At 70.5% G+C, this 113,159-nt stretch carries 112 protein-coding genes, 1 tRNA gene and 1 pseudogene (2 of these 114 running past the window's edge); 51 read left to right on the top strand and 63 right to left on the bottom strand.

Going from position 1 to position 113,159, the window contains the following annotated elements; translation table 11 throughout:
• The 3 genes from KSK32_RS15780 to KSK32_RS15770 form a co-directional block, all read right to left on the bottom strand.
• Positions 1-927 carry the 5' portion of an adenylyl cyclase gene (locus KSK32_RS15780; RefSeq protein ID WP_216931901.1) on the bottom strand. It extends 873 nt beyond the left edge of the window, so the window shows 927 of its 1,800 coding nt (coding positions 1-927); it begins with the start codon at positions 925-927; its stop codon lies beyond the left edge, outside the window.
• A gap of 121 nt (positions 928-1,048) precedes the next feature.
• Complete coding sequence (locus KSK32_RS15775; protein WP_216931900.1) at positions 1,049-1,825, bottom strand: HAD-IIB family hydrolase; 777 nt, start codon at positions 1,823-1,825, stop codon at positions 1,049-1,051.
• 124 nt (positions 1,826-1,949) lie between these two features.
• On the bottom strand, positions 1,950-2,576 hold the full coding sequence (locus KSK32_RS15770; RefSeq protein ID WP_216931899.1) for a 6-phosphogluconolactonase: 627 nt from the start codon (positions 2,574-2,576) through the stop codon (positions 1,950-1,952).
• A 303-nt stretch (positions 2,577-2,879) separates the two neighbouring features.
• On the opposite strand from KSK32_RS15770, the gene KSK32_RS15765 reads away from it, so the two are divergent.
• The gene (locus KSK32_RS15765) at positions 2,880-4,010 is read left to right on the top strand and encodes a hypothetical protein (protein WP_216931898.1); all 1,131 of its coding nucleotides are present in this window, start codon (positions 2,880-2,882) and stop codon (positions 4,008-4,010) included.
• Here KSK32_RS15765 and KSK32_RS15760 read toward each other — a convergent pair.
• The gene (locus KSK32_RS15760; protein WP_216930649.1) at positions 3,998-4,780 is read right to left on the bottom strand and encodes a transposase family protein; all 783 of its coding nucleotides are present in this window, start codon (positions 4,778-4,780) and stop codon (positions 3,998-4,000) included. The genes KSK32_RS15765 and KSK32_RS15760 overlap by 13 nt on opposite strands.
• A 183-nt stretch (positions 4,781-4,963) precedes the next feature.
• Here KSK32_RS15760 and KSK32_RS15755 point away from each other — a divergent pair, with 183 nt between their 5' ends.
• The gene (locus tag KSK32_RS15755) at positions 4,964-5,797 is read left to right on the top strand and encodes an inositol monophosphatase family protein (RefSeq protein WP_216931897.1); all 834 of its coding nucleotides are present in this window, start codon (positions 4,964-4,966) and stop codon (positions 5,795-5,797) included.
• A 465-nt stretch (positions 5,798-6,262) separates the two neighbouring features.
• Positions 6,263-6,436 carry a hypothetical protein gene (locus KSK32_RS15750; RefSeq protein WP_216931896.1) on the top strand — a complete coding sequence of 58 codons (174 nt, stop codon included), beginning with the start codon at positions 6,263-6,265 and terminating at the stop codon, positions 6,434-6,436.
• A 193-nt stretch (positions 6,437-6,629) separates the two neighbouring features.
• Here KSK32_RS15750 and KSK32_RS15745 read toward each other — a convergent pair whose 3' ends face one another.
• The 6 genes from KSK32_RS15745 to KSK32_RS15720 form a co-directional block, all read right to left on the bottom strand.
• The gene (locus KSK32_RS15745) at positions 6,630-7,646 is read right to left on the bottom strand and encodes a potassium channel family protein (RefSeq protein WP_216931895.1); all 1,017 of its coding nucleotides are present in this window, start codon (positions 7,644-7,646) and stop codon (positions 6,630-6,632) included.
• A gap of 114 nt (positions 7,647-7,760) precedes the next feature.
• Positions 7,761-8,336 (bottom strand): hypothetical protein, encoded by a 576-nt coding sequence (locus KSK32_RS15740; RefSeq protein ID WP_216931894.1) that lies wholly within the window; start codon positions 8,334-8,336, stop codon positions 7,761-7,763.
• Positions 8,333-9,673, bottom strand: a complete 1,341-nt coding sequence (locus KSK32_RS15735; RefSeq protein WP_216931893.1) for a hypothetical protein — start codon at positions 9,671-9,673, stop codon at positions 8,333-8,335. Before KSK32_RS15735 ends, KSK32_RS15740 begins: the two co-directional genes overlap by 4 nt.
• A complete protein-coding gene (locus tag KSK32_RS15730; RefSeq protein WP_216931892.1) occupies positions 9,670-10,479 on the bottom strand; it encodes an ABC transporter ATP-binding protein in 810 nt (269 codons plus the stop codon). Before KSK32_RS15730 ends, KSK32_RS15735 begins: the two co-directional genes overlap by 4 nt.
• 14 nt (positions 10,480-10,493) lie before the next feature.
• Positions 10,494-11,300 carry a zf-HC2 domain-containing protein gene (locus tag KSK32_RS15725; RefSeq protein ID WP_216931891.1) on the bottom strand — a complete coding sequence of 269 codons (807 nt, stop codon included), beginning with the start codon at positions 11,298-11,300 and terminating at the stop codon, positions 10,494-10,496.
• On the bottom strand, positions 11,297-11,836 hold the full coding sequence (locus KSK32_RS15720) for an RNA polymerase sigma factor (protein ID WP_216936127.1): 540 nt from the start codon (positions 11,834-11,836) through the stop codon (positions 11,297-11,299). Before KSK32_RS15720 ends, KSK32_RS15725 begins: the two co-directional genes overlap by 4 nt.
• A gap of 143 nt (positions 11,837-11,979) precedes the next feature.
• On the opposite strand from KSK32_RS15720, the gene KSK32_RS15715 reads away from it, so the two are divergent.
• On the top strand, positions 11,980-13,191 hold the full coding sequence (locus KSK32_RS15715; protein WP_216931890.1) for a sodium:proton antiporter: 1,212 nt from the start codon (positions 11,980-11,982) through the stop codon (positions 13,189-13,191).
• A 27-nt stretch (positions 13,192-13,218) separates the two neighbouring features.
• Here KSK32_RS15715 and KSK32_RS15710 read toward each other — a convergent pair whose 3' ends face one another.
• Together KSK32_RS15710 and KSK32_RS15705 are read right to left on the bottom strand one after the other, a co-directional pair.
• Positions 13,219-13,668 (bottom strand): mechanosensitive ion channel family protein, encoded by a 450-nt coding sequence (locus tag KSK32_RS15710; RefSeq protein WP_216931889.1) that lies wholly within the window; start codon positions 13,666-13,668, stop codon positions 13,219-13,221.
• A gap of 300 nt (positions 13,669-13,968) precedes the next feature.
• Positions 13,969-15,273 (bottom strand): sodium:proton antiporter, encoded by a 1,305-nt coding sequence (locus KSK32_RS15705; protein WP_216931888.1) that lies wholly within the window; start codon positions 15,271-15,273, stop codon positions 13,969-13,971.
• Between the two features lie 350 nt (positions 15,274-15,623).
• Between KSK32_RS15705 and KSK32_RS34980 the strand changes: the two genes are divergently transcribed.
• Positions 15,624-15,830: a transposase gene (locus KSK32_RS34980; RefSeq protein ID WP_216931887.1), complete on the top strand. Its 207-nt coding sequence runs from the start codon at positions 15,624-15,626 to the stop codon at positions 15,828-15,830.
• 349 nt (positions 15,831-16,179) lie between these two features.
• Here KSK32_RS34980 and KSK32_RS15695 read toward each other — a convergent pair whose 3' ends face one another.
• Positions 16,180-16,470 (bottom strand): restriction endonuclease, encoded by a 291-nt coding sequence (locus KSK32_RS15695; RefSeq protein WP_374226750.1) that lies wholly within the window; start codon positions 16,468-16,470, stop codon positions 16,180-16,182.
• Between the two features lie 163 nt (positions 16,471-16,633).
• Here KSK32_RS15695 and KSK32_RS15690 point away from each other — a divergent pair, with 163 nt between their 5' ends.
• From KSK32_RS15690 to KSK32_RS15680, 3 genes are all read left to right on the top strand, one after another.
• Positions 16,634-17,416, top strand: coding sequence for a transposase family protein (locus tag KSK32_RS15690; RefSeq protein ID WP_216930649.1), 783 nt, complete (start codon positions 16,634-16,636; stop codon positions 17,414-17,416).
• 1,537 nt (positions 17,417-18,953) lie between these two features.
• Positions 18,954-20,459: an ATP-binding protein gene (locus KSK32_RS15685; RefSeq protein ID WP_216931886.1), complete on the top strand. Its 1,506-nt coding sequence runs from the start codon at positions 18,954-18,956 to the stop codon at positions 20,457-20,459.
• 1,742 nt (positions 20,460-22,201) lie between these two features.
• Positions 22,202-22,750, top strand: a complete 549-nt coding sequence (locus KSK32_RS15680) for an HD domain-containing protein (RefSeq protein WP_254187070.1) — start codon at positions 22,202-22,204, stop codon at positions 22,748-22,750.
• On the opposite strand, the gene KSK32_RS15675 is transcribed toward KSK32_RS15680, so the two are convergent.
• From KSK32_RS15675 to KSK32_RS15665, 3 genes are read right to left on the bottom strand one after another with little or no spacing between them, the layout of a single operon-like run.
• Complete coding sequence (locus KSK32_RS15675) at positions 22,747-23,214, bottom strand: NUDIX domain-containing protein (RefSeq protein ID WP_216931885.1); 468 nt, start codon at positions 23,212-23,214, stop codon at positions 22,747-22,749. The two genes, KSK32_RS15680 and KSK32_RS15675, sit on opposite strands and share 4 nt — an antisense overlap.
• A gap of 3 nt (positions 23,215-23,217) precedes the next feature.
• Complete coding sequence (locus KSK32_RS15670) at positions 23,218-23,961, bottom strand: DUF5919 domain-containing protein (RefSeq protein WP_216931884.1); 744 nt, start codon at positions 23,959-23,961, stop codon at positions 23,218-23,220.
• 43 nt (positions 23,962-24,004) lie between these two features.
• Positions 24,005-24,787 (bottom strand): transposase family protein, encoded by a 783-nt coding sequence (locus tag KSK32_RS15665; protein ID WP_216930649.1) that lies wholly within the window; start codon positions 24,785-24,787, stop codon positions 24,005-24,007.
• A gap of 255 nt (positions 24,788-25,042) precedes the next feature.
• On the opposite strand from KSK32_RS15665, the gene KSK32_RS15660 reads away from it, so the two are divergent.
• The 13 genes from KSK32_RS15660 (at position 25,043) to KSK32_RS34555 (ending at position 33,824) form a co-directional block, all read left to right on the top strand.
• Positions 25,043-25,363: a hypothetical protein gene (locus KSK32_RS15660; protein WP_216931883.1), complete on the top strand. Its 321-nt coding sequence runs from the start codon at positions 25,043-25,045 to the stop codon at positions 25,361-25,363.
• Positions 25,364-25,663: 300 nt separating this feature from the next.
• Positions 25,664-26,551: a hypothetical protein gene (locus KSK32_RS15655; protein ID WP_216936124.1), complete on the top strand. Its 888-nt coding sequence runs from the start codon at positions 25,664-25,666 to the stop codon at positions 26,549-26,551.
• Positions 26,552-26,635: 84 nt separating this feature from the next.
• Complete coding sequence (locus KSK32_RS15650; RefSeq protein WP_216931882.1) at positions 26,636-27,511, top strand: FtsK/SpoIIIE domain-containing protein; 876 nt, start codon at positions 26,636-26,638, stop codon at positions 27,509-27,511.
• A complete protein-coding gene (locus KSK32_RS15645; RefSeq protein ID WP_151010795.1) occupies positions 27,508-27,717 on the top strand; it encodes a hypothetical protein in 210 nt (69 codons plus the stop codon). Before KSK32_RS15650 ends, KSK32_RS15645 begins: the two co-directional genes overlap by 4 nt.
• Positions 27,718-27,802: 85 nt before the next feature.
• A complete protein-coding gene (locus KSK32_RS15640; protein WP_030504507.1) occupies positions 27,803-28,198 on the top strand; it encodes a hypothetical protein in 396 nt (131 codons plus the stop codon).
• Positions 28,198-28,497 (top strand): hypothetical protein, encoded by a 300-nt coding sequence (locus KSK32_RS15635; protein WP_216931881.1) that lies wholly within the window; start codon positions 28,198-28,200, stop codon positions 28,495-28,497. The genes KSK32_RS15640 and KSK32_RS15635 overlap by 1 nt, the downstream gene beginning before the upstream one ends.
• Complete coding sequence (locus KSK32_RS15630) at positions 28,494-28,898, top strand: RRQRL motif-containing zinc-binding protein (RefSeq protein ID WP_289256616.1); 405 nt, start codon at positions 28,494-28,496, stop codon at positions 28,896-28,898. The genes KSK32_RS15635 and KSK32_RS15630 overlap by 4 nt, the downstream gene beginning before the upstream one ends.
• Positions 28,899-28,968: 70 nt before the next feature.
• A complete protein-coding gene (locus KSK32_RS15625) occupies positions 28,969-29,265 on the top strand; it encodes a hypothetical protein (protein ID WP_216931880.1) in 297 nt (98 codons plus the stop codon).
• Complete coding sequence (locus KSK32_RS15620) at positions 29,252-30,106, top strand: DUF2637 domain-containing protein (protein ID WP_216931879.1); 855 nt, start codon at positions 29,252-29,254, stop codon at positions 30,104-30,106. The genes KSK32_RS15625 and KSK32_RS15620 overlap by 14 nt, the downstream gene beginning before the upstream one ends.
• Positions 30,103-30,405, top strand: coding sequence for a hypothetical protein (locus KSK32_RS15615; protein ID WP_216931878.1), 303 nt, complete (start codon positions 30,103-30,105; stop codon positions 30,403-30,405). Before KSK32_RS15620 ends, KSK32_RS15615 begins: the two co-directional genes overlap by 4 nt.
• Entirely contained in the window at positions 30,405-32,201 is a 1,797-nt protein-coding gene (locus tag KSK32_RS15610) for a replication initiator (protein ID WP_216931877.1), read from the top strand. Before KSK32_RS15615 ends, KSK32_RS15610 begins: the two co-directional genes overlap by 1 nt.
• Before the next feature lie 25 nt (positions 32,202-32,226).
• Positions 32,227-32,415 carry an AlpA family transcriptional regulator gene (locus KSK32_RS15605; protein ID WP_030504500.1) on the top strand — a complete coding sequence of 63 codons (189 nt, stop codon included), beginning with the start codon at positions 32,227-32,229 and terminating at the stop codon, positions 32,413-32,415.
• Complete coding sequence (locus KSK32_RS34555; protein ID WP_289256615.1) at positions 32,412-33,824, top strand: tyrosine-type recombinase/integrase; 1,413 nt, start codon at positions 32,412-32,414, stop codon at positions 33,822-33,824. The genes KSK32_RS15605 and KSK32_RS34555 overlap by 4 nt, the downstream gene beginning before the upstream one ends.
• A 187-nt stretch (positions 33,825-34,011) precedes the next feature.
• On the opposite strand, the gene KSK32_RS15595 is transcribed toward KSK32_RS34555, so the two are convergent.
• From KSK32_RS15595 to KSK32_RS15575, 5 genes are all read right to left on the bottom strand, one after another.
• Positions 34,012-34,084: transfer RNA gene (locus KSK32_RS15595), tRNA-Arg, on the bottom strand.
• A gap of 195 nt (positions 34,085-34,279) precedes the next feature.
• Entirely contained in the window at positions 34,280-35,470 is a 1,191-nt protein-coding gene (locus KSK32_RS15590; RefSeq protein ID WP_216931876.1) for an IS110 family transposase, read from the bottom strand.
• 442 nt (positions 35,471-35,912) lie between these two features.
• Positions 35,913-37,172 carry an MFS transporter gene (locus KSK32_RS15585; protein ID WP_216931875.1) on the bottom strand — a complete coding sequence of 420 codons (1,260 nt, stop codon included), beginning with the start codon at positions 37,170-37,172 and terminating at the stop codon, positions 35,913-35,915.
• A complete protein-coding gene (locus tag KSK32_RS15580; protein WP_216931874.1) occupies positions 37,172-38,590 on the bottom strand; it encodes an NAD(P)-binding domain-containing protein in 1,419 nt (472 codons plus the stop codon). Before KSK32_RS15580 ends, KSK32_RS15585 begins: the two co-directional genes overlap by 1 nt.
• Before the next feature lie 76 nt (positions 38,591-38,666).
• Positions 38,667-39,203, bottom strand: coding sequence for an N-acetyltransferase family protein (locus KSK32_RS15575; protein WP_374226749.1), 537 nt, complete (start codon positions 39,201-39,203; stop codon positions 38,667-38,669).
• Positions 39,204-39,287: 84 nt separating this feature from the next.
• On the opposite strand from KSK32_RS15575, the gene KSK32_RS15570 reads away from it, so the two are divergent.
• From KSK32_RS15570 to trxB, 7 genes are all read left to right on the top strand, one after another.
• Positions 39,288-39,662 (top strand): metalloregulator ArsR/SmtB family transcription factor, encoded by a 375-nt coding sequence (locus tag KSK32_RS15570; RefSeq protein ID WP_216931872.1) that lies wholly within the window; start codon positions 39,288-39,290, stop codon positions 39,660-39,662.
• 217 nt (positions 39,663-39,879) lie between these two features.
• Complete coding sequence (locus KSK32_RS15565; protein ID WP_216931871.1) at positions 39,880-40,581, top strand: helix-turn-helix domain-containing protein; 702 nt, start codon at positions 39,880-39,882, stop codon at positions 40,579-40,581.
• Positions 40,574-41,236, top strand: coding sequence for an arsenate reductase ArsC (locus KSK32_RS33445; protein ID WP_216931870.1), 663 nt, complete (start codon positions 40,574-40,576; stop codon positions 41,234-41,236). The genes KSK32_RS15565 and KSK32_RS33445 overlap by 8 nt, the downstream gene beginning before the upstream one ends.
• Before the next feature lie 55 nt (positions 41,237-41,291).
• Positions 41,292-42,035 (top strand): MIP/aquaporin family protein, encoded by a 744-nt coding sequence (locus KSK32_RS15555; RefSeq protein ID WP_216931869.1) that lies wholly within the window; start codon positions 41,292-41,294, stop codon positions 42,033-42,035.
• Positions 42,032-42,217 carry a hypothetical protein gene (locus tag KSK32_RS15550; RefSeq protein ID WP_216931868.1) on the top strand — a complete coding sequence of 62 codons (186 nt, stop codon included), beginning with the start codon at positions 42,032-42,034 and terminating at the stop codon, positions 42,215-42,217. Before KSK32_RS15555 ends, KSK32_RS15550 begins: the two co-directional genes overlap by 4 nt.
• Positions 42,217-42,624: an arsenate reductase ArsC gene (locus KSK32_RS15545; RefSeq protein ID WP_216931867.1), complete on the top strand. Its 408-nt coding sequence runs from the start codon at positions 42,217-42,219 to the stop codon at positions 42,622-42,624. Before KSK32_RS15550 ends, KSK32_RS15545 begins: the two co-directional genes overlap by 1 nt.
• Before the next feature lie 72 nt (positions 42,625-42,696).
• On the top strand, positions 42,697-43,626 hold the full coding sequence (gene trxB / locus KSK32_RS15540; RefSeq protein WP_216931866.1) for a thioredoxin-disulfide reductase: 930 nt from the start codon (positions 42,697-42,699) through the stop codon (positions 43,624-43,626).
• 507 nt (positions 43,627-44,133) lie between these two features.
• Here the strand turns inward: trxB and KSK32_RS34975 are convergent.
• A pseudogene (locus KSK32_RS34975) lies at positions 44,134-44,436 on the bottom strand (NAD(P)-binding domain-containing protein); the annotation flags it as partial.
• A 9-nt stretch (positions 44,437-44,445) separates the two neighbouring features.
• Complete coding sequence (locus KSK32_RS15530; RefSeq protein WP_216931865.1) at positions 44,446-44,748, bottom strand: FAD-dependent oxidoreductase; 303 nt, start codon at positions 44,746-44,748, stop codon at positions 44,446-44,448.
• An 89-nt stretch (positions 44,749-44,837) separates the two neighbouring features.
• Here KSK32_RS15530 and KSK32_RS15525 point away from each other — a divergent pair, with 89 nt between their 5' ends.
• On the top strand, positions 44,838-45,209 hold the full coding sequence (locus KSK32_RS15525) for a helix-turn-helix transcriptional regulator (RefSeq protein ID WP_216931864.1): 372 nt from the start codon (positions 44,838-44,840) through the stop codon (positions 45,207-45,209).
• Positions 45,210-45,610: 401 nt separating this feature from the next.
• Here the strand turns inward: KSK32_RS15525 and KSK32_RS15520 are convergent, their stop codons facing one another.
• The 5 genes from KSK32_RS15520 to KSK32_RS15500 form a co-directional block, all read right to left on the bottom strand.
• On the bottom strand, positions 45,611-45,997 hold the full coding sequence (locus KSK32_RS15520) for a hypothetical protein (protein WP_216931863.1): 387 nt from the start codon (positions 45,995-45,997) through the stop codon (positions 45,611-45,613).
• On the bottom strand, positions 45,958-48,081 hold the full coding sequence (locus KSK32_RS15515) for an MMPL family transporter (protein ID WP_216931862.1): 2,124 nt from the start codon (positions 48,079-48,081) through the stop codon (positions 45,958-45,960). The genes KSK32_RS15520 and KSK32_RS15515 overlap by 40 nt, the downstream gene beginning before the upstream one ends.
• Positions 48,078-48,785: a DUF2993 domain-containing protein gene (locus tag KSK32_RS15510; protein ID WP_216931861.1), complete on the bottom strand. Its 708-nt coding sequence runs from the start codon at positions 48,783-48,785 to the stop codon at positions 48,078-48,080. The genes KSK32_RS15515 and KSK32_RS15510 overlap by 4 nt, the downstream gene beginning before the upstream one ends.
• 98 nt (positions 48,786-48,883) lie before the next feature.
• Complete coding sequence (locus KSK32_RS15505; RefSeq protein WP_216931860.1) at positions 48,884-50,311, bottom strand: cell wall metabolism sensor histidine kinase WalK; 1,428 nt, start codon at positions 50,309-50,311, stop codon at positions 48,884-48,886.
• Positions 50,308-51,003, bottom strand: coding sequence for a response regulator transcription factor (locus tag KSK32_RS15500; protein WP_216931859.1), 696 nt, complete (start codon positions 51,001-51,003; stop codon positions 50,308-50,310). The genes KSK32_RS15505 and KSK32_RS15500 overlap by 4 nt, the downstream gene beginning before the upstream one ends.
• A gap of 867 nt (positions 51,004-51,870) precedes the next feature.
• Here KSK32_RS15500 and KSK32_RS15495 point away from each other — a divergent pair.
• Complete coding sequence (locus KSK32_RS15495) at positions 51,871-52,110, top strand: hypothetical protein (protein ID WP_216931858.1); 240 nt, start codon at positions 51,871-51,873, stop codon at positions 52,108-52,110.
• An 861-nt stretch (positions 52,111-52,971) separates the two neighbouring features.
• On the opposite strand, the gene KSK32_RS15490 is transcribed toward KSK32_RS15495, so the two are convergent.
• The 14 genes from KSK32_RS15490 to argB form a co-directional block, all read right to left on the bottom strand.
• Positions 52,972-55,026 carry a phenylalanine--tRNA ligase subunit beta gene (locus KSK32_RS15490; protein WP_216931857.1) on the bottom strand — a complete coding sequence of 685 codons (2,055 nt, stop codon included), beginning with the start codon at positions 55,024-55,026 and terminating at the stop codon, positions 52,972-52,974.
• Between the two features lie 9 nt (positions 55,027-55,035).
• A complete protein-coding gene (locus KSK32_RS15485) occupies positions 55,036-56,100 on the bottom strand; it encodes a phenylalanine--tRNA ligase subunit alpha (RefSeq protein ID WP_216931856.1) in 1,065 nt (354 codons plus the stop codon).
• Positions 56,101-56,313: 213 nt separating this feature from the next.
• The gene (locus KSK32_RS15480) at positions 56,314-57,555 is read right to left on the bottom strand and encodes a cytochrome P450 (RefSeq protein WP_289256613.1); all 1,242 of its coding nucleotides are present in this window, start codon (positions 57,553-57,555) and stop codon (positions 56,314-56,316) included.
• On the bottom strand, positions 57,539-58,318 hold the full coding sequence (locus tag KSK32_RS15475; protein WP_216931855.1) for a thioesterase II family protein: 780 nt from the start codon (positions 58,316-58,318) through the stop codon (positions 57,539-57,541). Before KSK32_RS15475 ends, KSK32_RS15480 begins: the two co-directional genes overlap by 17 nt.
• Positions 58,315-59,931 (bottom strand): amino acid adenylation domain-containing protein, encoded by a 1,617-nt coding sequence (locus KSK32_RS15470; RefSeq protein ID WP_216931854.1) that lies wholly within the window; start codon positions 59,929-59,931, stop codon positions 58,315-58,317. The genes KSK32_RS15475 and KSK32_RS15470 overlap by 4 nt, the downstream gene beginning before the upstream one ends.
• Positions 59,928-61,673: a condensation domain-containing protein gene (locus tag KSK32_RS15465; RefSeq protein ID WP_216931853.1), complete on the bottom strand. Its 1,746-nt coding sequence runs from the start codon at positions 61,671-61,673 to the stop codon at positions 59,928-59,930. The genes KSK32_RS15470 and KSK32_RS15465 overlap by 4 nt, the downstream gene beginning before the upstream one ends.
• Positions 61,670-61,930, bottom strand: coding sequence for an acyl carrier protein (locus tag KSK32_RS15460; protein ID WP_254187069.1), 261 nt, complete (start codon positions 61,928-61,930; stop codon positions 61,670-61,672). The genes KSK32_RS15465 and KSK32_RS15460 overlap by 4 nt, the downstream gene beginning before the upstream one ends.
• A gap of 5 nt (positions 61,931-61,935) precedes the next feature.
• Positions 61,936-63,129: an MFS transporter gene (locus KSK32_RS15455; RefSeq protein ID WP_216931851.1), complete on the bottom strand. Its 1,194-nt coding sequence runs from the start codon at positions 63,127-63,129 to the stop codon at positions 61,936-61,938.
• Positions 63,126-67,934, bottom strand: a complete 4,809-nt coding sequence (locus KSK32_RS15450) for an AMP-binding protein (protein ID WP_216931850.1) — start codon at positions 67,932-67,934, stop codon at positions 63,126-63,128. Before KSK32_RS15450 ends, KSK32_RS15455 begins: the two co-directional genes overlap by 4 nt.
• A gap of 125 nt (positions 67,935-68,059) precedes the next feature.
• Positions 68,060-71,239 carry an amino acid adenylation domain-containing protein gene (locus KSK32_RS15445; RefSeq protein WP_289256612.1) on the bottom strand — a complete coding sequence of 1,060 codons (3,180 nt, stop codon included), beginning with the start codon at positions 71,237-71,239 and terminating at the stop codon, positions 68,060-68,062.
• A gap of 110 nt (positions 71,240-71,349) precedes the next feature.
• Entirely contained in the window at positions 71,350-72,408 is a 1,059-nt protein-coding gene (locus KSK32_RS15440) for a transketolase family protein (RefSeq protein ID WP_216931848.1), read from the bottom strand.
• Complete coding sequence (locus KSK32_RS15435; protein WP_289256611.1) at positions 72,405-73,292, bottom strand: transketolase; 888 nt, start codon at positions 73,290-73,292, stop codon at positions 72,405-72,407. Before KSK32_RS15435 ends, KSK32_RS15440 begins: the two co-directional genes overlap by 4 nt.
• 26 nt (positions 73,293-73,318) lie before the next feature.
• A complete protein-coding gene (locus KSK32_RS15430; protein WP_216931847.1) occupies positions 73,319-74,404 on the bottom strand; it encodes a [LysW]-lysine hydrolase in 1,086 nt (361 codons plus the stop codon).
• On the bottom strand, positions 74,401-75,246 hold the full coding sequence (gene argB, locus KSK32_RS15425; RefSeq protein ID WP_216931846.1) for an acetylglutamate kinase: 846 nt from the start codon (positions 75,244-75,246) through the stop codon (positions 74,401-74,403). Before argB ends, KSK32_RS15430 begins: the two co-directional genes overlap by 4 nt.
• Before the next feature lie 412 nt (positions 75,247-75,658).
• Here argB and lysW point away from each other — a divergent pair, with 412 nt between their 5' ends.
• From lysW to KSK32_RS15385, 8 genes are read left to right on the top strand one after another with little or no spacing between them, the layout of a single operon-like run.
• Entirely contained in the window at positions 75,659-75,823 is a 165-nt protein-coding gene (gene lysW, locus KSK32_RS15420; RefSeq protein WP_216931845.1) for a lysine biosynthesis protein LysW, read from the top strand.
• A complete protein-coding gene (locus KSK32_RS15415) occupies positions 75,820-76,701 on the top strand; it encodes a RimK family alpha-L-glutamate ligase (protein WP_216931844.1) in 882 nt (293 codons plus the stop codon). Before lysW ends, KSK32_RS15415 begins: the two co-directional genes overlap by 4 nt.
• Positions 76,689-77,720 carry an N-acetyl-gamma-glutamyl-phosphate reductase gene (gene argC / locus KSK32_RS15410; protein WP_289256610.1) on the top strand — a complete coding sequence of 344 codons (1,032 nt, stop codon included), beginning with the start codon at positions 76,689-76,691 and terminating at the stop codon, positions 77,718-77,720. The genes KSK32_RS15415 and argC overlap by 13 nt, the downstream gene beginning before the upstream one ends.
• An 11-nt stretch (positions 77,721-77,731) precedes the next feature.
• The gene (locus KSK32_RS15405; protein ID WP_353939631.1) at positions 77,732-77,947 is read left to right on the top strand and encodes an MbtH family NRPS accessory protein; all 216 of its coding nucleotides are present in this window, start codon (positions 77,732-77,734) and stop codon (positions 77,945-77,947) included.
• The gene (locus KSK32_RS15400; RefSeq protein ID WP_216931843.1) at positions 77,944-78,888 is read left to right on the top strand and encodes a GNAT family N-acetyltransferase; all 945 of its coding nucleotides are present in this window, start codon (positions 77,944-77,946) and stop codon (positions 78,886-78,888) included. Before KSK32_RS15405 ends, KSK32_RS15400 begins: the two co-directional genes overlap by 4 nt.
• Positions 78,885-79,484, top strand: a complete 600-nt coding sequence (locus KSK32_RS15395; RefSeq protein ID WP_216931842.1) for a hypothetical protein — start codon at positions 78,885-78,887, stop codon at positions 79,482-79,484. Before KSK32_RS15400 ends, KSK32_RS15395 begins: the two co-directional genes overlap by 4 nt.
• Positions 79,481-80,506: a BtrH N-terminal domain-containing protein gene (locus KSK32_RS15390; protein WP_216931841.1), complete on the top strand. Its 1,026-nt coding sequence runs from the start codon at positions 79,481-79,483 to the stop codon at positions 80,504-80,506. The genes KSK32_RS15395 and KSK32_RS15390 overlap by 4 nt, the downstream gene beginning before the upstream one ends.
• A complete protein-coding gene (locus tag KSK32_RS15385; RefSeq protein WP_216931840.1) occupies positions 80,503-81,879 on the top strand; it encodes a DegT/DnrJ/EryC1/StrS aminotransferase family protein in 1,377 nt (458 codons plus the stop codon). The genes KSK32_RS15390 and KSK32_RS15385 overlap by 4 nt, the downstream gene beginning before the upstream one ends.
• Positions 81,880-81,937: 58 nt before the next feature.
• Here KSK32_RS15385 and KSK32_RS15380 read toward each other — a convergent pair whose 3' ends face one another.
• The 3 genes from KSK32_RS15380 to KSK32_RS34550 form a co-directional block, all read right to left on the bottom strand.
• Positions 81,938-83,464 (bottom strand): amino acid adenylation domain-containing protein, encoded by a 1,527-nt coding sequence (locus KSK32_RS15380; protein ID WP_216931839.1) that lies wholly within the window; start codon positions 83,462-83,464, stop codon positions 81,938-81,940.
• 157 nt (positions 83,465-83,621) lie between these two features.
• Positions 83,622-84,338: a hypothetical protein gene (locus KSK32_RS15375; RefSeq protein ID WP_216931838.1), complete on the bottom strand. Its 717-nt coding sequence runs from the start codon at positions 84,336-84,338 to the stop codon at positions 83,622-83,624.
• Positions 84,339-84,380: 42 nt separating this feature from the next.
• Positions 84,381-85,556, bottom strand: coding sequence for a methyltransferase domain-containing protein (locus KSK32_RS34550; protein ID WP_216931837.1), 1,176 nt, complete (start codon positions 85,554-85,556; stop codon positions 84,381-84,383).
• 605 nt (positions 85,557-86,161) lie between these two features.
• Here KSK32_RS34550 and KSK32_RS15365 point away from each other — a divergent pair.
• The 4 genes from KSK32_RS15365 to KSK32_RS15350 all read left to right on the top strand — a co-directional run bounded on the left by KSK32_RS15365 (position 86,162) and on the right by KSK32_RS15350 (position 90,515).
• Positions 86,162-86,728: a hypothetical protein gene (locus KSK32_RS15365; protein WP_216931836.1), complete on the top strand. Its 567-nt coding sequence runs from the start codon at positions 86,162-86,164 to the stop codon at positions 86,726-86,728.
• Between the two features lie 135 nt (positions 86,729-86,863).
• Positions 86,864-88,126: an ATP-binding protein gene (locus KSK32_RS15360; protein ID WP_216931835.1), complete on the top strand. Its 1,263-nt coding sequence runs from the start codon at positions 86,864-86,866 to the stop codon at positions 88,124-88,126.
• Between the two features lie 437 nt (positions 88,127-88,563).
• Positions 88,564-90,063 carry a SulP family inorganic anion transporter gene (locus KSK32_RS15355; protein WP_216931834.1) on the top strand — a complete coding sequence of 500 codons (1,500 nt, stop codon included), beginning with the start codon at positions 88,564-88,566 and terminating at the stop codon, positions 90,061-90,063.
• A complete protein-coding gene (locus KSK32_RS15350; protein ID WP_216931833.1) occupies positions 90,063-90,515 on the top strand; it encodes a MerR family transcriptional regulator in 453 nt (150 codons plus the stop codon). Before KSK32_RS15355 ends, KSK32_RS15350 begins: the two co-directional genes overlap by 1 nt.
• 197 nt (positions 90,516-90,712) lie before the next feature.
• On the opposite strand, the gene heR is transcribed toward KSK32_RS15350, so the two are convergent.
• Together heR and KSK32_RS15340 are read right to left on the bottom strand one after the other, a co-directional pair.
• On the bottom strand, positions 90,713-91,480 hold the full coding sequence (heR, locus tag KSK32_RS15345; RefSeq protein WP_216931832.1) for a heliorhodopsin HeR: 768 nt from the start codon (positions 91,478-91,480) through the stop codon (positions 90,713-90,715).
• A gap of 71 nt (positions 91,481-91,551) precedes the next feature.
• Positions 91,552-92,043 (bottom strand): GbsR/MarR family transcriptional regulator, encoded by a 492-nt coding sequence (locus KSK32_RS15340; protein WP_216931831.1) that lies wholly within the window; start codon positions 92,041-92,043, stop codon positions 91,552-91,554.
• Positions 92,044-92,088: 45 nt separating this feature from the next.
• Between KSK32_RS15340 and KSK32_RS15335 the strand changes: the two genes are divergently transcribed.
• From KSK32_RS15335 to KSK32_RS15310, 7 genes are all read left to right on the top strand, one after another.
• Positions 92,089-93,003, top strand: coding sequence for an ABC transporter ATP-binding protein (locus KSK32_RS15335; RefSeq protein ID WP_216931830.1), 915 nt, complete (start codon positions 92,089-92,091; stop codon positions 93,001-93,003).
• Complete coding sequence (locus tag KSK32_RS33430) at positions 92,996-93,466, top strand: ABC transporter permease subunit (RefSeq protein ID WP_254187068.1); 471 nt, start codon at positions 92,996-92,998, stop codon at positions 93,464-93,466. Before KSK32_RS15335 ends, KSK32_RS33430 begins: the two co-directional genes overlap by 8 nt.
• Positions 93,418-93,756: an ABC transporter permease subunit gene (locus tag KSK32_RS34970; RefSeq protein ID WP_353939637.1), complete on the top strand. Its 339-nt coding sequence runs from the start codon at positions 93,418-93,420 to the stop codon at positions 93,754-93,756. Before KSK32_RS33430 ends, KSK32_RS34970 begins: the two co-directional genes overlap by 49 nt.
• Positions 93,757-93,901: 145 nt before the next feature.
• A complete protein-coding gene (locus tag KSK32_RS15325; protein ID WP_254187067.1) occupies positions 93,902-94,027 on the top strand; it encodes an SMR family transporter in 126 nt (41 codons plus the stop codon).
• 157 nt (positions 94,028-94,184) lie between these two features.
• The gene (locus KSK32_RS15320; RefSeq protein ID WP_216936111.1) at positions 94,185-94,928 is read left to right on the top strand and encodes an SDR family oxidoreductase; all 744 of its coding nucleotides are present in this window, start codon (positions 94,185-94,187) and stop codon (positions 94,926-94,928) included.
• 311 nt (positions 94,929-95,239) lie between these two features.
• The gene (locus KSK32_RS15315) at positions 95,240-97,072 is read left to right on the top strand and encodes a long-chain fatty acid--CoA ligase (RefSeq protein WP_216931828.1); all 1,833 of its coding nucleotides are present in this window, start codon (positions 95,240-95,242) and stop codon (positions 97,070-97,072) included.
• Between the two features lie 47 nt (positions 97,073-97,119).
• Positions 97,120-98,517 (top strand): acyltransferase, encoded by a 1,398-nt coding sequence (locus KSK32_RS15310; protein ID WP_254188005.1) that lies wholly within the window; start codon positions 97,120-97,122, stop codon positions 98,515-98,517.
• A 79-nt stretch (positions 98,518-98,596) separates the two neighbouring features.
• Here KSK32_RS15310 and KSK32_RS15305 read toward each other — a convergent pair whose 3' ends face one another.
• From KSK32_RS15305 to KSK32_RS15285, 5 genes are all read right to left on the bottom strand, one after another.
• On the bottom strand, positions 98,597-98,758 hold the full coding sequence (locus tag KSK32_RS15305) for a hypothetical protein (RefSeq protein ID WP_216931826.1): 162 nt from the start codon (positions 98,756-98,758) through the stop codon (positions 98,597-98,599).
• 144 nt (positions 98,759-98,902) lie between these two features.
• Positions 98,903-99,457: a plasmid pRiA4b ORF-3 family protein gene (locus tag KSK32_RS15300; RefSeq protein WP_216931825.1), complete on the bottom strand. Its 555-nt coding sequence runs from the start codon at positions 99,455-99,457 to the stop codon at positions 98,903-98,905.
• A gap of 58 nt (positions 99,458-99,515) precedes the next feature.
• Positions 99,516-99,956 carry a hypothetical protein gene (locus tag KSK32_RS15295; RefSeq protein WP_216931824.1) on the bottom strand — a complete coding sequence of 147 codons (441 nt, stop codon included), beginning with the start codon at positions 99,954-99,956 and terminating at the stop codon, positions 99,516-99,518.
• A 235-nt stretch (positions 99,957-100,191) separates the two neighbouring features.
• On the bottom strand, positions 100,192-101,136 hold the full coding sequence (locus KSK32_RS15290; RefSeq protein WP_216931823.1) for a cation diffusion facilitator family transporter: 945 nt from the start codon (positions 101,134-101,136) through the stop codon (positions 100,192-100,194).
• A 270-nt stretch (positions 101,137-101,406) separates the two neighbouring features.
• Positions 101,407-102,792 carry a glycoside hydrolase family 6 protein gene (locus tag KSK32_RS15285; RefSeq protein WP_216931822.1) on the bottom strand — a complete coding sequence of 462 codons (1,386 nt, stop codon included), beginning with the start codon at positions 102,790-102,792 and terminating at the stop codon, positions 101,407-101,409.
• 182 nt (positions 102,793-102,974) lie between these two features.
• Between KSK32_RS15285 and KSK32_RS15280 the strand changes: the two genes are divergently transcribed.
• Complete coding sequence (locus tag KSK32_RS15280; RefSeq protein WP_216931821.1) at positions 102,975-104,267, top strand: GAF domain-containing protein; 1,293 nt, start codon at positions 102,975-102,977, stop codon at positions 104,265-104,267.
• Positions 104,268-104,724: 457 nt separating this feature from the next.
• Here the strand turns inward: KSK32_RS15280 and KSK32_RS15275 are convergent, their stop codons facing one another.
• From KSK32_RS15275 to KSK32_RS15250, 6 genes are all read right to left on the bottom strand, one after another.
• Positions 104,725-104,898, bottom strand: coding sequence for a hypothetical protein (locus KSK32_RS15275; RefSeq protein ID WP_216931820.1), 174 nt, complete (start codon positions 104,896-104,898; stop codon positions 104,725-104,727).
• A gap of 67 nt (positions 104,899-104,965) precedes the next feature.
• On the bottom strand, positions 104,966-105,457 hold the full coding sequence (locus KSK32_RS15270) for a DUF5994 family protein (RefSeq protein WP_216931819.1): 492 nt from the start codon (positions 105,455-105,457) through the stop codon (positions 104,966-104,968).
• Entirely contained in the window at positions 105,457-105,846 is a 390-nt protein-coding gene (locus tag KSK32_RS15265; RefSeq protein ID WP_216931818.1) for a lipopolysaccharide assembly protein LapA domain-containing protein, read from the bottom strand. Before KSK32_RS15265 ends, KSK32_RS15270 begins: the two co-directional genes overlap by 1 nt.
• A 284-nt stretch (positions 105,847-106,130) precedes the next feature.
• Positions 106,131-106,862: a GAF and ANTAR domain-containing protein gene (locus KSK32_RS15260; RefSeq protein WP_254187065.1), complete on the bottom strand. Its 732-nt coding sequence runs from the start codon at positions 106,860-106,862 to the stop codon at positions 106,131-106,133.
• Positions 106,863-106,983: 121 nt separating this feature from the next.
• On the bottom strand, positions 106,984-107,220 hold the full coding sequence (locus KSK32_RS15255) for a hypothetical protein (RefSeq protein WP_254187064.1): 237 nt from the start codon (positions 107,218-107,220) through the stop codon (positions 106,984-106,986).
• Between the two features lie 118 nt (positions 107,221-107,338).
• The gene (locus tag KSK32_RS15250) at positions 107,339-108,406 is read right to left on the bottom strand and encodes a DUF2855 family protein (protein WP_216931816.1); all 1,068 of its coding nucleotides are present in this window, start codon (positions 108,404-108,406) and stop codon (positions 107,339-107,341) included.
• 312 nt (positions 108,407-108,718) lie between these two features.
• On the opposite strand from KSK32_RS15250, the gene KSK32_RS15245 reads away from it, so the two are divergent.
• Positions 108,719-109,159 carry a hypothetical protein gene (locus KSK32_RS15245; RefSeq protein ID WP_216931815.1) on the top strand — a complete coding sequence of 147 codons (441 nt, stop codon included), beginning with the start codon at positions 108,719-108,721 and terminating at the stop codon, positions 109,157-109,159.
• A gap of 7 nt (positions 109,160-109,166) precedes the next feature.
• Here KSK32_RS15245 and KSK32_RS15240 read toward each other — a convergent pair whose 3' ends face one another.
• The 5 genes in view from KSK32_RS15240 to KSK32_RS15220 are tightly spaced (each overlapping or abutting the next) and all read right to left on the bottom strand, a layout consistent with a single transcriptional unit that may run on beyond the window.
• Positions 109,167-109,877, bottom strand: a complete 711-nt coding sequence (locus KSK32_RS15240) for an ABC transporter ATP-binding protein (RefSeq protein ID WP_216931814.1) — start codon at positions 109,875-109,877, stop codon at positions 109,167-109,169.
• Positions 109,874-110,872, bottom strand: coding sequence for an ABC transporter ATP-binding protein (locus tag KSK32_RS15235; RefSeq protein ID WP_216931813.1), 999 nt, complete (start codon positions 110,870-110,872; stop codon positions 109,874-109,876). Before KSK32_RS15235 ends, KSK32_RS15240 begins: the two co-directional genes overlap by 4 nt.
• Entirely contained in the window at positions 110,869-111,735 is an 867-nt protein-coding gene (locus KSK32_RS15230; protein ID WP_216931812.1) for an ABC transporter permease, read from the bottom strand. The genes KSK32_RS15235 and KSK32_RS15230 overlap by 4 nt, the downstream gene beginning before the upstream one ends.
• Positions 111,728-112,747 carry an ABC transporter permease gene (locus KSK32_RS15225; RefSeq protein WP_289256606.1) on the bottom strand — a complete coding sequence of 340 codons (1,020 nt, stop codon included), beginning with the start codon at positions 112,745-112,747 and terminating at the stop codon, positions 111,728-111,730. Before KSK32_RS15225 ends, KSK32_RS15230 begins: the two co-directional genes overlap by 8 nt.
• Positions 112,729-113,159, bottom strand: the 3' portion of a protein-coding gene (locus tag KSK32_RS15220) for an ABC transporter substrate-binding protein (protein WP_216931811.1). 1,168 nt of this gene lie beyond the right edge of the window; the window shows 431 of its 1,599 coding nt (coding positions 1,169-1,599); its start codon lies beyond the right edge, outside the window — the gene reads right to left on this strand; its stop codon occupies positions 112,729-112,731. Before KSK32_RS15220 ends, KSK32_RS15225 begins: the two co-directional genes overlap by 19 nt.

Raw genomic sequence — 113,159 nt, 5'->3', positions numbered from 1 at the left:
CGCCGAGTCGGTGGGCCGGGCGAGGTAGAACGCCGACAGCGGCAGCGACGGCACCGGCGCCCGACCGGTGGCCCAGGTGGTGCCGGCGGTGTCGCGGCGCAGGCGCGGTACGGCGACCCGCCAGGCGCCCCGGGCGTCGACGAACAGATACGGCTTCTCCCGGGTGACAGGGCTGGTCGGCAGCGTGGTGTACGGCGGGTCGGGGAAACCCTGCGCGGGCGCGCCGATCACACCGGAGAAGACCTGGTTCCACACGCCGTTCGTCCACTCGCCGCCGAGTTCGCTGTCCCGGGTGAGCCACTGCTGCTGGGAACCGTTGATGGTGATGCCGTCCACCTTGGAGTCGGCGATGTAGCCGCCGCTGGAGTAACCGCCGTTGCCGGGCTCCAGCCACAGCACGCCCTTGACGTGCACCCGGCGCATCGGTGACGCCTGGGAGACGGCCCATTGGTTCGACCAGTCGGTCGGGGTGACCGCGAGGTTCTCCGCCGAGCGCCAGAAGTTGGTGAGCGCGGAGATGCCGGCGGGCGAGTTCGGGTCGGGCTGCCCGACCACCCGGACCGCGCCGTGGATCTCCACGTCGTCCGGGTGGGCGCCGAGACCGGCGACAGTCGTGTAGTAGCCGAGCCGGGCGTCCACCTCGTAGCGACCGGGCTTGAACAGCACGGCGTACCTGTCGAAGCCCATCTCGTTGCGTTCCTGGGCGGTGAACAACCGGTCCAGCGTGGACTGGATCTCCTCTACCGGCGTGCTCGGGTCGTACACGAAGACGTTGGGGCCGAGGTCGGGCTCGCGGGCGGGGCGTGCGGCCGGCGATGCGACCGGGGACGCGGCGGCGGCGCCGGCCGGGAGGCCGAGGGCGGTGAGCGAGGCCGCGGAGGCGGTGAGGGTGAGGAAACGGCGGCGGGAGGGGTCGGGTGATCGCATCTGCCTGCCTGTTCGGTGAGGGGACGGGAGAGCGCTCTCTCGGCTGTTCCTACCTCATCACCGTCGATACCGCCAGAGCCCGCCGGTTCGCCGAACCGGCGGGCTCTGCTGCGGGCTGCGCTCAGGCGCGCTCGGCGCGCTGCCTCACCAGGTCGTCGACGAGCTTCTCGACGTAGTCGGCGGTCTCCTCCCAGCGGGTGACCGCGACACAGCGGATGCCCATCGCCTTGACCGGGTAGTCGTTGCCACCCACGTCCAGGCGGTCACCCACGAAGAGCACGTTGTCGATCTTCAGGTCCAGGTGTTCCAGCAGCTTCCGCATGCCGTACGCCTTGTCCACGCCCTTACGGGTGACGTCGATCGAGGTCGAGCCGCCGCCGCGCACCTCCAGGTCGGGCAGCTTCGCCGCGACCGCGTCCCGCAGCCGGCGCTTCTTGTCGCCGTCCGGATCCCAGCCGTACTTCTCGGCCGGCGGGGCGGACTGCCCCAGCGCGGAGAACGTGATCTGGCTGCCCCGGTCCTCGATGATGTCGCCCCAGGGCTTCGCCTCCCACAGACCCAGCGCCTGCGCCGACTCGGTGAGCGCGGCGACGACACGGGCCTTGTCGGCCTCGGTGAGATCCTCCGCGTAGACCTGCCGCCAACCCCCTTCGGACCAGCGGTAGTAGCGGGTGCCGCAGGTCGGCATCAGGTGCAGGCGGTCGCGCTGCTCCTCGGTGAGGTCGAGGTGGGCGAGCACCTGCGACTGGAACTGTTCGAACCGGCCACCGGAGATGACCAGTACGTCCACCTCGGTGAGCAGGTGGCCGAGCAACTCCGCCATCCGACGATCGATCTGGGACTTGGAAATCGCCAGGGTGTCGTCGAGGTCGAACGCCACCACTCGAAGATCGTTCACGAATACCTCATGTCGTCGCGGACAGGCCAGACCTAGCAGGGTACCGACGGTAACCCTGCGGCGTCCGCGTGCCCCGATCGTCACTCCACGCAGCCTTCCGGTCGCAGGCTATCTCCTTCGACACTCACTCGTGGCCACGAGCTGCGGAAACGTCGGCGTACACCACCCCGTCGTCGCAGGCCGCCACCACCGACGCGGGCCACTGGGGGTCGTAGTCCCGGCACCGGCTCACCCGCCGGAAGGCGGTCGCCTTCTCCCGCCCGGGCAGGAGCAGCAACGCACGGTGAGCCAGATCGGCCATCGTGGCGATCCCCATGGTGACGCCGTGCGTGGGCACCTGGTCGACCGAGCGGAAATCGGGATACGTACGAAGGTTGTCCCGCCTGGTCGACTCCGCCAACGGCACCACCCGCGTGACGCTCTCCCGTGGTGCCCCGGGGCCGTTGAAGCCCACGTGCCCGTCGCCCGAACCGGACGCCAGCAACAAGAGGTCGATGCCCCCGTGCGCTCGAATGCGCACGTCGAAGTCACCGGGCCGCTCCGGTCCGGGCACCCACACCTGAGCGGCGGGAACCCGGTCCCCCGGCGGCAGCCCTCGGTTGAGCGGGCCGACGATCTCCGCTGCGACGTACCGCTCACAACTGTGGTGGCGATCCGCCGGCACCGGCATGAACCCGCCAGCTCCGGAGTCGACATACGCGTCCAGCGAGACCACGACGAGCCCGGCGACCGGAATGCGCTGTTCCGCCACGATCCCGGCGAGAGCCCGGAATGCCTGGGTCGCACTCCGGCCCGAGGGACAGCCCAGGAGATAGCGGCGGCCCTCGGACGCGGCGCTCCGCAACCCACGGGCAATCTCCAGCGCCACCTGCGTCGCGAGATCCGCAACCGAGGCGAATACGACGGACCGGACCTGCACCACTACCCACTCCCACCACTTTGGAGTGATTCGACGAGATGAAGACATTGCGTCCCCCGCTACCGTCGTTGATAACGCCCGGGCGAAATCCGCGCCAGAGGGGAGCCGACGATGTCATCTCCTGCCTCATCCGACGTGACCGCCAATCTGCAGCGATTCGATGGAATTCGGGTACACGATCTTTTGCACGAATACAGTGAAAGGCGCGCCGCCGTGGTACACCTTCGTGTGGTCGACGCACCGGCGACCTACGTCGGCACGGTCCATGTCGACATCGACGTACCGGTGCCGGCGCGGGGTCGCAGCACCTGGACACCGCTGGTCAAGTTCGCGGTGCCGCTCCCGCTGGACTCCCTGCTGGCCACCGGCACAGCACCACCCCGGGTCGCCGCTCTGACCACCTCCGGCGGCAGCCGCACCATCGGCACGCGTCAGGTCACTACCGACTCCTGCCTGATCGTCGAGGCACCCACCCGGGAGCTACGCGGACTGTCCGGCAGCCTGCGCGTCAGCTTCACGAGCGCCAGCCTGTTCTTCCTGATGGGTGGCGACGGCGTGCTCCAGACGTGGCGACTCGGCTTCTCCGTCGAGACGCCGTCCGCCTCTCGCACGATCATCAACCTCGAACACTCGCCAGAACTGTCGTTGCGATGCCGGGTGGACACGTCCGAGTACCACTCACTGGCGCAAGGAGTCGGGCCGGGCACAATTCGCAAGATCGGTTTCTACCCGTACGGCCGGGGCGAACTCTCCTACCTATTCGGCCTGCACAGCGAATCGCGCTTCCGCAATCTCGCGATGCTGCCCTTCGCCGGATGCGTCGGCCTGCTGGCCTCCGCCCTCACCATCGCACTCGTGTACGGCGGCTACACGGACATGGCCGCGGTGACGCTCGCGCTCGCCCTCGCGCCGCCCGTGCTCCAGGCGGTACGACCGTCGACCGGCTTCTACCGATCGGCTGACATCCACAGCCGCAGCCCTGGAGCCTGGATCTTCGCCATCTCCATCATCCTGTACGTGCCCGCCGCGCTGTTCGCGATCATCACCATCACCGATCTCACCGAACTCCGCCGGGCGAGCCAGGTTCTCTGCTACGCGTTCGGTGTGCTGCTCGGCCTGCTGGGAGCGGCGATCCTCCTCGCCGTAAGGGAGCAGATCCTGCCGCCGCACTACTGCGACGTCTGCACGGCACGGCTCATCTGGCGTCGCCGAAGCAGGCTGCATCGGGTAAGCAGGCGTACGGTGAGCCATTTTCATCCTGCGTAGCGGTTCGCTTCGACGTGGTGCAGGGCGAGGATGGCCTGGACGATCGCGGTGGCTCGGCGTGGGCAGCAGCGCAGCTTGACCAGAATTTTCCAGGTCTTGAGCGTGGCGATCGCTCGTTCTCCGCGGGCGCGGATCTTGGCGTTGGCCCGGTTCACGGCCTTTTGCCGGCGTGACAGCTTCGGGCGGAAGCGGCGTCGCTTGAACGGGGTGCGCACGCTGCCACGGGCGCCCTGGTAGCCCTTATCGGCGAAGGTCATCACATCCGCGCGGGTCAGAGCATCGATGATGCCGTGATGGCGGGCGGCGGTCAGGTCGTGTACCGACCCGGGCAGTGCCGGTGATGCCCACACGAGCCGGCCGGCGGCGTCCGCGATGACCTGCACGTTCACGCCGTGGCGTTTGTGCTTGCCGCTGTAGTAGAGCCTCTGATCGGCGACTCGGTCGATCGGGATGAGCGTGCCGTCCAGGATCGCGTACGCCAGCAGCCGGATGCGTCGCATCGCGGTGTCCAGGTCATCGGCTGCCGAGCTGAGCAGGGCGATCGCTTCCTGGACGTAGCGCCAAGCAGTGGCGACGCCGATCTCGAATCCGGCCGCGAGTCGGGTGTAGGTGTCGCCGTTGCGCAGATGGGCGAGAGCGAGCAGCGCCTGCCGGCCGGGTTCGAGACGCCGCCACCGGGATCGGCGCTGCTTACGGTGGCCGCGGATGCGTTCGGCGAGGTGGTTCAGGGTGCGGCTGGACAACGGAATCGTGGCGGGGTAGGACAGCATGGCGAGGCTCCCGGTCGGGGCTTCGAGTCTTGGTCGACAGCTGTCCTACCTGGAGCCTCGCACCCATCGATCACCGGGCCTACCGCAACCGCCCTGAGCTGCAAGATCAGCTTGGAAAAGGCTCGGTGTGCGAGACATGCTTCGCGGACATCGAAGCCCAGGGGCAGGCGAGAGGCTGAGGACGTGGCGCACGAACCGCTGACATTCGACCTGGCCGCCGAGATCGCCGAAACGGTTCGACCAGCCCTGTCGGACGCGGCAGCGACGACCACTCTCGGCGAGATCACCGAGGACAAGGGCGGCGGCCACACCGCCCACAAGGTCGACGACGTCGCCGAGCGGGTGCTGTTCGACGCGCTGCGGCGGAACGGATTCCGAGGACAGGTGTTCTCCGAGGAAGCCGGCCTCGTGCGCCTCGGCGACGAGCCGCGAATGATCGTGTGCGACCCCTACTGCAACACCACGCTGACGTTCCACGGCGTACGGGAGTCGGCGGTGGCCGTGTACGAGTACACCGTCGAGGGAGGGTTTCTCAGTGGCGCCATCGCGGACATCCAGATCCCGCGTGTCGTCTGGGCCACCTCGGAAACCGGTGCGCACGTCTCGTCGATGCACGGCAGCACCTCGCCCGCGACCTGCTCGGCCACGGAACACGTCGAGGACGCGTTCCTGGTCGTGTCGCTGCTGAAGCGCAACCGCCGGCAGGATCCCCCGCTGAAGCTGCTCGGCGGTCCCAAACTGCTCGGGACGGTGGACGGCGCCATCGTCGCCGCCCGGATCGCGGTAGGCGAGGTCGACGGGTTCGTCGACCACCAGTTCGGTCAGCCGTCCTACGAGACCCTGGCGTACGAGTTGGTGGCTCGGGCCGGCGGCACGGTCACGGATCCCGCCGGCCGGCCGATCGACTTCGGTGAGATCGTCAGAGGTCTCGGCCGGGGCGAGGTGAGACGACACCAGATCCTCGCCGTCGCGAACCCGAGCCTGCACCGCGACGTACAAGCCCACCTCGCGGGCTGACGACTGCTCGCCCCGAGCTGCGGAAGAAGTCGCTGTCCTCGACGGCCCCATCGTCGGTCGGATCCGTCCGTTCCCCGCCCTGACCGGCACAGCTCCGACCGGCGGTCACTTCCACCCGCGGTCCGATGACCGGCGTCCTGACCCGCCCGCCCACCGGCTTCCTCGTCTCGTAGTCAGCCGCCGCGCCTGACGACACGACTGCTCACCATGCGCTTTTATGCAGTCACGCTGGGTTGAACTGCTTCACGGAAAATTGCATTTGGCAAGAGAAAGCACCGAAATTTTCTCGATGCGATGCATCTGCTTGTCAGGTACCCGACAGTGAATTGCCCACTCTTGTGCTAGCTGTCCGCCGGGAGGATGCTCGAACCGTCGAACGGCACTGCGTCGCCTCGCACAGAGGGCGGCGCCCGGCTGCCACCGGACGCCGCATTCGACTCCACCGCTGCAACGGAAGGAGTCACGTTGACTGTAATCCCTCACGGGTCAGACTTCGAGACACCAGAGGACGAGGACGAAACCGTTGCCGAGTCGATCGACCGGCACCGGCTCATCCTGGCGTACATCAAGACGCTCAGTCCGATCATCGCCGCCGTCGTCGCCTGCATCGGGACGCTGGTGGCAGCGCTGGTCCGCTGACCCGCCGGCCCCGCGCTCCGGCTCCGGCCGGACGCGGGGCCGTCCCTCGCACCGGGAATCTGGCACACTGCGGCGATGCCGACGTTCGATCGACTCTTCGCCTGACCCTCCAGTTCCTCGGCACCGAGACGCCGGCCCGGCCGCCGTGGACGCGATCAGCTCGGGATCGACGGTCCTCCCGCACCCGAGGTCGTCAGTCGAGCGTGAGCCGCAGGTCGGCATCGTCCCAGCCGTCCGAGGCACACCAGCCTCGCAACCGGCAGCGGTGCGTCCGGGTGTCCTCGGCAGCCTCCGTGTACGCCTGCTCAGGGATCGTCGGGATCCCGGCCCGGGTCAGGTCCTGCAGGGGCGGTGCGCTCACCGGGTGGTCGGCGGCCACGATGAAGGAGCCGTCCAGGGTGCGTACCAGTTGCGCAAGGGCGCGGGACAACGGCTCCACCGCGCCGACGTCCGGCCGGTGGCGGGGATCGACACCGCCGCGCAACAACAGCAGTGCCCCGTCGAGCACGGTCACCGCTGCGGAGGCGGATCTGCCGCACCTGCCGGCGTGGAAGTAGTGCAGCACCGGAAACGCCAGATGTCGTTCACCAAGCCGGACGAGTTCCGGGGTCAGGCTGGTGAGGTGCTGGGTGAACATGGGGGCGAACTGCCCGTCCGCCCATCCGCGGCGGACGATGTCGGCCGGATCGGCGCCCAGGGCGGTGATGTGACCGGCGATCGTACGCTTGTCGACCACGGCGGGAACCACCTGCATGAGGTACGTGATGCCCAGGGTGACCAGGAACAGACCGGTGAGCACGGCGACGTTCGTCGCGAGCTGCGCAGCCGCGTTTCCCGGCGTGTAGTCACCGACACCGAGGGTGAAGATCGAGAATCCGGTGTAGTAGAACCGGGACCAACCGTCGGCGGGACGGCCGAACTGGTCGAGCACCGCATCCGGGGTGGCGCTGAAGACCAGAAGCCAGCCGAGCCACAGCCCGGTCACCCAGGCCGCGAAGGTGACCACCAGCACGCAGGTGCCGGACCAGCGCAGCAGTCGGTGCCGGCGAGGGCCACGGCCGGCGAGCCTGCGAATCAGACGCCAGACGCCCTGCGACACGCGCCGGGTGAGCCAACCGGCCCCGCCCGCCAGGGACAGTGTCGTCAACGCCGCGTCCAGCAGGATCGCCACCACCACCAGCAGGCCGGCCGATACCCACAGCACACTCATCGTTCCACCCCATTTCGCCCGGCGTCTCGGCTCGCAGAGTGCTCCGTACCGAATCAACCTCAGGCACAGCGGCGGCCGGCGCAACTTTCCGGCCGGTGTTCCGCGGGGCGGATGCTAACGACGGCCACCGAGAAAGGCGTGGGTGATGACGCCGGCGACGGCGATGGTGGCGGCGGAGACGGCGGCTGAGGTGGTGCCCGTCGGTTGCAGCATCCAGGTCAGAACCTCCTGGTACACGTGCCCGCTCGCCGGTCCGGACAGCACCACCACCAGCGTCCACCCGACCGGGAGGAGCCAGGCCCACTGCGCACCCCAGGCGGCTCCGATGGCGAGGAGCCCAGCGAGCCCGGCGGTGTCCCGGATCATCAGCGCCGTCTTCGCCAGTGATTCGCCGGTCAGCACCGGCGCCGCGGAGATGAGGGCCGCGGTGGCCATCACAGCCAGGAGGTGCGCGGCACGACGGGGCTGCCACGCGAGGGAAGCCGTCCGCTCCAGCTCGGGATCGGCGCCGGTGAGCCCGGGCCCGAACGCGACGGTGGCGACGAGCGCGGACAACGACGCGACCGCGAGCCTGAGCCGCGGCTCATCGGCCGCCTGTCCCAGCCACCACGACACGAGTACGCCGGCCGCTGCCGCCCCGGCGGCGGCAAAGACCCCCCGGCATCGCAGGTACAACGTGAGCCATCTCATCCCTCGTCACCGACCAGGATGTCGAGCAGGTTCACCTCGGTGCAGGCCAACGCCGCCTTGCGCAGTGCGGCGACCCGGTCCCGCTGTTCGGCCGCCGGGAGCGCGCCGAGTGCCTGCCACGTCTGGAGTGCCGCGTCGCGGTCCGGGCCGGCCGGTGGTGCGCCGTCGATCAGCCAGGCGGCCGCGGCCAGCCGCGCGACGCGGTTCGCCCGGGCCGCGTCGGGGTTTCCGAGGGTGTACGCACACGGCCGGGTGCCCGCCCCGTCCAGGAGACGCCACCGCAGTTCGTCCGGACCTCCCTTGGCCCCACCCCAGGAAGCGAGCTCGAGTTCCACGAGCAGCACGTCCTGCGGTTGCGGGGCGGGCGGAATCTCGTACCAGGATTCGGGTGTCTCGTGAACCGCGGTCGGTGCCTGCGGGAGCTTCGCCGACAGCGTCGCGAGCGCCTGCCGCGCCGGGTCCCGCAGATCGGTCAGTGCGCTGGCATGGACCCTGGTGACACACACGGCGGGCTCCGGCTCGGAGTCGCAGACCAGCGCGGCGGCCGCCGCATCGGGCACCGGCAGCCGCTGCCGGCCGGCGGGGAGTATCGCCAGGGCCACCACGGCCGCGGCCACGGCTGGCAGGACCGCCGCCGTCCGGGTGGTCCGGGTGGAGCAGAGGAAGCCGGCGAGCGCACTCACCGCCAGGCCGACCAGCCAGACGGTGTGTGCGACGCTGACTCTGCCCAGCACCGTCACGAAGTCGCCCCAGAAGCCGAACGGTGACGGGGTCAGCAGGTGGACGGCCTTCGGCACGTGGGCGTACCCCCGGTCGGTGATGGCGACGAGCGCCACGGTGGCACCGACGACGGCGGTGAGCGGCGGAGTCAGCCGTGCCGGCGCGAGCGCCCCGACGGTCATGCCGAGCCAGACGCCGGACACCACCCAGAGGACGCCGACACCGGCTATCACGATGGACTGGCGCGGCAGGTAGCTCGCGTAGGCCGCGACCTGGGCCGCACCGCCGGCGTACATCAGGCCGTAGCCGGCGGCCCCGCAGAGCGCCATCGACACGGCCGCCGGCAGCACCCGCTGCCACCGCGGACGGGCGGTCGCCGCGACCAGTTCCCCGGTGCGGCTACGACGGTCGCGCCCTGCCTGCCACGCGCCCAGGCCGAGCGCCATGGGCCAGAGGATGAACAGGTACTCCCGCTGCCAGAGCGCCAGCAACATCCACCGTCCGCCCCAACCGTCCACGGCGAGATACAGCAAGGGCGTACCGAGCAGTGCGGCGCCCAGGGCCAACCAGAGCGCCGACGAGCGACGGATCTCGATCCGGAGGATCCGGCCGCTCATGCGGTGCCGCCCCCTGCCGCGGCGCGGTGCCGGCGCAACAGTTCCGTGTACCCGCGTTCGGCCGAACTGTCGCCGACCCCCTCGCGGCCCAGCTCCACGAGATCCGTCGGAACACCCTGGAACACCAGCCGGCCGGCATCCATCAGCACCACGTTCGTGCAGGCGGCAACCACGTCCTCCACCAGATGGGTGGAGACGACGACGCAGCTCTGCCCGCCCAGCTCGCGCAGCAGCGAGCGGAAAGCCATCCGCTGCTCGGGGTCGAGACCGGCCGTCGGCTCGTCCAGCAGCAGAATCTCCGGGTCGTTGACGATCGCCTGCGCGATGCCGGCTCGCCGTACCATCCCACCGGACAGTGCCTTCATGCGAGAGCCGGCACGCTCCGCCAGGCCCACCCGTTCCAGCGCACGCTGGACCGCGTCCGGGATGTCGTGCCCCGGCACCTCCTTCAGCCAGGCGAGGTATTCGACGAACTCCCGCACGGTGAACCGGCCGTAGAACCCGAATTCCTGCGGCAGGTAGCCGATCGACCGACGCAACGCCCTCAGGTCGGGTCGTGCGTGCACGGCATGACCGAGTAGTTCGAGCTCACCGCCGGCCGGGCGTGACACGGTCGCGAGCGCCCGCATCAGTGTCGTCTTACCGGCACCGTTGGGTCCGAGCAGCCCGTGCACACCGTTGCCCAACGACAGGTCGAGACCATCGACGGCAAGGTGTCTGCCCGCTCGCACCCGAAGCCCCGCCGCCCGGATCGCCCATGCGTACGTCGTCGGTGCCAGGAGGGCGGCACCGATCACCTTCCTCATTCCGCATCTCCTGCTCATCGAAGCTCCGCGTAACCACTGCGCCGAGACGCGAGGACGACAGCCACCACCGCGGTCAGCGCCGCCCAGCCCGGCAGAGCGGCCTCGGTCAGCAGCACCGGTAGCCGGGCGGTGATGATGCTCGGGCCGACGACCACCATCGCCCACAGCAGCGCCAGGCCCCCCGCCGCTCTGGGTAGGCCGACCACCTTGCCGAGCGCCAGCGCACACGCGGTGAAGGCCAGGCAGGGCATCAACCAGCGGGCCGGGGATGCGCCGACCAGCCAACCGGCCACCGCCAGCACCGGAATCACCACGACGAGCACGACGAGGGTTCGTCGCAGCACCATCCCGAGGCCGGCCCGCGCGGTCGCCACGACCAGTTCGTGGGCCGCATCGAGCCGCCGGGTCCAGGCGGTGGCGACCCCGAGGAGCGGCGCGACCGGCGCCAGGAGCACCACCAGCGATGGCAGCGCCGCACCGCGGCCGGCGACAGCCAGGTCGAACCCGAGCGCGACCAGCACCACCAGCACCGTCGTCGCGAGCCACGGAACGAACACCGGCGTCACCCACCGGCCGGACGGCGCAGGCATCCACCGACGCCGGACGGTTGCCGGCGCGGCGGCGGAGATCGCCGCGTCCACCCGCACCCGGACGGAAGCCAACAGCGCCACCGCGTCACCGTCGATGGCGTCCGCCAGTCGACTCCGGCAGGCGGCACACCGCTCCAGATGTGTCTCCATCGCCCACAGGACGTCCGGCGCGACAGCCGGATCACCAGCGGCGTAGCGACCCAACGCCCTGGCGGAGATGTGTGCGTTCACGACAACGCCTCCCGGAGTGCCAGTCGCGCACGACGGGCGCGAGTCTTCACGGTTCCCTCCGGAAGACCGAGCATGATCGCGGTCTCCCGGACCGAGAGTCCGTCCAACACCAGGGCGTGCAGCACCTGGCGCAGTTCCGGTGCCAGGCGGCGCAGCGCGTCACCGATGTCGTCGCCGATCGCGCCGGCGAGTACCACGTCCTCAGCCGCCGGTGGATTCTCCAAGGCCAGCGGCAGCGGCACCGCCTGGGAATCCCTCGCTCGCCGCCGGAATCCGTCGACGAGCCGCCGCGCGGCGATCGACCACAGCCAGCCGAGGGCGCTACCGGCACTCACGCCCGCGTAGGAGTCGGCGGCCCGCCACACCGCGAGATACGTCTCCTGAAGGACGTCAGCAATCAGGTCGTCGTCGGCGCAGCGACGGCGGAGACGAACGAGCAGCCACGGGGACGTGCGACGATACAGTTCGTCGAACGCCGCGCCGTCGCCACGCGCGATCCGCCGCAGCAACTCCCCTTCGTCTTCCCTCACGCCCATACAGACGCCGACGCCCAAGATCAGGTTCTCTCCGGTACGACCAGCTCTCGGGTCACATCGAACTCTGCGGGGGCGACCCGCACTGTCCCCGGCGAGCGCCTTGATCGGGTGTGGGTCAGCAGGCACGGGGGTAGCGGGCAGGGATGGAACGGCTGCACCTCGGTTACGCGCTGGTGGGTGTCCTGGGGGTACTACTGGCCTTCTGGTCCAGTTCGATCCGCCGGGCACCGGTCAGTGAACCACTGCTCGCCCTGTTGCTGGGCGTACTGGCCGGCCCGGTCCTCGGGCTGATCGACCTGCCGCACCAGCAGATGACGGTGTTCACGTTGGAGGCCGGCCGGGTGCTGCTGGCCATCTCGCTGATGGCGGTCGCGCTGCGTTTTCCGCTGCCGAACTATCGGTCGGTGATCCGCCCGGTCGCGGTGCTCCTCGCCGTGGCGATGGCCGGCATGGCGGTGGTCAGCGCCGGTCTCGCCTGGCTGGTCCTCGGCCTCCCGGTGGCTCTGGCGGTGCTGCTCGGCGCCTGCGTGACACCGACGGACCCGGTCCTGGCCTCCAGTGTGGTCTCCGGTGGACCGGCCGAGCAGCAGCTTCCGGCGCGGCTGCGGCAAGTGATCAGCGGCGAGTCCGGCGCCAACGACGGCCTCGCCTTCGTCTTCGTCGTCCTCGCGCTGTCCGTGGTGACGTCAGGATCAATCGGGGGGCGTGTCCTGGAGGCGGGATGGGCGGTGCTGGGCGCGGTGGTGATCGGGGTTGCGGTCGGCTACGCCGCCGGCCGGGCCGTCACGGCGGCCGAGGCCCGGGAGGACGTCGACGGCGGTTCCCTGCTGGTCTTCACGCTGGTGCTCGGGATCGCCGCGCTGGGCGTCGCCCGGGTGGCCGGTACGGACGGGATCCTCGCCGTGTTCGTCGCCGGCCTGACGTACAACGCGGTAATCGGGGACCGGTCGCGGGCGTCGGAGCAACAACTCGACGACGCGCTGACCCGTTACCTGGTACTGCCGGTGTTCTTCCTGCTGGGTGTCGAGGTGCCGTGGCGGGACTGGCGTGATCTCGGGTGGCCCCTGGCCGCGTTCGTGTTCCTGGTGCTGCTGTTGCGCCGCCTACCGGTGGTGCTGGCGCTGAAACCCGCGCTGGGTCTGTCCTGGCGCAGTGTGGTGTTCCTGGGCTGGTTCGGGCCGATCGGCGTGTCGGCGCTGTTCTATCTGACCCACAGCGAGGGCGAGGGGGCCCGGGATCCCCGGTTGTGGGCGGCCGGCAGCCTGGTGGTGGTGGCGAGCACGGTGGTGCACGGCGTCACCGCCACGCCCGGTCGCCGCTGGTATGCCCGGCGGTCGTCGGAGTCCGCCGGCTGAGGGCGCTCGTTGCGCCCGCGGCCGGCATCATCCCCGGTCGGCCGGGCCGGTGGCCGTTCTGGGCGGCTGCGGTGGGTGGACGGTGCTGTCCTGCGTCACCGGTGCCACGCGTACGCCGTTCTCTGCGAGACGGTCGAGCGCTCGGCGGGTGACCTGGTGCTTGACCTGCCGGGCGGCCCGTACCAGCACCACGAACCGGGCAGACAGCTCGACCCGGTTCGGGGTGGCGCGGACGAAGACGCGGGCGTGGACCTCCGCCTCGGCGACCGGGTAGCGGTGGCGCATCTGCTCGACGGCGCGTCGCGCCTCGGCGGTCGAAGAGACGTCCCGCGCCTCCTCGCACAGGATGCGCTCCGCCAGGTGCCAGTCCGCCTCGTAGGGGATGGGCAGCGTCAGTTCCTCCCACAGGTGGTCCGGTACGGTGCTGCTGTTGTGCACCGGCGCGGCGAACACGAGGTGGTTCGACAGCGACACCACCCGTCCGATGCACTGACGGCCGTGAATCCACGAGTCCGGGTCGGAGGAGGAGCCGCTCCCCGGACGGCGAGGAGAACAGCGCTCGTCACGAAACGACCGCTCACGCCGCTGGTGTCCCAGACAGCCTCCAGGAACCGCTCCATGCCGCTCACCCACCGTTCTCGGCGCTGGTCCCCAGCCTGGGCAACCGTCGGCGGGGGATCTCGCGAACGCCGCCATCCGTAGCGCCCGGTGAGGTGATGCGCGGGGTTGCGTCGGCGTGTCCTACGGGAGCGCCGGCCGGCCGTACCGGTAGCTGCGCTACTCCGTGCCGGCCTGACCGTCGCCGGGACCGTCGCGGCGGGCGGCACCGTCGCCGGAGACGGGCTCGGCCGTCTGCGGCGGCGTCCCCGCAGACCGCCCGACCCGCCGCCGGATCCGGCGCACCACCCCGTGCCAGGCGGGCGTCTCGCGGTCCTCGTCGAAGGCCCGCGCGACCACGACGTCGGTCGAGGAGTGCGCCAGGATCGAGATGACGATGGTCAGCGCCACCAGGTGGAACACCTCGTCGCCGGCGGCGATGCCGGACTCGAGTACCAGCAGTCCGTAGACCACCGAGGCGAAGCCCTTCGGCCCGAACCACATCGCGGCGGCCTGCTCCCGCAGGCCCAGACCCGAGCGCAAGAAGGAGACCCACAGCGCCACCGGTCGGGCCACCACGATCGCCAGGACGGCGAAGGCCCAGCCGGCCCAGGAGATCTCCCCGAGGAACTCCACCGAGATCAGCGCCCCGAACACCAGCAGCGCGGCCAGTTTCAACAGCTCGGCGACGTTCTCCCCGAAGTGCTCGAACGCTACTCGCTGCCGCGGCCCGAAGGTCGCCACGGTGATCCCGGCGGCGAACGCGGCGAGGAACAGGTTGCCGTGGGTCGCCTTACCCAGCGCCAGCACCAGCAGCCCGATCGCCACCCCGTTGAGCGGCTCGTACGCCGCCGAGGCGGCGAACCAGCGGGTCCGCTCCAGCGCGATCGCGGCCAACGGCACCAGAACACCGATCAGCAGCCCGACCGCCAGCTCGGTGCCCAACTCGCCGAGGTGCAGGTCCTCCGAGCCGGCCGCGATCGCGAGCAGCACCACGACGAACGGCAGCGCCAGACCGTCGTTGACACCTGACTCGACGTTGAGGAGATGCCGTAGCCGGGCGGGAACCTTGTCGTTGCCGACCAGCGCGGCGGCGAAGACCGGGTCGGTCGGGGCGAGGACCGCCCCGACCAGCAGCGCCTCCGGCCAGTCCAGTCCGGCGACCCAGTGGGCGAGCACCGCAGTGATGAGCAGGGTGAGCGGCAGTCCCCATCCCAGGGCGCGCCCGGGCAGCCGCCACGCCGAGCGCAGGTCGGCCCAGCCGACGCGCATCCCATCGGTGAACAGCACCGCGAACAGCGCCAGTTCCGCCAGTTGCGCGACGATCGGGGAGTCGGCCCGTAGGTGCAGCACCCCGGTGGTGTCCTCACCGAGCACGAACCCGGCAGCCAGGAACAGCGCAGCGGTGGACAGGATGGTCCGTTTGGCCAGCGCAGACACGAGGACGGCGGCCAGGAGGACAGCGGCGAAGCACAGGAGCAGCACAGGACGCCTTCCGGGACATAGGTCGTCACGCTGCCGGCCAGACTCCGCTGCTTCCCCGAGCGTGACATGCCGCGCCACGGTAACCCGCGCTCGCCCTGACAGCACGGGGAGGTCCGGGACGACTGCTCTCCCCCGCCACCGGCCGTCCTGCGCAGCGACCTGCGGCACCGCGCGTCTCCCGAGTGACGATCACCAGGTCACGAACGCTTCTCCTCTCCCGGAAAGGGTAGGTCGGCAGCGATCATGACGGTGCGCAGGTAGCCCACCGGGCGGCCGTGTCGGCTCGTCGGCAATGGCGCCGGGAATGACCGCGACGCGAAGCGCCGCCGCTATAGGTTTGCCCCTGAGATGTGGGCACCCTGAGACTGGACCTGGTCCGTTCGTCGCAGCGGCCGATCAACCAGGTCGCGCGTGAGCTCGGGATGAGTCACGAGCCCCTGCGCAACTGGGTCCGCGGCGCGGAACGCCGGACCGGGGCCGCTGCGACCGCCGCGGGTGGGGACGGGTTGTCGGTCGCGGACAAGGTTGTCGAGATCGCCCGGGCTCGTTGGCGGTGAGGTCGGGGGTGGACGACCACGATACGCCGAGGGCATCCATCACCGGCTGAAGAGCCTGCTGGGCGGCCCACACGACCAGGTCCACCACGGCCTTGTCTTGGTGCCCCCGGCAGGATTCGAACCTGCGACACACGGTTTAGGAAGGGTGTAGCGCCTGCTGGGTCACCCCTCGATCTACCAGGACATACACCGGTTGGCTCTTCAGCGACACGCATGATCATTCCGCACATGCTCCGGATCTTGCTAAACCAGTCCGGGCAACGGCTGCACCCTCCAAGACTTCGTCCGCCCCGGCGTTCGTCAGCGTGCCACCGTCCGGCGGCCTGCAGTCAACGTTGTTGTCGACCACCTAATGCAAATCTTCCCTGGTCCAGCCCGGGGGCAGTTTTTCCAGGCTGATGAGGACGTCCAGGCCCAGATGCTCCTTCAGTAGGTGCTTCAGGTTGCGCCCCTCGATGATCTCGATCCGGCCGTTCGCTGCCGCAAAATCACGGCTCGCTTTGCCGACCCATGATGTCGTAACCAGCACCCCTTTAGCGGCACGCATATGGTCCATAACTCCAGCAAGCGCATGAATGGCTTCCAGGCCGACGATCTTACTGTATCGCTTTGCCTGAATTATGCACAATCCGCCAACGATCGGGTCCTCGTTGATCGCAACCCCATCTACGCCTTCATCGAGCCTTTTCCAAGCTGATCTTGCAGCTCAGGGCGGTTGCGGTAGGCCCGGTGATCGATGGGTGCGAGGCTCCAGGTAGGACAGCTGTCGACCAAGACTCGAAGCCCCGACCGGGAGCCTCGCCATGCTGTCCTACCCCGCCACGATTCCGTTGTCCAGCCGCACCCTGAACCACCTCGCCGAACGCATCCGCGGCCACCGTAAGCAGCGCCGATCCCGGTGGCGGCGTCTCGAACCCGGCCGGCAGGCGCTGCTCGCTCTCGCCCATCTGCGCAACGGCGACACCTACACCCGACTCGCGGCCGGATTCGAGATCGGCGTCGCCACTGCTTGGCGCTACGTCCAGGAAGCGATCGCCCTGCTCAGCTCGGCAGCCGATGACCTGGACACCGCGATGCGACGCATCCGGCTGCTGGCGTACGCGATCCTGGACGGCACGCTCATCCCGATCGACCGAGTCGCCGATCAGAGGCTCTACTACAGCGGCAAGCACAAACGCCACGGCGTGAACGTGCAGGTCATCGCGGACGCCGCCGGCCGGCTCGTGTGGGCATCACCGGCACTGCCCGGGTCGGTACACGACCTGACCGCCGCCCGCCATCACGGCATCATCGATGCTCTGACCCGCGCGGATGTGATGACCTTCGCCGATAAGGGCTACCAGGGCGCCCGTGGCAGCGTGCGCACCCCGTTCAAGCGACGCCGCTTCCGCCCGAAGCTGTCACGCCGGCAAAAGGCCGTGAACCGGGCCAACGCCAAGATCCGCGCCCGCGGAGAACGAGCGATCGCCACGCTCAAGACCTGGAAAATTCTGGTCAAGCTGCGCTGCTGCCCACGCCGAGCCACCGCGATCGTCCAGGCCATCCTCGCCCTGCACCACGTCGAAGCGAACCGCTACGCAGGATGAAAATGGCTCATCCTTCGACGCTTGCGTCACCCACGACTTCATGCCGATCGACTCAAAGAGCTGGCGGATGAGGTGCTCGAACTCAACCGGCTTCAGATGCAACAAGTCGGGGCGACTGTCCAGGCCAGCAACGACATCCATCTCATCAACGAAGCGGTACTTGGACAAGTCAAAAGTCGCCACAGGCCTCACTCCCTCCAGGTCGTAAGGATGTGGCGACACGACAGCGTTCAGGTGGGCGCGGAGGCAAAGAACGGGATCAAGCTCGGGTTCATCAAGCACGATTTCGGCGAACCGCCCTCGTTCCGATCCGATGCTGATCAATAGCGGGCGCACGGCACGGCCAGTTGCCTTATCCCGAGTAGATACATAGCCGTTGAAGACAACGCTCTGCACCAAGGCGTCCGGGGTGACATCGAACACTTCAGCCAAAGTTCGAAGCGTAAGACGCGCCAGCAGATCGGCATACAACCTCTTTACTTCAGCCTCTTTGCGCGGCACAGGCGTTACGCCTTTTGCCTTCGTGAAGCGGTACTCCGTGGCCATCGGCACAACGCCCTGCAACGGAAACTCGTACTCGATTAACAGTTCACGGGATGGGCAATCATAAAGCGCCGCAACCTTGCCACTTAACCCCTCCGGATACCGAGATTGCGCAAGTGCATGCTGGAGCCGCTCAACAAATGCTGACTCACCGCCATTCTTCAAGGCAGCTTCGAGTTCGAGCTTCTTTGAACCGGCAGAACGATTCCGAGACTGAAGGAGCGATGCAAAACCCTCAACCTTGCGACGCACCGCCACTGTCCTAAACTCCGCCTCAGCCAGCTTTCGAGCCAATGCAGCCTGAGAAGCCTCACGCTGGGCTGCCGCTTGCTTCTGCATCTCGGCCGCCTGTCGACGCTCGCGTTCCCGCTTTTCCTTAATGGCATCACGCTCAGCCTTCGCCACCTCCTGAGCGGCAAGACGCTTCACCCTCGCCTCTTCCTTCAGGCGTTCAGCCTCGGCCCGCTTTGCCGCCGTCTCGGCCAGCTTTGCATCTCGCTTTAGGGCTGCGGCGGCCTTGCGCTCTTCGATCATCATCTGCTGATGCATGCGGCGCTCCGCTGCCGCCTGCTGCTTCTTGGCCTGCTGACGCGCGTGAAGGATCTGGCCGATCAAACTCCTGCGCTGCCCCATGGGCCCCTCCCCTGTGTCCAGATGAGACTCTGATGACAGTAGCGGGTAGGCAACTCTATGAGAAAGTAGGAGCACCGAGGGTGACGATCTTTCGAGCGGTGGAGTGAGGGCAGTCGGGCCTCAGCGCGGACTACCGGGCGGAGGGTCGGTCGCTCTGCCGCCTCCAGCCTCGTTACAACGGTGTTGAGCTGTAGCCGGTTGGCTGGGCCGACCTCGAGCTGCCTACAGGCAACGATGCAGCTTGGCGGGGTAATGATGCTGGTCAGACAGCAGCTTGATCTAATACAGGGTGGACTAGCGCCACCTGCTTGACCGGCCAGGCTACGCAGACCTACAAGGCGATCTACCCAAGGAGGCAGTGGTGGGCTCCACACGGACGGCCGCGCAGCTGGCCACCTTGGTCCGAGAACTGATCACGCTGCCACGTGAGATTGAGTGGCTTGAGGACAAGGTCAATAACGCCGATCCTGAGATGATTGGGCAATACATCTCAGCGCTTGCTAACTCCGCTGCGAGAGCAAGCCACGAGCGAGGCTATCTGATCTGGGGCATTCAAGACGCAACCCGCGATCTCGTCGGCACGACCTTCAAGCCTTTCCAGGCTAAGGTTGGGAACGAGAACTTGGAGAATTGGCTTACTCGCCTAATCTCCCCGCAAGTTGCCTTTTCGTTTTATGAGCTGTCCCTGGATGGCTTCGAACTCGTACTCCTCGAAGTGGAACGTGCGAGCCACCGCCCAATCAGTTTCAGGGGCGAGGAATACATTCGCATTGGGTCCCACAAAAAAAAGTTGAAGGACCATCCCGCTGCGGCAAGAGAACTTTGGAAATCCTTCCTTCTGAGCTCTTACGAAGAAGGTATCGCAGCCGACCGACTCCAAGCGGCCGACGTAACCGCAAGGCTCGACTATCCAGCCTACTTCCATCTAATGAAGATGCCCCTTCCAGAGAACCGAGCTGGGATTCTCGACGTCCTCTCAGCAGAGGGAATGGTCATCCGCGAGGATGACGGCCTATGGAGCATCACGAACCTTGGGGCACTTCTGTTCGCCCATGACATGAAGGATTTCACTTCGACCCGACGAAAAGCAGTAAGGGTCATTCAGTATAGGGGAAACAGCCGAGTTGAGACCATCAAGGAACAGGCTGGAGTTCACGGTTACGCCGCTGGCTTCGGTGGTCTCATTGGTTACATTAACGGCCTACTCCCCTCCAATGAAGTCATCGGCCAGGCCCTACGGCAAACCGTTAAGATGTATCCTGACCTTGCCGTACGCGAGTTGGTAGCCAACGCCCTCATTCATCAAGACTTTTCTTTGACGGGCACGGGACCGATGGTGGAGATCTTCGAAGACAGGATCGAGATCACGAACCCCGGCGTTCCCCTGGTCGACCCATTGCGTTTCATCGACAGTCCGCCGCGTTCTCGCAATGAGAGGATGGCTGCGCTAATGCGCCGCGGGGGCATCTGCGAAGAGAGAGGAAGCGGGTGGGACAAAGTAGGGTTTGAGATCGAGTTTCACCAACTGCCCGCACCACTGGTCGAAGTAACCGCTGAGCACACCCGTGTCACGTTGTTTGGCCAACGGAGCCTGAAGGACATGGATCGGGCCGACCGAGTGCGAGCGGTCTACCTGCATGCCTGTCTACGACACGTCACCCGCCAACAAGTCACAAACACCTCCATCCGGGAGAGGTTTGGGATCGAAGCTCGCAACAGCGCCAAGGCCTCAAGGTTGATCAAGGAAGCCTTGGAAGAGGGCATGATCGCTTTGCGGGACCCGAACGCTCCCCTCAAGCTCAGGGAGTACGTCCCTTGGTGGGCGGCACCAGACCATGTGCCGCGTCCAACTTCCGGGCTTGCTTGACGGCTAACTTGCAGAGGACGCCCCACAGGCTGGATGGGGGCCCCTGAGCAGCAGAGACGCAGCCGGAGCCTCTTTGACGGCCATTTGATGGTTTGCTGCTCCGCCAAGGCGAAACTTGGAGGACAAAGGGCCTTTAGGGCTCAAGACGGTCCTCTGGCCCGGCCAAACTCCTGCCAAGTTTGTTTGACGGGTATTTGATGAGGCCCCGGAACTGGCAGCACGGGATGCTGACGCAAGATCGCCAGCATCTCGGTGCCGGGGAGGTCCTTCCAGCGGTGCAGCGTCTGGTGGAGTTCAAGGCGCGAGCCACCAACCCCCGCGCATCCGGGCGTCACTACGCTCCGACGCTGAAACCAGCCTAGCTGGTCGGAGCGTAGTGACGCCCGGATGCCTCTAAGCCGCGACACGCCGACGTCTTTAGTGATACTGATCACACGTTCAGGTGCCTGCCATCCCGTGTGCCATCGACCCGCCCTCCTGGGGAGCGGGCCGCCGCCCGGCCCGCCACGTCAAGACGGCCTTGACGCCCGTACGAACGCTGGCGGGTTGGGCGGTGGTCTGCTCGGCTTGCCCGGGTCGATGGCAGGCGGGATGGCCCACCGCAACCACCCACGGACCGCGACCCGCCGACGGAGCCCCGGCCATCCTGGAGCCGGAGCGCCCCCGCCGGAGGCGCAGTAGCCGCAACCCCGCGACCGCCGTCAGCTCGCCGACGCGGCCGGCGTCCGCTTCCCTACGCCGCGCGGGCTCGTGGCCGCGCGGCCCGGCCGGCTGCCGGCCCACCCACACCCGGTCAACGGTCTGTCGTTCTGCGGCGGCCCTCCGGGCTTCCCGCTGTTCGCGCCAGCCGCCGGGCATCAGGCGTGACGGCCGCAGAGCGACAGCGGCGCGGCCGGCGCGCGCCCAGGCGGCGGCGCGTGCGGCCCGCCTCGGGCCGCCTTGAAGACGTACAGAAACTTTGCACATCATCGCCGGCAGCTGGCTCGCCGGCAGCTGGCTGTCCGGTCTCGGGACCTGCGTGACACATCGGTATCAGGACCTGGATGACACTCCGCCAAGCGTGGTGGAGTGAACCGGCCTCACCCCCACCGTGTGGGTGGGAACATGGGTTCATGCAGCGCTCCCGATCCTCGACGTATCTCTCATGGCGGAGGTTCGCTCACCATGGAGGACTTTTCCGCACTGCTGATTTCAATGCCGGTGGTTGGGCCGCCGTCGCCGGTCTATGCGCAGCCGGGGCAGGAGTCGGTCTAGTCGTGGCACCCATCAGCGGCGCCAACACGTGGATCGCCACGCCGGTCTGCGCTGCAGCCGCGATGGCCAGCGTGGTCGTAGCAGACCGGCGCAGGTGGGCAGCAATGCGAACCACCTATACCTGGACCGATGACGTTGAAGCCGTTCAGCACATGGCGCACCTACTAAGGGATGCGGGCATCGCCGTCGCCGTCGAGCTGGAACGCTTCGGCCGACCGCGATTGGGATACCGCAATCGAGACGCACGCCGTGTCCGCCGCGCCTTCCGCAGCGCGGGCCTCCCACTCCCGCGGAACCACTGACTCCTCCCACCGTCCCGCGACACCTCGCCCGCTCCCAGTTACCAAGGCGCGACGGATGATCGTCTAGCCGGTCGTGTCACCCACGTCCCGAGACTGATCTGTCCCGCAGGTCCTGAGACCGGACACCGCCGGCAGCTGGCCGGCCAGGCGGTTTTGGTGAGCCGTGGCTGGCGCTATCGTCTGTACATGTCGCTCGTCTCGTGGGCCTACGAGGTCTCTCGCCAGAACCTTTCAGGCACGCTGCCTCGCCGGTGGGCTCACGTTCAGGGTGTTGCCCTAAAGGCCCGGACTCTTACTGCGGCTGTCGGTGATGACGGACCTTTGTTGGAGGCAGCCGCGATTCTTCACGATGTCGGCTACGCGCCTCACCTAGCTACGACAGGCTTTCATCCGCTGGATGGTGCGATCTATCTTCGAGACTTGGACGCGCCCGATCGCCTGGTCCACCTGGTAGCGCATCACTCCTGTGCTGTTAGGGAGGCTCGTCTACGTGGGCTTGACGAACAGCTAGCTGCCTTTCACGACGAAGAAGGTCCGGTGAGAGACGCGCTTTGGACGTGCGACCTCACCACGACCCCCGACGGGGAGCCTACGGACTTCGCGAGCAGAGTTGCCGAGATCAAGAGGCGGTATGGTCCCGGCGACCTGGTTACGGCTTTCATCGACAGCGCCCAGCAGGACTTAGCCGACGCGATATCAAGAACAAGCACCCGGCTCCAAGCCGTGGCCGGTTAGCCAAGGTAGGGCGCGTCGTCCTTCAAGCCGTGCCGGATTCGTAGGAGCATGGACGGGTGGATAGGAAGCTTCTCGATGGCCTCCGGCTCGACCCACTTCACCTCTGGCGATTCGTCACTGGTTCGTAGCGCGCCGCCGATCGGTCGGGCACGAAAGCAGATCGCAAACTCCTGCCGCACCTCGCCGTTGTCGTATGCGATGACATGCCCCGGGTCGGAGTAGATACCGGACACGCCGGTTAGCTTGACGTGCAGCCCTGTTTCTTCCTCGACTTCTCGTCTGGCTGCTTGTGCCGTCGACTCTCCCAGATCTTGCGCTCCTCCTGGCAGAGCCCAGAGGCGGTTGTCGGAGCGCCGGATGAGAAGTACGCGGCCGACGTCATCTTGAACGAAGACAGTCACAGCTACCACTAGTGAGTTGGCTCGCGGCGCTCGCGGATCGTTGAGGTAGTCGGTCTTTGGCATCTGCTAGAGCTCGCCTTCTGGCGGCCCCGACGACTCCCAGACCGCCTCGAAGCTAGCGGCGTAGGTATCGAAGAGGCCGTAGGTTGCAGTCTTCCGTAGGTGCATCGCCGGCGCCATGGGCGCTGTCTTGCCGTAGACATGCGGGTTGACGATCATTTCCCTGTCGAAGCGGTAGATCGAGTTGTAGAGGACAGTTGAGTGCCTTCTCACCTCGACCCCTGCCACGCCGCGCAGCGGCCGGAAGAAGGCGTTGGCGTGGTCGATCTTCGCCGAAATCGTCTCGCGTCCGATTCCCTCCTCGACGCTCCGCTGTTTTACGGCGCTACTGTCTCGGTCACCTAGCAGGATTCGGATCCTTGCGCCGGCGTTTGCCTTCCCACGAAGGCGGTCAAGCAGATCAGGCTTCTCCGTGAGGAACATCCCGACGTAGACAAGGATGCCGACGTCCTCCGTTGCCTCCTCCAAGAGTCTGTCCCAGAGGTTGTGGGGGACAGCTCCGCGAGTCGGGTAGAACTGCACCATCCCCGCCGAGTTCGATGCGTCGTCAGCGGCTCTTCGGGCTCCTGGCCACAGGTACTCTTCGTCTTCCTTTAGCCGCTTCGCGATTTTGAAGCGAGTACGAGGGTGCGGAACTCTGCCACCGAGCCAGCGACTGACGGTTTTGACGTCGCACTCTGTGAACAGTGCCAGCTCGGCGAGAGATATCCGGGAGCGCTCAAGAGCGTCTCGCAATCGCTCGTTTGCCATCGTCACTCCTCACGGCGGGGACGTTTCTATCACTGAGCCATTTTCATCCTGCGTAGCGGTTCGCTTCGACGTGGTGCAGGGCGAGGATGGCCTGGACGATCGCGGTGGCTCGGCGTGGGCAGCAGCGCAGCTTGACCAGAATTTTCCAGGTCTTGAGCGTGGCGATCGCTCGTTCTCCGCGGGCGCGGATCTTGGCGTTGGCCCGGTTCACGGCCTTTTGCCGGCGTGACAGCTTCGGGCGGAAGCGGCGTCGCTTGAACGGGGTGCGCACGCTGCCACGGGCGCCCTGGTAGCCCTTATCGGCGAAGGTCATCACATCCGCGCGGGTCAGAGCATCGATGATGCCGTGATGGCGGGCGGCGGTCAGGTCGTGTACCGACCCGGGCAGTGCCGGTGATGCCCACACGAGCCGGCCGGCGGCGTCCGCGATGACCTGCACGTTCACGCCGTGGCGTTTGTGCTTGCCGCTGTAGTAGAGCCTCTGATCGGCGACTCGGTCGATCGGGATGAGCGTGCCGTCCAGGATCGCGTACGCCAGCAGCCGGATGCGTCGCATCGCGGTGTCCAGGTCATCGGCTGCCGAGCTGAGCAGGGCGATCGCTTCCTGGACGTAGCGCCAAGCAGTGGCGACGCCGATCTCGAATCCGGCCGCGAGTCGGGTGTAGGTGTCGCCGTTGCGCAGATGGGCGAGAGCGAGCAGCGCCTGCCGGCCGGGTTCGAGACGCCGCCACCGGGATCGGCGCTGCTTACGGTGGCCGCGGATGCGTTCGGCGAGGTGGTTCAGGGTGCGGCTGGACAACGGAATCGTGGCGGGGTAGGACAGCATGGCGAGGCTCCCGGTCGGGGCTTCGAGTCTTGGTCGACAGCTGTCCTACCTGGAGCCTCGCACCCATCGATCACCGGGCCTACCGCAACCGCCCTGAGCTGCAAGATCAGCTTGGAAAAGGCTCACTGTAAACGTCCCAAGCGTCCCCGTAAAGCCGTTCCGACGTCACCTCCTTCGATGTCTCCTTGAGGTGCGAGCAAAGCCGCACAAGAGCAGTCGTCCACCGGGGACGCGCTCAACTACAGGAGGTCTGTTGTGAAGCTGTACGTGGACACCACGAGCAAGCAGGTGACGGCGTCGAAGGACCCGGAGCCGAAGAACGACCAGAACGGCAACCAGAAGTCCGAGAAGAACACGGGCCGGCTCATGTGGTCCACCCAGGTCTTCGTCCTCGACGAGAACGGCGGGGAGGTCATCACCATCACCACGGCGGGAGAGAAGCCGAACGTGAAGGTGGGCGACTTCCTGGCGGTCGAGCAGTTGGAGGCCATCCCGTGGGCGACCAACGGGCGTAACGGCGTCGCGTTCCGGGCGGTGTCCCTGAAGCCGAAGAACGGTAGTTCGGCCGGCAAGTAGGTCACTTCGCACGACGTGCTGTGTGTGCCACACGGTGTCCGTGGCCACCGCGCAAGCGGCCTGATGGTCCGCTGAACCCCAACCCATGCGGTTCCGGGAGTTGTTCCTGACTCCTACTTCTCCCGGTCCGGTCGCCACCTGGCAGTGGTGACAACCCCGAAGAAATGGCCCGGGGTCGGTACTGACTCCTACGTCTGCCGACCCCGGTGCCGCATCGCTCATCCAACCCAACTGGCATTGGGAGGACTCGTCGTGTCCAAGTCTAGCCCCCGCCGTTTCGGCGGCAAGTCAACCGGAACGGTGACGGTCATCGAGGCCAAGGTTCACCGTTCCTCCGCGCGTAACGCCCGCATGGCGTTCATCCTCACCGCCGTCATCGTCGGCGTCCTGTCGGCCGTGGTGGCCGCCGCCTACTGGCACCCGATCGTGGCCCTGTTCGTCGGTGCCCTGATCGGCGTTCCGACCGGTGGCCTCGTGTGGCTGCTCGTGCGGATCTGGCCGGTGATCCGGCTGCTGTGGTGGTGGACCCCGGAAACCCTGCTGAGTGCCGGACTGTTGACCGGCTGGGTGCATCTGGCCAACCACACCTCGACCGTGGTGACCCTGATCGTGGTCGCCCTGGTCGTCGGCGTTCCGGCCGGCATCGGTCCGGTCCGCCGCCAGGTCAAGGCTTGGGGATGGTGCCTGGTGGTGCGCCACCGGCTGCGCGTGTGCTTCGCGCAGTTCATCATCGCCAACCAGTCCGGCTCGCTGCCGCTGATCCTGTGGGCTCGTCCCACGCCGGTCGGTGAGCGGGTCTGGGTGTACCTGCGCCCGGGCCTGTCGGCCAAAGACCTGGAATCGCGGCTCGACAAGATCGCCGTGACCTGCCACGCCTCCACCGTGCTCATCGAGCGGGCCGGGGAGAGCAACGCCGCCTACCTGCGGTTCGACATCAAGCGCCGCGAGGTGCTCAACGCCCGGGTGGGCTCCCCGCTGGTCGACGCCATCGACCGCAACGCGCCCGTGTCGGCATCGCCGCTGACAGTGCCCACCGCCCTGGACCTGCCGGACGTCGACGCCCCGACGATCACCCTTCCGACCCAGGGCAAGCCGGCGAAGAAGCCGGCCACGACCGCCAACGGCAGCAAGCCCGCGGCTTCCTCCGCGTCGTCCCTGCCGGACGACGACACCTCCGACTGGATCTGACACCCAACCCACCTCGGACGCGGGGAGCCTCACCGGCTCGCTCGTGTGGCTTCCCGCGCCCACAACGCCCCAGGAGGGCATCTCATGACCACCACAACCCCCGCTCCCGCCGCTGCGGTGCCGGTGGGTGCTGGCCTGTCGATGTTCGACCCGGTGTTCATCGGGATCGACGAGTTCGGCCAGCCCGTCTACCTCGACGTCGTCTACCACAACCTGCTCGCCGCCGGTGAGCCCGGCGGCGGCAAGTCCGGCCTGGTCAACAACATCTGCGGCCACGGCGTCCTGTGCGACAACACCCGCCTCGTGCTGTTCGACGCCAAACTCGTCGAACTCGGCCCCTGGCGCGACCTGGCGGATGCGTTCATCGGCCCCGACATCGACCAGGGCATCGACGTGCTGCGCCGCCTCCTGGTCGTGGCCACCAACCGCTACACCTGGCTGCTCGCCAACCGGCGCCGCAAGCTCGCCGAAGGCGACGGCATGTCGGTCATCCTCACCGTCATCGACGAACTCGCCATGTTCTCCACCGTGCTCGGCACCAAGGCCCAGCAGGAAGAGTTCTCCACCCTCCTGCGCGGCCTCGTCTCCCTCGGCCGCGCCTGCGGCATGCCGGTGGTCGCCGCGACGCAGCGGCCGTCGTGGGACATCATCCCCGCGTCCTTGCGGGACCTGTTCGGCTACCGGGCCGCGTTCCGGTGCACCTCGCTGAACAGTTCGAACATCATCCTCGGCCAGGGCTGGGCCGAGCAGGGCTACACCGCCTCCGACATCGCCCCCACCAACCAGGGCGCGGCCTACCTCCTGGCCGAAGGCGGCGTTCCCCGCCGCATCAAGGCCGCCTACCTCACCGACACCGACATCTACAACATCGCCGACTACGCCGCCTGGACTCGACGGCCCCAGCCGCTACCGACCCTGGTCCCGGACCTCAGCCGGGTCGACCTGAGGGAGGCGGCGTGACCACCCGCGAGCACGCCTACGCGCGTGCCAACAACCAGCGCGCGGCCCAGTTCACCGAGCTGTGGATCGTCGGGCGTCCCGAGGACATCGCCGCCATGGTCCAGGTCGCCTCGGCCAGCGGCCGACTCGTCTACCTGTCCGCCCCGCGCTCGATGGGCGGCGACGACACCCGCCAACGCCGCTACCTGCGGCTGCGCACCACCTGAATCGGCCGACAGGACCAGGTCCCGCCTGGCAGCAGCTCTGGTCCTGCCGACCTTCCGCCAACAGCCCCGAAAGGACGTGGCTGCCATGAAGGCTACCCAAAAACCACCCACCGACGTTGAGGTCACCCCGGCTGACCTGCTGCGGATGGCTGCCCTCTACCTGCGCCGGCACGGCTGGACCCAGGGCGACTACTACACCGTCGTCTTCGACGCCCTCACCCCCCGCGCTTGCGTCTCCGGCGCTATCGGCATGGCCGCCTACGGCAAGGCCATCGACCTGCCGTTCCTCGCAGACCTCCCGGAACGCGGCGACTACCGCGCCGCCGTGTGGACGCTCGTCGACTTCCTGTTCCTGGACTCATCCACTGATCTGTTCGGCTGGAACGATCGCCCCGGCCGCACGGCCGCCGACGTTATCAACGCCCTTAACGCCGCCGCCGACCGCTGGGACCGCCTCTACAACCAGGGAGGCGAGCGCTGATGTTCACCGTCAAGGCGTCCTTGACGCGCATCCCCCGTCAGAAGCGCCGCGAGGTCGTCGAGAACGACGCGTTCGCCGCGTTCGCCCGGCGCATCATCCGCGCCCACGGCCGCCGCGTCGCCGCCGGCGACGTCGAAGCCCTCCGCGACCTGGTCGCCCTGTCGACCAACCTCGACGAAGCCATCGGAGAAGCCGTCATCGGCCTTCGCGCGTTCGGCTACTCCTGGTCCGAGATCGGCACCCGGCTCGGCATCTCCAAGCAAGCCGCCCAACAGCGATGGGGCGGTGAGAAGCCGTGACCGACCTCCGCTCTCCTGAGCTGGACACGCTCACCGAGCGCACCGGCATCCGGGTCGAGTTCTACGACCCGCACGGCACCCGCTACGGGTTCCCCACCTTCCCCTACCACGCCGCCCCGACCGGGCTGGCCACCGTGCGGCAGCTCCGCGCCGCAGGCCTTCGCCCCAACGGGCAGAACCCGATCGCGCAGATCTACTGGCGTCACCGCAAACAGCGCCGGGTCGCCTACCTCTACCGCCTGGACCTGGCCGCGCCCAAGCGCACCGCCACCCCCGCCCAACGCGAGGCCATCGCCAAAGCGCTTCGCGCCCGTCGCACCTGCCGCCACTGCGGCGTCGTGCAGCCCTACTACATCCCCCGCCGTACCGGCTCCTGCCTCGACTGCACCGGAGGCCACTGATGGCTGTCCTGATCACGTTCGCCGTCGTCCTGCTCATCGGCATCGCCATGGCCTACATGGGAGGCGTGCGATGAGTTTCCAGCTCTCCGACCCGTGCCTGTGGTGCATCGAGGGCAGCTCGCCCGCCGGCATCCACGACATCCTCGGCCCGGTCTACAAGCCCTGCCCCGTCTGCCTCGGGACCTGCGCCCTGTGCGAGGGCGACGGGCTGTTCCCGGCCGACTTCACCTGCCTGCCCTGCTTCCGGCAGCAGCTCGCCGCCCAGGGCCTCGCGGCGATCATGTGCGCCCACTGCTCCGGCGTGGTCGACCTCATCCCCCTCGACAGCATCCCGGCACCGGAGGTGACTCCCCATGTCGAGCACTGACCCGAGCACCTTCACCCAGCAGTTCGCCTCCGAGTACGCCCGCAACGCCGTACCCGCCATGCTCAAGGCGATCGGCTCCATCAAGCGCTACAACCGCTTCGTTCTGCTCGGTGCGCTGCTGACCAGCTACCTGCACCAAGCCCACTACCTGTGGACCCAGAACGCCGGCTACTTCGCCTACCTCGTGCCCCTGATCTTCGATGCCGCGATGGTGTCGATGCTGACCGTCGTCCGCACGTCCGGCATCGCCCGCGACGCCAAGCGCGGAGCCCTGATCGTGTTCGCCTGCGCCGCCATGCTGTCGGCAACCATCAACTTCGCCTCCCCCGGCAGCCTCGGCCTACGCCTGGTCTTCGCCCTGGTCGTCGTCCTCGTCATCGGCGTCGAACTCGTCGCCGGACGCATCCGACCCGACTTCGCCGCCATCGAAGCCGAAGCCGCCGCCCTGCTCACCGCCGCCCGCAACCTGACGGCCACCCCCGAGCACCCCACCCAGCCCGAGCAGCCGACCGAACCGCCGGCTGTCACGCCGGACACCACCGAGCCGGCCGCCGACACCACCGCCGTCGTCGACACCCCGCCGGCCGCCGCGCCGGCTGTCATCGAGGCACCCGTGCTCACCCCGATCCCGGCCGCCCGGCCGGAGGTCCCCGCGCACCTGGTGCCCACCGCCCGCTTCGCCATCCGCCAGCACGAGCAGACCAACGGCCGACCCATCACCGCCGACGAACTCGCCGCCCTGCTCACCGTCACCCCGGCGATTGCCCGGGAACTGCTGCACTCCATCAACGGCCACAGCACGGCCGTCAACGGCACCCCCGTCGCCGGTGGTGCCCGATGACCATCCACGTCGTCGACATCCAGCACTTCACTCACACCTGCCCGGCCTGGCCGGACGAGCCGCACCCCTACGACACCCGACGCACCATCGTCGACATCACCCCCGGCGGACCCTGCCGGACCCCGGTCACCATCCGCTGCGGCCAGGTGACCACCACCATCGCGTGCCACCGACACGAACCGGCCGACCGCCAGTGCGGCGCCTGCCGGCTCATCGTCACCACCCGACGCATCACCGAGGTCTTCATGGGCCACCACGGCCCCGACCACACCCGGCACCTCGACGAGGTGTCCGCCTGATGGCGTCGACGCTGGACCTCACCCCCCGCGCTTCGGCCCGGGGGGTGGGCTCGAACGCCGACACCACCGCCACCGTCTACGGCTACACCGCCGCCGGCTCCGCCTTCCACCGCGCGACCCAGCCGGACTACTTCGGCTGGATCGAACACGTCCGCGCCGCCGCCGGCTGCACCCGCCCCATCCGCCTCGCCGGCAGCCTCCACACCGTCGAACCCGCCACCGGCCGAATCCTCGACTCCCGGCACACCGACGCCATGCCCGACGCCGCCATCTACAAGGCGTGCGGCAACCGCCGGTCCAGAGTCTGCCCCGCCTGCGCACAGACCTACCAACGCGACGCCTTCCAACTCCTGCGCGCCGGCCTCGTCGGCGGCAAAGGCATCCCCGGCAGCGTCGCGTCGCATCCGGCGGTGTTCGCGACCTTCACCGCGCCATCGTTCGGCACGGTCCACGCCCGGGTCGTCAAGCGGCACACCTGCCGCAACCGCCGCCGCTGCGACTGCCGCGCCGAGCCCTGCCACGCCCGCCGCGCCGACGACCCGGCCGCCGGCCTGTGCGCCCATGGCCGGCCCGCCGTCTGCTGGGCACGCCACGAACAGGGCGACACCGCCATCGGCCGCCCCCTGTGTCTGGACTGCTACGACCACGGCCACCAGGTCGTCTGGAACATCTTCTCCGGCAAGCTGTGGCACCGCACCAAACAAGCCGCGGAACGCTGGCTCGCTCAGCTCGCCCACCGCCGCGGCATCCCCCGCGTCGAGATCCGCACCCCCTCCGGCAAGCTCCGCAACCTGCCCCCGGTCCGCCTCTCCCCCGGCAAGGTCGCCGAACTCCAAGCACGCGGAGCAGTGCACTTCCACGCCATCGCCCGCCTCGACGGCGTCGAACCCGACGACCTCGACGCCATCGTCCCGCCACCGGCCGACTTCACCGTCGACGACCTCGTCGACGCGCTCCGGCACGCCGCCCGGCAAGTCACCTTCCACACCCCGGACCACCCCGACCGGCCCGACGGCTGGCCCATCTCCTGGGGCGAACAACTCGACCTGGAACCCATCACCACCGACGGCACGGGGGAGGTCACCGACAGCCTCGTCGCCGGCTACCTTGCCAAGTACGCCACCAAGAGCACCGAGGCCACCGGGCACACCTCCACCCGCCTGACCGCCGACACCATCGGGGACTACGCCGACCCCGACGGCGACCACACCGCCCGCCTCATCGACGCCTGCTGGCGCATCGGCCGACCCACCGGCACCCCCGTCCCGCTGTCCGAGCGGCCCCGCGAACCCCGGCCACGCCCCGGCTTCGTCCCGCGTTGGCAGTGCCCCGACTGCGGCACCCACACCCGATACGCCGCCTGCCCCGTCTGCGTCGCCGACCGTCAAGCCGCCCTTGACGCCGAAACACTGAAACCGGCCAGCGACAGCCCATACACCCGGCTGCGGCGCTGGGCGCACATGCTCGGCTACGGCGGCCACTTCCTCACCAAAGCCCGCCGCTACTCCGTCACCTTCCAACTCCTGCGCGACACCCGCGTTCAGTTCCGGCGCCACGAGCACCAGGACCACGAGCACCCAACCGCCGGCGGACCACCCGCCGGCCAGCTCGCCGAGGACACCACGCTCACCGTCGGCACCCTCACCTTCGCCGGAGTCGGCTGGCACACCTCGGGCGACGCGCTCCTCGCAAACACCGCCGCCGCCATGGCCCGCGAGCGACACGCCACCGGCCGCGAAGAACTCGCCCACGAACTCAGCACCGCCCCGGCTGGTACCACGCCGGTCGCCGCTTGATTCGACAGGAGGAAGGACCCTGACCGTGGATGACGACCTGATGACCGTGCCGGAGGTGCTCGCCGCGCTCAACAACGTCTCGCGCCGGACGTTCTACCGGTGGCGTGAACTCGGCATCGCCCCCGCTTGCATCCGGCTTCCCAACGGGGAGCTTCGGATTTCGAGGAAAGACCTCCGGATCTGGCTGGAGCAGCGGCGCGAGGTGGCGGCGTGAAGTCTCGCCGCGTCCGTATCTGGGCGATCAAAGCCAACGCCGCCGGTGCTGCCGGGTCCAAGAAGGCGAAGCGGTCCTACACCGTCCGATGGGTGGTGGCGGGCCGCGAGAAATCGCGCACGTTCGTCACGCGGGCCTTGGCCGATCGCTTCCGCTCCGACCTGATGCAGGCAGCCAACCAGGGAGAGGCTTTCGACATCGACACCGGGCTACCGGACTCGATGACGGAAACGCCAGCGGCCACAAGCTGGTTGGAGTTCGTCAGCAAGTACGTCGACATGAAGTGGGCGGGCGCTGCGGCCAAATCCCGCGACAGCATGACGGAGGCGCTTGCCGCCGTCACAGCGGCGCTCGTCAAGGACGCTCCCGGACGGCCGCCGGTCGAGCTGCTTCGCCAAGCGCTGCGTAACTACGTGCTGCCGCCACCAGCTCGTGGCCTGGACATGCCGCCGGACATCGCCGACGCGGTGCGCTGGTTGCGCCACGCTTCCCTGCCGCTGCCTGATCTCCGGGAGGCGGGGACCGTTCGGGGTGCGCTTGACGTCCTGGTGGTGAAGCTCGACGGCAAGCCGGCCGCAGCGACCACCACGCGTCGAAAGCGGTCGGTGTTCTACAACGCGCTTCAGTACGCGGTCGAGCTGGAAGAGTTTGAGTTCAACCCGATCGACAAGCTTCGGGTGCGGTCGCAGCGGAAGAAGATTGCCGAGGTCGTCGATCGCCGGGTGGTCGTCAACCAGCGCCAGGCGATGGAACTGCTGATCGCTGTCACGTACGTCGGTCAGCGTGGGCGGAAGGCCAAGCGTGGCGAGCGCCTGGTGGCGTTCTTCGCCTGCCTGTACTTCGCCGCTCTCCGTCCGGCAGAGGCGTTGGCACTGCGTGAGCAGGACTGCGACCTACCCGAGAAGGGATGGGGTCGGCTGACGCTGGCCAAGAGTCGCCCCCAGGCGGGCAAGCGATGGACCGACAGCGGCGAGGTTCACGACGATCGAGGGCTGAAGCATCGAGCCGAGGATGAGCCGCGCAGCGTGCCGATCCCGCCCGCGCTCGTGGCGATCCTGCGCGCACACATCGAGCGGTTCGGGGCCGCCAAGGACGGCCGGCTGTTCCAGAGCGAGCGCGGCAACGTCGTTGCGGCCTCGACGTACTCGCGCGTCTGGGATGAGGCGCGTCGGCTGGCGTTGACGCCGCGCCAAGTTGACTCTCCGCTCGCTGGTCGCCCGTACGACCTGCGGCACGCCGCCGTGTCGCTGTGGCTTAACGCTGGTGTGCCGGCGACCGAGGTAGCCGACCGGGCCGGACACTCCGTTGACGTGCTGCTGAAGGTCTACGCCACGTGCATTGACGGCGCGGAGGCCACCGTCAACGACCGGATCGCTGAGGCTCTGACCGGCGTTGCGTGGCCCGTATGATGGTCGTCGTTCCGGATCTTGCCCCGGCTATGTCGGCTGACCTGGGAAGATGACTTCAAGGTCATTCCGCGTCTGTTCCGCGACCCGCGACAAACGGCGGCTTCCGGTGACCTACGGTTGCACACCTGTTCTAATTGAACAGCGTGTGTATTGCCAGCTCAGATGGCGTTTCTCCTGTGTATCGAGGTGCCCCCGGCAGGATTCGAACCTGCGACACACGGTTTAGGAAACCGATGCTCTATCCCCTGAGCTACGGGGGCGCGAGGGCCCAGTCTAGCGACCGGGGGGTTCACCTGGGGTGGCAGGGAGTGGCCCACGTTCACCCGCGTTCCCCGGACCGCCGTTGTCGCAGCCCAGGAGCACACCCCGAGTCTCCATGTGACTCCCGTTGATCTTGGTGGGCAGGGCGGAGTGGCCGGCGCGATGGGGTTCGCGTCGGTGGGTACCGAGCTGGTTCAGGCTGCGGCGCGGGCGGTTACTGCTGGTCGGCTGAAGGTCTTGCGGTCGCGGATGAGTGCCCAGAGGACGTCGACGCGTCGTCGGGCGAGGGCGAGTATGGCTTGGCGGTGGTTCTTTCCTTCGGCGCGCTTCTTCTCGTAATAGGCACGCGAGGTGGGGCATTCCCTGGCGGCGGTGAACGCGGCCATCCACAGAATGTGCCGCAGTCTTCGGTGGTAGCGGCGGGGCTGGCGATGGTTCCCGGAGACCGTTCCGGAGTCGCGGGAGACGGGTGCCAGGCCGGCGTGGGCGGCGAGTTTCGCGGGGCTGTCGTACTCGGTCATGCCGGCGGTGTGGACAAGCAGTTCGGCGGTGAGCAGGGGTCCCATGCCGGGCAGGCTCCCGATGATCGGCGTCAAGGGGTGCTGGTCGAGCTGGTCGGCGATGAGGTCGTCGACGGCGGCGATGCGTTGTTCGATGGCGAGGATCTCGGTGGCCATCTGCCCGACCACCACGGCGGCGGCACGTTGCCCGGGCAGCGTGATGGTCTGCTGCCGGGCGGCGGTGACCATCGCCTCGGCGACCTGGACGGCGTTCTTGACGTGGCCGCGGCGGAGCAGGGCGGTGATCCGGTCGACGCCGGCGTGCCGGATCGCGGCCGGTGTCTGCCAGCAGGCCAGCACCATCATCGGGGCCTTCCGGTTCAGGTCCACGGCTCGTTCGAGGGCGGGGCTGATCCCGGTGAGGAGTTCCTGCAACCGGAACAGGGTGGCGACGCGCTGCCCGACGAGGTCGGCGCGGTAGCCCGTGAGCACGGTCAGCTCGGCAAGCAGCCGGTCGGAGGGTTCCAGGATCGGGATGTCGGGGCGCATGCGGATGGTCTGCGCGATGACGACCGCGTCGCGGGCGTCGGTCTTGTTCTCCCCTGCGAACGCGGCGGCCATGTGGAACGCGACGGCGCCGGAGACGTAGCGGACCTGAACCTGACGGCGCCACAGTTGGGTCAGCAGCAGCGCCGACAGGCCGGTGGTGACGTCGACCGCCCAGCAGACCGGGCGGCCGTGCGTCGACACCTCGGCCATGACGGTGAGCAGTGAGGTCTCGTCGTTGGCGACCCGGCGGGAGTAGACGAGCCGACCGTCGCCGTCGACGGCCGCGACGTGGTGATGGGTCTTGCCGATGTCCACGCCGATCCACAGCCTCGCCACCGTCGTTCTTCCCTTCGTTGAGGAGTCTTTCCGGATGCCCTGGTCTGTGGGTTCGGGTTTGCCGGCACCTTCTAACGATGCGAACGCGGGTCGCGGGTCTCCATCAGCGGTCTACCGAATCTCACAGACGGCGAGGCGGCGGGTGGCATCTCCTACCGTGAGCCAAGGGATCTCGGCGAAACACACGCAGCCATACCCGCCACTTCCTGGGCTTCAGGGTCTACGGCCGCCAGGGCCGCGCCCGTTCAACCCAGCGCGCCCGCGAGGCGGGAATGGGTGGCACCTCGAGGCTCAGCCACGATCACGGCGGAACACACACAGCCATCCCCATTCCCGGCCCCGCGGGCACGGCAGTCCCCAGCCTCCCGCCGTCGCTGGCTGGCGCCTCGGACACGATGTGCGAGACAGCCCGAGCGCCTTGCCAAGCTGTTGGTGAGTCGAGTCAGGAGTGTCTGATGGAGGGCCTCGGTGGGGGGACCGTCGTTCGGGTGGTGACGCCGATGGCGGCGAGCGCGCAGCAGGCGGCCACGCCGACGAGCACGGGTGCGTAGCCGTCGCTGCTGTGCAGGAGCGCGGCGGCGACGAGGGGGCCGGTGGCTTTGGCAATGGTGACGGGGGCGGCGAGGCGTCCGGCGATGGTGGCGTAGGCGGTGGTGCCGTACCGGTCGGTGAGCAGGGCGGGGGTGGCGAGACTGCTGATGCCGAAGCCGAGTCCGAAGCCGACCACGCTGATGATCGCGCCGGCGCGGGTGGCGGCGAGCAGGGGCATGGCGAGCACGGCGACGGCCTGGGTGGCGTAGACGGCGCCCACGATGGTGGTGACGGGCAGTCGTTGGCGGGCGGCGGTGAGGACGAGCCTGCCGGTGGCGGACAGGACGCCGAGCAGGCCGGCGGCGGTGGCGGCGAAGGTGGCGGGGTGCCCGCGGCTGATCAGGTAGCCGATGAGGTGCACGGTCATGGTGCTGGTGGCGAGGCCGTGGGCGGTGAAGGTCGCGGTGAGGATCCAGAAGCGGGTGTCGCGCATCGCGGCGCGGGCGACCGCCCGTTGTGCGGGGTGCGCGCGTCGGGCCGGGCCGGCCGGTGCGGTGCCTGCCGGTCGGGGCTTGCGGACGGTGAGCGCGTGCAGCGGGATGGTCGCCACGCCGTGGATGGCGGCGAGGGCGAGCAGCGCGCCGCGCCAGCCGAGGTGCGCGGTCAGCAGGCCGGTCAGGGGCATGAAGATGGTGCTGGCGAACCCGGCCACGATCGTGATCGCGAGGAGGGCGGTGGCGCGCCGGTCGGGGGTGAACCAGGAGACGACGACGGCGAAGGCGGGTTCGTAGAGCACCATCGCCCCGGCGATCCCGATGCCGATCATGACGGCGTATAGCTGGCCGATGGTCTGCACCTGGGACCAGGCGATCAGCAGCGCGGTGGCAGTGATCGAGCCGACGGTCATGAGCGCGCGACCGCCGTGGTGGTCGAGCCACCGGCCGACGGGGATGGCCATGAGGGCGCCGGTGAGGACGGAGGCGGTGAGCGCGCCGGTGACGGCGGTGGTGGACGCGCCGATGCTGGTGGCCATGGGTGTCAGCAGGACCGGGTAGGCGTAGTAGAGGGTGCCGTAGCCGATGGTGGAGGTGACGGCGAGGGCGGCGACGATTCGCCAACGGTGGTGCCCGCCGACGGTGGGGTCGGCGGGCACCGTCGTGGTGGTGGGCATCAGCTGCCGCAGCAGCCGCCGGCCTGCGTGTCGGCGGGTGCGGCGTCGAGGGTGACGAGGTTCAGCGGGGCGGCGAGGAGCCCGCCGGTGATGCCGGTAGCCAGCCCGCGTGACGTCGGCTCGGCGGCGGGGGTGGGTCCGCAGCAGCTGTCGCCGGTGACGGAGTCGTCGGGGTTGCTGTTGCAGACGCCGGTTTCCGGCAGGTCGAGCTGGACGTCGCGGGCGGCGGTCCAGTCGCCGGCGAGGGCGGCGACGACGGAGCGGACCTGCTCGTAGCCGGTGGCCATCAGGAAGGTCGGCGCCCGGCCGTAGCTCTTCATCCCGACGGCGTAGTAGCCGACCTCCGGATGGGCCAGCTCGTCGACGCCGTGCGGGGGCACGGTGCCGCAGGAGTGCTCATTGGGGTCGATGAGCGGAGCCAGTGCGCGGGTGGCGCCCATGACCGGGTCGAGGTCGAGGCGCAGTTCGGCGGCGATGGCGTGGTCGGGTCGGAAGCCGGTGGCGGCGACGATCCGGTCGACGGTGAGCGATTCCTCGCTGCCCTCGCCGTGACGGACGACGACGGTCACCCGGCCGTCGGCGGGGGTGAGGGCGTGGACGGTGAAGCCGGTGAGCAGTCGGATCCGGTTGGCGTCGACGTGGGCGCGTAGCCGGGAGCCGAGCGCGCCGCGGGCGGGGAGGGCGTCGGCGTCGCCGCCGCCGTAGGTGCGTGCGGGTGAGGTGGTGCGGATCGCCCAGGTGACCTCGGTGCCCGGGTGGTCGGCGGCGAGGTCGGCGAGGGAGAGCAGGGTGTTGGCGGCGGAGTGGCCGGCGCCGACGACGAGGGTGTGGCGGCCGGCGAACCGGTCGCGGTCGGCGCCGAGCACGTCCGGCAGGGCGTGCTCCAGGTACGCGGCGGCGTCGGTCTCGCCGCGGGCGGGCAGGCCGGACGCGCCGAGGACGTTGGGGGTGCCCCAGGTGCCGGAGGCGTCGATGACCGCGCGGGCGAGCACCTCCTGGCCGTCGGTGAGGCGGACGAGGAACGGCGTGGTGTCGCGGCCGGCGGTGCGCAGCCGGTCCAGACCGAGCCGGCTGATCGCCTCGACCCGGGCGCCGTAGCGCAGGTGCGGCTTGAGCTGCGGCAGTTCGGCGAGGGGCTGGAGGTAGTCGGTGGCCAGTTCGGCGCCGGTGGGCAGCGCGTCGGGGTCGGGGGCGACCCAGCCGGCGTCGTCGAGCAGCCGCCGGGCGGCGGGGTCGATGTCGTAGCGCCACGGGGAGAAGACGCGGACGTGGTCCCACTGGCGCACGGCCGCTGCGGCGGTGTCGCCGGCTTCGAGGACGAGGAAGGGCAGGCCGCGCTCGTGCAGGTGGGCGGCGGCGGCCAGGCCGACGGGGCCGGCGCCGATCACCACGACCGGAAGGGTGTCCAGGGCGCTCATCAGGCAACTCTCCTCTGCGTTGATAACTGTCGAATCAGATATGTGGAGGGGCCCCGGCATCCGAAGCCAGAGGCGATCAGGTGATGGTGGGGCTGCGACGCTCGATCAGGACCACGTCGCGCCACCGGCCGTGGTGGCGGCCGACGCGTTCGCGGACGCCGACGACCCGGAAGCCGGCCCGCTCGTGCAGGGCCAGGCTGGCGGTGTTCTCGGGGAAGACGCCGGACTGGATGGTCCAGATCCCGGCGGCCTCCGTGGAGGCGACGAGGGCGTCGAGCAGCAGCCGGCCGGCACCGCACCCTTGGGCGGCGGGGTGCACGTAGACGGAGTGTTCGACCACCCCGGCGTAGACCACCCGGGCGGAGGTCGGCGACGCCGCGACCCAGCCGACGACGACATCGCCGGCCACGGCCACGAAACGGTGCGCGGGCAGCCGCGCGGCGTCGAAGTCCGCCCAGGCCGGCGCTGTGGTCTCGAAACTGGCGTTGCCCCCGCCCAGGCCCGCCTGGTAGATCCCCAGGACCGCATCGGCGTCGGCAGCGGTCATCGGCCGTACGGCGACGCCCGCGCGCCCCGCCGCGCCGGTTGGGTCGCCCCTGCCGCCAGCCGTCATGATCATGCGACCCATCCGATTCTGTCTCGACGTCTGTCAAATCAGAGAGTTGCACGCTGGTTAGAAGAATGTCAACCTAGAGGCATGTCTAAGCAGCCGCCGCCGCTCGTCGCCATCGACCTGAACGCGGCGACCTCCTGCTGCGCGCCGCTTGCGCAGCGGCGGGTGCCCGCGCAGGCGGCCGGGGCTCTCGCCGCGGCGTTCAAGGCACTCGGCGACCCGGTGCGCCTGCAGCTGATGTCGATGATCGCCTCCGCCGAGGGCGGAGAGGCGTGCGTCTGCGACCTCACGCCAGCGTTCGACCTGACCGGCCCGACGATCTCCCACCACCTCCGGACACTGCGTGAGGCCGGCCTGGTGGACGCCGAGCGGCGCGGCACCTGGGTCTACTACCGCGCCCGTCCGGGGGTCCTGCGCCAGTTGGCGTTCCTGCTCTCCGTCGAGCCCGCCGACTCGTAGCACCACCCGCCCAGCCGGCAGGAACGCGCCCGCGCGGGAGGAGCCGGCTTTCCGCCGCCGGCGGCGCGGAACAACGCGCCCGCCGGCGGCGGAAAACTCCGACTGGGCAGGGTGAAAACGCTCCGGCCGACCGATGCCGCGCATGCGGCACCCCGACGACCGCATCTCAGCCGACCTCTCGTTGCCAACCTGATTTAGCTCAGCTATGGTTGAGTCAATGAACGCTGAGCCTGATTCCTTGGCTGGGCGGGCGCGCATCCACGCGGCGCTCGGTGACCCGGCGCGGCTGGCGATCGTGGATGCGCTCACCCTGGGCGACGCGTCCCCCGGCGAGATCGCCCACACCCTCGACCTGCCCACCAACCTCGTCGCCCACCACGTCAAGGTCCTCACCGAAGCCGGTCTGGTGGTCAAGGGCCGCTCCGAGGGCGACAAGCGCCGCACCTACCTGCGGCTGCGGCCGGAGGCACTGGCCGTGCTGACCCCGCCGGCGCTGACCGGCGTCGGCCGGGTGGTGTTCGTCTGCACCCGCAACTCGGCCCGCTCCCAGCTCGCCGCCGCGCTGTGGCAGGACCGCACCCACGCCCCGGCCGCGTCCGCCGGCACGTACCCGGCCTCCCGGGTGCATCCCCGCGCGGTGGCTGTCGCCGGCCGGCACGGGCTGCGCCTGGACCCCACCGCCACCGCCCACGTGGTCGATGTCGTCCGCGATGACGACCTGCTCATCGCCGTGTGCGACAACGCCCACGAAGACCTCACCGGGCCCGTGCGCCCCCGCCTGCACTGGTCGGTGCCCGACCCGGTCCGCGTCGACACCGACGAGGCGTTCGAGGCCGCGTTCGCCGACCTCGCCGCCCGCGTCGACCGGGTCGCTCCCGCCATCACCCCCGCCGTCCGTTCGGGAGACCGCCATGACTGACACCAGCCCCCACCGCTTCGACGAGGTCTCCATCGACCAGCAGGTCGCCCTGCGCACCGCCGCGACCCGGCTCGCCGAGGAGTTCACCGGCGTCTACGGTCCGGAGACGATCGAGCGGTTCCTGCTCTCCAGCTACGACCAGTTCGCCACCGCCAGCACCATCCCCCACTACCTGCCGCTGCTGGCCGAGCGCTTCGCCCGCCAGCGCCTGCAGGCCCTGGCCCGGGTCGAGGGCCACCACCGCGAAGGCCGCCCGGTGGTGCTGTTCCTGTGTACCCACAACGCCGGCCGCTCCCAGATGGCGCTCGGGTTCTTCACCCACCTCGCCGGCGACCGGGCGGTCGCCTGGTCCGGCGGCAGCGAACCCGGCATCGAGCTCAACCCCGCCGCGATCGCCGCCATGGCCGAACGCGGCATCGACATCGGCGAGGAGTTCCCCAAGCCCTGGACCGACGAAGTGGTCCGCGCCGCGGACGTCGTGGTCACCATGGGCTGCGGCGATGCCTGCCCGGTCTTCCCCGGCACCCGCTACGAGAACTGGGACCTCGACGACCCCGCCGGCCTCGACACCGCAGGTGTGCGGCCCATCCGCGACGAGGTTGAGCGCCAGGTCCGCCGCCTCCTCGACGACCTGCACGTTCCCGCCAACCGATAGAACCCCCGGCCGACACCGGTCCGGGACGTCACCGCACAGGGGAGAGAACGAACTGATGACCAACGCACTCTGGCGGCGCCTGCTGGCCGAGTTCACCGGCACCGCCCTGCTGGTCACCGCCGTGGTCGGCTCCGGCATCATGGCCGCCACCCTCTCCCCGGACGACGTCGGCCTGCAGCTGCTGGAGAACTCGATCGCCACCGCGTTCGCCCTCGCCGCGTTGATCCTGATCTTCGGGCCGGTCTCCGGCGCGCATTTCAACCCGGTCGTCTCCGCCGCCGACTGGTTCCTCGGCCGCCGCGCCGGCACCGGCCTCACCGCCCGCGACCTGGGCGGCTACGTGGGGGCGCAGGTGCTGGGCGCGATCGCCGGCTCGGTGCTCGCGAACCTGATGTTCGACCTCTCGGCCGTCGACTTCTCCGGCAAGGACCGCGCCGCCGGGCACCTGTGGCTCGGCGAGGTCGTCGCCACGACCGGCCTGATCCTGCTGATCTTCGCCCTCGCCCGCTCCGGCCGCGCCCCGGTCGCCCCCGCCGCCGTCGGCGCCTACATCGGCGCCGCCTACTGGTTCACCTCGTCCACCTCGTTCGCCAACCCCGCCGTCACCGTCGGGCGGGCGTTCACCGACACCTTCGCCGGCATCGCCCCCACCTCGGTGCCCGGGTTCGTCATCGCCCAGCTCGTCGGACTCGCCGTGGGCATCGGTCTCCTTGCCGCGCTCTACCCCGACGCCGGGCAGGCCGCCGACCAGGTGGTCGTCCCCGCCGAAAGTGACCCGGCGCTCGACCACCGCGCATGACAGTCAGTCCGGAGCACGGTGGAGCGCGCAGGCCGCACCGGGCCCTGGTCAACCCCGCCCATCCGGGCGACCGGTACCGCCAGCTCGACCGCAACAGCAACCTCGACCCATACCTGGCCGCGATCTCCGACGAGGCGCCGGTCAACCGGTCCCGCGATCCGCACTGCATGAAAGGCTCCTGATGTCCGACAAGCCCAGCGTCCTGTTCGTCTGCGTCCACAACGCCGGCCGTTCCCAGATGGCCGCCGGCTGGCTGCGCCACCTCGCCGGTGACGCCGTCGAGGTCCGCTCCGCCGGCTCCGCGCCTGCCGAGACGGTCAATCCCGCCGCCGTCGAGGCGATGCGCGAGGTCGGCATCGACATCACCGACCAGACCCCCAAACTCCTCGAGTACGCCACCGCCCAGTCCTCCGACGTCATCGTCACCATGGGCTGCGGCGACGCCTGCCCCGTCTTCCCCGGCAAGCGGTACGAGGACTGGAAGCTGGAGGACCCCGCCGGCAAGGGCGTCGAGTCGGTCCGCCCGATCCGCGACGACATCCGCACCCGGGTGGAGAAGCTCCTCGCTGAGCTGCGCCCCACCGCCTGACATCCCCGTTGTTCGCCGCCCGCCGGACCACCCCGACCGGCGGGCGGCTCACCCTGAGCAGGAGCCCTTGTCATGTCCGAACCCCAGCCGCTGATCATCATCGGTTCCGGGCCCGCCGGTTACACCGCCGCCGTCTACGCCGCTCGCGCCAACCTCGCCCCACTGGTCATCGAGGGCAGCCAGTCCGGCGGCGCGCTGATGACCACCACCGAGGTGGAGAACTTCCCCGGCTTCCCCGACGGCATCACCGGCCCGGAGCTGATGGACAACCTGCGCAAGCAGGCCGACCGGTTCGGCGCACAGTTCATCACCGACGACGTCACCCGCGTCGACCTCACCGGCGACGTCAAGACCGTGTGGGTCGGCGAGCAGGCGTACCAGGCGCGGGCGGTCATCCTCGCCACCGGCTCCGCGTGGCGGCCCCTCGGCGTCCCGGGCGAGCAGGAACTGCTCGGGCATGGCGTGTCCGCCTGCGCCACCTGCGACGGGTTCTTCTTCCGCGACCAGGACATCGCCGTGGTCGGCGGCGGTGACACCGCCATGGAGGAAGCCACCTTCCTCACCCGCTTCGCCCGCAGCGTCACCATCATCCACCGCCGGGACACCTTCCGCGCCAGCCGCATCATGGCCGACCGCGCGCTCGGCAACGACAAAGTCCGGGTGGCGTGGAACAGCGTCGTCGAGGAGATCCTCGGCCCCGACGGCGCCGTCGCCGGAGCCCGGCTGCGGGACGTTCACACCGGTCAGACGCGGGTCCTCAACGTCAGCGGGGTGTTCGTCGCCATCGGCCACGACCCGCGCAGTCAACTGTTCCGCGGCCAGGTCACCCTCGACGACGACGGCTACGTCAACGTCGACGCCCCCGGCACCCGCACCAACCTGCCCGGTGTATTCGCCGCCGGCGACCTCGTCGACCACACCTACCGCCAGGCCATCACCGCCGCCGGCACCGGCTGCGCCGCCGCCCTCGACGCCGAGCGCTACCTCGCCACCCTCACCTGACCGGCGCCGCCCGAGGTCCGGCCAGCGCGGCCGGCTCTTTGGCCACGGCGACTCGCGCAGGCGGGAGGCGATGTCGGCGACCGTCGCCTTCGCGGTCCGGCCGGTATCCACCAGCGTGGCCGACGCCGCCCCGGTCCAGTCCCCGTAGCCGAGCAGGTAGAGGCCTGGCTCATCCACCGACCGGGTGCCCTGGACCGCCACCGTCCCCTGCCGCCAACCGGGCAGCAGCGGCGCGAGGTGGGTGAGGTTCGGCCGAAAACCCGTACACCAGACCACGACGTCGCAGGACTCCTCGGTGCCATCGGCCCACCGCACACCGCGCTCGGTCAACCGCGCGAACATCGGCCGGGAGTGCAGGACACCCCGGTCCCGCGCGTCGCGGACGCCGGGCACCATCACGATGTCCCCCAGGTCGCTGACACCCTCACCGGCACCACCGGCGGCCTTACGGGTGGCCACCCCGAACAACACCCGACCGTCGATGTCGTCCGGCATGAACCGCGCCGGACGCGGGGTGACCCAGGTGGCCTCGGCGGCCCGAGACACCTCCGCCAGGATCTGCGCCGCCGAGTTACCCCCGCCGACAACCACGACCCGCTGCCCCCGGAACTCCTCCGGCGAGGTGTAGTCCACCGTGTGCAACTGCCGGCTGGCGAACTGCTCGCGGCCCGGGATGTCGGGCACGTACGGGCACTCCCACGTACCGGTCGCGGAGATGACGTACCGGGCCGACCACACCCCGGCGTCGGTGTCCACCGCCCGGCGATCCCCGTCCCGCCGCACCTCACGGACACGGACCGGCCGGCGCACCGGAAGGCCTTAGCGCCGCTCGTACGCCTCTAGGTAGTCCACGACGTGCCCCGCGGTCGGGAACTCCTCGCCCTCCTGCCGCGGCATCCCCCACCCCGGCAGCGGGCTGTACTCCGCCGGCGAGAACAACCGCAACGACTCCCAGCCGTGCCGCCACGCCCCACCCGGCCGCGACTGGGCGTCGAGGATGACGTAATCCAGACCGGCGCGGCGCAGGTAGTAGCCCGCCGCCAGGCCCGCCTGCCCGCCGCCGACGACCACCACGTCACATGACGCCACGCGCGGCACCTCCCTCGATTCGTAGATCATCATGCCAAGACGACAGAGGCGACGGGCTCCCACAGGAACTCACGGTGATCCTCCCCTCGTTCACCAGCGGATCGACGGGCTCTGCTGTAACGATGCAAGGCGTGGGAACTGTGAAGACCGAGACGCCTGCCATCTCGCCGCTTGCCGGTCAGCCGATCGACCGCGCCGACGCCGAACGGCTCGCGGGAGTGCTCAAGGCGTTCGCCGACCCGGCCCGGCTGCGACTGCTCAGCCTGATCCAGGCGGCCCCCGAGGGAGAGGCGTCCGTCAGTGACCTCACCGCGCCCCTCGGGCTCTCCCAGCCGACCGTCAGCCACCACCTGCGGATCCTCACCGAGGCCGGCCTGCTCGAACGCGACAAGCGCGGCGTCTGGGCGTACTACCGGCTCGTGCCGTCCGCCATCGCCACGATCGCCGACCTGCTGACCCCGCCCCGCAAGCGGGCAACGAAGAAGACCCGCTGACCGACGTCACCGACCTCGCGGCAGTCGCCGGCATCCGCTGGACCGTCGAAGATACCTTCCAGGCCGCCCAGGGCCAGGTCGGCCTGGACCAGCACCAGGTCCGCCGCTGGGACTCCTGGCACCGGTTCACCACCCTCGCCCTGGCCGCCCTCGCCGTCCTGGCGATCAGCGCCGCCGACGCGACCGACGACGACCCGACCGACACCGGACTGATCAAGCTGACTGTCAACGAGATCCGCCGCGTGATCAACGCCTGCATCATCCACCCGATCACCGACCTCACCCACCGTGTGCACTGGTCAGGCTGGCGACGCCGACATCAAGCCCGCACCCGACGAGGCCACTACACACGCCGCCTCAACCTCGAACTCCAGCCATGATCCCGAACAGCGGCTGCCGTACTAGTCGATTCTGGGTCGGCGCCACCACGCCGGCAGCCATGCCGCGAAGCCGTGACGCGCTTGATTGCGCAGTTGCGCCGCGGTCAGCGGGGGGCGCGGATCGAGGCCCGGCGCCGGCCGCGTCGCGTCAGGTGAACCGTGGCGTGCGGCTGACAGCGACACCACGCGCTGACGCAGCCAGTCGATGGGATCGGCGGCCGAGAGCCAATTCCAGTGCCGCCATGCCTCGCGGAAGGCTGTCTGTGCGATGGCATGGGCCGACGCGGGGTCGCCGGTTGAGGTGTAGGCCAGCTGGACCAGCCGCGAATAGTAGACCTCGTAGCAGCGATCGAAGTCGTACTCATTGATCACGGTTGCCGTCCCCGCCGCCGGCAGGCCGGCGACCACCAGTTCGCCTTGCCCAGCAACGCCATGGTCGCCGGGACGAGCAGGCCGCGGATGATCGTGGCATCGACGGCGATGGCAACGGCCATGCCCAGGCCGAACATCTTCACCACCGGATTGGTGTGCAGCACGAAGCTTGCGAAGACACACACCATGATCAGGGCTGCGGAGGTTATCACCTTGCCGGTGCCGGCCAGGCCGCGCCGGACGCTGAGCCGATTGTCCCGGGTGGCCTGCCACGACTCCTGCACCGCGGTCAGCAGAAACACTTCGTAGTCCATGGAGAGTCCGAACAGGAGGGCGAATAACATCATCGGCAGGTAGGCCTCCACCGGGATCGGGCCGTCGAGGCCGGTCAGCTCCACGCCCCAGCTCCAGGTGAACACGGCCGTCAGCGCGCCGTAGGCGGCCCCGATCGACAACAGGTTCATCAGCGCGGCCTTGACCGCGATGACGGGAGCGCGGAAAGCGATCAGCAGCAACAGCGCGGACACCAGGACTACGATGCCGATCAGCCACGGCATCCGGTCGGCGATGCGGTCGGCCAGGGCGCCGCGGATCGCGGTCTGGCCGGTCGCGTGCAGGCGCATCCCCTCGACCGGCGTATCCAAGACGGACTCCACGAAGGCGATGGTGGCCGGATCGCTGGGCGCGGTCGCCGGGATCACCCGGACCGTGACCAGGGCGCCGTCCGGAGCGATGCGCGGCTGCTCCACGCGGGCGACACCGGGTGTGGCCTTCAAATGCTGGGTGAGTGAGGCAAGGCGCGGGTCGGCGGGTCCTGTGATCGGGCTGTCCGGCTCGGCCACGACGCTGATCGGCCCGTTGATTCCCGGCCCGAAGCCCTCGGCGAGGATCTCATGACCGGTGCGGGCAGCTGTCCCCTTCGGCTGGTCGCCCGCGTCGGTTTGGCCGAGCTTCATCCCGAGCACCGGCGCCGCCAAGGCCAACAACACGATCGACGCAGCAATGGCGTACCGCAAGGGATGACGGGTGACCCGGTCGGCGATCCGCCCCCACCGGGAGTCGTCGATCTCCCCGTCGCGCGCGCGGATCAGCCGCAACGAGTTGACCCGCGGGCCGAGCACGGCAAGCAGCGCCGGAAGCAACGTCGTTGCCGAGGCGACCGCGAGCACCACGGTGAGTCCCGCCGTCCACCCCAGTGTGGCGAGGATTGGCACCCCGGCGATCGCCAGCCCGCCCAGGGCGACGATCACCGTGCCGCCGGCGAAGGCCACGGCGCTGCCCGACGAGGCAACGGTTTCCACGATCGCCTGTTTACCCAGCGTGTCGGCGGCGAGTAGCGCCCGGTACCGCGTCAGAAGAAACAAGGCGTAGTCGATGCCCACGCCAAGCCCGATCATCGTGGCGAGGGTGGTCGCCACGCTCGGCATGCCGGTGACGTGGCCGGCCAGTCCGATTAGGCCAAGTCCGCACACGAGCGTGACCACAGCAGTGAGCAGGGGCAATCCCGCCGCCACCAGCCCGCCGAAGGCGACCAGCAGCACGGCCAGCGCTACGGCCAGTCCCAGCAGCTCGCTGGTGCGCGTCTCGGTCTCCGGCAGGGCAAGGGCGCCGCCGGGTACGGTTTGGATGCCGGCCTCGGCGGCCGGCGACGCGGCGGTGACGACCCGATCGGACAGGTCGTGGCCCACCTCTCGCGGGCCGAGGTCGAAGTTGACTGTCGCGTATCCGATGCGGCCATCAGCGCTAATCGTGCCTAGCTGCGCGCTGGGCGGCACGACCTCGACGACGTGCTCGACCTGCCGCACCTGCGCCGCCGCGGCGGCGATCGCGGCTTGATTCGCCGGGTCTTCGAGGCGTCCTTGCGGAATCTTCAGGATGATCTGCCCGGTAGCGTTGCTCGCGCCGGGAACGTGCGCTTCGACCAGATCTCGTCCCAGCTGGGCGTCGCTGCCGGGCAAAGAGACGTCCTCCTCGACCGGCCTGCCGAATCCGGCCACGAGAGCGCCGATGGTTGCAGTCAGCAACAGCCAGCCGATGATCACCTGCCACGGCCGCCGCACGGCCAGGCGGCCGAGGCACGTCATGGTGCGGCGCGTCGCCCCGGTCTCGACGGCGTTCATGCCGTGCCTCCACAAGACTTCGCACCGTCATTGCCGCCAGCGGTTTCCAGTGAGAGATCCTCGCCACCGATCGACAGCCGCAGGCCATCGTCTGCCGCCGTGACCTGCCGGTAGCTCAAGCCGCCCGGCAGCGGGGGCAGCTCGCGGGAAATGCCGCTGGCACCAGGGATCTTGGCGGGCAGGGCATCGACGGAGGTTCGCAGACCCAGCACCTCGACCTCCAACGGCACTACCCGCAACGTAGCGCCGAACAGCAACGCCTCAGCGAAGACGGTCACCGGGACTCGGCGGCCGACGAGCTCCGCGGTGGACTCGATCGCCACCAGACCGTCCGAACCCGACAGTCTCGCCCCGGCCGGCGCCTGCGTCACGAGCGAGGAATAGTCCATGACCAGGCGGGCTTCCACCCGCCCAACGCGCACCTGCCCCTCGCCGCCCGGCACGGACACGTCGTGCGCCGTCGCGCTGGCCTCGCGGACAGTCAGCTTGGCAAGGCTGATCTGCCGAGCCAGCACTGACACCGCGCCGTAGCGGCCGGCCATCGCCTGGGCGAAGAACGGCACTCCATGAATGTTCACCTCCGGCACCTGGGGCAGGCCCGCCACGCACGCCAGCCGGCTGGCGAGCTTGTCCTCCGCGAATCCCGCGGCGGCCTGATCGACGGCGACTGCCATGCCACCGCTCACCAGTACCGCTGCTGCCACCACAATCCTTCGCCGCCATGCACGCGGCATTCTCGTCCACACCCGGCCGATACAACCAACAGCCGGCCGGAGCCAGACGCGAGCGTGATGAGAGTTTGTTAAGAAGTGGGTAAGGGCAGCATGAACCAGACGGTGGTGCCGCCGTCGGGTTCGCTTTCCACACCGGCGCTGCCACCGTGCGCGCGGACCGCCTCGGCGACAATGGCCAGGCCAAGCCCGCTGCCGGCGCCGCTACGCGCCGGATCGGCCCGGTAGAAACGCTCGAAGATCCGGCCACGCGCCGGCTCAGGCAGCCCGGGGCCGTCGTCGCGGACCTCGACTCGCACATCGGCGACGTGCTTTGCCACGGCGACACAGGCTACGGCGTCGACCGGGGTGTGCGTGCGGACGTTGGCCAGCAGGTTGGCCATCACCTGCCGCAGCATCGCTTCGTCACCGCGGACGAGCACATGCGGCGGCGAGTCCAGCGCGATCTCCCGCTCCGGCTGCGCGGCCAGGGCGTCGGCAACCGAGTCACGCACGACGACGGCCAGGTCCACCAGATCGGACCGCGCCAGCGGCTCCGCATCGAGGCGAGCATCGCCGAGCCGGGACGCGTCCAGGCGCGCCAGAAAGAGGAGGTCGTTAACGATCTTGCTCATCCGGGTGGACTCGTCCTCGATGCGGGCGAGCACGTCAGGCCGGTTCTCCATATCGATCGTGCCCGAGCGCAGCAACTGCGCGTAACCACGGATCGATGTCAGCGGGGTGCGCAGCTCATGGGAGGCGTCCGCAGCGAACCTGCGCATGCGATCCTCTGACTCGGCCCGGGCGGCCAACGCGGAATGGATGCGTTCCAGCATCCCGTTGACGGCAGTGGTCAACCGGCCCAGCTCTGTCCTTTCCGGATGGTCTGGTTCGGCCCGGACCCGGCGCTCCAGGTCGCCGTCGGCGATGGCGGTCGCCGCGGCGGCGATCTCATCCAGCGGGCGCAGCCTGCGCGCCACAAGGAGTCGCGACAGCAGCACCAGCAGCGCCACCACGAGCGCCGACACCACTGCCTCGACGGCGGCGAGCTTGCCCACGGTGGCCTGCACCGAGCCAATTGACTGTCCGATGAGGATGGTGTTTCCGCCGGCGTCGACCGTCACCACCCGGTATCGGTCGTCCAGCCCGGTCGAGGTGATCGTGGTGAGGGCGGACTGGCCGCCAGGCGGCGGTGAAGGCGCCAGGTCGAGCAGTGGCCGCGCCGGCAGCGGCGTGGTGCCTGCCACCCGCGAGAGCGCACCGTTGCGCTGGCGCACCTCCACCAGGAATTCGGTCGGCGCTACGGCGGTGCGCACGGCTTGGTCCCAGTCGCCGGAGCCGGCCAGCGCCTGTCCGCGCTCGGACACCAGCGCCGCCGCCGCGACCAGCTGGCTGTCGATGCGGTCCAGCAGGTACGCACGCAAGGCCAGGATGCTGGCCACACCGGCCACGAGCAACGCACCGATGGTTAGCCCGGCCACGGCGAAGGTCAGCGAACCCCGCAGGGACCAGCGCTTCATCCCCGGTCCAACCGCAGCGCGTAACCGAAGCCGCGATGGGTCACGAAAAGCGGTTCGCCCAGCCGATCCAGTTTGCGGCGCAGATACCCGACGTAGGTGTCGACGACATTCGAGTCGCCGCCGAAGTCATAGCTCCAGACCGCCTCCAGGATCTGCGTGCGCGACAGCACACGCCCGGCGTTGAGCATGAGGTAGCGCAGCAGCTTGAACTCGGTCGGCGACAACGAGACCGGCTGGCCGGCCCGGCGTACCAGAAGGGTTTCCTCGTCAAGCTCCAGGTCTGCGTAGCGCAGGACCGGCGATGGCGTCTCCTGCACGCCGTTGACGCGGCGTAACACTGCCCTGATCCGGGCCAGTAATTCCTCCACGGCGAACGGCTTGGCCACATAGTCATCGGCGCCGTAAGTGAGCCCGGACACGAGATCCTGCCGAGTGTCTTTGGCGGTGAGGAAAACGATCCCGAACCGATGGCCGCGGGCGCGCAGTTGCCGGCAGACCTCGAAACCGTCGCCATCGGGAAGCATCACATCGAGCACGACCAGGTCTGGCTTGTCCTCCTCAGCACGCGCCTGCGCCTGCGCGGCAGTCGACGCCGAGGTGACCGTGAACCCGTGAAAGGTCAACACGGTGATCAACATGTCGACGATGTTCGGCTGATCGTCGACGACGAGGATTCGCGCACCGGTGCTCATAGCCACCCCAGGAGATCACACCCACATGTGAGTTCGATGAGAACTGCCGCTGACCGGGGTTTCCTCAGTGAAAGGGCCCGGTTGGCTCTGCGCGCGCCGGGCCGCAGGCTGGTGTGGTGCGCGCGCACGCAGGTGGCAATCGTGTGGGGCCAGCCCGGGCGTGCTGCTGCTGTCGGATCTGCCGCATCGCGTTGGCACCGAACGCGGGTCGTGGTGGAGATCCGCAGTTGCGACTACGGCGTTCCTGGCAACACCATCGGTGGTTACCACATCGCGGAGATTGAGCCGGGATAAGGAACCGTAATCCGGGCCCGGTTGCTTGGGCTCGGCATATAATTTCCCCTGGGCACGGGACCGCAATAGTGCGCCATGCTCTGGCTGCTCGGGTCTTTACGTCTGGGCGTCTGGGGATGACGCGCCAGGAGTTCGCTACCTTCTTGCGGTAGATTTCCTGGGTGGCGCTGTCCAGGGAATGCACCATCGGCCCGAATGGCGGATGGCTGGGGCTTGCCCAGGCGCAGCCAGTTGTAGATGGCGTCTGCGGCGATGCCGAGCTGCTCAGCTGCCTCTTTGACGCTGATCTCACCCTCTTTCACGTTGCTGTGGGTGTGGCCATACTCGCGAACGATTGCCAGTGCCTGCGATGGCGTGCGGCCCGGCCCACGGCGCTCGACAACGAGTTCGTCTCATGCCCCGGTGGGGACCTGGGGTCTCGCGTTCCACGGCCCGGTTTGGCGGGGTACCTATGGCAGCTTGTGCGGATGCGGGCCGTAATCGCTTGCTCCTAGACTGACCCGGGCTTGCATGAGGCCGGCGCCGGCTTGCTAAGCCGGCGCCGGCCTACGCCGACAGTTGGAGATTCCGCGAATGACCATTCCCGAGAGCGATGACGGCCAGGCCCAGCTATGGCGGATCACCATCCCGGTGATCGCCTCAGCCAGCGAGGTCGATGCCTTGACCGATCGTCTGGTCGAAACTCTGTGCCCGGACACCGCCCACGAGGGCCCCTGTCCAACACCATGGGCGCTACACGTCACCGACGGCAGCTCGCTCAGCAAGGCCGAGCAGCGCCGCCTCCGCGAAGAGATAGCCAACACCGACGGCTGAGCACACGAAGGATTCGCACCATCCGGTCCTGCGGCAGGAAACCTCGCGCCTCCGGGTCACGCCCACGTGGCAGGTGGTGGGTGCCGGGAGACGGTCGTACCTTGGTCGACGGGCCGTGGCTGTGGGGCCGGGTCGACCAGACTGCCATGGAGGTCAGGGTGCACGGACGGACGACGTTGCAGGACATGGTGCAGATCGTTCGCGGTTGAGGTCGACCGCTCGTGCCCGCAGTACGGGCGGCGTCGACCGCCTCGGTGGCGCGCAGACCGGAACACGGTGTGCCGCTACGCTGGGAGACGCCGTAGCAGCGCTGGCCATCGAGGGGCCGACCGGTGCCTCGCCGGGTTTGTGGGGTCGTGCCAGCGGCGAGGGCCGATGCGCTCGTGGCCTGGGCCTGGTATCGGGCCTCGGCGGCGTCGCGGTCGGCGAGGGTGCGGTAGGTGATCCAGTAGCTGGTGGCGAAACCTGCGGTGCAGTGGCTGCGGGTCGTCTCGCCGTTGCCGCGTTCTGCCGCGCTGGGCCGGTCGGGTGTGCAGTTTTCGATGGTGCCGAGCCAGGGGCGGGGGCCACCGCCGCCGGGCGGCGAGGGCAGCATGCGGAGTGGCTTGCTGAGGTCGACGAGCGGGAGGGCTCTTCAGCGAGATCTCAGGGTCGGCGTTCCATGCTCCCGTCGGTGTCCTCGACGATGGGAAGAGTTGTGTCTGTTGCCACTGACCGGCTGGTGGGTACGCGCGGGTGGTTGACGAAAGTCCCGGCGATGCAAGAGCCTGGCCGATCGACACTCCGGGTGGGGACCGCACCCCGGTCGGCCCTTCCCAACAGGGCCCGCGCCCGTCCGACTACGTTGGCGGGCGGCGGTCGTCATGCTTGACGCAGGTATGCCTTCAACTCCGCGCCGAGCAGATCGATGACGCGCCCGCGCACGGCCCCGATGGTGTCGGCCGTGAGGGTGCGGTCCTGCGGGCGTAGCGTGATGCGCAGGGACAGCGAACGTTGTCCCTGCGGCACCCAGGTGCCGCGGTAGGTGCCCACGTAGGACACGGCTCGGACCAGCTCGTCGGCCTTGCGCGCGACCGCTTCGACCCGAGCCCATGACACGTCGTCGTCGACCAGCACCGACAGGTCGAACTCCGCCTCGGGTAGGTCCGGTACGGCGGTGAACCGGTTGTCCCGGGACGCGTGTACGGCCAACCCGGACAGGTCCACCTCGGCGCAGGCCACCTGGCTGGTTCCCAGCCCGGCCAGGCGGCGGGCCCGTGGAGTCAGCAGCCCGAGCGCCCCGACCGGCCGGCCGGCGCTGAACAGCGCCAGCCGGGCCGACGGGTCCGCCCAGGCCACGTCGGGGTCGCCGTTCAGCGACAGGTCCGTCAGGTGGGCGTGGCGACGCAGCATCTCCAGCACACCCTTCAGCCGCCGGAACAGCTCTTCGCCGTCCGTCCCGGCGAGCACGACGCCGAGCTGCTTCAGCGTTGGCGGCATGGTCTCGTAGGTGCCGTGGTAGGCCGTCGGCTCGCCCCCGGGGAAAACGGTGCCCACCTCGAAGATGCCGAAGGGGGTGGTGGCCGGCAGGTTGACCGCCACCGCCTCCAGCAGGTTCGGGATCAGCGACGGGCGTAGCGAGTCCCGGTCCGGGGCGGGAGCGCCCTCGATCCGTACGGTGCGATCCAACGGATGACCGGTGGCGCCGAGCAGAGCGTGCGAGGTCCACGGGTAGGTGAGCACCTCACGGAGATTGGCCCGGGTGGCGAGCACCTCGCTGACCGCGCGCTCAACCGGCCGGCGGTGCAACGCCCGGACCGGTTGCAGCCGGATCGGGATCCGCTCGATCGGCAGCCGGTCGTAGCCGTGGATCCGGGCCACCTCCTCGAGCACGTCGTGCGGTAGTGCCACGTCTCCCGTCGAGCGCCAGGTCGGCGCGGTCGCCTCCAGGGTCTCGCCGTCCAGGCGCACCGTGAAACCGAGCGCCTGCAGAGTGCCGCTCAGCTCGCCGTCGTCGATGCGTTGGCCGATCCGCCGGTCGAGGAACGCGCGGCTGACCGGGATGGCACGGCCGGTGGTCGGCGCCGGGTCGACGTCCTGCATCGCGGTCACCGAGGCCGTCGGCGCCGCCTCTCGCAGCAGGTGCAGGAACAGGTACACCGCCTGGTCGACCCGTTGGGTGTCCAGCGCCTTCTCGAACCGGACCGAGGCTTCGGTACGCAGCCCGGAACGCTGGCTCACCCGCCGGACCGGAGCGGGCCGGAAGGTGGCCGCCTCCAGGAGAAAGCGGCGGCTGTCGGGGCGTACCGCGGTGCGGGCGCCGCCCAGCACCCCGGCGACCGCGACGGGCCCGGTGGCGTCCCGGATCAGGGGGACCGGGCCGGGCAACTCCGTCTCCCGGCCGTCGAGCAGTTCCAGCCGTGTGTCGTCCGGGCTCAGCGTGGCCGACAGCGGCAGTACCGTCCGGTCGGCGTCGTGCACGTGGGTGGGCTGCCCGACCGTGAACATCACGTAGTTGCTCAGGTCGACGAGGAGACCACCGCTGGACACTCCGAGGCGCGCCAGGCGTTCCCGGATCCACCCCGGGGTGGGCGTGCCGGGCTCGACGGTAAACTCCACCACGGCCAGCCGTCGGCACAGCGCCGGATCGATCCGGTCGACCAACCCGGTCACCGTCGGTGGCCTGGGTGCGGTGACCGACGGCGTCAGCGGCAGCCGGTAGATCGCGGCGAACTCCCGAGCGATCCCGTGGTGGCTCCACAGGTCCGGTCGGTTGGTCAGCGACTTGTTGTCGATCTCGAAGATCACGTCGCCGTCAATCGTCAGGACGTCCTCCACCTCGACGGTCCGCAGGGTCAGCTCATGGGCCAGCTCGCGGGGCGTGGCGTCGGCAGGGAGCCGGACGTGGTCGGAGAGCCACTCCAGAGAGATCCGCATCTGCGCCTCCTAAGCGAACTGTTGCAGGAACCGCAGGTCGGCCCCATGCATCAGGCGGACGTCGTTGATGCCGTAGCGCATCATCACCAGGCGGTCGAGACCGACGTTGACGTAGAAGCCGGTCCACCGGTCCGGATCCAGCCCGCCCGCGCGCAGCACGTTCGGATGCGGGCTGCCCCCGGGCATGACCTCCAGCCAGCCCACCTGGCGGCAGGTGCGGCAGCCCGCGCCCGCGCAGACCTGACACTCCATGTCGATCTCGAAACCGGGCTCGACGAAGGGGAAGAAGCCGGTGCGCATCCGGGTCCGGACCGGACGCCCGAAGACCGTGTCCAGGATGGTGTCGACGAGGAACTTACCGGCGGTCAGCGGGACGTCCTCGTCGACCAGCAGCACCTCGTACTGGAAGAACGCCCGCTCGTGCCGAGCGTCGGTGCTTTCGTTGCGGTAGACCCGCCCCGGGTAGACAAAGCGGAACGGCGGTTCGTGCTCCCGCATGTAGCGCACGCTCGCCCCGGTCAGGTGCGGCCGCAGGCACAGCCGCTCGGGGCCCTGCCGCCCGTCGGTGCCACGCAGCCAGAACGTGTCCATGCTCTCCCGGGCCGGGTGGTCGGCCGGGAAGTTGAGGTGATCGAACTCGAACAGCTCCGAGCTGATCTCCGGTCCCTCGTACAGGTCGAAGTTGAGCGCGGCGAAGGCGTCGTTGAGGTCGTACATGAGTTGGGTGGTGGGGTGCAGGCCGCCGGTGGGAACCGGCAGACCGGGCACCGTCACGTCCATCGGTCGCGGCAGCGCGGGCTCGGCGTCGAGCAGTTCCTCCTCACGGGCCGCCAGCACCGCCGTCAGCTCCTGCTGCGCCTCCTGGAGGGCGGCGCCGACGGTACGCCGATCCTCCGGCGTCAGCCTGCCGACGCCCCGACGGAGCATCGGCAGGGGCGCCGACCGCCCGAGCACCTCGCGCCGCACGTCGGCCAGTTCGGCCAGCGAGGCCGTCCGGGCCACCTCGGCCAACGTCCGCTCGCGGATCTCCGCGATCCGGCGCAGCAGTTCCGCTCCGGTCTCCGGATCAGTCACAGCTCTCCCCCAGCACCGGGTGGCGGGCACCACGGCGTCAGTCCGAATGCTCCTTGCGCGTGCCGACGGCTCACCCGGACGGCGGCGCGGGGGCGTGGGTGGGATGACCGGTCACCGGCCGGCACCCACACACGGTGTTCGCCAGCGGGAGTCTCGTCACGCCCCGGTCCGAGACAGTCTGTCACCGCCCCCCACCGCCTGCAACCGGTGCGGTCACCGTCCGGCGGCCCGCAGCCGCACGGGCAACCGCTCGAGGCCGTTCACCACGATGGAACTGAGCCGGACCGGCGCGCCGGCCGGTTCGACGTCCGCCACCCGCTGGCGCAGTTCGGTGAACAGCACGGTCAGCTCGGCCCGGGCCAGGACCGACCCCACGCAGAAGTGCCGCCCGGCACCCAGCGCGAGGTGCCGGTTCGGGGTCCGGCCGATGTCGAACCGGTCCGGCTCGTCGAACACCGACTCGTCCCGGTTGGCCGACGGGATCCAGAGCACCACCCGGTCGCCCGGCTCGATCGTGTGTTCCCGCAGCCGCGCCTGCCGAGTCGCCGTGCGCATGATGTGCGTCGCACTGGAGGTCCACCGCAGCACCTCCTCCACGGCCGGCGCCATCAGGTGCGGTTCCTCGCCCAGCCGGTGCCACTGGTCCGGGTGCTGAAGGAACACCTCCATCCCGCCGGCGGCGGCGAGCCGGACATTCTCGGTGCCGCCGACCAGCAGGTTGTCGCAGTTGAGCAGGATGTCGTCGGCTTCCAGCGGCCGTCCCTCCACCCGGCCGTGCACCAGCGCGCTGACCAGGTCGTTGGAGGGCGACCGACGGCGCTTCTGGATGAGCGCGACGAAGTACCGGAGAATCTCCTGGTGCGCCGCGCTGCGCGCCCGTGGTTCGGTGGCTCCGAACGCCTGGCTGGTGAGCTGGAAGATCAGCTCGTGGTCGGCGCTCGGCACACCCATCAACCCGCAGATGACGAACAGCGGCAGCCGCGCCGCGATGTCCGCGACGAAGTCACACTCGCCCTGGTCGAGGGCCCGGTCCACGATGTCGCGCACCGTCGGACGCATGGTGCTCGCCAGCCTGCGGACAGCCCGGGTGGCGAACCACCGCTCGACCAGCGACCGCAGCTCCCGGTGGCGCGGCGGGTCGGTGAGCGCGAGGGTACGACCACCGCCCGGGTCGGAGCCGTCGCTCTCGGGCCGCAACAGGATGCCCTGGGCGGAGCTGTACGTCTCGTGGTCCCGGTAGACCTCCTTGACGTCGTCGTAGCGGGTCAGCGCCCAGAAGGCGGGCATCTCGGTCGCCGGATGCCGGTAGACGGGTGCGTGCCGCCGCAGCGCCGCCCAGACCCGATACGGGTCGCCGCCGGCATACAGCGCCGGATCGACGAGGTTCACCGACCTCAGGTCGACGTCGTCCGCTGGTCGCGCCTCGTCCGTCCCCAGCTCAGTCCTGATCGCCACGATCGTTCTCCCTCCTCGTCCCGTTCCCCGGCAGGCCGGCCCCGCCGGGCAGCCGCCGGACCCGCCGTTCCAGGTCGCGGATCAGCTCCTCCGGTGCGCGTTTGACGAAGTGGTGGTCTCCGCCGACCTCCACCTCGTCCGTCCGACCGCGGGTGTAGCGCGCCCACGATCCTCCGGCGGCCGGGTCCTCGCGCCCGTGGTACGAGACGACGTCGCAGGACAGAACGGCGGTCGGGGGCAGGTACCCGTTGCCCGTGCCGGTGTCGCCGCGCATCACCGCCGCCGTCGCCTCGACCACCTCGTCCAGCAGCTCCGGGTCGATGTCCGCCCCGATGCCCTGCTGGTGGGTGTGCTTCCGGAGCAGGTCCACATCCGGCTCGCCGTACTCCAGCGGGCCCTCCCGTGGGCCGCTGTTCACCGGCACCAGGAGGTCCGGGGTCACCCGAAGCGCGGTCTCCAGCGCGAACCACGCGCCCATACTGTGTCCGAGGTAGACCAGCGGGGCGTCCGGGAGGTGCCAGGCCCGGAGGGCCGGAACCACCTCGTCGACCGCGGCCGGCACCGACGGGGCGAATGGCTCGCCGGCCCGGCTCTCCCGGCCCGGAAGACGGACCGCGGCAACCCGCCAGCCCGGCGGTACCAGCCGCTGCCAGCCGCTGAAGGCGCTGGGACCGTTGCCGGCGCCGGGAAAGAGCACCAGGTCCAGGGTGGCCGTAGTCGGGTCGGTGATCCGGGCCAGGACGCGGTCCGTCGGGGTGTTCACCGGTCGCCTCCCGCCGTCGCCGGTTCCCGCTCGGTCAGGATCCAGACCAGTCCCGTACGGTCCACCTTCCCGCTCGGTGTCAGCGGCAGCGCGGAGACCCACCGGATCCGCCCCGGCCACATGTGCTCCGGCAGATCGGCCCGCACCAGCGCGCCGAGGTCCTCGGCCACGTCCGGGTCGCCGGTGTACGCGGCGACCAGTCCGGTGACGCCGTCTCCGGTGCCGAGCGGCAGGACGAACGCGTCGGTCACCCCGGGGAGGCCCCGCAGCACCGCCTCGACCTCACCCACCTCGACCCGGTGGCCACCGATCTTCACCTGGTCGTCGAGTCGGCCCAGACAAACCAACTCGCCGTTCTCGGTGCGGACCCGGTCCCCGGTGCGGTACCAGTGCCGGTCGGTCAGCGGCTCGTCCGCCCCCAGCACCGACGCCCGTCCGTCGACGATGGTCAGGAACCGGCCGACGTTGTCGGCCGCGTCCAGGTAGCCCGCGAACCGCTGCACGCCCCGGACGCACAGCTCACCCTCCCGCCCCACCCGCCCGTCGCTGCTGACCACGACGCTCTCCAGATGGGGGTAGACCGCGCCGATCGGCATGCTGCCGTTGGAGGTGACCGGCCACCGCGACTCGTCGTCCGGCAGGAAGTAACCCGTGCAGCAGACGGTCAGCTCGGTCGGGCCGTACGCGTTCTCGATCCGGCTGTGGGGAGCCGCGGCCCGCCAGGCGCTCGCCTGTGACCGGGTCAGCCGTTCCGCCCCGAAGATCGTGCAGCGTAGCTCCGGCAGGCAGCCGGCCGGAAGGCCCCGCAGGGCCGTGGCGATCGACACCACCGAGGGCACCAGCACGCAGTGGGTGATGCGGTTGTCGGCGAGGAACCGGCGCGGCGCCATCAACTCCCGCCGGCGGGGCACGACCAGCGTACCGCCGGCTCCCCAGGCGACGAACATCGCGGTGACCGACGCGTCGAAGGTCAGCTCGCCGCTCTGCGCCCAGCGGCTGTCCGGCCCCGCGTCGTACCGGCCCAGGTGGTGGGCGATGAACGGCACCACGTTGCGGTGGGTGATCGGCACCCCCTTCGGCCGGCCGGTCGAACCGGAGGTGAACAGCACGTAGGCCAGCGAGTCGGGCCCCACCGGTGGGCCGGGCGAGACCTCGGCCGCGGACGACGCGCGGACCTGGCCCGCCGCCGTCAGGTCGAGCCGGCGGCAGCCGGTCCGGGACACGATCTCGTCCGCCTGTCCGCCGGCCGTGCCGTCCGTGACCAGTACGTCGATCTCCGACGCCTCCGCCACGGCACGATTGCGGCCGACCGGGGTCTCCGGGTCCAGGGGCACGACCGCGGCCCCGCTCCGCTGCACGCCCAGGTAGCCGGCGTACGCGGCCGGATTACGACCGGTCAGCAGGGCAACCCGGCGGGGCGGGCAGCCGGGCAGGGCGCGCAGGGCCGCCGAGGTGGCCTCCGCGAGTGCGGCCAGTTCGCCGTAGCTCAACCGGGCCTCGGCCACCTCCAGCGCGGGCTCCTCCGGCCGCCGCCGGGCGGTGTCGAAGAAGTAGTCGTGCAGCAGCGCCGGCCGGTACGCCCCGGAGCCCACGCCGCCGTTCCGGTCGGTCACGACGCCCGCCTCCGACTGACGGCGTCGGTCATCGCCGCCACGGTGGGCTGCCGGAAGAACTCGATGATCGGCACGGAGACCTGGTAGCGCCGGCGGACCCGGGACAACGCGGTGAACACCAGCAGCGAGTGGGCACCGTACTCGAGCAGGGAACGGTCCGGGTCGATCTCGGGCAGGTCGAGCAGTTCCCGCCACAGGTCGGTGATCTCCCGCTGGAGGTCGTCCTCCGTCGTCTCGGCGACGGGTTCGGCACCGCCCGTGCGCCCGTGGTCCGACGCAGCCGTTCGGTCCGGCGCCGAACCTGTCTCGTTCAGCGGGACCAGCCCGCCCTGCTGGCCGGGCAGCAGCAGCGGCCCGTCCGGGTCGCTGGCGCGGCGCCCGGGCACACCGGCAGGGGCGAGGTGCCCGGTGACGTCGACGAGTTGGTCCTGCCCGGCGCCGGATCCGGCATCGGTGAACAGTTCCGCCAGCGGACGGCCCGGACCGGCCACGGCCCGCCGCACCGCCGTGTCCAGCGAGGTCACCAGGGCCTCGACGGCTGGCGCCGGCAGCAGGGCCTGGTCGTATTCCAGGTCGAACTCCCAGCGGCCGCCGACCAGCGCGACGTTGAAACCGCAGTCGAACTTCGCCGTGTCGTTGGTGTGCTCGCGGGCGGACCGGACCGGCCCGTCGGCAGGCGGCGGCGGATCCTGCATCGCGATGAGACAGGAGACGAGCGGATCGCCGGAGGCCCGGCGCCCCGGAGGCAGCTGTTCGACGATCTGGTTGAGGCCGATGCCGGTACGCCCACGCGTTCTCTGCACGACGTCCGCCACGGTGGAGGTGAGGTACCGGTCGACGGGCACGGACCAGTCGACCGGCACGGCCAGCGGCAGCGTGTCGACGAAGAATCCGCACAGCGCGTACGCCCCCGCGGTGCGCCGGGACATCACCGGGGCCCCGAACACAGCGGTCGGCACCGCCGCGTGGCGGGCCAGCGTCGCGGCGTAGGCCCCGGTGAAGAATTCGAACGGGGAGAGGCCGAGCCGCTGGCAGAGCCCGCTCACCTCCTCGGTCTCGTCGGCGTCCAGCCGCCACCGCACGTGCCGGCCGAGGAAGCTCGCCTCGGTGGGCCGGGCCGGGCCCGGGCAGAGCCGGGTAGCGGGCAGCCCGGCGAACTCCTCCGCCCACCGTCGCGCCGTGTCGCGGGTGGCCGGATCGTCCGCGGTGCGGCGGTGCAGGGCCAACTCCCGGGCGTACGTCTCCTCGCGGGCGGCGCGCCGCCCGGCCACGTCCGCGCCGTCGAGCGCCGCCGCCAGGTCGTCCATCAGCGGACGGATGGAGTAGCCGTCGAACACCACATGGTGTACGGCGGCGACGAGCGTGGACCGCCCGGCCGAGCGCACCAGCCGGAAGTGGTACAGCCGACCACCCCGCAGGTCGAAGGGCAACTCCCCGAGCCGCCGTACGATCTCCTCCACGGTCTCGCCGTCGGCCGTGTCGAACGGCACCTCCTCGGGCGCCGGCGGCTCGGTGAGCGTCGCGTGTGGCGTGGGGTCGTCCACCAGCACGGTACGCAGCGTCGGCTGGGCGGCGACGACGGCGGCCAGCGCGCGCCTGATCTCGTCGTCGGTCCGGGCCGAATCCAGCTCGAACGTGGTGACCGTGTTGTAGAGGTGGGCCACCGGGGCGAGTTCACTGGCCACGAGCAGTGACTTCTGCGACTCGGTCAGCGGCAGCAGGTGTGACGTCGGGGCGCTCACGAGATCTCCTTTCCGTTGGACGTCGCAGGGGTCGGCACCGGGTCGGGCCGCAGCAGATCCCGCAGCCAGACCCGAAGGTTCCCCACGGTGTGCACGTCGGCCAGGCGGCTCGCGTCGATCTCCGTCCCGTCGTCCGGCGCCGCCTCGACCGCCATCCGGAGGATGGTCAGGGAGCCGATCCCGGCCGCTGCGAGCGTCGTGTCGTCGTCGAACCGGCCGACGGCGTGCCGGGCGATGAGATCGTCGATATCGGTCATGTTGGTCATACCGTCTTCACCCCTCTCTGTGGCAGGTACTCGGTGACCACGGCGATGGTCGCGACGACGACCAGGACGGCGGCCCCGAGCAGGAAGGCGCCGCCGGCCAGCGCGGTGAACAGCGCGCCCGCCGCCAGCGGCCCGAGCACGGTGCCCAGGCCCGCGACCGTGGCGTTACCCCCGAGAGCCAGCCCGGCGGTGCCCTCCGGCGCGTTGCTGCTGACCCGGGCCACCTGGCAGGGGAAGAGCAGACCGGCGCCGATCGCGTACGTCAGCGGCAGGAGCGGGGTCAGCCAGACGGTCGGCAACAGAGGCACCAGCGCCATCGAGGCCGCCAGGAGACCCGCGCCCACCACCATCAGCGCCGGTTCTCCCAGCCGCTTCACCAGCCAGCCCAGCAGCACCCCGCGGACCAGGAGGGCCACCATGCCGCTGATCGCGATCAGCCCGCCGTAGGTGGTGGAGGAGAGCCGGAACTCCTGGTTGAGGAAGAGCGGCAGCGCGGTGGCGTATGCGGTGAAGCAGAGCCAGCCGAGCAACGCGATGACCACCAGTGGCCGCAACCGGCGGCTGCCCAGCAGCGACCGGAGCGCGCCGAGCACCGACCGGCGCGGGGTCGAGCGGGCCAGCTCCCGCGCCGGCAGGCGGCTGGCGAGCAGCGCGACCAGCAACGCGGCCAACGCCGCGGTCATGCCGACGGCGCCGATGCCGTACCGGACCACCAGGGCGCCGAGCGCGGGCCCGAGGATGGTCCCCGCGCCCTGCACCGCGGTGACGCGACCGACCATGGCCGTCCGGTCCCGGTCGGTGGTCTCGGCAACGATCCGGGCCTGCAACAGCACCGGCACGGCCGCGCCGGCACCGGTGAGCACACGGGCGGCGACCATCATCTGGTAGTTCTGCGCCAACGCGAGCAGCAGGTGCCCCGCGGCGGCGATGAGCGGTGCGATGATCAGCAGCCGCCGGCTGTCGAACCGATCCGCGAGACCGCCCCAGACCGGTCCCATCACCAACTGCATGACGGCCGAGGCGGCGATCAGCGCCCCGATGGCCACCGGGCCGACCCCCAGATCGAGGGCGAGGAACGGCAGGGTCGGCAGGATGACCCCGGTGGCCACCGCGTCGGTCGCGCTGATCGTCAGCAGCAGCCCGGTCACCCTGCGGGAACGGGCCGGTACGTCGACTGCGGATTCGATCACGCCTCCTCCCTGTCGGTGGCCGGAACCCGCACCAGGTGACGGGTGGTCTCGACGAAGTCGGTGACGAACCGGCCGGCGCTCGCGTCGTCGAAGCGCGCCGCGTTGAACTCGGCGGCGATGGTGAAGCGACCGTCCTCGTCCGTGACGCTCACCCCGATGTCGAACTTCGCGTACTGCGGCGTCATGATCTCCCGGCGCAGCCGTAGCGAGGGGCCGCGGTCCAGCGGCAGGTCGAGGCTCTGCACGGAGAAGGCCGCCTGGAGCAGGCTCTCGCCGCCACCGGTCAGGTCGGCGAGTGCCGCGACGATCTCCTCGTACGGCAGTTCCGCGTCGGCGATGGCGTCCCGGACCGCCGACTCGCTCCGGCGTACGAGGTCGTCGAAGCTGCCCGGCGCGGTGAGGTCGAGCCGCACCAGCGCCGTGTTGACGAACAGGCCGACCGTGCGGTCGTCGTACGGTCCGCGACGCAGCACCGGAGCGCCGACCAGGAAGTCCCGGGCGCCGGTCAGCTCGGCCACCGTCAACCCGAAGGCGACCAGCAGCACTCGGTACACGGAACAGCCATGGTCGGCGGCGTAGCGGCGGACCGCCTCGCCGACGGCCGGCTCGACCCCCCGTCGGACCGCCACGGCACGGGCGGACGCGGCGTCGTCGCCGGTCCGGACCGGCGGCAGGTTCAGCGGCCAGGTGGCGCCGGACAGGCGCCGGCGGACCCGGGCGGTCACCGCCTCGGCGGCCGCGGCGTCCAGTTCGGTCTCCTCCGCCCCGGCGTCGGACGCCTGCCGGGCCACGGCTGCCAGCAGCGGCGGGCGGCCGGCGCGCCAGTGCTCGTACGCGTCGAGCAGATCACCGACGATGATGCCGACGCTGCGCGCGTCGGCCACCAGGTGGTGGACCAGGATCAGCAGCGTGAACCGGTCCCCGTCGCGGAGCAGGTGCACCCGCATCAGGCTCTCCTGCTCCAGGTCGAACGGCTCGACGGCGAGCTCCTCGGCCCGCTCCCGCTGCGCGTCGGCGGCCACCTCCTCGACCTCGACCAGCGGAGCCAGGTCGGGCACGAACCGCATCAGGGGCTCGCCCTCCGGCGCCGTCACCACCGAGCGGAAGGCGTGGTGCCGCCGGGCGACGGTCCGGACCGCCCGCCGCAGCGCGGCTTCGTCCACCGTGGACTCGCCACTGAGCAGAACCGGGATGTGGTACATCGCGGTACCCGGGCGCATGAACTCCAGGAACCACACGAACCGCTGCTGGGAGGTGAGACCGGTGTCGACGATCAGCCCGCCCGGTCCGTACCCCAGCTCGCGGGCCACCGCCGTGGTCCGCTCGTGCAGCGGGCGGGCGCCCGCGTCGCGCCAGCGATCGGCCGCGGACCGGTCGATCGTCCGGTGCTCGTGGAACTTGATGTCGCCGAGCATCCGGCCGCCGGGCCGCAAACCGTCGGTCATACGCTGCTGCCGGTCGTCGTAGACGTCGAGCATCCGCTCGGTGAACGGAATGCCCAGGAACTCGCAGACGCGCCGCCCGACCCTCTCCGGGTCGGCCACCAGCTCCTCGAAGTGCACCCGCAGCACCCGCCGCGGGTCAATCCCGTCGAGGAACGCGGAGGTGTGTTCGTGGGCCAGCCGCCAGACCAGCTCGGCGGCCTGCTCCGCGGGGTACCCGTGGTCGACCCGCAGGTACGTCTGGTCGAGCCGCGCCTCCAGGAAGGACGACACGCACGCCTGCGGATGCCGGATCAGGTGGACGTACCGCGGCTGGTCGAAAAGCTCCTCGGCCCTGCTCAACGTGGCCAGGTCGAGCGCGTACGCGGTGGTTTTGTCCACCAGGGTCCGCCCGTCTGCGTGCTCGGTCAGCCACCGGTACGCGTCGACGACCGTCCCGCCCTCCTCGGCCATCCGGCTTAGCAGCGCCTCGGCCTCCGGCGCGGACAGGTCCGCCAGGGCCATCACCGCGCGGACCAGACCCTCGCGGTTGAAGCTGTAGCGACCAGACAGCTCCTCGTCCCTTTCGGTCAGGGTGCCGAACTGGAGCAGTTCCAGCTCGGGCGGCGCGAACAGTGCCGGGTGTCCGCTGAGGATGATCCGCAGCAGGGTGGTCCCGGAACGCGGCGGACCGAGCACGAACACCGGGCCGGAAAGCTTCGATGCCGGCGTGGGCGCGGATCCGTGGTCGTGGCTGTCGGCGAGCAGGCGACGCAGCCGTTCCCCGGACTCCTGGTCGGCCAGGGACCCCCCGCTTTCCTCGGCGGCGGCTCCGCCCCCGCAGTCGGAAGCAGTCGTACCGCCGGTCTGCACGGCGCTGTCGGCGAGCGCCTGCCCGTACTCCTGCCGAAGGAAGGCGGCGAGAGACGCGGGCGTCGGGTTGTCCAGCAAGGCCACCACGTAGATGTAGGTGGACAGCTCACGGGACAGTTGGGCGGTGAGCAGGGCGGCCTTGATGGAGTCGCCGCCGGCCCGGAAGAAGTCGTCGGTCATCCCGACGTCAGCGGCGCCGAGCACCTCCCGGAACAGCGCCACCACGTGCCGCTCGAGGTCGTCCTCGGGCGCCGTCGAGTCGTCTGCCACGGGGGCCGGCCGCTCGGCCAGTTCCAGCAGCCGCCGCCGGTCCCGCTTGCCGTTGCTCAGTCGGGGGATCTCCGGCAGCACCACGACCCGGGACGGCACCGCGTGCACCGCCAGGACGGGGCGGACATCGGCCAGGACGGCCTCCCCGTCCAGCGTGCGGTCGCCTGCGAGGAAGACGACGAGCCCCCCATCGGCCAGCAGCGCCTCCGTGTCGTTGACGCCCGGATGCTGGCGGAACGCCTCGGCGACGTCGGCCAACTGCACCCGGATACCGCGGATCTTGACCTCGTCGTCGATCCGGCCGACGAAGTGCAACGCGCCGTCCGGGTCCACCCAGCCCTCGTCGCCGGTGAGGTAGAGCCGGTCGCCGTCGGCCCCGCCGAGGCGGTCGGGCACGAACCGGGCCGCGGTCAGCTCAGCGTTCCCGGCATATCCCAGGCACACCTGGGGGCCACCGACGGCGATCTGCCCGGGCACGCCGGGCGGCACCGGCGCGCCCCATCCGTCCACCACGTGCACCCGCATCCCGGGGACGGGACGCCCGATCGGCACGTCGGTCTCGTCGCCGGTGACGTCGTGCCAGGTGGCCCACACCGTGGCCTCGCTCGGACCGTACTCGTTCACGACCCGGGCCTCCGGGGCCGCCTCCCTGAGATGGACGGCCAGGCCGGCGGGGAAGGTCTCCCCGGCCCCCACCACGACTCGCAGGGTGCGCAGCTCGCCGCCGACGGAGGCACAGGCGATGCCGTCCAGCACGCGCGGCAGCCCGAGCGTGGCGGTGACGCCGTGCCGGGCGATGTACCCGGCCAGGCGCGCGGGATCGCCGAGGGTGTCCTCCGGCGCGATGTGCAGGGTGCCACCGCAGCTCAGAGTCCAGAACAGGCCGGCTACCGAGCTGTCGAAGTGCAGCGGGGACAGCAGCAGGAAATCGGGCGGCTCGGTGCCGTAGACCAGCCGGCGGGCGTGGTTGGAGGCGGCCAGGTTCGCCCGGGTCACCACCACGGCCTTGGCCGCACCCGTGGAGCCGGACGTGAAGATCAGGTAGGCCGGGTTCTCCGGTGCCACCGGCTCCGGGTCGGCGCCGGACGTCTCGGCCAGCTCGTCGAGGGTCGCCGCGCCGATGTCCGACGGGACGTCCGGTGCCCGGCCGGCCGTCACGACGAGGGCCACTCCACGCTCACGGAGCAACGCCCAGTCCTCCACGTGGCCGGGCGGGACCACCACGTACGGCAGGCCGGCCCGCAGCGCGGCGTAAGCGCCCACTGCGGTGGCCATGCTCGATCCGGTGAGCAGCCCGACGACGGGCATCCGGCCGTCCGGCCCCGGGGACAGGCGACGACTCAACCCGCGTGCCACCGCGCGGGACCGCCGGTCCAGTTCGGTGTGGGTGAGCGTCCCGTCCTCGGCCACGACGGCCGGCCGGTCGGAGTCGGCCGGCCCGAACAGGTGCTCCACCGGCTCCGTCGGGTCCGCCGAGGGGCCGGTGGCGGCGGCCTCGGCGGCCCGCAGGTCGGCCGGTCGCCAACGCGGGATGCGGGACAGCGGCTGGTCGGGGTTGGTCGCCAGCGCAGTGAGGACATCGACGGCCTGGTCGGCGAGGCGACGTAGGGACGCGCTGCTGTAGCGGCCGGCGTCACCGGTCACGGTGAGCACCGGTTCCGGCCCGGCGCCGATCCGCAGCACCCCGGCGAACCGGCTGTCGCGCCGGACCGGGTGGTGCAGCTCGTCGTGGGTCAGCAGCCATCCGCCGGCGCCCTGATCGGCGCCCTCGGCCGCCGTGGCGGGATCGACGTACTGCGCGGCGTACCCGTCGAGGAGCGCCTGGCGGGTCTCGGCGAGCAACTGTGCTCCGGTGCCGTCCGGAGCGACCACCACCCGGACCGGCAGGACCGGCATCGGCACCGCCGACCCCTCCGGCGCCTCGAACCCGGCCGCGCCCGGAACCACCGGGGGCACGTCCAGCCAGATGTCCCGGCGACCGCTCCGGCCGGCGAAGCACACCGCGAGGGTGGCGGTGAGGACGGTGTGCACCAGCACGGCGTCGCCCCGGGTGACGGCCAGGAGGCGGGCCGCGGCCTCGGAGTCGAGGGCCCGTTCTTCGACCAACCGGTCCGTTTCCCGGCCGTCCTCGGTCGGCGCCGGCGCTACGTCGGTGGGCCAGTGCTCCTCCCGCGTCACGTCGGGCAGTACGCGGGACCAGTGGCGCGCGGCTCGTTGCCGGGAGGACAGGGTCATGGTCATCGCTAGTCGACCTCACTCCAGTTCTCGATGGACAGCGGGTACGCGGTCCGAGCGTTCCCGGCCTGCCGTTCTGTCCTGCTATCGGATGGTCGGCCGCGCCCGGGCGCGGCGAAGGCGCGAACGGGTCAGGCCCGCACGGCTCCGAAGTCGAAGTCGGCGGCGGCCACCAGCCGTTCCGCCGGCCGTCGCAACGCCGAGACATCCGCCGTGCGCCCGCTCTCGCGGCAGCAGCGGCAGATGGCTCGCAACGCCTCGATGAAGGCGTCGAGCAGCTCACCGGCCTCGACCGCGTCGAGGACCGCGGTGTCGTGGACCAGTTCCCCGATCCACGTCTCCCGCCCTCGGTTGACGGTGAGCAGCAGTTCGTTCTTGACCGGGCCCGGGTCGAGGTGGACCCGCCGGCGGGCCCGCTCCGGGTCCGTTCGCCCGTAGTCCAGCGCGAACAGGACCGATGGCCTGCCGTCCGGCCGCCATACCTTTGTGATCTCGGATAGCGGTAGGTCGCGGTGGTCGAACGTGACCGCCAGGCCGGCGGCCCGCTCCCGCAGCCAGTCGGTCAGCGAACCGGAGTCGGGCAGGTCGACGGGGACGGGGAGGGTGTTGACGAAGAGCCCCACGGTGCGCTCATACGGGCTGCGCCGCACGGTGACCGGGGTGCCGACGACGCACTCGGTGTCGGTGGTGTGTTCCTGCAACGCCACCGCGTACGCCGCGGTGAGCACCGTGAAGGCACCCACCCGCAGGTCGGCGCAGACCGCCTCCAGATCCCGCACCAGGTCGGGTTCCAGGACGAACGGCAACCGCCGGCCGCGCCGGTCCCGGGCTGCTCGCTCACCGTGTCGGGTGTCCGGGCCCAGCCGCACCGGCGCCCGCCCGGCCAGGTTCCGCGCCCACCACGCGCGCTGCACCTCCGCTTCCTCGCCGGCCAGGAAGGTGCGCTGCCAGCGGGCGAAGGAGAGGTACGGCGGGACGACCGGGGCCTCGTCCACCGGTCGACCGTGGTACCTCCGCCACGCCTCTTCCAGCACCAGGTCGACGCTGGCGCCGTCGCAGGCCACGTGGTGGATCATCGTGGTGACGAGGTGGCCACCGTCGGAGCCCGCTTGGCCGTACCGCACGACGTGCAGCCGGACCGGCTGCTCCCGGGCCAGGTCGTACCCCTTGGCGCAGGCCTGTTCGGCGAGCCGGGTGGCCTGGGTCAGGTCTGCGGCGGAGGCCGTCTCGACGGGGACGACGGCGTCCTCGTCGATCAGAGGAACAGCGCCCTCGGGAGTCATCCGATACCGCGTACACAGCACCTGGTGCCGCTGCGCGGTCGCCCGCAGCGCCGCCGCGAAGCGGTCCGGGTCGAACGGCCCCTGCACGCGCTCGCACCAGGGCGCGACGTACGCCGCCGACCCCAGCAGGAACTGCTCCGCCACCAGGATCTCGGTCTGCACCACCGACACCGGCGAGGACTCGTCGATCCCCACCTGCCCGTCGTCCCGAGCGGGAACGGCAGCCGCCGGGCCGTAGGCGTGCTCGACCGCCCGCCGGACCGATGCGATCCAGTCATCGATCGTCGGGGCCTGGAGCAGGGCACTCACGTCGAGTCGCCGACCGACGGCCTGGCCGACCCGGTCGACCAACCGGACGGCGAGCAGGGAGTGCCCTCCGGCGGCGAAGAAATTCTCCCCGGCGCGCAGGTCGGGTCGACCCAGCGCGGACCGGACCTTCCTCAGCACCAGTCGGGGCAGGGCATCGGCGGGTTCCGCCGGCTCACTCCCCGGGCGGTCGGCCGCTGTGTGGTCGGCCGTCAACTGTTCGCGCAGCGCGTTGACGTCGCGCTTGCCGTTGCGGGTGACCGGCATGGCATCGAGGCGGACCAGCCGCGCCGGTACCGCCCAGCGGGGCAGCTCCGCGCGGAGCCGGGCGTTCACCTCGGACACCGGCGGGGTGCCGGTGTACGCGCCGGCGAGGACCGGTGCGCCGTCGGCCGCCGGCACCGCGACGACCGCGGCGTCGGTGATTCCGGGCACGGCGGCGAGCACCTGCTGGGACTCCGCCGGCTCCAGCCGGACGCCATTGACCTTGACCTGGTCGTCGAGCCGCCCGGCGAAGGTCAGGCTGCCGTCGGACTCCAGCCGGACCCGGTCACCGGTGCGATACATGCGGGGTGCCGAGGGGATGTCGGCGGCCGGGATCTCCTCGCCACGGACCACCGCGTCGAGCAGCTCCGGCGGGGTGTCCCGGAAGCGGTCGGCGGTGAGGTCCGGCCGGCCGTGGTAGCCGAGGGCGACGGTGGGGCCGACGAGGTGCAGTTCGCCGATCCCGCCGGGGGGCACCGGACGACCGGCGTCGTCCAGAACCAGTGCGCCGACGCCGCGGATGCAGCGCCCGATGTTCGCCGGATCGGTGTCGCCGTCGAGCTCGGCCCACGTCGACCAGATGCTGGCCTCGGCCGGTCCGTACAGGTTCAGCAGGCGCCGGCCCACCCGCCACCGCTCGCGTACCGCGGGGGTGCAGCGTTCCCCGACCGAACACACGACGGCGAGATCCGGCAGGTCGCCGGCGGGAAGCAGGGCGAGCGCGCTGGGGGTGGCGACGAGATGCGTCACCCGCTGCTCGCGCAGCCGCTCGGCCAGCGCGGCCCCTGGGTAGCGGGCGTGCCGGCCGGGCAGCACCAACGTCCCCGCGGATTCGAAGGCCATCGCCAACTCGAAGATGAACGCGTCGAAGCTGACGTTGGCGAGCTGGAAGACCCGCGCGTCGGGACCGGTGCCCAGCAACCGGCGCTGCTCGTCGGCGATCACCCGCAGGCCGGCACGACGCACCGCGACACCCTTCGGCTCGCCGGTGCTGCCGGACGTGTACACCAGGTACGCCATCTCGCCAGCGCTCTTCGGGCGGGGTCGGTCGCCGGTCGCGGCCACCGGTGCGTCGGGCAGCGGGATCCGCGTGACGTCGTCCGGCAGGGCGGACGACAGGGCTGGGGGCACGAGCACCGTACGGGCGCCCGAGTCGGCGATCAGCCGCGCGATCCGGGCGGCGGGGAGTTCGGGATCGATGGCCAGGACGGCGGCACCCGCACGGGCGACGGCGAGCACCCCCACCACATCAGCGGCCGTACGAGCGGCGAGGACGGCGACCACCTCGTCCGCATTCCGCACCTCGATCCGCGCCGCCACCGCGTCGATGGTGGAATCGAATTCCTGATAACTCCAGGTACGGTTTTCGTCGACCATCGCGGCCGCCTCGCCGTCAACTTCTACGCGACGGGTCAGGGCCTCGAACAATAGCTTCGCAGAATGCTCGGAATTGCTCACACTATCCCCCGTTGCTTCTCGCTCGCTACTCAATGGAGGGCGTTTACGCTCCTCACGTGGGCTCTGGACCGCGCGCAACCACTGGCATTGACCGATGTGCAAGATTCAGCCTAACAGGACGGTCCGGGCCCGCAACCTGAGCGACGCCCCTTGTCGTCGGCCCGGCTGTCCAATAGCTGGCGTACCTGCTCAACGACCGCGTCCGGGGTAATCCCGTTGCGTTCGAGAAGATGGCGGTGATTGCCGGTGCCTTTAGCGAAGATGTCGTCGACAGCGATCGGCAGCACCGGGGTGGCAACCCCCAGTCGGCCGACCACCTCGGCCACGGCGGAGCCCAGGCCACCCGCGGCCCAGTGCTCCTCCACGGTCACGATGCCCCGGGTTCCCGCCGCCCGCAGCAGGGCCGCCTGATCCAGCGGCTTGATGGTGTGCGCGTTGAGCACCGCCGCGTCGATCCCCTGCCGGGCCAGGACCTCGGCGGCGGTGAGCGCGGCCAGCACCGGGTACGGCCCGGTCGCGATCAGCGTGACGTCGTCACCGTCGCGCAGATGCTGCATCTCGCCGATCCGGGGTGCGGGCAGCCGGTCCCGGTCCAGGTCCGGGGTGGGGCCGCGGCCGAGACGCAGGTAGACCGGCCCCGGCAGGTCGACGCAGGCGCGCAGGAGCTCCTCGGTGTTCGTCGCGTCGGCCGGCACGAGCACGGTGAGGTTCGGCAGCAGCCGCATCACCGCCACGTCCTCCAGCGAGTGGTGGGTGGGCCCCAGATGCCCCGCCGACAGCCCGCCGTGCGTTGCCGCGATCCGCACCGGCACGTTGTTCAGGGCGATGTCCACCTTGACCGCCTCGAGCGCCCGGGTGGCGGCGAAGGTGGCCATCGTGTTGACGAACGGGATCCGTCCCGACTTCGCCAGGGCGGCGGCGGTGCCGAGCAGGTTCTGCTCGGCGATGCCCAGGTTGACGTAACGGTCGGCGGCCTCTCCCCAGTCCGTCGGGGTGAACAGCCCGGTGTCGCTGTCCAGGCAGACCAGCCGGTCGTCGGCCTTGATCAGCTCGACCAGCAGGTCGCGGTACACCTCGCGGGTCGCACGGCTGGGCCGGCCGGCGGCCGGGTCGGCGGGCTGCGCTCCGGCGGCAGTCGTGCTGGTGCGGTGTGCGGAGGAGGTGGTCATGACTGGTTCTCCCTCACGTACTCACTGGCCAGCGTGGCGAGCGCACGCTGTCGCTGACGGCCGCTGAGCTTGGCGTAGTGACTGCGCACCTGGCCCTCGACGTACGGCAGCCCTCTGCCCTTGACGGTGTTGGCCAGCACAACGGTGGGGCGGCCCGGCTCGGATGGCGCGCCGGCCAACGCCGATCGCAACTGCGCCAGGTCGTGCCCGTCCACCTCGATGACCGACCAGCCGAAGCTGCGCCACCGGTCGGCGAGGGGCTCGAGGCTCAGCGTGTCCTCGGTCGTGCCGGTGATCTGGAGCCCGTTGCGGTCCACGACGGCGACCAGCCGGTCCAGTCCCTGCGCGCTGGCGGACATCGCGGACTCCCAGACCGATCCCTCCTGGAGCTCGCCGTCACCGAGCACCACGAAGCACCGCCGGTCGCTGCCGGACATGGCTAGGTCCATGGCGAATCCGACGCCGAGGGCGAGGCCGTGGCCGAGCGAGCCGGTCGGCATCTCCACGCCGGGCACCGCCGGGTTCGGGTGGGCGGTCAGCATGCTGTCCGGGCCGCCGTACCCGGCGAGTGAGCTCTCCGAAATGAACCCGCGAACGGCGAGGGTGGCGTACTGCGCCAGGGCGCCGTGTCCCTTGCTGAGGATGAAGATGTCCCGGTCGGGATCGTCGGGGTGGGCCGGGTCGACGCGCAGCACCGAGAAGTAGAGAGTGACCAGGATTTCCACCAGGGACATCGAACCGCCCAGGTGGCCTCCCTCGGGGTTGGCGCACATCTGCACCACGAGTTCGCGCACCCGGTTGGCGTACGCGGCCAACTCCTCGTCGTCGGGCGCGGCTACTCCGCGGTCGGCACGCGCGCTTGGATCCTCATAGGGGTTCAGCACGTCGAATCCTCCTTGTTCGACAGGGCTCAGGGATGGCGTGCCGCCTGGCCGGGGGGCGGGACGTGGATATCGCCGAGTTCGGCCAGGGCGTGGGTGAGCACCCTGATGCCTCGCAGGTAGTCGGGGAGCAAGATGTGCTCGTTGTCGGCGTGGTCCAGCCGGCTGTCCCCTGGGCCGTAGGTCGCCATCGGAATCCGCCAGCGGCGGGCAAGGGTGTTCATGTCGGAGGTGCCGGTCTTCACCTTCATCCGACCTCGGCCGCCCTGGGCCCGGATGCCGGCGGCGAGGGCACGGACGACCGGGTCCGTCCGGTCGACCCGGCAGGCGGGAACCGACTCCAGCACCTCCACCTCTCCACCCGGCAGTCGCCTGCGGACGTTCGTCACCAGCGCGTCGGCGTCGAAGCCCGGTGGGAGGCGAACGCTGAAGTGGGCGTCTGCGCGGCGCAGGTCGGCAGCGACCCGCATCAGGGTCGGTCCCGGCGCGTCGAAGTGCTGGTGGCTGGTTTCCGGCCCGAGTAGCTCCAGCAGGAGCGACCATGCCTCGACGGCCAGCTCGCCGGCCTTGCGGCCGGGGTTGGTGGCGTGGGTGTTCTCGCACTCCGCACGGAACCGCAGGTCCAGCTTGCCCTTGTAGCCCAGGACCACCGAGTCCCAGCCGCTCGGCTCACCGATGATCAGGGCGTCCGGTTGCGGTCGGGTCGCCCCGACGTGGTTGGCGCCGCGCGACCCCGGCGTCTCCTCCTCGACCGCACCGACCACGACCAGCGTGCCGGCGAAATCGGCCTGAGCCGCGGCGCAGATCATGGTCGCCATCGGGCCCTTGGCGTCGACCGCCCCGCGGCCGTACAGCCGATGGTCGATGAGCCGCACCGGCAGGTCGCCCGGGACCGTGTCGATGTGGCCGAGCAACATCACCGTCGGTCCCGCCCCGCGGATCAGCTCGCCGACCGCGTTGCCCGCCTCGTCCACGTGAGCCCGGTAGCCCAGCCGGCTCATCACCTCCACCAGGTACGCCGCCAGCCGGGTCTCGCCGCCGCTGCAAGAGGGAATCTCCAGCATCCCCCGCAGCAGGTCGACCGGATCGAGGGCGGTGCGGGCGACCGCGCTCATCGGGTGCTCCCGGTCGCCGCCGGCCGCGCCTGGTCGAGCAGCACCCGGGTCGCGGGTGCGGTCAGCGCCCGGTGCACCGGCCGGTGCGCTCGGCCGTCGGCGATCGTCACGTTCGCCACCCCGCCCAGCAGGGCGTCCCGCGCGGCGATCAGCTTCATCCCGATGCCTCCGCCGGTGATCGCCGGCGTCCCGGTCGGGGGCACCCGGCAGGTCCCGAGCACCGACGCCTCGTCGCACGGGTCGGCCAGGACGCCCGGCGCGCCGGTCAACAGCACCAGGGTTTCCGCCTCCAGCGCGCAGGCGACCGACGCCGCCACCCGGTCCGCGTCGGCGTTCAGCGGAAAGCCGTCCTCCGAGAGCACGGGCGGGGAGAGCACCGGCACCTGACCGAGGTCGAGCAGGCCGGTGAGCAGGTTCCCGTCCACGCCGGTAATCCGGCCACTGTGATCGCGTACCACGAACCGGCGCCCGTCGACGACGGCCCGATGCCCGGCCCTGCGTCGGGCGCGGATCACGCCGCCGTCCAGCCCGGTGAGCCCCACCGCGGAGACCCCCCGACGGATGAGTTCGGTGACCAGCCGCGGCTTGATGGAGCCCGCCAAGGCGAGCTGCACCACCTCCAGCATCACCTCGTCGGTGTGCCGGGTGGAGATCCCGGCCGCCGTGGTGTTCCGCCGGGTCGGCACCCCCAGCCGCCCGGCGAGCCGTTCGATCTCGGCGGAGCCGCCGTGCACCAGAACGATCCGGCACTCCCGGCCGTGCAGATCGGCGACATCCCGACACACTTCTTCCGCGTTGACAGCGGCATTGCCGCCACACTTGACCACTATGGTACGAACCATTTCTCCTCCCCCGTCGTGCCGGCGGCAACTGCCCACTCACCGGATCTTCGGGGCGGTGATAATCGCCCCGTTCCTGACGTGAGTGACTTCGGCCTTGGTCGCCTTATGCCCCGTGCCCGGCCGAGCCAACCATGCGATGCGCAGGCTGCATCCCAGCGGCACCCTCGGGCTCCGGCCCGTGCGGCATGCCCTGGCTGGCAAGGGTTTATGAACCGTCCACTACGGTCCATGGGTTCGAGTTGCGGACCTCTGGGGCGGCTGCGAAGATCGATCGCAGGCGTTGCGGAACGGGGGCAGTGAGGCACGCCACGAGCTGCGGAAGTGCGCCGACAGCTGATCTGATCCCCGTTGTTGAATTGCGGCCCAGTGCCGCCTTTCGTCACGCCTGTGATCAATTACGGGAGGAGTGGCAATGAGCAACTGTCCTGGATGCGGCGCCACGATCGGCATCGACGGCGACCGCAGAATCAGCGAGATCCTGGTCTGCCCGGAATGCTCCAGCGAACTCGAACTCGTGGCGGTCTCCCCGCCGGCGCTGGCGCTGGCCCCCGAGGTGGAAGAGGACTGGGGAGAATGACGACGGCCGGCGCCCCGGCGCGCGTCGCGGTGCTCACCTCGCGGGTCCGGGCTGACGAGAAACGGATCCTGCAGGCGCTCGACGACCGCCGCGTCCCCTACGACCACCTGGACAGCCGCACGTTGTGGCGGGCGCTGGCGTCAAAGGGCGACGCGCCCGCCCAGGTGGTCCTGAACCGGGAGATCGGCTACGCCCGGGCGCTGGCCGCCGGTCGGGTGCTGGAAGCCGGTGGCGCCGTCGTGCTCAACACCGCGGACACCGTCGCCCTCTGCGGCGACAAGTACCGCACCTCGGTGGCCCTGCGCGACGCCGGGCTGCCCAGCCCGGCGACCGCCCTGGCGCTCACCCCGGAGGCGGCGCTGAACGCCCTGGAGGCGCTGGGCTATCCGGCGGTCATCAAGCCGAGAGTCGGTTCCTGGGGCCGGCTGGTGACCAGGGTCCGTGACCGGGAGACGGCGGAGGCGGTGCTCGAACACGTCGCCGCCCTGCCGTCCCCGGACGCCCACATCGTCTACCTCCAGCAGTTCGTGGCCGGCCCCGACCGGGACATCCGGATCGTGGTGATCGGGGGGGAGGCGATGGGCGCCACGTACCGCCGCGCCGCCGGGTGGCGCCACAACGTCGCCCGCGGCGCCGGCGTGACCGCCTGCCCGCTCACCCCGGAACTGGCCGGCCTGGCCGAGGCCGCGGCCCGGGCGGTCGGCGCGGACATCGCCGGCGTCGACCTCGTTGAAGACACCGACGGCCGGCTGTACGTGCTGGAGGTCAACCACGGCGTGGAGTTCAGCGGATTCCAGGAAGCGATGGGCGACCACGTCTCGGTCGCCGACCGCATCGTCGACCATCTCGTGGACAGGAGGGCGTCGTGCTTCGGGTAGCGGTCGCCGGCGGAGCCGGCTACATCGGAGGCGAGTTGGTCCGTCTCCTGCTCGGTCACCCCCACGTGGAGCTGGCCGACGTGGCGTCGGATTCGCTCGCCGGCCGGCCGGTGGACGGTCAGCATCCCAACCTGCGCGGTCGGACCGACCTGACGTTCGTCCCGTACGACCGGCTCGCCGACGGCGGGTACGACGTCCTGTTCATGGCCCTTTCCCACCGGGACACGATGGGTCGAATGCCGAAGTACCTGGAACTGGCACGCACCGTGATCGACCTGTCGGGCGACTTCCGGCTCCGCGAGCCGGCGGCATACGAGCGGTACTACGGCGTCACCCACCAAGCGCCGGAGCTGATCGACACCTTCGTGACCGGCCTGCCGGAGCTGTATCGGGACATGGTGCGCACCGCCGACCGGATAGCGGTGCCGGGCTGCATGGCGACGGCCGGGATCCTCGCGCTCGCGCCCTTGGCGAAGGCCGACCTGATCACCGGCCCGGTCTGGGTCGACGCTCGGACCGGCTCCAGCGGGTCCGGTGCCACGGCCGGGCCGGCGAACCTGCACGCCGAGCGGAGCGGCGCGATGCGTGTCTTCGCACCCGTGGGGCATCGGCACGAGGCCGAGATCGCGCAGGCCACGGGCCTGCCGGTCCGGATGACGGCGACCGGGGTCGAAGCGGTCCGGGGCGTACAGGTGCTCTGCCGAGTTCCGCTGGCGGCCCGGGTCGGGGAGCGGGAGTTGCGCCGGATCTTCCGGGAGGCGTACGCGGACGAACCGTTCGTACGGGTGGTTGCCCACCGGCGTGGGCTGCACCGCCTGCCCGAGCCGAAGATCCTCGCCGGCTCGAACTTCTGCGACGTGGGCTTCGCGGCGGAGGACGGAGACACCGACGCCGTCGTCGTCGCCGCGCTGGACAACCTGGTGAAGGGCGGCGCCGGCAACGCCGTCCAGTGCCTGAACATCCGCCACGGCTGGCCCGAGGTGACCGGCCTGGAGTTTCCGGGACTGCATCCGAACTGAGGAGGCCGACGATGACCGGGATGCCGGTGGAGGACACCGCGGAGTTCGTGGTGGTGTGCAACAACGACGAGCAGTACTCGATCTGGCGGGCGGACGTGCCGGTCCCCGAGGGCTGGCGCCCGGTCGGCGGCCCAGACAGCCGGAGCGACTGTCTGCGGGACATCGCCGAACGGTGGACCGACATGAGACCGCTCAGCCTGCGCCGCGCCACCGGCGAGGCCCCGTGAGCGCCCACGACACAGATGCGGCCGGCCTGGCCGGTCGCGCGGCCCACCCGCGCTGGCGGGTGACGGAACTGTCCGGGGCCGAGGCGCGAAACCGGACCGCCGTCATCGCGGCGTTGACCCGGTTGGCGTATCAGGACTCCGATCCGCTGCCCGGCCTGCCGGTACCCGACGGGGCTCGGGAGCAGCCGTCCGACGTGGCGGTGAGCGTCGAGCGAGGAGCGGAGTTCTGGCTGGTGGAAGAGCCGGCTGGCGGACCGGTGGCGGCGATCCGCGCGGCGTCCGCCCCGGACGGGGCCTGGCAACTCGACCGGCTGGCGGTCGCCCCGTCCGCCCGGGGGCGCGGTCTGTCCCGGTTGCTGCTGGACCGGGTCGCGGCGGCGGCAGCCTCGCGCGGCGTGCCGCTGCTGCGGTTGAACGCCGTGGTCGAGCGCTGCCTGCCCTCGCTCTACTCGGGGCTGGGGTTCCGCGCCGTTCGACACTGGCCCAGTACCGACAAGCTGCTGACCGAGGTGACGATGGAACGCCGCACCACCGAGCCCGCCCGGGTCGGCGGGCTGACCGCGATGATGGTTGACGACAACGTGGGCGGGCTCATGGTCGGGTGGTACACCACGAAGGACGGGCTGGTGGCTCAGGTCGGCGACCGGGCCGCACTCCGGCGCTTCGCGGCGCACCGACCCGACGCCCGGCTCGCCGGGGTCGACGTCTGGCGCGGCGCCGTCGTCGACCGGGTCGAACTGTCCGGTCTGCTGGCCGGCCCGGGCGTCGAGACCCCGACCTTTCCCGGTGCCACGCGCGCGGATGTGCCCGCTCACCTGGCGCCCCGCACGGTCCATCCCGACCTGCACGCCCATTGCCGACTTCCCCCGGGCGCGGAGTTGCCGATCCTTTCGCCGCAGCCCAGGGAGCCGACGTCCCGCCGTTCCAGGGAGGTTGCGTGACATCCCGAGCCCCGTCCCCGGTGCGCCGGGAACCCGTACCAGTGCCCCTGACCGAGCACTTCGACAACGTCGGGTTCACCCAGCCCGACCAGCTCTCCTCCGGGGCCTTCAACATCTGGGGGAACACCTTCCCCGCCGACGAACTGCCCCCCGGCCCCGAGGTGCGACTAGACGGAGTTCCCTTCCTCATTCCCGCCGCCCCAGTCGGCTCACCGGACAACCTGCGGTGCGCCGGTCAGCTCGTCGCCGTCCCGCCGGGCCGGTACGACTGGGTCCGGTTGCTCTGCGCGGCCGAGCGCCGCACCGAGGACCGTGTCTGGTTGCACTACACCGACGGCACGATCGATCCGGAGTGGCTGCGCGTCTCCGACTTCTGGCCGGAGACCGCGCCTCGCTTCGGCGAGTCGCTCGCGTTCCGGTTCTCCCGGATGCACTATCCCCGCCACGTCGACCGCCGTATGAAGCCCGCGATCTGGAGCCAGCGACTGCCGATCACCCGAGCGGCGGAGCTGGCCGCCGTCCGGCTGCCCGACAACCCCGCCATCCACCTGTTCGCTATGACGCTCGTGCCCCCGAGCGACGGGGAGGAACGATGAGGACTGTGGTGCCGAATGTCCGAGCCTGGCGGCACGACCTCGGCGGCTGCCTGCATGCCTGTTTGGCCAGCCTGCTAGAGCACCGGGGCGTCGCCGCACTGCCGGTGCTCGGCGCCGGCTGGACGTTCCGGCACTTCCCCAAGGGCGTCCGGCGCGAGGAGTACTACTACCCCTGTACCGACGGCGAATCGCTGCTGTCGGCCGTGGCCCCCCACCACCCGGTGCGCTCGCGGTGGCACCACCCGGCCGACGCCGACGCCGGCTGGGCGCAGGTCCGGGACGCGGTGGCCGCCGGCGCCCCGGTGGCGGTGGCGGTGGACAACTTTCATCTCCCGTTCCGCCCCGCCCATCGTGACGTGCACTCCAACCACCTGATCGTCGTGCACGGCTTCGACGACAATCAGGGCACCGTACGGGTGCTCGACGCCGTGCCACCCGCGTTCCACGGCGACATCGGGCTCGCCGAGCTGACCGCTGCGCGCGACTCGGGCAACCCCGCAGTGCACGCGCGGGACATGTTCTTCACCGGGGTCGACATCGGCAACCGCTGGCTCAGCGTGGAGATCGACGGTGAGCCGGACCAGATCGGATCCCTCGACCGAGCCCGGGTAGCCCACGTTGTGGCCGCCAACCTCGATCACTTCCGCGCGCCTTCCTCCATCGAGGGCTACGTCGGTCTCGCAGGGCAGCGGGCCTTCCTGGACAGCGCCGTCGACGCGCTGCGTACCGGTGAGGACATCGGCGACGAACTTTTCGTCGCTGCCGGCGCCGTGCTGGCGTGCACCGCGCTGCACGCCGACTGGCTGGCGCTGGCCGGGCATGTCGTCGACTCGCCCGACCTGCGGGAGTGCGGCCGCGAGGTGGAGCGACTCGCCCACCACTGGTCCGCGGTACGGATCATGGCCGCCCTGGCCCGGACCGGTGACCTGGCACCGGCCCGCCTCGCGGGGCGGGCGCACACCCTGATGGCCGACCACGAGACGGCACTCGAGAATCTCGACCGAGCGAGGAGGCAGCTGTGACCAGTCAGGAGACCGCGTCGCGGACAGGGCGGTTGGCGATGCTCGGTGGCGAGCGGAGCGTGCCCCGGGAGCAGCGGATCGGCCAGTGGCCGCGGGTGACGGAGCAGGACGAGGCGGCGGTGCAACGGGCCCTCGCCTCCGGCCGGTTCACGTCCGCTTCGGCCGGCGAGGAGGAGATCGGCGCGCTGGAGCGGGAGTGGGCCGAGTTCGTCGGGACCCGCCGCTGCATCGCGGTGAGCAACGGCACCGCCGCCCTCTCGGTCGCCCTGGGCGCGGTCGGAGTACGTCCCGGCGACGAGGTGATCGTGCCCGCGCTGAGTTTCGTGGCGACCGCCATGGCACCCATGCACCTGCTGGCGGTGCCGGTCTTCGTCGACGTCGACCCGGTCAGCTACAACCTGGACGCCCGAGCCGTCGAGGCGGCGATCACCGCGCGTACCAGGGCCGTCGTGGTGGTCCACCTGCACGGCCTGCCCGCCGACATGACGGAGCTGCGGGAGGTCGCCGGTCGGCACGGCATCGCACTGGTCGAGGACGCGGCGCAGGCGCACGGGGCGGTGTACCGGGGCCGTCAGGTGGGCGGGCTGGGCGACGTCGCCTCGTTCAGCCTCAACGTCAGCAAGAACCTGGCGACCTGCGGGGAGGGTGGTCTGGTCACCACGGACGACGTACGGGCCGCCGACCGGGCGCGCATGCTGCGGCAGTTCGGCGAGTCGATCCCGGACAAGAGCGAGCGCAGCTACGTCTCACACGTCCTCGGCTGGAACCACAAGCCGAACTCGCTCCAGGCGGCATTCACCCGCAGCCAGCTCACCCGCTTCCCGGAGGAGTTCCGCCGGCGCGACGAGAACGTTCGTCGGTTCCTCGGGCGGATCGCCGAATTGCCCGGCCTCACGCCCCCACAGCCGCCGGGCGACCGTACCCATGCCTGGCACATCCTGCGGGTCCGGGTGGACACGGCGGCGTTCGGCCTTCCTGACACGATGACCGGTCCGCTCCGCGCGGCTGTTCAGCGCGCGTTGCGGGCGGAGGGGGTGCCGGCCGCGCCCTACCAGTTGATGCCGCTGCCCGCGCAGCCGGCGTTCCGGTACGGCCGTGGCTTCGGTGACCATCCCTGGCCGTCAAGGCTGCCGCAGTACGATCCGACGGCCTTCCCACACACCCTGCGCGTGCTGGAGGAGACCTTCACCATCCAGAAGGCACACCTGCACCCGGACGCCGGCCCGCTGCTGGAACGGTACGCCGACGCCTTCGAGAAGGTGTGGGAGCACCGTGCGCTGGTGCGTGACTACGCGGCCGGTCTGCGGTACGCACCGCCGTGGGAGCAGGCGGAGCGGATCGCCCGGCAGGAATGGACTGCCGTGTCCCGTTGAGCGGGCGCGTGACATCGACGGGGGCGTGGCCGAGCCGAGGGCCGGCCACGCCGCACGTTCAGCGGAGGGCGGGCAGCCTGGTCCGGTCGATCTTGCCGCTCGGCGTCAGGGGAATCTCGTCGAGCGCGACCACCGCGGACGGCACCATGTGCAGCGGGAGCCGCTCCATCAGCTCGATCCGGGCCGCCTCCCCGTCGAACCGGGAATCCGGTTCGGGGACCACGTACGCGACGAGCCGGGCCTGCGGCGTGCCGGCCTCGTCGACGTCCGCGATCGCCCAGGTGACGCCGCCGCACTCCTTCAGCGCGTGTTCCACCTCGCCCAGTTCGATCCGCATACCGCGGATCTTGACCTGCCGGTCTGCCCGGCCGACGAACTCCAGAAAGCCGTCCGACCGCCAGCGCACGAGGTCGCCCGTGCGATACATCCGGGCGCCGTCGCCGGAGAACGGATCGGGCAGGAACCTCTCCGCGGTCAGGTCGGGGCGACCCAGGTAGCCGCGGGCCAGGCCGGTCCCGGCCACGTACAGCTCGCCGACGGCACCGACTGGCACCCCCGACAGGTTGTCGTCGAGCACGTAGCACCGGTGGTTGTCCATCGCCCGCCCGATCGGCGGCGGCGCATCCAGCGGCTCGACCGGGCACAGGTAGTCCACGCAGGCCACCGTCGCCTCGGTCGGGCCGTAGCCGTTGTGGAACTCCCGATCCGGCGTACGCCACCGGTTGACCAGCTCGGCCGGGAACGCCTCCAGCCCGACGAAGAGAGCGCGCAGGTGAAACAGCGGTGCCGGGTCGAGCAGCCGCAGCACAGCCGGTGGCAGGTCGGCGATGGTCACCCGCTCACGAGCCAGGAGGTCCTGCAACTCGTCGACGTCCAGCAGCGACTCACGGGGCGCACCGACCACCGTCGCACCCGACCCGAGAGCGCCGAAGAAGTCGAACACGCTCACGTCGAACGCCGGATTCGCGAACTGGAGAACCCGGTCCCCGGGTTGGATCCTGAAGACCGATCGGGCGTTGAGCACGAAGTTCACCGCCGACCGATGCGAGATCATCACGCCCTTCGGGGTGCCTGTCGATCCGGAGGTGTAAATGACGTAGGCAAGGTCGTCCGGGTGTGCCTCGTCCGGCTCCACCGGCCTGGAGGCGTCGTCGCCGGACGGCACACCGTTCAACGTCAGTCGTGGTGTGGACGGCGGAAGCAGGTCGGCCAGCTCGTCGCTGGTGACGACCACAGCCGCGCCGGCGTCCGACAAGTGCCGGGACAGCCGCTCCGGTGGGTACGACGGGTCGAGCGGAAGCCAGGCCCCGCTCGCCTTGAGGATACCGAGCATCGCCACGGGCAGGTCCAGGCCGCGCTCCAGCAGCACTCCGACCACACGTTCCCGCCTGACCCCGAACCGGTCACGCAGCCGCCGGGCCAGGGCCTCGGCCGCCAGGTCCAGGGCGCCGTAGGTCAGCTCCGCACCCTCGAAGCACATCGCCACCGCGTCCGGGCAGGCGGTGGCCCACTCCTCGACCAGACGGTGCAGGAGAACACCGCCGTCCCGGTGGACGGGCGGCGGATTCCACTCCGGCCGTGGCATCGGCGGTGACTCGTCGTCCGCCGTCGTTGCTCGTCCGTGCGGCACCTGAACCATCGTCATCCCCCGTCCAACCGTTGTCCGGCGCATGCTCGGTCGCACTCCGTCGATCCTCCGACACCTCGGAAATGGCGGCAAGCCGAGTGCGGCGGCCCTTCCCTCAGACCCGCAGTCGAGAGGCCGACAGCTCTTCGTAGAACGGCAGGTGGTGTCGGAGATAGTCGCCCAGAACGGGGTGCGTCGACACGTCAACGGCGGCGGGACGTGGTTCGGCGTGGAATCCCGAACTCGCGCTGACCGCCTGGTGCCAGCGCTCGCTCGGCCGCCATTCCCGGCGGTGCCCGGGCCGCCAGTTCAGCGTCGCCTCCCGGTACGGGATTTTCACCAGATCGGAGTAGGCCCGCACCACCGCCCGCGGGTCGCGGATCAGATCTTCGGCGTCGATGACGACGGGGTCGCGCCCCGTCCGGTCGCGTACCGCGCAGAACATCTCGAACAGCGCCTCGAAGCCGATCTGGTGCCGCTCGACGTTCGGATTGACCCGGTGGTACGAGGCGATCGTCTCGGCGGGATGACGGATCAAAAACGTGCTGACGACGTCCCGGGCCAGGAAGTCCGGATCGGCGAGGACGTGGGCGTACCGCTCGTCAGAGGTGTCCTTGAAGAACAGTGGCCTTCGCTTCGCCGAGCGGCGGATCGCCTCCATCACCTCGGTCTCGGTGTGACATGACGCGCCGTCGACCTCGACCCGGCCGAACTCCGCCCGGTACGAGAAAGGCTCGTGCAGAACCGCGAAGTCGTCGCGCTCGCACATCATCCGGAAGAACGCCGTCGACCGGCATCGGGGCGCGCTCCAGAGCGCCAGGATTCCGGGCATGTTTCCCCTTCTCATCAGCTCCCCCTCCATCAGTGTCCGTCCCTACCGCTGGCCACGCACGGCCCGCATGCCCTCGCCGACTGTGACAATCGCCGGGACGAGTTCACGGATCCCGTAGCGCCGGAGCGCCCGGAGGAACCGGGGTTGGTCGGGTACGCGCGCGTAGTGGCAGTCCCACGACAGCGCACCGTCGGTGATGGCCTCGGCGCCGACGTAGAGCCCACCGTGCCGTAGCGGGTCGACATCGACCTGGTACGAATCGGGTACCGCCCTCTGCACCAACTGCTCCAGCGATCCGTCTGTCTCACGAACCGCGAAGATCGCCCAAACCTGACAACAGCCCTGGGCGGTGGTCAGCGCCGGCGCGTGCGCGCCAAGGAAGTCGAGGATCAGCTCATGGCCCAGCGGACCGCCGTACGCGATCAGGCTGCTCTCGTCGGGGTCCAGATCGACGAAACTGCCCCCGTCCACCTCGGGGTCGAACTCCGGTCCCGACGGTGCGGCGAAGACGACGTGGTCGTGGCGTCCGACATCGTCGACCTGTCGGTAGTCCGCCAACATGAAGGACGCGTTCGTCACGCCGTTCATGGCGGCATTGAGTGTGGCGAAGGCGACCGCGCGCGGGTTGAGATCGATGCCGACCACACGCGAATACCGATCGTGCGCGAGCAGGGCGAGACAGCCGGCACCGCACCCGACGTCGAGAAACTTGTCCCAGTCCGGTTGACGGGCCATCCGGTCGCGCAGCACCAACGTCCACTCGCCCGGTGGCCACACGCTGTACCGCGAACTCAAGATTTCGGTGTCGCCGTCCCGGTTGACGAACAGCCGGTCGGACATCAGGTAACGCGACTGGATCTCGGTGACCGCGACGCGGCTCTCCATCAGGTCAGAGTCGGCCGCAACCACCAGTCCGCAATCGTCGAGCAGTTCCTGGATGTCCGCCGGCAGCGTCGCCTTGTAGCTGCGGCGCGAAACAGATGCGCCGAACAGGAACAACCGAGCCAGCACGGCCAGTGCCCCGCGGTCGGCGTCGAGGTCGTGGCCGTACAACACCGCGGAACGGGCGCCATTCGTCACCAGCTCGTACGGCTCAGGTGCATCGACGAGGTCGGCGACGTTCTCGAGGGAGTAGCCGACGGACTTGAAGTAGTCGGTGAGACGGTCAAGGCTCGAACGACGATCGACCAGTTCGTGGATTTCCTTCTCGGCGAGCACTGCGCATCCTTTCTCGTGCGGCGGCTGCGCTTCGATACCAGCCCCAGGTCACCGTCGGCGGACCCATCCTCCATAGTGAGCAATCCTCGTCGCGGTCAAACCAGGCCCAAGCAGATATGTGCGGACTCGTCGCTCGGGGCAGGACGAACTCCCGATCCGGGCCTCGACTTCACCTGCGCTGGCCAACCTGTGCGCCTACCGACCCGACCGCCTCCTCACCGGCCTCCGCATCCAACCCGCGCAGCCACGCTCGCCATGCTGCTGGCCCAAGCTCTCGCGGCACCGTGGACCGACGCAGCGCGGCGACTTCGCGAAATCTCGGCAGGGGCGCGTCGAACCGACCGAGGCAGGGCTTGAGCAGGGCTCTTACGCCTGTTCTGCCGATCTTCGGCAAGCGGAGTCTCTACGCGATTTCGCACAGCGTTTGGGCCGGCAGGAGGTCTTGTCGCTGTCTGAACAGGGCGGCGGTAGCTTGGCGGTATCGGGGCCCTCGGCTTCCGGAGAACATGAGTGCATCCCATCGCGAGCACCTTGGCTGAGTCCGCCGGTCACAAAGACATGGAGGAGGCCAAGCGTGCTTGGCCTAGCGTAGTAGGCATGCGAGCATGAGCCAGTTCTCCGAGGATGAGCTGCATGGGGTTGTCTCCCGGTACGAGGCGACGCGCGCGGCCGCGTTGACCGAGCGGGACGAGCAGCTACGGGCGTTCCACGCGGCCGGATGGCGGCCGGTGGATCTGCAGCGGGTCACCGGACACAGCGGGGAGACGATCCGGCAGGCGCTACGACCGGAAGTCCGGCGCGCGGCCAACATCAGCCGGCGCCGGACACCACCCCAGCCGCCGACGGACTACCGGCCCTACGGCGACCGGAAGCTCTACAGGGTGGCCGAAACCCTCGCCGCGCTGCACGGCCCGACCGAAGGCACGGTGACGCTTCCGCGTCACCTCGACTGGTCCGGGCACGCCGAGTACGACCTGAACCGGACCGCGCGCCTGGCCAGCATGTACAAGGTGGTACTCACCGAAGCCAGCACCGTCGAGGACCTGAACACCTGGCTCGACGCCGACCTCCTCCGGCGGCTCTGGCCCACCCTCTGGCTGCCACCCCAGCTCCGCCGGCGCTGGGAGGAAGCCTTTCCCGAACTCGTCGCCGCCGGCAGCAATGCGACATAGCGACGGACCCGTTACTCGATCGCCTCAGAGTCCCCGCAAGTCGAACACCGAAGGGCCGCGTATCGAACACAGGCACGCCGCAGATCGAACGTGGTTACCCTCGCAGATCGAAACCGAGCCCGCTATCATCGGGTCGTGCCGACACCGCACCTGATTCCACGTCGGGCCGCCGCGCAGGTCGACGCCGCCCTGGCCGACACCCGCGTCGTGCTGATCAGCGGGGCACGCCAAGCGGGCAAGAGCACCCTGGTTCGCATCGTCGCCGGTGATCGTCTCGCCGAGCGCCGTGATCTCGACCGGGCGCAGGACCGGGCGGCGGCGACCGCCGACCCGGTCGGCTTCGTGGACTCGCCCGAGCTCCTGGTCATCGACGAGATCCAACGCGCTCCGGAGTTGCTGCTGGCCATCAAAGCAGCCGTCGACGAGGATCCCCGTCCCGGCCGGTATCTGCTCACCGGATCATCTCGGCTGTTCGGCATGGTCGCCGCCCCGGACGCGTTGCCCGGTCGGATGGAAACCGTCGAACTCTGGCCGTTCTCCCAAGGCGAACTCGACGGGCAGCCGGACGGATTCGTCGACGCCGTCTTCGCGCTCGGCCCGGACCTGCGCCACGAGTCGGAGGTGACCCGCGCCGACTACGCGGCTCGGATCATGCGCGGCGGCCTACCCGAGGCCACGACCCGCACCGACCCGCGCCGCCGCCAACGGTTCCTTGACGCCTACGTCCAGGCGCTCATCGACCGCGATGTCCGGCAACTGTCCGACATCCAGCACAAGGGCGAGCTACGCAAGCTGGTACGCCTGCTCGCGGCCCGATCCGCGACCGTCATCGCCGCCAACTCCCTCGAATCCGCACTCGGACTGAGCCGGCCGACGATCGCCCGCTACCTCCAGGCCCTGGAAGAGATCTTCCTGATCAAACGGATCCCCGGCTGGTCCCGCAACCTCGGCACCCGCGCCACCGCCGCACCGAAACTGATCTTCGTCGACTCGGGCATCGCCGCCAACGAGACCGCGACCGACGCCCGGGCGCTGCTCCGGCCGGGCGCACCATTCGGCCCGCTGCTCGAATCGTTCGTCCTGTCCGAACTCTCCCGTCAGCTCACCTGGTCCGAGCAGCCCGTCGATCTGTCCCACTACCGGGACCAGAGCAGGTACGAAGTCGACGCGGTGCTTGAGAACAGAGCGGGCCAGGTCGTGGGGATCGAGGTGAAAGCAGCCACCACCGTCGGACCCGACGACTTCCGCGGGCTACGCCGACTCGCCGACCGCCTGGGCGACGACTTCATCGCCGGCATCGTCCTCTACACCGGCACCTCCACGCTGCCGTTCGGCGACAAACTACGCGCCCTGCCGGTCAGCGCACTGTGGCAGGCTTCCGCCGCGGCTGGAGATTGACCTCGTCCGCTGGTAACTCCTCAGCCGGTCAGGGCCCCGAGGACCAGAGGACGCGGCCTGCTGATCTTCGGCCAGCGATTCGCCGCAGGACCGCGCAGCGAGCAGCACACGAAGTCAAGAAGTGAAGAGCCGCGGGTTGTCGGCCTTCGCCGGCAGGCACCTCGGACTCCATGTGCAAGAACCCGCGAGCGCGGTCTCGGGCACACCGTCACGCGCGTAGGACATGGTGACGATCACCACGCTGGGCAAACTCTCCCCCGACGGAAGAGTAGGTTCGGTACCGATGATCGAGGCGTGGCCCGGGTGGCACCTGGGGCGACCGATGCGTCCGGGCGATGACCCGCCGGCTGGCTGTTGCTGAACTGTGAGGAGCCGCGCCCCTTGCTCTGGGGCCGGATCCGTGCGCGTCCACGAGACGCCCGAGTGGAAATGGCTCTATGTCTTCTGTGCTGTCCGCGGTCGTCCGGCCGCGTCTGTCCCGTCCGTCGTGGCTGTCGCCGAAGGTGTTCCGCACCGAGGTCCTCGCCGGCCTGGTCGTCGCCCTGGCGCTGATCCCGGAGGCGATCTCCTTCTCGATCCTGGCCGGGGTCGACCCGCGGGTGGGGTTGTTCGCCTCGTTCACCATGGCGGTCACGATCGCGATCTGCGGTGGCCGACCGGCGATGATCTCCGCCGCGACCGGCGCGATCGCCCTGGTGGTCGCGCCGCTGGCGCGGGAGCACGGGCTGGACTACCTGATCGCGGCGGTGATCCTCGGCGGCGCGGTCCAGATCCTGCTGGCGGCGCTCGGGGTGGCGAAGCTGATGCGGTTCATCCCGCGCAGCGTCATGGTCGGCTTCGTCAACGCCCTGGCGATCCTGATCTTCGCCGCTCAGATTCCGCACCTGCTCGGCGTGCCCTGGCTGGTCTACCCCCTCGTCGCCGTCGCTCTGGCGATCATGGTCGGGCTGCCCCGGCTCACCCGCACCGTCCCGGCGCCGCTGGTCGCCATCGTGGTGCTGACCGTGGTCACCGTCGTCGCCGGCGTGGCGGTGCCGACCGTCGGTGACGAAGGGGCGCTGCCGGACAGCCTGCCCACCCTCGGCCTGCCGCAGATCCCCTGGACCATGGACACCCTCACCCTGGTCGCCCCCTACGCCGTGGGGATCGCGTTGGTCGGACTGATGGAGTCGCTGATGACCGCCAAGCTCGTCGACGACATCACCGACACGCACTCCAACAAGACCCGCGAGTCCTGGGGCCAGGGTGTGGCCAACATCGTGACCGGGTTCTTCGGCGGCATGGGCGGATGCGCGATGATCGGCCAGACGATGATCAACGTGAAAGCCTCCGGCGCCCGCACCCGGCTGTCGACGTTCTTGGCCGGCGTGTTCCTGCTGGTCCTGGTGGTTGCGCTCGGTGACGTGGTCGCCGTCATCCCGATGGCCGCCCTCGTCGCCGTGATGATCATCGTGGCGGTGTCGACGTTCGACTGGCACTCGGTCACCCCGGCCACGCTCAAGCGGATGCCGTACGGCGAGACGATCGTCATGCTGGCCACCGTCGGCACCACCCTGGCCACCCACAACCTGGCCATCGGCGTCGTCGCCGGTGTCCTCGCCGCCATGGTGATCTTCGCCCGCCGGGTCGCCCACCTCGTCGAGGTCACCAGCGTGCTCGACCCCGACGGCACCACCCGGATCTACTCCGTGCACGGAGAGCTGTTCTTCGCCTCCAGCAACGACCTCGTCGGCCAGTTCGACTACGCGAACGACCCCGACACCGTGGTCATCGACATGACCCACGCCCACGTCTGGGATGCCTCCTCCGTCGCCGCCCTCGACGCGATCACCACCAAGTACGCCGCGCGGGGCAAGGCCGTGGAGATCATCGAGCTGAACCAGCCCAGCGCCCGCATCCACGACAGCCTCGCCGGGCAGCTCGGCGTCGGTCACTGATGACCGCCACCAGCCGGGGCGCCGGGCCGGAGCGACACGCCTCCGGCCCGGCCACCGGTCGTCTCATGCAGATCGGCGAGGCAGCCGAGCGGGTCGGGCTGAGCATCCGGACGATCCGCCACTACGAGGACGCGGGCCTGATCGTGCCCTCCGCCCGCAGCGAGGGCGGCTTCCGCCTCTACACCGAACCCGACCTCGACCGCCTCGCCGTGGTCAGACGGATGAAACCCCTCGGGTTCAGCCTCGACGAGATGCGTGACCTGCTCACCGTCCTCGACGCTCTCGACACCGCCACCGGCGACGACCGCGCCGAACTGCTCGACCGGCTCGGCATGTTCCACACCGCCGCCACCACCCGCGTGACCGCGCTCCGCGACCAACTCGCCATGGCTGAAGGCTTCGCCGAGACCCTCCGCGACGAACTCGACCACCACGGCAGCCCGGCGGGCTGAGCACCGCCGCTGCCGACTATCCCTGAGCTGCACGCGGACGGCGCCCTGGATCGCCTGACCTGGGGATCAGCGACCGGGCTTGCCCGCAATCGAGGTGCGTCTCACGGCGCCCGGCGACCAGCGCCCCGGCGGCGAATCATGGCGTAGGGCCCGGCCAGCCGGCTGAGCAGCGAGAGGCCTCGACCTGGATCGGCCGGTCAGGTGCGCAGCACGTTGGCGTAGATCAGCCAGGCCAGCGCGGACTTGGCCGCGAGGCTGAGCACGATGTACGAGACCTCGCCGTAGCGGTAGTCACGCCACCGGCCGCGCTGGGCGTACTGCAGGGCCATGTTGACCGCGAAGCTCGCGAAGAGCAGGAACTGCACGATGATGATCGCCCACACGAAGCCGGGGATCTCCGGCGGCTGGGCGACGTAGACGCCGATCGCGAGCCAGGGAGCCAGGCCGACCAGCGAGCCGAACCAGAAGGCGCTCCAGTCGGTGCGGCCCGGCGTCTGCTGCCGCTCCATCAGCAGTCCGAACAGGATCATCGCGGTGTTCGCGGCGAAGATCCCGATCACCGCCGCGAGGTCACGGATCCCGACGAACAGACCGATCAGCACGATCATGATCGACGCGCTGACCGAGTACTCGATCCAGCGGGCGTAGTTGGCGCGCCGGTCGAGGTTGCGCTCGTACCAGCGGTGCACTCCAGGTGCGGCGGTGACGAAGTGGTCGAGCGCGGCCAGGAGCAGGAACACCGCCACCGCCGGTCCGACGGCGATCCGGAAGGCCACCTCCGGGAGCGTGGCGTCCCGCAACGTCACCGGATCCGCCGTCAGGTACGACGCGGTGATCGGCAGGGACAGGTCGCTGCTGGCCGCCCACATCCAGATGCCCTCGGCAGCCAGCAACACTCCGACGAGCACGTTGAACCCGCGCAACCGCCGGTAACGGTCACGGCCCGCCGCCGCGTGGTGCCCCATGCGCGTCACCATAGGTAGCCGATGAAGCCGCCCGCCGGGTTTTGAGCACATCACCGGCGCGCAGTGGAGGCTTACTGATCGCCCTTGTTGTCCCGCCACCTGTCGATGAGCGCCGGTAGTTCGCGCCAGAGGTAGTCGTAGAAGTCGCGCATCTCGGCGAGGCGGGCTCCGGCGAGGCTGCCCTCACCGGCCACCGTGATGCCTTCTTCGGCGGCTTCCCGCATGCTTCCGATCATCGCGTTCTGGCCTGACATGAGGGTGGCCCAGGCCCCCTCGCGGAGCCGGAAGTGCTCGCGGCGGCTGCCCGGGGCGGGTACCCGTTCGATCAGCCCAACGGTCGCGAGGGACTTGATGGCGGTGGACACGCTGCCGGAACTGATGGCCAGGGTGTCCGCGATCTCGCCGGCGGTCATCGTCTCCTGATCGGTGAACAGCAACGCCGCCAGTACACGCGCCGTCATCCGTTGCAGTCCGCCCTCGGCGAGGGTCAGTGCCAGCTTCTCCGCCGGGCCGCTCAAAGCCATCTGCGCCCTCCCGAGCTCCATCGTCCGGAAGCCTAACATCTTGCAATCTTCAGAGATCTTTGAAAGTTTGATACTCTGCAAGACATGCCTGAAGTGATCCAGCTGGAGAAACTGACCAAGACCTACGGCCCCCGCCGGGGTCTGCGAGACCTGAACCTGTCCGTCGCCGAGGGCGAGGTGTTCGGCTACCTGGGTCCGAACGGAGCCGGTAAGTCGACCACCATCCGCGTGCTGCTGGACCTGATCCGACCGACCAGCGGACGCGCGCTGGTGTTCGGGCACGACCCCCGCCGCGACGCGGTGGCGCTGCACCGGCGCATCGGGTACCTCGCCGGCGAGTTCGTGGTCAACCCCCGGCAGCGCGTCGGTGAGTGCCTGACGTTCCTGGCCGAACTGCGCGGAGGCGTACCGAAGGCCCGCATCGGCGAGCTGGCCGGGCGGTTGGAGTTGGATCTGACCGCACGGATCAAGACCCTGTCCAAGGGCAACCGGCAGAAGATCGGCCTGGTACAGGCGTTCATGCACCGTCCCGAACTGCTGATCCTCGACGAGCCGACGTCCGGGCTGGATCCCCTGGTGCAGCAGACCTTCCTCGACCTGGTCCGCGAAGCCAGAGCCGACGGGCAGACCGTGTTCATGTCCTCGCACATCATGAGCGAGGTCGAGGCGGTCGCCGACCGGGTCGGCATCATCCGCGACGGCCGCCTCGTCGCACTCGACACGGTGGCTCGACTCCGTGCCCGCAGCGTGCACGAATTCCAGGTCACGTTCGCCGACCCGGTCGACGAAACCGCACTCGCCTCCCTGCCAGAAGTGACCGGCCTGACCATCGACGGCCCGACCGCGAGGTTCCGCCTCGCCGGAAGCCCCGACCGGCTCATCCGCGTACTCGCCCAGTCGCGGGTCGCGAGCCTCCGCGCGACCGAACCCGACCTGGAACAACTGTTCCTCACCTACTACCAGGCCGACTTCGCGAGCAAGGAGACCACGCATGCCTGACCTGCTGACCAAGACCCTGTGGGACGGCCGCCGCGGCCTGGCCGGTTTCACCGCCGGCACCGCCCTGCTCGGGGCGATGTATGCCGGCTTCTACCCCCAGGTCTCCGGCGGCGCGATGGGGCAGACCGTCAAAGGCTTCTCCCCCGCGCTGCGGCAGGCCCTGCGGATGGAGGACCTCGCATCCGCCGCCGGCTATCTCGGCTCCAGCGTGTTCGGCATCATCGTCCCCCTGATCGCCGTCATCTTCGGCATCGCCACCGGCACCCGCGCCATCGCCGGCGACGAGGAAGCCGGCTACCTCGACCTGCTCCTCGCCCACCCGGTCAGCCGCACCCGGCTGCTGCTGCACCGTTTCGCCGCCCTCAGCGCCGGTGCCGTCCTCATCGCGGTGGTGGTCCTGCACAACTCGACAACATCACCGTCGGCCAGTTCACCGCCCAGTGTCTCGCCCTGGCCCTGCTGATCATCGTCTTCGGGACAGTCGCCATCACCATCGGCGCGGCCACCGGGAGCCGGCCCACCGCCCTGGCCGCCACCGCGGGCATCGCCGTCCTCACCTACGCCGCCAGCACCCTCGCCGGCCAGATCGGCGCCGACATTCTCCGCTACGCCTCTCCCTTCCACTACTACATCGGCGGAGAACCCCTGCGTAACGGCTTCCAATGGGTCGACCTGACCATCCTGACCGCCACCACCGCGGTCCTGCTGACCATCGCAGTTGCAGCATTCAACCGCCGCGACCTGACCAGCTGAGCTCGAACGGCCTGTGCCCTCGCCCGCCTGGCGGCGGCGCCCTGGTCGACGCCCAGCGTCGCCAACCAGGAGTCAGGGAAGCGCTGGACGATCTCCGAATCCGATTCGCCGCATGGCGCCGCGAACTGCTCAACGACGAGGAAGGATGACGCTTCCGGTCGGCACCGCATACGCCGTTTTCACCGGCATCGGCGCCGTCGGAGCGATCACCCTGGGCGTCGTCGTCCACGACGAGCCGGTCTCGGCGGGCAGGATCGGGCACTGTGCCTGATCGTCGGCGGGATCGTGCTGGCCCGGACCACCACCTGAGCCGACCCGCCAAGCAGCCACCTCAGATCGTCGGCGGTGCGCGGGGAAACAGCAGGCTGAACAGGATCTGCTCGTCGGCCATCGCGGAGACAACATCTCAGGAGATCACAATGCAACGTGTGCGAATTGCCGTGGCGGGGGCGACTGGCAACATCGGAGCGCTCACCGTCGCCGCCCTGCAGAACGCCGGGCACGAGGTCGTACGCATCAGCCGCTCACTCGGCCTGGACCTGACCAACGGCGACGGCCTCGACGCCGCCCTCACCCAGGCCGACGCCGTCGTCGACACCACGAACTGCACGGCCATCGGACGCGACGAAGCAGTGGCGTACTTCGGCGCTACCACCCGCAACCTCCTCGCCGCCGAGCAGCGGGCGGGCGTACGCCACCACGTGCTGCTCTCGATCGTCGGCGTCGACCGCGTCGGCGGCAACGCACACTACGCCGGCAAGCGCGAGCAGGAGCGCCTCGTGGCCGAGGGCCCGGTGCCGTGGACGATCGTCCGGGTGACCCAGTTCCATGACTTCGCCGCGATGGTGACGAGCTGGACCGAGCAGGACGGCACCGCCGCCGTCGCGCCACTGCTCATCCAGCCGATCGCACCCGCTGACGTCGCCGACGTCCTGGCCGAGATCGCCCCGGGCGCACCGCAGGGGCGGTATCGCGACGTCGCCGGTCCCGAGCCGGAGGACCTGGTCGACATGGCTCGGCGGACCAATGACAGGCGCGGCCGCGCGGTCAAGCTCGTTCCGACCTGGTCATCGTTGTTCGGCACGGAGATGGCCGGTGATGTCCTGCTGCCTGAAGCAAGTGCCCGCATCGCGCCGACCACCTTCGACGAGTGGCTCGGCGGGCAGCGATAGTCTCACCCCTTCCCAGCCCTGAACATCTGGGACCGGGTAGGTATCGCCGAGGGCGGGCCGGCACGATTCCGTGATCGCCGCCGACGGAGGCGACGTTCGGTGGGAGGTGGAACCCGCCCGAGACTAGCCACGGGCTGGGACTGCGGGCGGTGAAAGTCGAGCAGGTCACCCGTCCGACCTGACGGTTCGTCATCGGGGACGTCGGCGGTGACCCGTCTGGTCGATACGGCCTCGCCGCCGCACCTGATCACGACATGATGGCCGCATGGGCCGAAGCGCCTTGCCGGCTCGTGGCAGGACGGGGGTGCCGCATGCAGGACGTTGCGGTGGAGCCGGTGCTCGCCGGTGAGCGGGTGCCAGGACTGGCCGAGGTGGTGTGGGACAACGCGCGGCAGGATCCCGAGGCGGTGCAGTTCGTACGCCCGGATCCGGATCCGCGGTCCTGGCCGGTCCGCCGGGGACGCCAAGCTGGAACGGCCCTGGTGAGCTGCGTCGCCTTCCGCGACGACGTGCACGCGCTCGCCCGCGGCTTCATCGCCGCCGGGGTGCAGCACGGCGACCGGGTCGCGCTGATCAGCCGGACCCGCTACGAGTGGACGCTTGTCGACTACGCGCTGTGGGCGATCGGGGCGGTGACGGTGCCGATCTACGACACTGCCAGCACGGACCAGATCGAGTGGATCCTCACCGACTCCGGTGCGGTCGGCTGCGTGGTGGAGACCGCCGGGCACGCCGCCACCGTCACCAACCTGCGCGAGCAGGCACCGGCTCTGCGCCGGACCTGGCAGATCGACGCCGGTGGACTGATCGACGTGGCGGCACAGGGGCGGACGGTCCCCGACGCCGACGTCGAGGCCCGGCGTGGGCGGGTGAGCGGGGCAGACGTGGCCACGATCGTGTACACCAGCGGCACGACCGGCCGGCCGAAGGGCTGCGTGCTGACCCACCGCAACATCTTCTGCGACGTGACCACCGCCGTGTCGGTGCTGCCCCAACTGCTGCACGCGGGGGCGTCCACGGTGCTGTTCCTGCCATTGGCCCACGCCTTCGCCCGGCTGATCCAGGTGGGGATGGTGCAGACCCGGGCCACGCTGGTGCACAGCGCCGACATCGCCGGAGTGCTCGAACAACTGCGCCGGCACCGGCCGACGTTCATCCTCGCGGTGCCGCGGGTGTTCGAGAAGATGTACCACCGGGCCCGGCAGAAGGCCGAGGACGCCCACCGGCTGTGGCTTTTCACAGCGGCCGAGCAGGTGGCCGTGCGCTACAGCCGCGCCCTCGACCGCACCGGCGGCCCAGGCATCCTGCTGCGGCCTGCCCATGCCCTGTTCGACCTGCTGGCGTACCGCAAGCTGCGTGCCGCCCTCGGCGGGCGGTGCCGGATGGCCATCGTCGGCGGCGCGCCGCTCGGCGCTCGTCTCGGGCACTTCTTCCGCGGCGCAGGCATCACGGTTCTGGAAGGCTACGGCCTGACCGAGACCTCCCCGGCGCTGACGGTGAACCTGCCCGACGCGCAACGCATCGGCACCGTCGGGCGGCCCCTGCCCGGCGTACAGATCCGCGTCGCGGACGACGGGGAGATCCAGGCGCACGGTGAGGTGGTGTTCCCCGGCTACTGGAACAACGCCGACGCCACCCGCGCCACCTTCACCGACGGCGGCTGGCTGCGCACCGGCGACCTCGGCAGCCTGGACCCCGACGGCTTCGTCCGGATCACCGGCCGGAAGAAGGAGATCATCGTGACGGCGGCCGGGAAGAACCTCGCCCCCGCCGCGATCGAGGACGCCGTGCGCGCGCACCCGCTGGTCAGCCAGTGCATGCTCGTCGGCGACGGGCGCCCCTACGTGGCCGCGCTGGTCACCATCGACCCACAGGCCTGGCAGCGGTGGCGCGCCAGGGCGGGGCGGTCGGACGCGTCCCTGGCCGACCTGCGCGACGACCCGCGACTGCGCGCCGAGATCCAGCAGGCGATGGACCGCGCCAACCGAACCGTGTCCAGGGCCGAACAGATCAAGACCTTCCGCATCCTGCCCCGCGACCTCACCGAGGCCGACGGCGAGCTCACCCCCACCCTCAAGGTCAGACGCGACGTGGTGGCTGACCACTACGCCACCGACATCGACGCCCTCTACCGCGGTCACTGACCGCGGCGGAGGAACCTGATGGATCGCCGGCACCACAGTTGAAACCCCTGGCCGGAGTGCGGCGGCTGGCCGATCGGACGCCGCCGCAGCGCGAACGCTTCGTCGACCTGCTGCGCGCGATCGCGATCACCGCCGTGGTGCTCGGGCACTGGCTGGTCACCGTCGTCGGGTACCAGGACGGACAGCTGACCGGCCGGTCGGCGCTGCCGGACCTGCGCTGGGCGTATCCGCTCACCTGGCTGGTGCAGGTCATGCCGGTGTTCTTCCTCGTCGGGGGCTACGCCAACGCCGCCTCGCTCACCTCCGCCCGCCGCAAGGGGCAGCGAGCAGGGGACTGGCTGGTGCACCGCGCAGCCCGGCTGGTGCGCCCCACCACCGCCCTCGTCGTCGTCCTCGCCGCCGGCGCCGGGATCGCCCGGCTGCTCGACACCGACGGGTCGCGCACCCGGCTGGTGGTTTGGTTCGCCGCGATCCCCCTGTGGTTCCTGGCGGTCTATCTCGTCGTCGTCACCCTCACCCCCCTGATGTGGGTCCTGCACCGGCGGTACGGCGTCGCCGTACCCGCCGTCCTGCTCGTCCTGGTCGCCGCCGGTGACCTCGCCCGCCTCCACGGCGAGCAGGCCTGGGGCAACGGCAGTTTCCTGTTCGGCTGGCTGGCCGTCCACCAGATCGGCTTCTTCTGGCGTGACAACCGGCTACCCACCCGCCGTCGGGTCCAGTGGGCCGTGCTGGCCGGCGGCGCGACCGTTCTGCTGCTGCTCACCGTGCCCGGCCCGTACCCGATCAGCATGATCAACGTGCCGGGTGAGCGGCTGCACAACATGTCCCCGCCCAGTCTCGCGCTGATCGCCCTGTTCACCTGCCAACTCGCCGTCGCGCTACTGGTCCGCCGCCGGGCCGAGCGGTGGCTGCGCCGCACCCGCCCGTGGATGGCGGTCATCGCCGTCAACGCCGTCATCCTCACCGTCTTCCTGTGGCACATCACCGCCGCGATCCTGCTCACCGCCGTCCTGCACACCCTCGGCGTCCTTCCCGCCCCGGCCGCCGGCAGCGCCGCGTGGTTCGCCTGGCGGCTGCCCTGGCTGGCCATGCTCACCGCCGTCCTGGCCGCTCTCGTCGCCGTCTTCGGCGCCATCGAGATACGCGGCGCCCGAACACCACGCCACCGCCCCCGCTGGCTGCCCATCCCCGCGGCCGACCTGCTGGCCCGGACGGCACCCCGCCTGGTCCTCGCGGTCACCGGGCTCGCCGCCGTGGCATTCGGGCTGCTCGACAACAGCCTGCTGCCCCGCACCCGACCCGCTCCGCTCGGGTTCCCGGCCATCGCCCTGGCCGCCTACCTCGCCGGCGCGCTCCTGCTCCGCGTGCTGCGCTCCGTACCCGCACCGTCGCCGGACGAGGGTCACGGACAGCGGCCCGCACCCACCCGACGGAAGGATCGATGACCCTGAGCCTCGCCCCCGGCAGCGTGGGCTCACCACCCCTCGGCCGAGTGATGCGGGCGGCCGTTCGTGGATGTTCACGTCACCGGTCTCTGGTCTCCCGCCCGTCGCGGTCCTCGGGCCGGCGGAGGTCGGGCGGGCGCAGCGGCGTGCCGGTCAGCACGGCGACGCCGAGACCGACGGCAAGGAAGATCACGACGACGGCCATGATCCCCAGCAACACCGCCACCACTGGACTGTCCACGAGATGATCCTTTCGAGACCGCGCCAGTCATGGCGAGACGGACCGGATGGGCCTGAGCCTTCTGGACGGGACCGCCGGACAAGGAGCCGCGCAGTTGCTTCCGTCCGCGGGATGGCCTGCGGGAGCCGGGCCGGGCGGCGCCGCTCATTCCGCTGGACGGGCGGCCCGCGGCCTCAGCGACTGTGTCGGCCGCTGCCACGACGGCAGGATCGGCGGCAGGGCCTCAGGCGCCGGGGGCGACGCGAGCGGCACAGAGGGGCCGGCGGCGGAGCGATGCGGACGGCCGTACTGATCCGGCGGATCGCCCCAGCCGGAGGAGGTTCGCGGGGGCAGGACCGGATCGAACGGCCGGCCCTGCCCGACGACGGATCGGACGGTGCACAGGTGCGTCCAGTCCTGCCCCAGGTCGAAGACGTACGCGAAGACGTCGTCCACGGTGAGGATGTCCAGGGTGACCGTGCGGCCGTCCCGGGTGCCCGGAAAGGCCGGCCCGTCACGCCAGCTGACCCAGCTGACCTCCGAGGCCCCGGGCAACACGATCGTCCGGAGGTGTTCCAGATCGCGGCGGCCGAAGGCGACGTCGATCACCTCGGCCAGCTGGGCGAAGGTGTGGCACGGACTTGCCACGAAGAGACGACCGGGGCGCGGCCACCAGAACCGGCCGCGCCCCGTCACCAGCTCCACCGAGATCGACAGCACCGCCCCGGGCCGCTCGACGGGCGGTGTGAGGCGGACCCCCTCCGGTCGCGCGGCCGTGTCACGCGACATGGGGCCCGCCGTTCGCCGTGTCCGGTGGGGCGACGTAGCTGCGGCTCGGCACGGAACCATCGCCGGCGCCGCCGTCCGCTCTGGTCATCAGTCGGTATCCGGCGCCCATCGCCGCGGTGAACCCGATGAGCGACGCGTACGCCCAGGCGTCGATGGAGCCGGTCAGCTCACCGAACCGGTTGTTGAGGAACCCGACGAAGGTGGCCATTGCCAGCACGGTGACCACGCCGACCGCACGCAGGTCCCCGACCCGGGCGGCGAAGATCCCCGTCGCGACCGAGACGACCAGCAGCCGGCCGGGCGGATCCGCTGCCGGGAACAGGGCCGCCGCGACCAGCGTCGCGCCCACCACCGCCACCAAGCCGGCAGCGACGGAGATGCCGGTGGGAGTTCTGTCCGCTCCAGCTCGGTCGTTCGATTCGGCAGCCATGGCACGTCCCGCCTCGGTCCGGGTCCGCCGACCGGACCCCTCCCCGCCATATCAGCCCGTTCGCGGTGCCACGTCGACAGCCTTCACACCTCTGCTACGCCGGTCCCCGGAATTTTGACGCCCCCTTGGCGGACCGCGGCCGGACCGCCTCATCCGGCCGGTGCGTGCCGGTCGAGGATGGCGTTCACGCGCTGCGGGACGTCGATCTGCCGTACGCCGCGACGAGGGAGCCGGTTCAGCTGCCGGGGCCGGACGCGGCGGCGGGTGCGGGCCGCCGGTCGATGTCGGGTTCGAGGTAGATCGCCGTGGCGGTCGGAAGCACCCGACGGATCCGCGCCTCGGCGTAGTCGATGGTGGCGGCGACATCTGATCCCCGGTCGGAGGTGCTGATGGCGATCTTCGCCGCGACCAGGATCTCCTCCGGCCCCAGGTGCAGGGTGCGCAGGTGGATGACCCGGTCGACGCCCGGGGTGGAGACCAGTTCGGTGTGGACCGCGGTGATCTCCTCGGGCAGCGCCGCCTCGCCGACGAGCAGGCTCTTGGTCTCGGCGGCGAGGACGACGGCGATGACGACCAGCAGGACGCCGATGCACAGGGTGCCGATGCCGTCGAACAGGGCGTTGCCGGTGAGCACACTCAGGCCCACGCCGGACAGGGCGAACAGCAGGCCGAGCAGGGCGCCGGCGTCCTCCAGCAGGATCACCGGCAGTTCCGGGGCGCGGGCGCGGCGGACGAAGGAGACCCAGCTCTGCTTGCCGCGTACCTTGTTCGCCTCCTGCACCGCGGTCCGCAGAGCGAAGCTCTCCAGGGCGATCGCGATGAGCAGGACGGCGACGGCGATCAGCGGTGAGGACAGCTCGTGCGGGTCGCTGATCTTGTGATAGCCCTCGTAGAGGGCGTACAGACCGCCGAGGGTGAACAGGATGATCGCGACGATGAACGAGTAGACGTAGCGCTCACGGGCGTAGCCGAACGGGTGCAGCGCGGTGGGGGCGCGGCGGGCGCGCTTGCCGCCCACCAGCAGCAGGGCCTGGTTCGTGGAGTCCGCGACCGAGTGCACGCCTTCGGCGAGCATCGACGCCGAACCGGTGACGGCGGCGGCCACGAACTTGCTCGCCGCGATCCCCAGGTTCGCGACCAGCGCCGTCACCACGGCCTTGGTGCTGCCTTCCGCCGCCATCGGCTACTCCCCCTCGTCGTACGCCACGGTGTGGGTCGTCAGTGTGCCAGCACCCCCGGCCGGCCGCTGCCACAGTTCCGACGAGCCCTTGCCCGGAACCGGCCGGAACCAACCGCACCGGCCGGCGGGGTGGCCGCCCGCGGTCAGGTCGCCGGCGCTCGCGCGCAGGAAAGCGTCGATCGAGGCGTACGTGGTCGCTGTTCGAGCGCGGACGCCGGGGGCCCGGCGCGGAGAGCGATCCTCCGCGCCGGGCCCCGGCATCCGTTCCGGTCAGGCGGCGCAGGTGGCGGTCGCGCCCTGGCCGGTGCCGGTGCCCTGGAAACCGAAGTTGGTCGTCTGGCCGGCCCCGACCTGCCCGTTGTAGCCCACGTTCGTGAACCGGACGGTGCCGCTGGTGCCGCTGGCCTGGGCGTTCCAGGTGCCGGTGATCGCGGCGCCGCCGGGCAGCGCGACGGTCACGGTCCAGCCGTTGATGGCCGCGGAGCCGGCGGTGACGTTCACGCTCGCGGTGAAACCGCCGTTCCACTGGTTGATCGCGACCGACGCCGAGCAGCCGTTACCGGCCGGCGGCGGCGTGGTCGGGGGCGCCGTGGTGGGCGGCGCGGTCGTCGGCGGAGCCGTGGTCGGCGGCGCGCTCGTCGGCGGGTTGGTCGTCGGCGGCGCGGTGGTGGGCGGGTTGGGCGCGCCGTTGGCGAGACTGAAGGCCAGGTCCGGCTGGAACGATCCGGCCGTGTACCGGCAGCCGTCCGCCTCACCCGGCGGCTTCACCCAGAGGTACGCGTCGATGTTGGCGTCGCCGGTGTTCGTCGTCGGGTACTGCCCGATGCGCCGGTCGGTGTTGTCGTCGGCGCACCAGTCCCCCGCGGCTCCCCCGTTGCGGCTGGTGTCGATGACCTGGCGCTTGCCGGAGATGCCCATGCCGTTGAGCGCGGAGATGACCGCCCGGCCGAAGTTCGCCTCGCTGGAGGTGGGGTTGAAGTTCGACACGTTGGTGAAGAAGCCGTCGGCGTACTGCACGCCGGCCGCCCGGAGCCGGTTGGCCGTGTCGTTGGCGCTGTTCCAGGTGGAGTGACCGCCGTCGAGGTAGACCTTGGCGTTCGGGTTCGCCGACTTGATGGTCTGGGTCGCCGTCGTGAGCGCCTGGTTGCGCGCGCTGAGCTCGCTGGGGCTCAGGCAGGTCTGGAGCGCGAGCGAGTCGGTCTCCAGGATGATCAGGACGGTCTGGTTGCCGAGTCCTCTGGCGAAGTTGGACACCCAGGTCTGGTACTGGTTGAGGTCCGGCGCCCCACCGGCGCTGGCGCCGCCGCAGTCCCGGTTGGGGATCTCGTACACCGACAGCACCGGGATCTGCTGCGCCGCGTTGGCGGCGCCGACGAACCCGGAGACCTCGGACTGGATGGTCGACGGGTTGAAGTTGGCGTACCAGCGGGCCTGCGGCTGGCTCGCGATCTTGTCGCGGATGACGGCGGCGCGCGAGTCGCCGGGGTTGGCGGCGACCCAGCGGACGACCGCCGAACTCGGGTCGCGGTAGAGCGATCCGGACACGGTGCCGGCGGACGCGCCGCCGACGGCGAAGCAGACGCCGGCCGCGGCGAGGCCCGCGACGGCCGCCGAGCTGATGGCCGCTGATCTGCGGCGGGACGAGAGGATAGCCACGTCGTGTTTCCTCCTGATCACATAGACGTATCTAAGTTCGTGGGAGCGTTCCCACGACGGTAACGGAGGCGGGCGTCGATGCCAAGATGTGAACGTCCGCCAATGCCCCGTAATCTGGCGACCGTCAGCGGGCGAGGGCCCGCCACTCGACCGACGAAGCCGGCGTGGGAGGAAGACCAGGCATGACGGCGCTACCAGGCCAGCGTCCGACCACGGCGAGTTCGCCGGTCGCCGGAGGGCCCGCGGACGAGGATCTGCGGACGTTGTTCGGGCAGTCCATCGCCGTCTTCGCGGCGCTCGCCGGGCCGACGCACGTGGTGGAGGCGGCGAACCCGGCGTTCCTCGCCGCGATCGGTGAGGAACGCGCACGCACCGGAGTCCCGCTCGCCGAGTTGATGCCGGAACTCGACGGCCAGGGCTTCATCGCCCTGCTGGACGAGGTCTACCGCACGGGTGAGTCCTACACCGGCCACGACGCCCGGATCATGCTGGGCACCGGATCGCAGGCGCGGGAGACGTTCTTCGACTTCACCTACGAGGCGCGCCGCGACGCCGCCGGCACGGTGACCGGCATCCGGGTGATCGGGGTGGAGACCACCCAGGTCAAGCACGCCCAGCGGCTGATGGCCGAACACCGCGCCATGCTGGAACAGATCGCCCGTCAGGCGCCCCTCACCGAGGTGCTCGACGGGATGGCCCGCCGCATCGAGAACCTCGCCCCGCAGGAGGTGCTCGTCTCCGTCCTGCTCGCCGACGCCGACGGCCGGCACCTGCGCCACGGCGCCGCGCCGAGCCTGCCCGACTTCTACAACGAGGCCATCGACGGGATCGCCACCGGTGAGGGTGTCGGTTCGTGCGGCACCGCCGCACACCGGCGGGAACCGGTCACTGTCACCGACATCGCCACCGACCCGTTCTGGGCCGACTTCCGCGACCTGGCCGCGCGGGCCGGGCTCGCCGCCTGCTGGTCCACGCCGATCCTGGCCCGGGACGGCAGCCTGCTCGGCACGTTCGCCATGTACCACCGCACGCCGCGCGTCCCGTGGGACACCGACCTGGCCCTCGCCCGGGTCTTCACCGGCACCGCCGCACTGGCCATCGAGCGCCACCACATCGAGGAGGCGAAGGCCGCCGCGGACGCCCGCGCCCGAGCCGCCCACGACGAGCTGGCCCGGGTGGTGCGGGCGGAGCGGGAACTTCGGGCCGAGGCGGAGCAGCGCGCCGCCGCCGCCGCAGAACTCAGCTCCCGGCTGCGTGCCGCCGCCGCCGCGCAGGCCGCCTCCCCCCGCCCCGGGCAGTGTCAGCTCGGCGGCAGCGACGGCTGCGCCGCACCCGCCGAGATCAAGGTCGCCGACTCCTGGGGCGACTCGGCGTGGGGCTGCCCGGTCCATGTGGAGGAAGCCATCATCAACGTCCGCTCGATCTTCATCGCCAGCGAGGAGCTCGGCGGCCTGGCCACCTACCTCAACCGCTGACCACCGGCCGATCCCGCGCCGGGAAGCGTCGACGCCGCGCCGAGGCCCGGAGCGGACGCGTCCTTCGTCTACTCCGCCGCCTGGGCGGAGGGGCCGTGCGGCCATCGCACCATCGCCCCGATGAGCGCGGCCAGCGGCACGGTGGCGAAGCCGACCCGGGCGTCGCTCGCCCCGTACGGCAGCCACAGCTCGCGCGACGCCCTTGCTGCGGACGCCCGGCCCGCGCATCGGGGTGACCTCGAAGCGGCGCAGGTCGGTGCTGGCCAGCGCGCGGGTGGCGATGCGCCGGCCGTCGTAGGCGGTGTAGGTGGCCCGGCACACCGGTCCGTTCTCGTCGGTGAACCGCACGAACCGGGCAGAGTGACCAGCCCTTCGGCGAGCAGCCCGGTCACCTGCTCCCAGGGACCGTAGTGGTGCGGGGGTGTCCGCCAGGCGATCGGCCCGAGCAGGGCAACCCTCACCAGGACCGGGTGGCGGCGAGGTCGGCCGGATCGAGACGCAGGGTGGCGAGCAGCCCGGCGTGCTGGTCGGAATCCACCAGTTCCGGCAGTTCCCGCTCGACCCATTCGGCCCTGACCTGCTGCCCGCGCTCGCGCAGCGCCGCAGTGATCCGGTATCTGGCGATCCTCATCGGTACCCCCTTGTGAAGCGGTGCGGAACGGTCATGGCCCTCCCTCGGGCCGGGCTGGTCCGGGCGTTCAGGCCCGGACCGGCGCCGTCGGGTGCCGATCGGGTCGAAGGTGGCCGCCTTCGGTCTCCCAGGCCGCGATGCGGGTGGTGTCGGCGAGGTGCGAGGCCGCGTGCATGGCCGCGGTCGCCGCGACGGCGGCGGTGTGGGGCGCTGTCACGGCCAGGTCGATCCGCAGGTCCCGCCTGCCCGTGAGAATCACCCGCTCGGCGTCGAGGGTGGCGAACCAGCCCACCCGCACCACGGTGCCGCCGACACCGATCCGCGTCGGATGGCTGTCCCAGGACGCCGGCGGAAGCATGACCCGTTCGATCACGCCGCTGCCTCGGGCGGCGAGCGCGGTGATCAGGCTGGACAGTTCGACGACCGGGTCTCGTGACGTGGGCCACCAACCGCCGTCGAGGATCGCGCGGCTGGACGGTGGATCGGCCAGCCGCAGGCGTGCCGTCGGCGGTTCGCTGGTGCAGACCCACGTCATGCGGTCCTGGGCTGAGCGGACCATCAGTTCCCTCCCTCTCGCAGGCCGGCGTCCGCGCCGGTGCCGGCGAGGTCCGGACGGGTGCCGGGGGTGGTGCGACGCCTGCGGGTCGCCAGCAGCTGGATGACGCGTCGGGTGGTGGTCTGGACGGTCACCAGTAGCACGCCGAACACCGCGGCCAGCAGCAGCGCGACCCCCATCGGGAGTTCCCCGTTCGCACCGAAGAAGTGCACGGTCGTGCGTTGACCGTTCTGCAGGATGAAGATCAGAAGCAGGAGCAGCACCACGGCGGAGGCCGTGATCGCGACCAGCGACCCCGCGGTGCGGACGCGCGGCACGGGACGGGGCCGGTTGTTGATCTCAGGTGTGGACCGCACGGTGGCGGAGCGGGTGGAGTCGGCGAACCTGGTCATGGTGGACCTCATCTCGACGGTGGTGCGCGAATAACGCGAACCGAGGGCCGTCGGGGTCCGGGACGACATCCTGAGCCTACTCTCCGCCCGACCGATCGGTACGTCCGAGATGTCGGAACTACCCCTCTGGCCGAACACGTACCGTCAGAGCCCCGGCCGGCGACCGGCGTATCCCGGATCGGCGGCGCCGGCGGGCCAGCCGGCGACACCGACGGTGTACGCCTTCGCCTCCCCGGCCGAAACCCGGCGGCCCTGCGAAGCGCACTCAGTTGTCGAACCGGTCGTCAGTCGGACCTGTCGGCGACCGGTACCGGCGCGAGCTGCTCGGAGCCGTCGACGATCGCCTGGGCCAGCTCGGACAGCCGTCGGTTGCGGCTGCGGGCGCCGTCGCGCAACATCGCGAAGGCCTGGCCGACGTCCACTTGGAGGCGCTCGGCCAGAACGCCCTTGGCCTGTTCGATCAGCACCCGGCTGTTCAGGGCGGTCTGCAGCTGCTCGGTGACGACGTCGCGCTCGTGGATGGCGCGGTGTTGCAGCAGTCCGATGGTGGCCACGTCGGCGAGCGCCCGGGCGATGCGGAGCCTGTCCGGGTCGACGGCTCCCGGCCGGACGTCGAAGAGGCTCAGCGCGCCGATCACCTCGGAACGCAGGCGCATGGGCAGGGCGTGCACCGCGGCGAAGCCGGCCTCGGCCGCGGCGGCGCTGAACCTCGGCCATCGGGCGGTGGTCACGGTCAGGTCGGCGGCCGACGCCGGTTGCCCGGAGGTGAAGCAGTCGAGGCAGGGCCCCTGGCCGGTCTGGAGCTGGAACAGCTCCAGCAGCCGGGTGCGTTCGGAGGACGCGGCGACCACCCGCAGCGTGACGCGCTTGTCGGCCAGGAGCAGGCCGGCCGCCGACACACCCAGCAGTTCGACACACCTCTCGGTCAGCCCCTGCAGGAACTCGATCACGTCGAAGTCGTCGACGAGGGTGTCGGCCATCTCCACGAAGACGTCGGCCAGCTGGGTCTCGGTCATTTCGGTCACCTCGCGCTCGGCGGTCCCGGGGTCGGACCGCCGAGGGGCGCGTCATCGCCCCGGCGGACCAGATGCACGCGGTGTCCGCCCACGACCCGATTCACAGGTGGGTGTGCGTCCGTCACGCTGCGGTGACGGCCTGGCGCCGGGCGGGCTCGCCGACCGAGACGCGAGCGGAGCGTTCCGCGGTGAACGGGCTCCGCAGGCGGGTCATGGATTCGGCGCTGATGTCCGCGATCGGACTGCGCTCGTCGTCGGTGACCCCGAACCGCTCGGCACGGAAGGGATTCAGGGCGAACGTATTGTCGGGCACGAAGTGCTCCAAGGGAATCTGCACGGCAGCGCTCGACTCAGTCATCGCGGCTGGGAAACCGTGGGAAAAGCAAGGGGTCGGCGATCAGCCGCCGGTACCCCGCAGGGACAGCCTAGCGCGCATCGGCCGGCCCGGCCCGTCACGGTCGACATCGGCGGCGTTCTCAGAGCTGGACGACGTGCCCCACCCGGGGCGGCGTACGGCCGGCGAGGACGTCTAGCCAGGCGTCCCGCAGCGCATCGGGACCGGTGCCGGCCCGCACGTCGAGCCATCCGCTCACCACCTGGGAGAACCGCCGCCATGCGTCGGCGAACCGTTCGTCGAGGCCGGCGCGACCCCAGTCCTGGCTCCGCTTACGGATCCGCACCGGCGCGAAGAAGACCTCCCCGGCGGCGCCGGCGTTGGGCGTCTGCTGGGTCAGGCCGACCGCGATGTCCCGGACGAGCAGGTCACCGAGGTGCGCGCGCAGGGCGGCGCGGGTCGCGGGTGAGCCGGACAGGTCCAGGTAGACGGTCGCAACGGCGTCGAGCGTGCCGATGTCGTCGTAGGAGAGAACCTCGTCGTAGCAGCCCAGCGACCGGGTGAAGGCGAGGTTGCCGGGCGAGGTGAGCCCGATCAGGCGCGGGCCGCGGCCGTGCAGCTCGAACGCGGCGGCGTACGCCGTCTTGCTCGACGCGGACGACAGCACCAGCGACCGCGCCCCGTAGCCGTCCTCGTCGACGACCTGGTCGGCGAGCATGAACGAGGTGAAGAACAGTGGCCGGAACAGGATCAGCAGGTCCTCCTGCTCGGGGTGGTAGGCGGGGTCGCCGTCGGTCGACCGGTAGGAGTTGTACGGCGAGGGCAGGCCCGCCCGGTGCGTGCTGGCGTCGCGGAATCCGGATTCGTCCACCCGGTCCGGACGTACCACCAGGTGGCCGGCGGGCGGCAGGTAGCCGTAGACCCGTTGCCCCGGCTCGACGCCGGCCACCGTGGACGCGGTCACCTCGGCGAAGCCCCACAGTGGCGGGAGACCCCACCGCCCGTCGAGCCCGCGGGGCTGCGGCGGGAAGAACTCCCAGTAGCGCATCGCCTCGCCGAGCACCGCGTAGGTGACGTTGTTGGCGGTCAGACCGACGCGGTCCACGCGCAGCAGCGCCTCCCCGTCGGCGAGGCCGGGCACGGCGCCGTCGACGAGTGTGGTGCGAGCGAGGTCGTCACGGGCCACAGCGAACGTCCACGAGTCAGCCATGGCCTGACGCTAGGCAGCCGCGGAACCGGAGACAAGTGCACTGGGAGTGCAAAATCCCACTCGGCGACGTCGTTGCGCGGCACCGGTGCAGAGGTGGCCCGCATCCGCACCGGGCACGTGACCAGGCGGACGCCGGTCACCGTCCCCGGTTGAGGCCGACGATCGCGCCGTTGAGCGCGGTGGCGGAGAGGGTCCACGCGACGTACGGGGCGAGTGCCGCCCTGGCGGAACGTCGCTGCGCGCCGCGCGGCGCACCTCGTACACCGGCCGGTACTGCCGTCTCCTCGGCGGCCCCTGCTAGCTTCCGAAGCCGTGGACGACTCCCCTCGCCGGTACCGCCCGGCCCCCGACTTGCTGCTCCTGACCGGCAGCGCCACCGCACTGGTCGGCTATCTGATCCCCTGGTTCCGCGCCAGCCGCGTCCACCAGTGGTGGTACTCGGGCTGGAACTACCTGGAGACCGAGGGCGGCTGGACCTGGCTGGTCGTGGTGTCCCTGGTGATCGCCGTTCTCGCCGGCCTCTGGGCCGGGCGGAGCACGGCGTTCGCCAGGCTCGCGGTCGGTGCGGCGGTGGCCGGGATGTTCCTGGCCGGTGCCGTGGTCGCGGTGAGCCTGGGCGCGCTCCCGGAGCGCAGCAGCATCAACTGGGTCGGTGAGCTGCCCTTCGGGATGGGGTTGCCGCTCATGGCGGTCGGATTCGGGGCCGTCGTCGCCGGAGCGCTCGGCACCGTCCGCCGCCCGGCCGAGGGGTGACGCGCCGTCACGCCGCGGGCAGGTCCACCACCCGCGTGGCCCAGCGGTTCATCAGCGCCGGGTCGTGGGTGATGACCAGAACCCCGGCGCCCTGCCGGCGCTGGTAGTCGGTGACGACGGCGGCGACGTGTGCCTGGGTTGAGGCGTCGAGCATCGCGGTGGCCTCGTCGCAGAGCAGGTAGTCCGGCCGGTGGACCAGGGCGCGGGCGAGGCAGGCGCGTTGCAGCTGCCCGTCGCTCACCGCGTGCGGGCGGCGGGTCAGCAGGTCGGGGGTCAGTCCGACCAGGTCGGCCAGCTCCGCCGTACGGGCGGCCGCCTCGTCGCGCGGTGTGCCGGTGGCGCGCAGCGGCTCGGTGACGATGTCGGCGAGGCTGAGCCGCGGGTCGGTGGCGGCGCGCGGGCTCTGGAACAGGATCGCGACGCGGGTGCGCAGTTCCGCCGGCAGGCGGTAGCGGACGCCGCCGAGCGGTCTTCCGTCGATCGTGACGTGACCGCTGTCCGGGGCGTGCAGCAGGGCGAGGACGCGGGCGAGCGTGGACTTGCCGCTGCCCGAGGGCCCGCGCAACCCGACCGTCTCGCCGGGGGCGACGTGCAGGTCGACCCGGTCGAGGACGCGCTGCCTGCCGTACGCGACGCAGACCTGGTGCGCGGCGAGCCCGCCGGCCGGCGCGTCGCCCGGGGCGGCGGCGTCGGTCGCGCCGGGAACCGTGGCCGTCATGCCGGTGCCTCCTCGCGCAGCGGGTGGTGACAGGAGACCCGGCCCGTGCCGTCGGCGGCGAGGCGGGGCAGGGTGCCGCAGGTGTCGGTGGCGCGGGCGCAGCGTGGGGCGAAGGCACAGCCGCCGGGCAGGTCGGTGAGCCTGGGCGGGTGCCCGGGCACCGGGACGAAGGCGCGGTCGGGCAGGGCGTCGAGCAGACCGGCGGTGTACGGGTGGGCCGGGTCGTCGAACAGCGCCTCGGCCGGGCGGTGCTCGACGATACGGCTGGCGTACATCACGGCGACGGTGTCCGCGACGCGGCGCGCGGCGGTGAGGTCGTGCGTGATGAGCAGGACGGCGGCGCCGGTGTCGCAGCGGCGGCGCAGCAGGTCCAGCGTGTGGTCGACGAGCGGCCGGTCCAGGCCGGTGGTGGGTTCGTCGGCGAGCAGCACCGGCGGGTCGGGCGCGAGCGCGAGGGCGGTGGCGAGCCGCTGGGCCATGCCGCCGGACAGTTCGTGCGGGTACCGGTCCAGGTCGGCCGGGTCGAGGCCCACGTCGGCGGCGATCCGGACCGCGGCGGCGGGCGCGTCGCGGCGGGTGTGCCCGTGGGCGCGCAGCGTCTCCTCCAGCAGCTTCCGCCCGGTACGCACCGGGGTGAGCGCGGTGGCGGGGCTCTGCGGTACGAGGCCGACGCCCCGGCCGCGTATGTGCCGGGCGAGGTGCCGCTCCCCCGCGCCGATCAGGTCGGTCTCCTGGCGTCCCGGCGCGTGCAGGCGGGCCCGCCCGGTGACTACGGCGTTGCCGGGCAGCAGGCCGAGCAGGGCGTGCGCGAGGACGGACTTGCCGCACCCGGACTCGCCGACCACCGCCAGCAGCTCGCCGGGCCGTAGCGTGAGGCTCAGGTCGGTGACGGCGTGCACGACCGCGTCGCGCAGCCGGAAGCGGACGGTCAGCCCGTCGACGGCCAGCAGCGGCGAGGCGAGAGCGGTACCGGCGGGCAGCGCGGTGGTGGTCACAGTTGCAGCTCCGCTCGTACGCGCGGGTCGAGGCGGTCGCGCCAGCGGCCGGTGAGCACGGCGAGTGCCAGCGTGGCCGCCACGAGCAGGAGACCGGGAACGATGCTGGCCCACCAGGCGCCGGTGAGCAGCGACCGCTGCCCGTCGTTGATCATGTTGCCGATCGAGGCGAGGTGCGGGGGCAGGCCGAGGCCGAGGAAGGACAGCGCGGTCTCGTGCCAGACGGCGTGCGGCACCATGAGCGTGGTCGCCAGCGCCAGGCGCGGCAGCACGTGCGGCAGCAGGTGCCGGGTGAGCACCCGGACGCGCCCGGCGCCGCCGGCGATCGCGGCGTCGACGAACGGCCGGTTGCGCAGGCTGAGCAGCTCGGAGCGGACGATCCGGGCGGTGGACAGCCAGTGCGTCAGCGCGATGGAGGCGATCACCGCGCCCAGGCTGGGGCGCAGCATCGCCACGATGAAGATGCCCAGCAGCAGGTGCGGCAGCGCCGCGACGGTGTCCACGACCCGCATGAGCGCCCGGTCGACCCAGCCGCCGACGCTGCCGGCTACGGCGCCGACCACGCCACCGATGACGGCGGCGACGAGCGCGGCGACCGCGCCGACGAGCAGCGAGACGCGCAGGCCGTAGAGGCTGCGCAACGCCACGTCGCGGCCGAGGTCGTCGGTGCCGGCCAGGTGCTCCGGCGACGGCGCGAGCCGGGTACGGGAGAGGTCCACAGCACTCTGGTCCAGCGGCCACAGGACCGGGGCCAGCAGCGCGGCGGCGACGACACCGCCGAGCACGACGACGGCGACGATCGTGCCGGCGCTGCCGGTACGGCGCAGGCGCCGGACGCGCGCGGGAAGGGCGAGATCAGTCATCGAGGCGTACCCGGGGGTCGGCGGCGGCGTAGGCGAGGTCGGTGAGCAGGTTCGCGGTCAGGACCACGACGGTGGTGGCCAGGGTCGTGGCCGCGAGCAGCGGGAAGTCGGCGCCCAGCGCGGCCTCGACGGTGACCGCGCCGAGGCCGGGCAGGGAGAACACGGTCTCCACCAGCACCGCGCCGCCGACGAGTTCGGGCAGGTGCGTGCCGACCAGGGTGAGGAACGGCAGCAGCGCGGTCCGCAGCGCGTGTCCGAACAGGACGACCCGGCCCGGCAGGCCCCGGGCGCGTGCGGCCAGGACGTGGTCGTCGCGCAGGCTCTCGGCGACCGCGTCGCGGACGAACAGAACGAACCACGGCGCCTGGGAGATCGCCAGCACGGTCACCGGAAGCACCAGGTGCCGGGCCACGTCACCCGGGTCGGTGCCGGTGGCGGTGATGTCGGTGAGCCCTCCGGCGGGCAGCCAGCCGAGGCTCAGGGCGAACACGGCGATGGCCGCGAGGCCGATCCAGAACACCGGCATGGACTGCACGGCGTACGCGACGGACCGCAGCGCCCGGTCGAACCAGCCACCGCGCCGGTACGCGGCCAGCGTGCCCAACAGCACGCTCGCCACCAGCACCAGGGCCAGCGCGGTGCCGACGAGCAGCAGCGTCCAGCCGGCCCGCGCCGCAAGCACCGAGGTGACCGGCTCGTGCCGGCTCGTCGACCAGCCGAGGTCGCCGCGCAGCAGGTTGCCGATCCAGCGGGCGTACTGCACGGGCAGCGGGTCGTCGACGCCCCAGTTGGCACGGATCTGCGCGAGGTTCTCCTCGCTGGTGGTGAACGCCGCCGCGCCCGCGTACTGCTGGGCCGGGTCGATCGGGGAGGCGGCGCCGAGCGCGAACATACCCATGCTGGTCGCGGCCAGCACCGGTACGGCCACCAGCAGCCGCCGCCGGACCACCGCGCCCGCCCCGGCCAGCCGCCGCCGGCCGGTAGCGGGCGCCGTCACGACTTCTTCGTCCACGTGTGCACGTTCCACCAGATGCTGTTGGCGACGTCGTGCTCGTGCGGCTCGACCCGCGGCGTCACACCGGTCACGGTGTCCTTCAGCACGTACGTGTGCTGGAGATAGGTGAGGAACACCCACGGCATGTCGGCGGCGAGCTGCTTCTGGAACGTGGCGTACGCGGCCTTCCGGGCGGCCGAATCGGCGCTGTCCCGGCCCTTCTGCAACGCGGCGTCGGTGACCGCGGACCGGTACGAGCCCGGGTTGAAGAAGCCCTGCCCGGCGAAGGCCGAGTTGAACAGCTTGTACGAGACGAAGTCCGGATCGTACGGCGTGCCGTAGCCCATGATCAGGGCGTCGTTCTTCATCCGCGGGGTGATCGCGTCCCAGGTCAGGCCCTCCGGCGTGACAGTGATGCCGGCCTTCTTCG

It is taken from the genome of Micromonospora sp. WMMB482 (genome assembly GCF_019038635.1).
Classification (GTDB): Bacteria; Actinomycetota; Actinomycetes; order Mycobacteriales; family Micromonosporaceae; genus Micromonospora; species Micromonospora marina.
This window is presented reverse-complemented; position numbering and strand designations above follow the sequence as displayed.

Bases quoted from the DNA above. Each gene is read 5' to 3' on its own strand.
- KSK32_RS15760 (WP_216930649.1), bottom strand. From the start codon at position 4,780: ATGCTGTCCTACCCCGCCACGATTCCGTTGTCCAGCCGCACCCTGAAC.
- KSK32_RS15745 (WP_216931895.1), bottom strand. From the start codon at position 7,646: ATGAGTGTGCTGTGGGTATCGGCCGGCCTGCTGGTGGTGGTGGCGATC.
- KSK32_RS15740 (WP_216931894.1), bottom strand. From the start codon at position 8,336: ATGAGATGGCTCACGTTGTACCTGCGATGCCGGGGGGTCTTTGCCGCC.
- KSK32_RS15735 (WP_216931893.1), bottom strand. From the start codon at position 9,673: ATGAGCGGCCGGATCCTCCGGATCGAGATCCGTCGCTCGTCGGCGCTC.
- KSK32_RS15730 (WP_216931892.1), bottom strand. From the start codon at position 10,479: ATGAGGAAGGTGATCGGTGCCGCCCTCCTGGCACCGACGACGTACGCA.
- KSK32_RS15720 (WP_216936127.1), bottom strand. From the start codon at position 11,836: ATGGGCGTGAGGGAAGACGAAGGGGAGTTGCTGCGGCGGATCGCGCGT.
- KSK32_RS15715 (WP_216931890.1), top strand. From the start codon at position 11,980: ATGGAACGGCTGCACCTCGGTTACGCGCTGGTGGGTGTCCTGGGGGTA.
- KSK32_RS15690 (WP_216930649.1), top strand. From the start codon at position 16,634: ATGCTGTCCTACCCCGCCACGATTCCGTTGTCCAGCCGCACCCTGAAC.
- KSK32_RS15680 (WP_254187070.1), top strand. From the start codon at position 22,202: ATGTCGCTCGTCTCGTGGGCCTACGAGGTCTCTCGCCAGAACCTTTCA.
- KSK32_RS15675 (WP_216931885.1), bottom strand. From the start codon at position 23,214: ATGCCAAAGACCGACTACCTCAACGATCCGCGAGCGCCGCGAGCCAAC.
- KSK32_RS15670 (WP_216931884.1), bottom strand. From the start codon at position 23,961: ATGGCAAACGAGCGATTGCGAGACGCTCTTGAGCGCTCCCGGATATCT.
- KSK32_RS15665 (WP_216930649.1), bottom strand. From the start codon at position 24,787: ATGCTGTCCTACCCCGCCACGATTCCGTTGTCCAGCCGCACCCTGAAC.
- KSK32_RS15650 (WP_216931882.1), top strand. From the start codon at position 26,636: ATGACCACCACAACCCCCGCTCCCGCCGCTGCGGTGCCGGTGGGTGCT.
- KSK32_RS15640 (WP_030504507.1), top strand. From the start codon at position 27,803: ATGAAGGCTACCCAAAAACCACCCACCGACGTTGAGGTCACCCCGGCT.
- KSK32_RS15635 (WP_216931881.1), top strand. From the start codon at position 28,198: ATGTTCACCGTCAAGGCGTCCTTGACGCGCATCCCCCGTCAGAAGCGC.
- KSK32_RS15625 (WP_216931880.1), top strand. From the start codon at position 28,969: ATGAGTTTCCAGCTCTCCGACCCGTGCCTGTGGTGCATCGAGGGCAGC.
- KSK32_RS15620 (WP_216931879.1), top strand. From the start codon at position 29,252: ATGTCGAGCACTGACCCGAGCACCTTCACCCAGCAGTTCGCCTCCGAG.
- KSK32_RS15615 (WP_216931878.1), top strand. From the start codon at position 30,103: ATGACCATCCACGTCGTCGACATCCAGCACTTCACTCACACCTGCCCG.
- KSK32_RS15610 (WP_216931877.1), top strand. From the start codon at position 30,405: ATGGCGTCGACGCTGGACCTCACCCCCCGCGCTTCGGCCCGGGGGGTG.
- KSK32_RS15585 (WP_216931875.1), bottom strand. From the start codon at position 37,172: ATGCCCACCACCACGACGGTGCCCGCCGACCCCACCGTCGGCGGGCAC.
- KSK32_RS15580 (WP_216931874.1), bottom strand. From the start codon at position 38,590: ATGAGCGCCCTGGACACCCTTCCGGTCGTGGTGATCGGCGCCGGCCCC.
- KSK32_RS15575 (WP_374226749.1), bottom strand. From the start codon at position 39,203: ATGACGGCTGGCGGCAGGGGCGACCCAACCGGCGCGGCGGGGCGCGCG.
- KSK32_RS15570 (WP_216931872.1), top strand. From the start codon at position 39,288: ATGTCTAAGCAGCCGCCGCCGCTCGTCGCCATCGACCTGAACGCGGCG.
- KSK32_RS15565 (WP_216931871.1), top strand. From the start codon at position 39,880: ATGAACGCTGAGCCTGATTCCTTGGCTGGGCGGGCGCGCATCCACGCG.
- KSK32_RS33445 (WP_216931870.1), top strand. From the start codon at position 40,574: ATGACTGACACCAGCCCCCACCGCTTCGACGAGGTCTCCATCGACCAG.
- KSK32_RS15555 (WP_216931869.1), top strand. From the start codon at position 41,292: ATGACCAACGCACTCTGGCGGCGCCTGCTGGCCGAGTTCACCGGCACC.
- KSK32_RS15550 (WP_216931868.1), top strand. From the start codon at position 42,032: ATGACAGTCAGTCCGGAGCACGGTGGAGCGCGCAGGCCGCACCGGGCC.
- KSK32_RS15545 (WP_216931867.1), top strand. From the start codon at position 42,217: ATGTCCGACAAGCCCAGCGTCCTGTTCGTCTGCGTCCACAACGCCGGC.
- trxB (WP_216931866.1), top strand. From the start codon at position 42,697: ATGTCCGAACCCCAGCCGCTGATCATCATCGGTTCCGGGCCCGCCGGT.
- KSK32_RS15530 (WP_216931865.1), bottom strand. From the start codon at position 44,748: ATGATGATCTACGAATCGAGGGAGGTGCCGCGCGTGGCGTCATGTGAC.
- KSK32_RS15525 (WP_216931864.1), top strand. From the start codon at position 44,838: ATGCAAGGCGTGGGAACTGTGAAGACCGAGACGCCTGCCATCTCGCCG.
- KSK32_RS15515 (WP_216931862.1), bottom strand. From the start codon at position 48,081: ATGAACGCCGTCGAGACCGGGGCGACGCGCCGCACCATGACGTGCCTC.
- KSK32_RS15505 (WP_216931860.1), bottom strand. From the start codon at position 50,311: ATGAAGCGCTGGTCCCTGCGGGGTTCGCTGACCTTCGCCGTGGCCGGG.
- KSK32_RS15500 (WP_216931859.1), bottom strand. From the start codon at position 51,003: ATGAGCACCGGTGCGCGAATCCTCGTCGTCGACGATCAGCCGAACATC.
- KSK32_RS15495 (WP_216931858.1), top strand. From the start codon at position 51,871: ATGACCATTCCCGAGAGCGATGACGGCCAGGCCCAGCTATGGCGGATC.
- KSK32_RS15490 (WP_216931857.1), bottom strand. From the start codon at position 55,026: ATGCGGATCTCTCTGGAGTGGCTCTCCGACCACGTCCGGCTCCCTGCC.
- KSK32_RS15460 (WP_254187069.1), bottom strand. From the start codon at position 61,930: ATGACCGATATCGACGATCTCATCGCCCGGCACGCCGTCGGCCGGTTC.
- KSK32_RS15450 (WP_216931850.1), bottom strand. From the start codon at position 67,934: ATGACCATGACCCTGTCCTCCCGGCAACGAGCCGCGCGCCACTGGTCC.
- KSK32_RS15440 (WP_216931848.1), bottom strand. From the start codon at position 72,408: ATGACCACCTCCTCCGCACACCGCACCAGCACGACTGCCGCCGGAGCG.
- KSK32_RS15430 (WP_216931847.1), bottom strand. From the start codon at position 74,404: ATGAGCGCGGTCGCCCGCACCGCCCTCGATCCGGTCGACCTGCTGCGG.
- argB (WP_216931846.1), bottom strand. From the start codon at position 75,246: ATGGTTCGTACCATAGTGGTCAAGTGTGGCGGCAATGCCGCTGTCAAC.
- lysW (WP_216931845.1), top strand. From the start codon at position 75,659: ATGAGCAACTGTCCTGGATGCGGCGCCACGATCGGCATCGACGGCGAC.
- KSK32_RS15415 (WP_216931844.1), top strand. From the start codon at position 75,820: ATGACGACGGCCGGCGCCCCGGCGCGCGTCGCGGTGCTCACCTCGCGG.
- KSK32_RS15405 (WP_353939631.1), top strand. From the start codon at position 77,732: ATGACCGGGATGCCGGTGGAGGACACCGCGGAGTTCGTGGTGGTGTGC.
- KSK32_RS15390 (WP_216931841.1), top strand. From the start codon at position 79,481: ATGAGGACTGTGGTGCCGAATGTCCGAGCCTGGCGGCACGACCTCGGC.
- KSK32_RS15380 (WP_216931839.1), bottom strand. From the start codon at position 83,464: ATGCCACGGCCGGAGTGGAATCCGCCGCCCGTCCACCGGGACGGCGGT.
- KSK32_RS15375 (WP_216931838.1), bottom strand. From the start codon at position 84,338: ATGCCCGGAATCCTGGCGCTCTGGAGCGCGCCCCGATGCCGGTCGACG.
- KSK32_RS15365 (WP_216931836.1), top strand. From the start codon at position 86,162: ATGAGCCAGTTCTCCGAGGATGAGCTGCATGGGGTTGTCTCCCGGTAC.
- KSK32_RS15355 (WP_216931834.1), top strand. From the start codon at position 88,564: ATGTCTTCTGTGCTGTCCGCGGTCGTCCGGCCGCGTCTGTCCCGTCCG.
- KSK32_RS15350 (WP_216931833.1), top strand. From the start codon at position 90,063: ATGACCGCCACCAGCCGGGGCGCCGGGCCGGAGCGACACGCCTCCGGC.
- heR (WP_216931832.1), bottom strand. From the start codon at position 91,480: ATGGGGCACCACGCGGCGGCGGGCCGTGACCGTTACCGGCGGTTGCGC.
- KSK32_RS15340 (WP_216931831.1), bottom strand. From the start codon at position 92,043: ATGTTAGGCTTCCGGACGATGGAGCTCGGGAGGGCGCAGATGGCTTTG.
- KSK32_RS15335 (WP_216931830.1), top strand. From the start codon at position 92,089: ATGCCTGAAGTGATCCAGCTGGAGAAACTGACCAAGACCTACGGCCCC.
- KSK32_RS33430 (WP_254187068.1), top strand. From the start codon at position 92,996: ATGCCTGACCTGCTGACCAAGACCCTGTGGGACGGCCGCCGCGGCCTG.
- KSK32_RS15325 (WP_254187067.1), top strand. From the start codon at position 93,902: ATGACGCTTCCGGTCGGCACCGCATACGCCGTTTTCACCGGCATCGGC.
- KSK32_RS15315 (WP_216931828.1), top strand. From the start codon at position 95,240: ATGCAGGACGTTGCGGTGGAGCCGGTGCTCGCCGGTGAGCGGGTGCCA.
- KSK32_RS15295 (WP_216931824.1), bottom strand. From the start codon at position 99,956: ATGGCTGCCGAATCGAACGACCGAGCTGGAGCGGACAGAACTCCCACC.
- KSK32_RS15290 (WP_216931823.1), bottom strand. From the start codon at position 101,136: ATGGCGGCGGAAGGCAGCACCAAGGCCGTGGTGACGGCGCTGGTCGCG.
- KSK32_RS15280 (WP_216931821.1), top strand. From the start codon at position 102,975: ATGACGGCGCTACCAGGCCAGCGTCCGACCACGGCGAGTTCGCCGGTC.
- KSK32_RS15275 (WP_216931820.1), bottom strand. From the start codon at position 104,898: ATGAGGATCGCCAGATACCGGATCACTGCGGCGCTGCGCGAGCGCGGG.
- KSK32_RS15270 (WP_216931819.1), bottom strand. From the start codon at position 105,457: ATGGTCCGCTCAGCCCAGGACCGCATGACGTGGGTCTGCACCAGCGAA.
- KSK32_RS15265 (WP_216931818.1), bottom strand. From the start codon at position 105,846: ATGACCAGGTTCGCCGACTCCACCCGCTCCGCCACCGTGCGGTCCACA.
- KSK32_RS15260 (WP_254187065.1), bottom strand. From the start codon at position 106,862: ATGACCGAGACCCAGCTGGCCGACGTCTTCGTGGAGATGGCCGACACC.
- KSK32_RS15255 (WP_254187064.1), bottom strand. From the start codon at position 107,220: ATGACTGAGTCGAGCGCTGCCGTGCAGATTCCCTTGGAGCACTTCGTG.
- KSK32_RS15250 (WP_216931816.1), bottom strand. From the start codon at position 108,406: ATGGCTGACTCGTGGACGTTCGCTGTGGCCCGTGACGACCTCGCTCGC.
- KSK32_RS15240 (WP_216931814.1), bottom strand. From the start codon at position 109,877: ATGACGGCCACGGTTCCCGGCGCGACCGACGCCGCCGCCCCGGGCGAC.
- KSK32_RS15230 (WP_216931812.1), bottom strand. From the start codon at position 111,735: ATGACTGATCTCGCCCTTCCCGCGCGCGTCCGGCGCCTGCGCCGTACC.